Below are 112,258 nucleotides of genomic sequence, written 5' to 3'. Positions count from 1 at the left end.
CGACGCAGCGCCTCGGCCTGGTGCTCGGCGCCGGCGCGATCATTTCGTGCATGACCTACCTGTTCTACGAGAACGGCCGGAACCGCATCAACGACTTCTTTGCCGGCGGCACGGCCTACGACCAGGTCGACCTGGCCGAACGCACGCTGCTTGCGGGCGGATGGACAGGGAGCGGGCTATGGCTCGGGGTGCGCAAGATGAGCTTGCCCGAAGCCCACACGGACTACATCTTCTCGGTCATCGGCGAGGAATTCGGCCTGCTCGTCTGCGGACTGATCGTGCTGCTCTACCTCGCGATCATCGTGCGCGTGCTCGTGCGCCTGGTGGACGAGGAGGACCTGTTCACTCTGCTCGCGGGGGCGGGTCTCGCCGCGCTGATCGGGGGGCAGGCGTTCATCAATATCCTCGTGAATCTTCAGCTCGCGCCTTCCAAGGGGATGACGCTGCCGCTGGTGTCCTACGGCGGCTCCTCGACCATCGCAGTATGTCTCACGATCGGGCTGCTGCTGGCGATCACGCGGCGCAACCCGTTCCTCAGGCGCAACTCGCCGGGGCTCTGGCACCGGCTGTTCGGACAGGAGGCGCAGGCATGACCGGCGCGAACCGCCACTACGTCCTCGCCGCGGGCGGCACCGGCGGGCACCTGATTCCCGCCTTCGCGCTTGCGACCGAGCTCGAGCGGCGCGGGCACCACGTCGCGCTTGTCACGGACGAGCGGGGCGCCGCGATCCCGGGCAAGCCGTCGTTCCTGCCCGTGCATGTCCTGCCCGCCGGACGCTTCGGAAAGAACCCGCTCGCCTGGGTGAAGGGGGCCGGTGCCGTGCTGGAGGGGCGGAAGATGGCGCTCCGCCTGTTCGAAACGTTCGAGCCAAGCGCAGTGGTCGGGTTCGGCGGCTATCCTGCGTTGCCGGCACTGCTTGCCTCGACCTCTGCGGGCATACCGAGCCTGGTGCACGAGCAAAACGCCGTTCTGGGCCGGGTCAACCGCATGCTTGGCGGGCGCGTGCAGGCGATCGCGACCGCCTACCCGGACATCGCTCGGCTGAAGCCGAAGTACGCGGAGAAAGTCCACCTCGTCGGCAATCCGGTCCGCGCGGAGGTGCTGCAACTGCGGCAGGAACCCTTTCCGCCACTGAACGAAGAAGGGTTGCTGCGCGTACTGGTGACCGGCGGAAGCCAGGGCGCGCGCGTGCTTTCCGAGATCGTGCCCGACGGGCTCGCCATGCTGCCCCCGGCACTGCGCCAGCGGCTCCAGATCACCCAGCAGTGCCGCGCAGAGGACATCGACGCCGTACGTGAGCGCTACCGCAGCCACGACATTCCCGCCGAACTCGGCACATATTTCGAGGATATGGCTACGCGCCTCGCCGACGCGCACCTGTTCATCGGCCGCGCAGGAGCTTCGACCATCGCCGAGCTGACCGCCGTCGGCCGTCCGGCAATCCTGATCCCGCTGCCGATCGCGACCGACGACCACCAGGCCGCCAATACCCGCGAGCTGACCAGGGCGGGCGGTGCGCGGATGATCCGGCAGGAACGGTTCACGCCCAAGGAACTGGCCAAGCAGATCCAGGCTCTCGCCCAGCACCCGCAGGCGCTCGCCAATGCGGCACACGCGGCGTGGAACTGCGGCCGGCCCAATGCCGTGAAAGATCTCGCCGATCTCGTGGAGAGCTTCGGGGGAGCCGAAATGATGGACGTGATCCGCGTCGGGGGCGAAGCGGCCGAGACGAGCGGTCGGGGGGCGCTCGCATGAACCTCATTACGCATATCGATCCTCCCCATTTTCGCGCAGCGCAAATGGGGAGGTGGCAGACGCCCCGGGCGTCTGACGGAGGGGCGAAGTCATGCTGGCCCCCTCCACCACGAGCCGCTTCGCGTCTCGCGATCCCCCTCCCCATTTGGCTTCGCAAAATGGGGAGGATCGAACGATGAAGGGCGTTGCGACCGATATCGGGACGATCCACTTCGTCGGCATCGGCGGGATCGGCATGTCCGGCATTGCCGAGGTCATGCACAACCTCGGCTATAGCGTGCAGGGCTCGGACATCGCCGAAAGCACGAGCGTCGAACGGCTGCGCGCGCGCGGAATCAAGGTCGCGATCGGCCATGCGACGGAGAACATCGAGGGGGCGGCCGTGGTCGTCACCTCCACCGCCGTGCAACGCACCAATCCAGAGGTTGTTGCCGCGCTCGAGCACCGTATCCCGGTGGTCCGGCGGGCCGAGATGCTCGCCGAGCTGATGCGGCTCAAGAACACCGTTGCTGTGGCGGGCACGCACGGGAAGACGACCACGACCAGCATGATCGCCGCGCTGCTCGATGCGGGCGGTATCGATCCGACCGTCATCAACGGCGGCATCATTGAACAGTACGGCTCCAACGCGCGCCTCGGCGACAGCGACTGGATGGTGGTCGAGGCCGATGAGAGCGACGGCAGCTTCCTGCGGCTGGACGGGACGATCGCGGTCGTCACCAACATCGATCCCGAGCATCTCGACCACTACGGCGACTTCGACGGGGTGAAGGACGCCTTCATCGAATTCATCCACAACGTGCCGTTCTACGGCGCGGCGATCCTGTGCATCGACCACCCCGAGGTCCAGGCGGTGATCGGCAAAGTCCGCGACCGCCGCGTGGTGACCTACGGTTTCTCGCTCCAGGCGGACGTCTGTGCGGTCAACGTGCGGCCGGTACCGGGCGGAAACGAGTTCGACGTGGTCGTGCGCCAGCGCAACGATGGAGACCGCAGGATCGAATGCGTCCGCCTCCCGATGCCGGGTCGGCACAACGTCCAGAACGCGCTCGCTGCCATAGCGGTCGCGATCGAGATGGGCTGTTCGGACGAGACGATCTGCAACGGCTTCGGCCAGTTCGGCGGCGTGCGGCGGCGCTTCACCAAGGTCGGCGAGGTCGCGGGCGCGATCGTGATCGACGACTACGCGCACCACCCGGTCGAGATTCGGGCCGTGCTCGCCGCTGCGCGCGAGAGCGTGTCCGGCAATCCGGAGGGGCGGGTGATCGCGGTCATGCAGCCGCATCGATACTCGCGGCTCGGCGACCTGATGGACGACTTCCAGAACTGCTTCAACGACGCCGATCAGGTCTATGTCGCCCCGGTCTATGCCGCGGGCGAGGAGCCGGTGCCGGGGGTTGACTCGGTCGCGCTCGTCGAGGGTCTCAAGTCGCGAGGGCATCGCGCCGTGGCGACGATCGCCGATCAGCAGGAACTTGCCCGCACCCTTGCAGGGGAGGTGCGCGAAGGGGACCTCGTGGTCTGCCTCGGCGCAGGCGACATCACCAAATGGGCGGCAGGCCTTGCCGATGCTGTCGGCAGGGAACGTGCGGCATGACTGTGGAACAGTTCGACTGGGCGGAGCTCGACGACGGCATGGCGCCGGACTGCGCGGTTGAAGGGGCCGTGGCGGGGCCGGTCTCCGCCGAAGGCATTCGCGGCGCGCTGACGCCTGAGGCGCCGCTGGCCAAGCTTGTCTGGTTCAAGACGGGCGGCGCGGCCGACTGGCTGTTCGAACCTGCCGATCTCGACGACTTGCGCGAATTCCTTCTCCGGCTCGACGGCGATCTGCCGGTCATGGCGCTCGGTCTCGGGTCGAACATGATTGTGCGCGACGGCGGCGTGCCGGGCGTGGTCGTGCGGCTGGGCAAGGCCTTCGCCAAGGTCGCGGTGAAGGGCGATCACGTGCTCGAATGCGGCGGCGGGGCGAGCGGCATTCTCGTGTCCTCCACGGCGCGCGATGCGGGCATTGCCGGGCTCGAGTTCCTGCGCGGCATCCCCGGCACCGTCGGGGGCTTCGTCCGCATGAACGGCGGCGCTTACGGGCGCGAAGTGGCCGACGTGCTGATCGATTGCGACGTGGTGATGCCCGGCGGCGAGTTGGTCCGCCTGCCGGCCGCGGACCTGCGCTATACCTACCGGCACTCGGCGCTGCCCGAAGATGCGGTCGTCGTGGCCGCGCGCCTCCGGGGCACTCCGGGCGATCCGGTCGAGATCGGCGCGGAGATGGACCGCATCGCCAGGGCACGCGAGGAATCGCAGCCGCTGCGCACCAAGACCGGCGGTTCGACGTTCAAGAACCCAGAAGGCGACAAGGCCTGGCGCCTGGTCGACGCGGCAGGCTGTCGCGGCCTCAGAATGGGCGGAGCCCAGGTGAGCGAGAAGCACACCAATTTCCTGATCAACACCGGCGACGCGACGAGCGCGGACATCGAAGGGCTGGGCGAAGAAGTGCGGCGACGCGTCTACGCGCATTCGGGCGTGATGCTCGAATGGGAGATCCAGCGGGTGGGCCGGCCGTGAGCGATATGCAGAAGTACCACATCGTCGTCCTGATGGGCGGCTGGGCCCACGAGCGGCCGGTCTCGCTGATGAGCGGTGAGGGCGTCGCCGAGGCGCTGGAAGCACGCGGGCACCGCGTGACCCGGATCGACATGGACCGCCAGGTCGCCGCCCGCATTGCTGAGGCGGCGCCGGACGTCGTGTTCAACGCGCTCCACGGCGTCCCGGGCGAAGACGGCACCGTGCAGGGCATGCTCGACCTGATGGGCGTGCCCTATACCCATTCAGGCCTCGCCACCTCGGTCATCGCGATCGACAAGGAGCTGACCAAGCAAGCGCTCGTGCCGCACGGCATCCCGATGCCGGGCGGGCGCATCGTCGCAAGCGAGAGCCTCTACGAACGCGACCCGCTGCCGCGGCCCTACGTGCTGAAGCCGGTCAACGAGGGCAGCTCGGTCGGCGTCGCCATCGTCACCGAAGGTGGCAACTACGGGAATCCGATTGCCCGCGGCGCGAAGGGGCCCTGGCAGGAATTCGACCACCTTCTCGCGGAACCGTATATCCGCGGCCGCGAACTGACCGTCGCGGTGATCGACGAGGCCGAAGGTCCGCGCGCGCTGACCGTGACCGAACTCGTGCCCAAATCCGGCTTTTACGACTTCGATGCGAAGTATACCGATGGATTGACCGAGCATATCTGTCCGGCGCAAGTTCCCGAGCACATCGCGCATCTGTGCATGGATCTCGCGGTGAGGGCTCATCGAGTGCTCGGGTGCAGGGGCTGCAGCCGCACCGATTTCCGCTGGGACGACGAGCATGGGGAGGATGGGCTGTTCGTGCTCGAAACCAACACCCAGCCCGGCATGACGCCGCTGAGCCTCGTGCCCGAACAGGCGCGACACTGCGGTATGAGCTACGAGGATCTGGTCGAGGCGATCGTGGCGAACGCGCTCACCATGCGTGATGGTGTTGCAGGGGGAGGGGGCAATGGCGACGGTTAGTCGCAAGGCGAAGGGGGTGCGGCGCTCTGCCGCGGCGAAAGGGCGGGCCCAGACCGCACGGCGTGCCCGGGCGAAGACCGGCTCGCTGCTCGACAAGCTGATGTCGGTCCTGCCGTTCACCGAAGAACAGCTCCACCGCATCTTTCTCGCGGTCATTCTGGGCGGCGCGCTCGCGCTCGCCCTGTTCGTGGCCAACCTCGCCGGGGTGCCTGCTTTGATCCAGCAGCAAGTGGCGTTGCTTGCGTCCGACGCCGGGTTCGAAGTGCGCCGGGTCAAGGTCACCGGCGTTGACCGGATGAACGAGCTCAAGGTCTACGAACGCGCGCTGGCGCAGCGCGACATGCCCATGCCACTGGTCGACATCGAGGCGCTGCGCGAGGAACTCCTCGAATTGCCCTGGGTGGAGGATGCACGTGTTTCGCGCCAACTGCCCGACAGTCTCGTGATCGATATCGTGGAGCGGACCCCGCACGCAGTGCTGCGAAAGCCGGGACGCCTGGTCCTGATCGATCGGACCGGGGCTGAACTCGAGCCGATCTCCTCCGCCAACGCCAAAGGCATGCTGATCGTCGCCGGCCCAGGCGCGAAGAACCAGGTCGGGGCATTGTCGGACCTGCTCGCCGCCGCCCCGGCCATCGAGCCGCAGGTGAAGGAAGCCGAGTGGATCGGCAATCGTCGCTGGAACCTGACCTTCGACACCGGGCAGATCCTTGCGCTGCCGCAGGGCGAGGATGCGTCCGCGGGCGCGCTGGTTGCCTTCGCGCGGCTGGACGGGGTCAATCGTCTCCTCGGCGGCAAAGTGGCGACGTTCGACATGCGGGCGCCCGACCGCATCTACATGCGTGTCCCGGGTCGTGCCGCGCAAGCGCTTGAAACCAGGGAGGCCGAATGATGGGCATGCCGCGCATCAACAAGGTTTTCGGCGCGATCAACATCGGCTCGTTTCGCATTTCGGCAATGATCATGGGATTGTCGGAAACAGGCGAAATGATCGTGCTCGGTTCCGGTCACCGCGCGAGCCAGGGTATCAAACGCGGCTACGTCACCGACATGGCGGCCGCGACCTATGCCATCCGCGATGCGGTCGAACGCGCGGAGAAGAACGCGGGAGCCAGCATTTCGAGCGTCTGGATCGGCTGCGCCGGGGCGGGCCTGGCCAGCCAGGTTGCGGCAGTCGAGATCGACATCGGCGGGCGGCGGATCGAGGAAGAGGATATCGAGCACCTGCTCGTCGCCGCGCGCGAGAGCATCCAGCCCGACGGGCGCATGGTGCTCCATGCGCAGCCGGCGCACTACACGCTCGACGGCGCGCACGGCGTCGCCAACCCCAAGGGCCTCCACGCCGAGCGGCTCGGGGTCGACATCCACGTGATGCTCGCCGACGGCGCACCGGTGCGGAACCTGATCGAAGCGGTCCAGAACGCACACCTGGATGTCGAGGCGGTGGTCGCGGCGCCGATCGCGGCCGGATATTCGTGCCTCACGCCCGAAGAACGCGAACTCGGGACCGCGCTGATCGAGATCGGGGGAGAGGTCACCAATGTCTCGCTCTATGCCGGCGGGATGTTGCTCGGCCTCAAAGCGATCCCGTTCGGCAGCGCGGATATTACCGATGCGATTGCCTCCAGCTTCGGCATCCGCCGGTTCCAGGCCGAACGGCTCAAGTGCGTCGCGGGCTCGGCCGTCGCCAGCCCGACCGATCACCGCGAGATGATCCCGGTCAACGGCCCGGGCGACGACGCGGGCGACCAGGCGGGCGCCGATACCAGCCGCATTCCGCGTGCGGAGCTCGTTTCGGTCGTCACCGAACAGCTTGCCAGGTTAACCGATGAAATCGGCAAGGCATTGAAGGAAATGGGGTTTTCCGGGTCTCGAGGCAGTCAGGTCGTGCTGACCGGCGGAGGAGCGGAACTCGCCGGAGTTGCGGAGTTCGCGCAGAGTGCGCTGGGACGTCCGGTGCGCATCGGCAAGCCGCCGGCGCTGCGCGGCTTGCCCGAGGCACATTCCACCGCAGGCTTCGCGACGCTCGCCGGCCTGTGCCTCTATGCCGCCGACGACCCGGTTGACATCCGTTCGGTCGGCCCGAGCTATCAGCCGACGACGCGCTACGGCGGTCTGAAGCTCGTCAACCGCGTGGTTCGTGCTGCGCGGGACTATTTTTGATATGAACGCCGGGCGGTTAACCACTGTGGATAAGCGATTGCGCCCTATGCAACGGCGATTCGCTTTATGCCAAACTGTGTGGTCAGAAACCCTCGCGCATACTACCCCTTGGAGCGACACCCAATGAGCATCAATATCGGCCCCGCGGCATCCGAAGATCTGCGTCCCCGCATCGCGGTGATCGGCGTGGGGGGAGCGGGCGGAAACGCCATCTCCAACATGATGGCCGCGCAAATCGAGGGGGTCGAATTCATCGTCGCCAACACCGATGCGCAAGTGCTCAGCAATTCGCCGGCGCCCACCCGGATACAGCTCGGGCCGGATATCACCGGCGGGCTCGGTGCCGGCGCGCGGCCCGAAGTGGGCAAGGCCGCGGCCGAGGAGACGGTGAGCGAGATCGAAGACGCGCTCGACGGGGCGAACATGTGTTTCATCGCTGCCGGGATGGGTGGCGGCACCGGCACCGGGGCCGCGCCGGTGATCGCCGAAGTCGCGCGCCGCAAGGGCGTGCTGACGGTCGGCGTGGTGACCAAGCCGTTCCTGTTCGAGGGAACCCGCCGCATGCGTGCGGCGGAGGCGGGCATCCTGGAACTGCAGAAGCACGTCGACACGCTGATCGTCATCCCGAACCAGAACCTGTTCCTGATCGCCAAGGCCGAGACGACCTTCAAGGAAGCGTTCCAGCTTGCCGACGAAGTGCTGCAGCAGGGGGTGCGGTCGATCACCGACCTGATGGTCATGCCCGGTCTGATCAACCTCGACTTCGCAGACATCGAGTCGGTCATGCAGGAAGCCGGCAAGGCGATGATGGGGACCGGCGAGGGCGAAGGCGAGAACAGGGCGCTCGAGGCGGCCGAACGCGCCATTGCCAACCCGCTGCTCGAGGGCGTGTCGATGCAGGGCGCCAAAGGGGTGATCATCTCGATCATCGGCGGCGAGGACATGAAGCTGCTCGAGGTGGACGAAGCGGCCAACCACATTCGCGAACTGGTGGACGAGGACGCGAACATCATCTGGGGATCGGCCTTCAACGCCGATCTCGAAGGCAAGATTCGCGTGTCGGTCGTCGCCACCGGCATCGATGTGAATGCGGAAGCGGGCTCGGACAATCGTCCGGTCCCGCTCGCCAGCAGCCGCGCACCGAAGCGGCCGGTGCTCGAATTGCCGAGCGAGAGCGAATACGAGGAGGAGAAGCCCGCTCCTGCTCCCGCCACGGAACCGGCTCGTGAGCCGGCATCGTTCGCGCGCCCTGCCGATCGTGAGGAAGAGGACCAGGAGGATGTCGACGGCATCGTCGATCCGCTGGCAGGTTTGCGGAATGAGATCGCGGAATCGCGCGGCGGGCAGTCGTCGGGTGAGGGCATAGCCGAACCGGCGGACGATTCGGACCACGCGGTCGTGAGCGAGGGTCGCGGGTTTTCCGATGACAGATCGGCAGAGGACGGTCGGCGTTCGCAGAAGGAGCCGCTCGACCTGACGTCGGAGGTATCGGCGGAAACCGGACGTGAGCCGACGCGGCAAGACGAATTGCTGCTCGATGCCGATCGGCTTGCGGAAGAGGATCGGCCGGTTCAGCCGCGCGTCGGCGGCCCTGATGCGGGTATCGGCCGACGCCGCGGGCTCGTGTCGGGCGAGGGTGGTGGGGCCAGTGGCGGCTCGACGCTGTTCGAGCGCATGGCCAACCTCTCGCGCGGGTCGGCCGATCGGGACGCGAAACGCGAGGGGCGCGACGATCAAGTCGACGACGAGGAGGATGCCGGCGCTCTCAACATTCCGCGCTTCCTCGGCCGCCAGAACAACCAGTAGCGGGCGTCCCGACTTCGTTCCGCAACGGTTCAACTACCGCGTGCGATGGCCGCCCTATGAACGTAGGTCATAGGCAACTATGGCGGGTCGTTGTGGTCATGCGAAGAAACCCGGGTCATACTTTTATCGGGGCGGTCGTCCTGGCGGTTCTGGCCGGCGCCGGGCCTGCCGCTGCGCAGAATAACCGGTCGGTCTCGCGCGCGGTCGTTCAGCCGCTGCCGCCACCGAGTGTGAGCAGTCTCGGCGAGGCGCTGCGCCGCCTTGCGCGCGATCCGCGCGATGTGGACGCGCTGATCGGTGCAGGCAATGCGTCGCTCGAACTGAACGACATCGAGGCTGCGATCGGCTTCTTCGGGCGAGCGCAGGAGCTTTCACCCGAAAACGGGCGCATCAAGCTGGGCCTTGCCGGAGCTTTCGTCCGTTCGGGGCGGCCGATCGAGGCGCTTCGACTGTTCGAGGAGGCGGAACGCGCTGGCGTGTCGACCGCGACCCTCGCAAGCGAGCGCGGCCTTGCCTACGATCTCGTTGGCGACAATCCTTCGGCGCAAGCGCAGTACCGACAGGCGCTTGCCGGCGGGCAGGAGGATGCCGAGGCGGTCCGTCGACTGGCCATCAGCCAGGCCATTGCGGGTGATCGCGAGGCGTTCGAGAAGACGCTTTATCCCCAACTGGTCGACGAAGACTACGCCGGGTTTCGCGCACGCGCCTTCGGACTCGCCATCCTCGGCGAGGAAGAGGAAGCTGTCGCCATTGCCGAGACCGTCATGCCGCGCGACCTGTCGGAGCGGATCGCGCCCTACCTCCGCTACATGCGCCGCCTGACCAAGGCACAACAGGCGGCGGCGGCCAACCTCGGCGTGTTCCCGAGGGCGGCGCAGATTGGCCGCGACGATCCCCGCATCGCGCAGTACGCCGGCAGTTCGCCGTCGAACCGGGGTGCCGACGCGCGACTCGCGCCAGCGGGCGAACCTTTGAGATCGCGCGGCGAGGGCGACGACGCGACCGGGCAGTCTTCCCCGGCGCCCTCGGCGGCAGGCTCGGGCGGCGAACTGCCGTCGGTTGCGGTGAACGCGGCGCGGGCGGTTGTCTCGGAGCCCGTGGTGCAGCCCGTGCCCGACCAGGCGCCTGTGCAAACCGCCAGCGCGGGCTCGGCCGAGCTGGAACCGACGCAGCCGTCGGAGGCGTTGGAGGCGGCGGTGGAGCCGGCACGGACTCTCCTGGCGGGATCGGCGCCCGCGCCAGCGCCCGGCTTCGATCTTTCTGCAGTCGCAAGCAGTGCCACACCCGGCCGGAACGCGACCGCGGCTCCGGCGAGCGTCGCCGAAGCCTTCTCCGGCTTCGAACTCGGCCCGCTTCCGAGATCCGGGCGAGCGGCGGGGGCAGTCGACATCACCCTGATCGAGCCGCCCCGCGAGGTGGAGGAGAAGCCGCCGGCCAAGCCGAAGCCGCCGGCGCATCCGCGGCGCTTATGGGTCCAGGTTGCGACCGGGCGCGATCTCTCCGCGTTCAGGTACGACTGGCGCCGAATCAGTCGGAAGGCTCCCGAAATTCTCGGCGACTTCAAGCCGATGACGACACCTTGGGTGGAGGCGCACCGGCTGCTGGCCGGGCCGTTCGACACCGAGAAAGCGGCGCAAGAAGCCGTCTCGAAGTTGCGCGAAGCCGGGCTGGACAGCTTCCTATTCACCAGCGAAGAGGGACAGGAGATCGTTCCGCTCCGCTAGGCTGCGCAGACGGCTTTTGCACAAGCTTTGAACAGTCTTGTGCGGTTCTCCCCAGCAGTGAGCCGGGCGGCGATTGCCACGCTGGCCTCTCTCCCTGCATCGAGCGGATCGCAATTCCTAAGCGGGACTTAACCTCATGAGAACGGGCGCCAAAGGCATTCTGGACAGCGACGACGCGGCACCCGTGGATATGCTCGCGGCGCTGTTCGAGGCACGCGGGTGGCCATGCAAGTCGCTGTCGGAAGAGGAAATCCTCGGGGAGATTCAGGGGAGCTGGGGCAAGTACCAGTTGCGCGGGATCTGGCGCCGCGAGGACCGAGTCCTGCAACTGCTCAGCCTGCCGGACATCCGTCTCCCGCGCGAGAAAATGCGCGACGCCTACGAGCTGCTGGCACTGGTAAACGAACAGCTCTGGCTCGGCCATTTCGACATCTGGTCCCAGGGGGACATGCTGGTTTACCGCAATGGCGTGATGCTCGGCTCCGACGGGCTGCTGGGGCTCGATCAGGCGCAGGCGCTAGTGGAAACAGCCATCGACGAATGCGACCGTTTCTATCCGGCGTTCCAGTTTGTGTTGTGGAGCGACAAGGCGCCGCGCGACGCTCTTGCAAGCGCGCTGGTCGACGCTGCCGGCGAGGCCTGAACGGAAGCCTGGCGGGGCTGGGCGCCAGCTCCGGTCGATTTCGCCCGGTTGGCCTTGAAAATCGGTCCAGAACCGCAGATATTGACCGGAGAGCCGGCGGCTATTCCGCGGCCGGCAACGGAGAGTTGAAAGACAATGGCTGATTGGAACGAACCCCGCCGGTCTCAGACGGGATTCGGTGCATCGCCCGGCTATCGCGGCCAGGTCGCCACCGGCGAGACCTTCGACGCGGGCCTCAGGCAGCATATGCTGTCGATCTACAATTACATGACCTCGGGCGTGCTGCTCACCGGCATCGTCGCCGCGCTCACGGCACGGTCGGGCCTTGCCGCGCAGATGGTCGGCAGCCCGCTCATGTGGCTGGTGATCCTGTCGCCGCTGGCCATCGTGTTCGCGATGAGCTTCGGCGCCAACCGCTTCAGCAAGACCGCCCTCCAGGCGATGTTCTGGGGCTTCGCGACCCTGATGGGCCTGTCGCTGTCGACGATCTTCCTGGTCTACACCGGCGCTTCGATCGCGGCGACGTTCTTCGCCACCGCGGCTGCCTTCGCGGGGCTGAGCCTGTTCGGTTACACCACCAAGAAGGACCTCAGCGGCTTCGGCAGCTTCCTCATCATGGGCGTCATCGGACTGCTGGTTGCGATGGTGATCAACATGTTCCTCCAGTCGCCGGGCCTGATGTACGCGATCAGCTTCATCGGCGTGCTGATCTTCGCAGGCCTTACCGCCTACGATACGCAGCGGCTGAAGCAGCAGTACTTCCAGCTTCGCGGCACCGACTTCGCCGGCAAGGCGATCGTGCTCGGGGCGCTGAGCCTGTACCTGGATTTCATCAACATGTTCCAGTTCCTGCTCGCCTTCATGGGCCAGCGCGAATAATCGTACACCAGACTCGTTTCATCGTGCCCGGGGCGCTCCATGCGCCTCGGGCATTTTCTTTGCATCTGTCAGCGTTTAGGGTCAGTGCTTCAGGCTAGCGCAATCCACGGTGGGGGATCGTGGCGCGGGCAATGGAGGGTACGTGGTGATGTTCGCACTGACCAAAGGTCGGATCCAGCTACTGGCGATCGCCGGGGGCGTGGCAATGCTCGCAGGCTGCGCGACGCCGCCGCCTCCGCCGCCTCCCCCGCCGCCGCCGCCTCCGCCGGTCAAGATCATCCCTCCGCGGCCGATGCCGCCGGGCGGCGCGACCGCCGGGATGTTCATTCCGCCCGTCGGGCCGGACGGCATCCGGCGCACGGTCAACTACGGCATCTCGACCGCGCAGACGGTCTGGAACATCCGATCCGCGCTCAACGTCGCCGCGCTCAACTGTCTGGAGACGGAGCACGCGGATATCCTGCCCGCGTACAAATCGCTGCTCGAGCGTCACGAGCGCAAGCTGAGCCAGACCGACAAGACGTTGCTGAAGGAGTACCGCGAGAACTACGGTTCCGAAGGGCGGGAGGCCTACGACCGTTATATGACGCAGGTCTATAACTACTTCGCGCTTCCACCCGCGATGGACTCGTTCTGCGACGCTTCGCAGAAGGTGGCGCGCGAATCGCTGCTGGTCGAATCGGGCGATCTCGACAGCTTCGCGTTGCGCAACCTGCCCGTCATCGAGGCGGTGTTCGAGAACTTCTTCAGCGCCTTCGAACGGTACCGGACCGCCGTCCGTTCGTGGGATGCGGAGTACGGGCCTCCGCAGCCGGCCGGGCTCAGCGATGTGGCGATCGCTGCCACGTCGGACGCCCTTTCCGGCGGGGAGGATGCTCCACAGCCCATCTCCTCCTTCGATCCGTCGCCTAGCGTCGCGGTCCGGCCGGCGGAAGAGGGGGTGCTGACGCTCCCTGCTATGGATGGGACCACGACCGATCAGGGGGTCACGCTCATGTCCGCGGAGCAGCCCGCCCAGGCGATCTCCCAACCGGTGGTGCAAGGGGAGCCGGCAGCGCAGCCGGGCTTCGGGCCGACCCTGCAGGTAGACCTCGCAGGGACTCCATCGAGCGCCGCGACACCTCCGGCCACCCCGCAATCGGACGAGGTGCCTACGATCGTTCTCACGCCGCAACCTGAGCCGGATGCGGGGGAGGACAGCGAAAACGGCGGGAAGTGAGCGGCGGCGATTTTGTCCTTTGCAGCGCCCTGCGCATTCGCTAAGGCGCGCGCTCGCCGAGCGGCAGAGCCGCTTAGCAGCAGACCTGGAACGGGGCCGTAGCTCAGTTGGGAGAGCGCGTCGTTCGCAATGACGAGGTCAGGGGTTCGATTCCCCTCGGCTCCACCAGGTTTTGATTTCATCAAGACCTGGTTTCGTTTTTTGTGGGCCCTCGAACCCCGGGCGCGGTCCATCCGGGCCGCCTGGCTTTCGCGACAGGGGCCGCGGCGCGCAGTCGCGCTTGCGGCCGCCTCGGCGACCGAGCTTGCGCTTCGTCTCGTTGTGGCGCTAGTCCGGCCGGCGACCAGCCGGCCGCACGGCCGACCGACCGCCCGCAGCGCCGAAGGCGCGAGGATATCGCGCGCACGGATGTGCGTGCGGAAACAAGAACGCCCGCCGGCGCTTAAGGCCAAACAAAAGATGCACTTTCTCGATCAAGCCAAGATATTCCTGAAGTCCGGTGCGGGCGGGCCGGGGGCAGTCAGCTTCCGGCGCGAGAAGTACATCGAGTACGGCGGACCGGACGGCGGCAACGGCGGCCGTGGCGGCGACATCGTGTTCGAGGCGGTGGCCGGCCTCAACACGCTGATCGACTTCCGCTACACCCAGCACTTCAAGGCGCAGCGCGGCGCGCATGGCATGGGCAAGGACCGCACCGGCGCCTCCGCCCCCGATCTTGTGATCGAGGTGCCCGTGGGCACGCAGATCCTCTCGGAAGACAAGGAAGAGGTGCTCGCCGATTTCACCGAAGTCGGCCAGCGTCTCGTCTTCCTCGAAGGCGGTATGGGCGGGCGCGGGAACGCCAGCTACAAGACCAGCACCAACCGCGCCCCCCGGCAGCACCAGCCGGGCGAGCCGGGGCAGGAGATGTGGGTCTGGCTGCGATTGAAGCTGCTCGCGGACGTCGGGCTGCTCGGCCTGCCCAATGCGGGCAAGAGCACCTTCATCAACCAGGTGACCAACGCGCAGGCCAAAGTGGGCGACTACGCCTTCACTACCCTGATCCCCAAGCTCGGCGTGGTGCGGCACAAGGGGCGCGAGTTCGTGCTCGCCGACATCCCCGGCCTCATCGCGGGTGCGGCAGAAGGCGCGGGCATCGGCGACCGGTTTCTCGGCCATATCGAGCGCTGCCGCGTGCTCATCCACCTGATCGACATCGCCGGCAACGATCCGGCGGAGGCGATGCGCGTGGTCCAGGCCGAGCTCGCCTCCTACGGCGAAGGGCTGGCGGAAAAACCGCAGCTGATCGCGCTCAACAAGGTCGACCTTGCCGACCCGGAGCTCGTTGCCGGGTTTACCGAAGAACTGCGCGCAGCGGGCGCCGACGAGGTGTTCGGCGTATCCGGCGCGACGGGCGAGGGCGTCGAAGCGCTGCTCGATGCGATCCTCGGCTATCTCCCCGGCCGCACGGCCACCGAAACCAAAGGCAGCGAAGTGGACGACGCGGCGGATCAGGCGGGCGACTGGTCGCCGCTGGACTGACGTTTCACCATTTCCGTCCCAGGCAATTCCGTCGCCCCCGCGAAGGCGGGGGCCCAGCTACCCTTTCGGCGAAGCGCAACAGAAGCAAGCTGGATCCCCGCCTTCGCGGGGATGACGGAGAAAGAAGGCTCAGCTAAGCGCCATCAATGTCCATCGCCGCCCTCCACCACCTGACGGATGCCGCCGCCTGCCCGCGGATCGTGCTCAAGATCGGCTCTTCGCTGCTGGTCGACGGCGAGGGCCAGCCGCGCCGCGCGTGGCTCGACTCCATCGGCGAAGAGATCGCGGCCCTCCGGCGCGGAGGGCAGGACGTGGTCGTGGTCAGTTCCGGCGCCATCGCGCTCGGCGCCGCGCGGCTGGGGCTGGAGAAGGGCGGGCGCGGCAACCTCGCCGATGCGCAGGCGGCCGCTTCGGTCGGGCAGATCGCGCTCGCTTCGCTATGGTCGGACAGGCTGGGCGCAGAGGGGCTGACGGCAGCGCAACTGCTGCTCACGCTCGACGATCTCGAGGATCGCCGCCGCTATCTCAACGCGTCCTCCACTCTCGCGCGCCTGCTCGAGAACGGCGCGGTGCCGGTGGTCAACGAGAACGACAGCGTCGCGACGCAGGAAATCCGTTTCGGCGACAACGACCGGCTCGCGGCCCGTGTAGCGCAGGCCGCGCGAGCCGATGCCGTGCTGCTGCTCTCGGATGTCGACGGCCTCTACGACCGCAACCCGCGTGAGGCAGGCGCCCGCCTGGTGCCGGTGGTCGAGGGGGTGGACGACGCGGTGCGCGCGATGGCCGACGGCGGATCGTCCTCCGGCCTCGGTTCGGGCGGTATGGTGTCGAAGCTCCAGGCCGCCGAAATCGCGGGGCGGGCCGGGATCGCACTGGCGATCCTCAACGGCACGCACGATGCGCCGATCGCGCGCGCTGTGGAGGACGATAGGGGCACGCTGTTTCTCCCGCTGCGCCGCGACCGGGGGCGCAAGGCCTGGCTCGGCGGGCGGCTGAGCCTGAAGGGGGCGCTTACTGTGGACGCGGGTTGCGCCGCCGCGCTCGCACAGGGCGGAAGCCTGCTGGCGGCGGGTGTGACCGCGATCGAGGGCGCGTTCGAGCGCGGTGACGCGGTTGCGGTCCGCGATCCGCAGGGCCGCGCAATCGCGCACGGCCTCGTCGAATACGGCGCCGCCGAATGCGCGGCGCTCAAGGGCCGGCGCAGCGCCGAGCACGCTGCGCTCCTCGGCTACGCCCCGCGCGCGGCCGTGGTCCACCGCGACCACATGGTGCTGCTATGACGCTCGCGCTGACCGGAGGCACCGGCTTCGTCGGCCAGGCGACGCTCGATGCGATCGAGCGACAGGGGCTCTCCGCGCGCGCGCTGGCCCGCGCCGTTCCGCAGGACCGGCGCAAGGGCATTATATGGGTCGGCGGCAGCCTGGCCGACCGGGCCGCGCTTTCCCGGCTCGTGGAGGGCGCGGAGGCGGTGATCCATGTCGCCGGCCTCACGAGCACGCTCGAGCCGGCTGCGTTCGAGACGGCCAATGTCGCTGGAACGTTCGCCTTGATCGAGGTGGCCAAGGCGGCAGGCGTGCCGCGTTTCATCTTCGTCTCCTCGCTCGCGGCGCGGCGTCCCGATCTTTCGGCCTACGGTGCGTCGAAGGCGCGGGCGGAGAAGATCGTCGCCGCCAGCGGGCTCGACTGGACCGTCGTCCGCCCGCCCGCGGTCTACGGCCCCCGCGACCGGGACATGTTCGAGCTGTTCCGCGCGGCGCGCCGGGGGGTCGTTCCCATGCCTCCGCCGGGTCACGCCTCGATGATCCACGTCGACGATCTTGCCGAGCTGCTCCTGGCCCTGATCCCCGGCGGCGAGGGCGTCACCGGCGCGGTGTTTGAGCCCGACGACGGGCGCGAGGGCGGCTGGCCGCACCGCGAACTCGCGCGCACGATCGGCTGGGCAGTGGGGCGGCGGCCCTGGGTGCCGCATCTCTCGCGCGGCACGCTCGAATGGGCTTCGCGCATAGACTGCGCGGTGCGGCGCAACAGAGCCCGTCTCACGCCCGATCGGGTGAGTTATATGTGCTATCCCGACTGGGTGGTGGACCCGGCGCGCAAGGTGCCCGGAAGCGTGTGGACGCCGCGCATTCCCACGCGAGAGGGGCTGAAGGCGACGGCGGACTGGTATCGTGAGAAAGGCTGGCTCCCGGCGTGAATCCCCGCGCAGGCGGGGACCTCGTGCCACTGGCGCTCCGCCGGTCGCTGAGTCCCAGCGAAGGCTGGGACTTCCCTCAACTCAGCGAAACGCCAGTGGCCTGAGGTCCCCGCCTGCGCGGGGGCTCGTGCGGAGTTAGAATGCCGGATCGAACCCCGGAGGCAGTTCACCCTCGCTGGTGAGCGTGGTGTGGATGCCGCACTCGGTCTTGTCCCAGCCCTTCCAGCGGCCCGAGCGCGGGTCTTCGCCCGGCGCGACCTTGTGCGTGCAGGGGCTGCACCCGATTGACGGGTAGCCTTGTTCGACCAGCGGGTGCGGGGGAAGATCGTGCTCGGCGATATAGTTGGCGAGATCCTCGGCGCTCCAGTCGATCAGGGGATTGATCTTGAGGCGGCCCTGCGCGTCCGAGGTATCGACCTCGAACCGGGGCAGGTTCGCGCGGGTTGCCGACTGGAAAGCCTTGCGCCCCGTCAGCGTCGCGTCGAACCCGCTCAGGGCCGCGGCGAGGGGGAGGACCTTGCGGATCTCGCAGCAGCCGTCGGGATCGTAGGACCAGCGCAGGCCTGTTTCGTCGCGCTTGGCGAGCAGCTCCGGATCGGGATGCAGGTTGACCAGCCCGGTCAGCCCGAGCCGTTCGACCAGCGTGTCGCGGTAGGCGAGCGTCTCGGGGAAGTGCTTCCCGGTCTCGAGGAACAGCACCGGCAGACCAGGGTCGATCTGCGCCACGAGGTGAAGCAGCACGGCGCTTTCCGCGCCGAAGCTGGAGACGGTGGCGAGCTCGCCGACCAATCCGTCCGCGATCACTGCGCGCAGCATCTCCACCGTGTCCGCGCCGCGGAACATGCGGTTGAGCCGGATCGCATCGGCGTCCGTAAAGCGCGGACCGGTGTCGATCCGGTCCTTGATGCGGATGGGATCGGCCTCAGCCATGGCGGAGCTGCCAGATCGGCACGGCGCCGTCGGCCGCGTGCTGGTAGACGTGCGGATAGCGATTGAGCACGCTCTCGACATCGGCGCGGTCCAGCGGAACGTCGGGCGCGAAGCTGTCGAACCCGCAGCGGCGCATGAAATAGATCAGGTCCACCAGCACTTCGCCGGTCGCCTTGATCTCCCCGTCGTAGCCCATCTCGCGCAGGACGCGCGCGCTGGAGAAGCCGCGGCCGTCGCGGAACTTGGGAAAGTCGATCTCGACCAGCCGCAGGCGCTCGAGGTGGGGCGCAAGGTGCCGCACGTCGTCGCCCGCCTCGATCCGCACCGAACCGGCGTTCGACTGATCGAGGAATGCATCGAGCGAGACGGCCGGCTCGTCGGGAGCGGAATCGTCGCGGAAGCGCAGCCAGTCGCGCTCGCCGCCCGGGGTCGGCTCGAGGGTGCCGGGCCCGCCGCCGGGGCCTCCCGCGCTCGGAGAGTCAGCCATAGATTGCCTCCTTGAATCCATCCATTCCGACGCGGCGGTAGGTGTCGAGGAACCGCTCGCCCGGCTCGCGAATCTCGCGGTAGCGCTCAACCGCGCGTTCGACCGCGTCGACGATCCCGGCCTCATCGAAGCCGGGGCCGGTGATCTTGGCCTGGCTCGTCTCCTCGTCGCCCGATCCACCGAGCAGGAGCTGATAGTTCTCCGTGCCTTTCCGATCGACGCCGAGGATGCCGATGTGGCCCGCGTGGTGGTGCCCGCAGGCATTAATGCAGCCGCTGATCTTGATCTTGAGCTCGCCGAGATCCTTCTGGCGCTCGGCGTCCGCGAAGCGTTCGGCGATCTTCTGCGCCACCGGGATCGAACGCGCGTTCGCGAGCGAGCAGTAGTCGAGCCCCGGGCAGGCGATGATGTCGGTCACCAGATCGAGGTTCGCCTCGCCGAGACCGGCTTCGTGGAGGGCGGTCCAGACGGCATGGAGATCCTCCTTGCGGACATGCGGCAGGACGAGGTTCTGCGCATGCGTCGCCCGTAGCTCGTCGAAGCTGTAGCGTTCGGCGAGATCGGCCACGAGTTCCATCTGCTCGGCGGAAATATCGCCGGGGATCTGACCGATCGGCTTGAGGCTGATGTTGACGATCGCATAGCCCGGCGCCTTGTGTGCGGCGACCTGCTGGTCGACCCACAGCGCGAAGTCCGGATCCGAGCGGTCGATCTCCTCGCTGAGACCCGTCTCGAACGGCGGGGGCGCGAAGTAGGCGGCGATGCGGTCGTACTCGGCTTGCGGAAAGTCCTCGCCCAGCGCGAGGAAATGCTGGAACTCTTCCTCGACCTGGCGCCGGAACTCGTCCTCGCCCAATTCGTGGACGAGGATCTTCATCCGCTGCTTGTGGATGTTGTCGCGCCGCGCATTGCGGTTCCACACGCGCAGGATCGCCTGGAGGTAGGAGAGGATCTGACCGGTCGGCAGGAAGTCGCGGATCTTGTAGGCGATGAACGGCGTGCGGCCCATGCCGCCCCCGGCGAAGACCTCGAACCCGATCTTGCCCGCCTCGTTCCGCACGATCCGCAGCGCGCAGTCGTGCCAACGCAGCGCCGCGCGGTCCGTCTCCGCGGCGATCACGGCGATCTTGAACTTGCGCGGCAGGTAGCTGAATTCCGGCATGAACGTCGTCATCTGCCGGATCATCTCGGCCCACGGGCGGGGATCGATGATCTCGTCGGCCGCGGCGCCGGCATACTGGTCGGCGGAGATGTTGCGGATGCTCTCGCCGCTGGTCTGGATGGCGTGCATCTCGACCGTCGCCAGCTCGGCGAGAATATCGGGCGCGTCCTCCAGCTTGATCCAGTTGTACTGGATGTTCTGCCGGGTGGTGAAATGGCCGTAGCCCCGGTCGTAGGTCCGCGCGATATGCGCGAGCTTGCGCATCTGCCGCGAGTTCAGCGTCCCATAGGGGATCGCCACGCGCAGCATGTAGGCATGGAGCTGGAGGTAGAGACCGTTCTTCAGCCGCAGCGGCTTGAACTGGTCGTCCGTCATCTTGCCTTCGAGGCGGCGGCGCGTCTGGTCGCGGAAGTCCGCCACCCGCGCACTGACCATCGCCTGGTCGTATTGGTCGTACTTGTACATCAGATCACCCAGTTGCCGGCGCTCGGGTCAGCCGGTTTGAGAGTCAGGTCGGGGCGCACGGTCGGGCCGAGCGCACGGATACGGTCCTTGATATGCGCGGGGCGCACGCCATCGACGGTCTTCTCGCCGTCGATCGCATAAGCGCCGTTCACCCGGCACTCGGCTTCCTCGCGCGCGATGATCGCGTCGGCCTTGTCGCCCGCGTCCACCGCGTCCTCGACGTGTAGCGACCAGCCCTGGCCGTCCCACCAGACCACCTGTCCGGTCTTGAGGTCGTTGCCGGTAAGAATCTTCATGCCTGCGCCTCCAGCGCGATCCGGGCGAGCGCCGCGTCCCCGCGCGCGGTGACTTCGCCGATGACGATGAGCGCCGGGCTCTTGACCCGTTCGCGCTCGACGAGTTCGGGCAGGCCGGCGAGCGGCCCGCGCAGCACGCGCATGTCCGCGCGGCACGCGCTCTCGATCACCGCCAGCGGCATGTCCGGCGCGAGGCCGTCGGCCATGAGCTTTTCGGCGATCTGCGGCGCGGTCTTCACGCCCATGTAGATCACCAGCGTGCGGCCCTTGCCGGCGAGGCCGGCCCAATCCTGATCGGACAGTCCCTTGCACTGGCCGGCGACGAAGCTGACCACGCTCGCGGCGTCGCGATGGGTGAGGGCGATCTGTGCGGCGGCCGCCGCACCGTTGGCGGCGCTGATGCCCGGCACGACCTGGACCGGCACGCCGGCTGCGCGGCAGGCCTCGGCCTCCTCGCCGCCGCGGCCGAAGATGAACGGATCGCCGCCCTTCAGCCGCACGACATCGCGCCCGGCGAGCGCCTCGCGCACCAGCAGGGCGCAGATGTCTTCCTGCGGCAGAGTGTGGCGCGCGCGCCGCTTCGCGACCGAGATCAGCTCGGCATCGCGGGGCACGAGCGTCAGGACGGCGGGATCGATCAGCCCGTCGTGCACGACGAGCTCCGCGCGCGCCAGCAGCCGGGCGGCGCGCAGCGTCAGCAGGTCAGGGTCGCCGGGCCCTGCGCCGACCAGATAGACGGTTCCGACATTCTCCATGGATGCAAGATGCGCGGAGGCACGCGCAGGCGCCAACGAGAATGGATGTCAGATCGGCAAGGATCGGTTTTGATAGCGCCGGTAGGCGCACCGCAAGCCTAGCTTTCGCTCTTGCCCTGCCGCTGGGAAATCGCGGCAACGAGCTGCTCGAATTGCTCGCTGTTTTTCAGGTTGAGATCGCGCTGCGGGAACGGGATTTCCACGCCATGTTTCTGGAAGGCGCGCCAGACGTTCTTGAACACGTCGGAGCGCACGTTGTTGACGCCCTCCTCGGGATCGCTGATCCAGAATCGGATTTCGAAGTCGACCGAGTTGTCGCCGAAGCCCATCAGCCGCACCGCAGGCTCGGGCTTTTCGAGGACCCGGGGCGTGCCAACGGTGGCCTCTAGCAGCAGTCGCTCGACCAGATCGAGATCGCTCCCGTAGGAGACGCCGACCGGCGCCTTCACCCGCACGTCGCGCGAGCTGTATGACCAATTTTCAACCTGATTAACCATCAGATTCTCGTTCGGGATCAGGTACTCCTTGCGATCGCGGGTGATGATCGAGATCGCGCGAATGCCGATTCTGCGTATCTGGCCGAAACTCTCGTTGCCCGCTGCATCGCTGACCGCGATCACGTCGCCCGGCTTGATCGAGCGGTCGGTGAGCAGGATGATGCCCGCGATCAGGTTGCCGAAGGTCTTCTGCAGACCGAAGCCGATGGCAAGGCCGAACGCGCCCGAGAACACCGCCAGCGCGGTGAGATCTATGCCGAGAATGTCGATGCCGATGAGGATCATCACCGCCCAGATCACGATCGACACGATCTTCTCGGCCAGCAGCCGCTGAGTGGCATCGAGGCGCGTCATCCGGTGGATCGCGTTGCGCGCGATCCACACGCCGATGCGCGCCATCAGGTAGACCGCAAGGATCACCAGCAGCACGACCAGCACGCTCCACAGCGATATGCGCGTGTCGCCTATGGTGACGCCCATCGCATCGAGCCACTCGATCGCACCGCCGATCGTCAGGCTCTGCTCCGCGACCGCATCCTTCAGCGACTCGGCACCCACCACTGCGTCGACTTCCGAGGGAATCGTGGTGGGCGAAGCGGCGGGAACGGGCGTGGCTGTCGGCGTGGCTGTGGCGGCGGTCGGGGTGCTCATTCTCGCTCCATTGCGGCGAATCCGCGTTCGAGATCGCGGATCAGGTCTTGCGGGTCCTCGAGCCCGATCGAAAGGCGTATGCCCCAGCGATCCTCGGTGTCCCAGGCAGCAGGAGGCCACGAGCTGTCCGTGCGGATGGAAGAGGGATCGATGGGCAGGGCAAGGCTCTCGAAGCCGCCCCAGCTGAAGCCGATGCCGAACCAGGTGAGCGCGTCGACGAAGCGCGCGCTGGCGGCGGCGTCCCGGCCCTTCAGGATGAAGCTGAACAGGCCGCAGCCGCCGGTGAAGTCGCGCTGCCAGAGTTCGTGTCCCGGCGTGCCCGGCAGCATCGGGCAGAGAACCTGCGCCACCTCCTCGCGGTCCGCCAGCCAGCGGGCGATCGCGAGCGCGCTCTCGGCCGATTTTTCCAGCCGCACGCCCATCGTGCGCAGACCGCGCAAGGCGAGGGAGGCATCGTCGGGCGAGACTACGTGTCCGAGCGCCTGTCCGGTTTGACGCAGGGCGCGGTACCAGCGCTCCCCTGCGCTTGCAGAGCCCATCATCAGATCGGAGTGGCCGCCGACGTGCTTGGTCAGGCTCATGATCGCGATGTCGCAGCCGCGTTCGAGCGCCGGGAAGCCGAGCGCCGAGGCCCAGGTGTTGTCGATCAGGCTGATCGCCCCTTTCTCGCGCGCGATGGCGGCGAGGGCGGGCACGTCGCATACCTCCATCGTCAAGCTGCCCGGGCTTTCGAGCAGGACCGCGCGAGTGCGGTCGCAGAACCGGTCCGCGAACCCGTCGATGTCGAGCGGGTCGAAGAAGCGGCTCTCGATGCCGAAGCGCTTGAGCAGCCCGTTCGCCATGATCCGGCTCGGCTCGTAGGCATTGTCGGTCACCAGCAGCACGTCGCCCGGACGCAGCACGGCCATCAGCGCGCCGGCGATGGCCGCGACGCCGCTCGGGTAGAGCACGGTGCCCGCCGCGCCGCGCTCCAACTCGGTCAGCGCTTCGGCCAGCGCCCACTGCGTCGGCGCACCGCGGCGGCCATAGAAGAACCGGCCATCCGCGTTGTGCTTGCCGCCCTCCCTGAGCGCGGCGGTGTCGGGGTAGAGGTGCGTGCTCGCGCGCCAGACCGGGGGATTGACCACCGGTCCGGTCCATTCCTCGCGCCGGCCCGCGCCGACCAGACGGGTATTCACTCGGTGGCTCTCGTCCGAAGCGCTCACCGGGTCGGCCCCATTTCCTTGGGGGTGGCGGGGTCGGCGCCCCATTCGCTCCAGCTCCCGTCGTAGAGCGCCGTATCCTCCTCCTTGCCGAGCAGCGCCATCGCGAACAGCAGGACCGACGCGGTCACTCCGCTACCGCAGCTCGTGACCACGGGCCGCGAGAGGTCGATGCCCGCTTCCGCGAACGCGGCGCGCAATTCGTCCCCCTGCTTGAAGCTGCCGTCCTCGTTCAGCACCATGCGGAAGTCGAGGTTACGGGCGCCGGGGATATGGCCGCCGGGCAGGTTGTGGATCGTGTCCTTGTCGGCGCCGGTGAAGCGGCCGGCGTCGCGCGCATCGACCACCTGCTCGGCCCCGCTATCGATGTTGGCGAGGACCGCGGCCTTGTCGCGCGCGCGGTGCAGGTCGGCGGTGTAGGTGCCGGGCGCGACGGGGACCGGGTTGCTGACGCCCGTCTCCAGCGGGCGCCCCTCGGCGCGCCACTTGCCGAGCCGGCCGTCGAGCAGAGCCACGTCCTGCCAGCCGAACATGCGGAAGATGAACCATGCGCGGGCGGCGGTGCGCGGCGCGCTGTCGTCGTAGAGCACGATGCGGCTGCCGGGTTTTACCCCCAGTGCGGCGAGGCGCAGGGCGAACTGCTCCGCCGTCGGCAGGGCTGCCACGATCGGCGAGGCGTCGTCGTTCAGCGTGGCGAGGTCGAGAAAGCGCGCGCCCGGGATATGGCCTTCGACGAATTCGGCCGCCGCATCGCGCCCGGCGCTCGGCAAGTGCTTGGTGGCGTCGAGCACGGTGACGGTGCCGAGATTGTCCGCTAGCCAGGCGGTCGAGACGAGCATGTCCATGCCGCAGGGGTAGCGGCGGCGGTGGGCTGCGTCGAGGGGGGTCAGTCGAGCGGCCGCAGCCCGATCGCGTTGTAGCTTTGCGGCATTTCGTCGAGCCGGAAGGGCCGCAGCCGGCCGCCCTGGCGGTCGGGAAGCTGGCCGATCAGGAACGTGCGCGCGATCGGCTGCCTGCCCTTGGCCGTCAGGCGAACGCGCAGCAGCGGGACGTAGACCGCGGCGCGGCCCTGCGGGATCGCGCGGACCTGGCCCAGCGGCAGCCGCACCTCGTGGGCGAGCTCCCGGGTATCCCCCGGCTCGAGCGCGTCGAGTGTGCCCAGCGGTGCGAGCGCGGTGGCGGGATCGGCGACCTGTTCGCCGATCGGCACCGCCCCGTGCGCGGTAACGAGATCGGCCTCGATCGAAACGCCTTCCCACCGTTCCGCGCCCTGGTTCTCGAGCACGAGCCGGAACGCGAAGGTCGCATTCATCATGCTCTTGCTCAGCCGGACGGGCAGCGCATGGAGCGTGACCGGGGCGGCCAGCGTCTTTCCGGGCAGCGGCGGGGGAGGCGCGGGGCGGGCGGCGGTTCCGGCCGGGGCCGGCGGCGGTGCTGGCCTGTCGGGCTGGGGCGGCGGGGTCTCGCGGCGCACGAGCGGCGGCTCGATGACCGGTACGGGCGCCAATGCCTCTCTGCGCCGGAGATACCAGAACGCCCCGCCGGCGATGCCGAGCGCCGCGATCAGCGCCGCGAGCCAGATCATGATCGAACTGCCGCTTTCCGGCGGCTGGGCAGTCGCCGCCGGGGGAACGGAGGCCGCGGGCGGAATCGAGGGCGCGAATTCGGTCGGTTGCGGTGCCGGCTCGTCCGCTGCCGGCGACGGCGTTGGCGACGGGGTGGCGGTCGGCGCGGCCTCCGGCTCCCGTTGCACCTGCGGTTGCGGCCGCGGCGTCTCGGCCGGCGTGGGCGGGGTCGGCGCCGGGCGCGAGGCGGGCAGGGTCAGCGTCGGCGTGGGCGTCGGTGTCGGTGTGCTCGTGGTGGGCGTATCGGTCGGGATCACCCGCGGGGTCGTCCGCACCGCCGCTTCCGGATCGACCGGACCCTGAACTTCCGGCGTCGGCGTCGCGTCCGGATCGGGCGGCAACCGGAAGTCGCGCGCCGACCCCGTCTGCTGCGCGAGCGACGGTGTGGTGAGAGCCAGGGCCAGAACGGCGGCCGAAACTGAAGTGCGAATGTCCATAAATCCCGAAGGTGTTCCCGAGTCCCGGGTCGCGCTGAATAGGCTGTGAATCGCAAACGGCAAACCCGCGGGCTTGTGCCGGTGACGCGATGAGACCACATGCGGCTTATGAGCGACACACCGCAGACCACGCATCTCGGCCAGGCGAGCAGCCTGCCCGCCTCGCCGGAAGAGGCGCGGCTCGACTATGTCCCCAACCCGCGCGAAGGCACGCTGTATCTGGTGCGTTTCGCGGCGCCGGAATTCACCTCGCTATGCCCGGTAACCGGCCAGCCCGATTTTGCCCATCTCGTGATCGACTATGCGCCGGGCGAAACGATCGTCGAATCGAAGAGCCTCAAGCTGTTCCTCGGCAGTTTCCGCAACCACTGCGGTTTTCACGAGGACGTGACGGTCGGCATCGGGCAGCGGCTCGCGGCCGAGATGAAGCCGCGCTGGCTGCGCATCGGCGGCTACTGGTATCCGCGCGGCGGCATTCCGATCGACGTTTTCTGGCAAAGCGGCGCGCCGCCCGAGGGGCTGTGGGTTCCCGATCAGGGCGTCGCCAGCTATCGGGGGCGAGGATGAGCGAGACGCGCACCGAAACCGACACCATGGGCCCGGTCGAGGTGCCGGCCGATGCCCTCTGGGGGGCGCAGACGCAGCGCTCCTTGCAGAATTTCCGCATCGGCGGCGAGCGCCTGCCGCTCCCGCTGATCCGCGCGCTGGGCACCATCAAGCGCGCCGCGGCGGAGGCGAACCGCGATCTCGGCATTCTCGAGCCGGAGCTCGCCGATTCGATCGTCGCGGCGGCGCAGGAAGTGATCGAGGGCAAGCTCGACGACCAGTTTCCGCTGGTCGTGTGGCAGACCGGATCGGGCACCCAGTCGAACATGAACGCCAACGAGGTGATCGCCAACCGCGCGATCCAGATGCTCGGCGGAGAGGTCGGATCGAAGACGCCGGTCCATCCGAACGATCACGTCAACAAGAGCCAGTCGTCCAACGATACCTTCCCCAGCGCGATCCACATCGCCGCGGCGGGCGAGGTCGTGCGGACGCTCCTGCCCGCGCTCAAGGCCATGCAGGCCGATCTCGGCGCCAAGGCGAAGGGCTGGGCGGATATCGTCAAGATCGGACGCACGCACACGCAGGACGCGACTCCGTTGACGCTGGGGCAGGAGTTCTCCGGATATGCGGCACAGGTCGCAAACGGGATTGCGCGGATCGAGGCGGCACTGCCCGGTCTCCACGAGCTGGCGCAGGGCGGCACGGCGGTCGGCACGGGGCTGAATGCGCCTGATGGTTTCGCCGAGAAAGTCGCGGAGCGGATCGCGGCGATCACAGGCCTCCCGTTCGTCAGCGCGCCCAACAAGTTCGAAGCGCTCGCCGCACAGGACGCGCTGCTCTTCGCGCACGGAGCGCTCAACACGGTGGCGGCGAGCCTCTACAAGATCGCGAACGACATTCGCCTGCTCGGCTCGGGCCCGCGCTCGGGCCTCGGCGAGCTGGCGCTGCCGGAGAACGAGCCGGGCAGCTCGATCATGCCGGGCAAGGTCAATCCGACCCAGTGCGAAGCGATGACCCAGGTCTGCATCGAGGTCTTCGGCAACCAGGCGGCGCTGACCTTCGCCGGTAGCCAGGGGCAGTTCGAGCTCAACACCTACCGCCCAATGATGGCGTGGAACTTCCTGCGCTCGGTGCGCCTGCTCGCCGATGCGGTGGAAAGCTTCACCGAGCACCTGCTGGAAGGGCTGGAGCCGCGGCGCGAGAACATCGCCCGCGGGGTGGAAAACTCGCTGATGCTGGTCACCGCGCTGGCACCGGCGATCGGCTACGACAAGGCGGCGGCTATTGCGAAGACGGCACACAAGGAGGGGCTGACCCTGCGCGAAGCGGCGCTGCAAAGCGGCGATATTAGCGCGGAAGACTTCGACCGTCTGGTGCGGCCCGAGGATATGGTCTGAAGCCAGAAATAAGTCCCCGCCCTTCGGCTGGCTGCTTGCAGCAAACGCTCAGGACAAACTGCGGCTGGGACCTCATCAGCCACTGGCGCTCCGCCTGATAGCCTGAGACCCCCGCCTGCGCGGGGGCTCGCGCATGGTTGGGGCGACGCTCACTAGCGCGAAGCGCGGTAGCGCAGAAAGAACGCGCTCAAGTAGCGCGAAGCGCGGTAGCGCAGAAAGAACGCGCTCAAGTAGCGCGAAGCGCGGTAGCGCAGAAAAAGCCTCCATCTCCGCGCAGGGGAAATGGTGCCGGCTGCAGGATTCGAACCCGCGGCCCCCTGATTACAAATCAGGTGCTCTACCAACTGAGCTAAGCCGGCTCCGATGCCCTCACGTAGCGAAGCGATAGGGCAACACAAGAGCGCGCCCTTTGCGTCAAACTGCGCCGAAGGTCCAGCCCTCGGTGCGCGCGATTTCGGATGTAAGGGTGCGCGGATACCAGCGGGCCGGATCGTCCGCCACTTTGCGCAGCCAAGCGGCGGCCAGCAGCGCGTCGGAGCTGTGATCGTCAATGGCGCCTTCGCCCGCGACCGGGGGCGAGCCGAGTGCGGCGAGGGCGCGGCCCAGGTCGGCGACGGTGCGAATCTTGCTCCGCGCGGCCGAACGCTGCGCCTCCAGCGCGGCGAGGGAGGTGTAGATCTCCACCAGCACGGAGCCCGCTTTCGGAAGCGGATCGACGGGCCAGGCGGGCAGGGCACCTTGCAGCCGATGCAGCAGGCGCATCCCGGTCAGGCTCGACTTGCCCACCTGTGCCGCACCCACAAGATTAAAGTTCGAGTATGGTTTACATCCTTGCCGCGCCTGCGCGTGTTCGGTCACGCGAAACCGGCCTCGACCATGTCCGGCGTCGTCGCAGCGGAACCGGCCGCCCTCGCGCCCGCCGTGGCGGCGGAAATAGGCGCTCAGCTCGGTATGGTCGACGAAGCTGGTGGCGCCGAGATGGGGATCGTCGGCGCAGACTTCGTCCACCATCGCCCACAGGCTGCGCGCGTCGGGCGGCGAGGTCGCGAGGCCCGGAAAGAACGCGCCACAATCGGCGAAGGGGAGGGATATGCCGAGATCGAGGCCCACCAGCGTATCGGGCGGCAGGTCTTCGCGCAGGATCGCCAAGACATCCTCGCGCGACCAGCCGCGGCCGGGCTCGACCAGCACCGGCGGGCCGCCGCCCGCGTGGGCGAGTGCCAGCGCGATTCCCTTGTGCCGCTCGCCCGCAGCGCCCGACCAGTCGATGGCGAGGAAATGGCGGAACCTAGCCACCCTAGGCCGAGCGCCAAGATAGGCTAAGGTCTCCCTCGGATGGGGACGCCTCGGCGGATGAGCAGCGGATGGCCTGAGGTCGCGACCGTAGTTCATCCTGAGCGGCTGCTGCAAGCAGCCAGCCGACGGACGGAGACTCATGCGTCACCGCGCAGCTCCCGCCGCCGCTTCTCCCACCATTCCATGCGTTTGCGCACTTCGCGTTCGAAGCCGCGCTCGACAGGGTCGTAATAGCTCTGCGGCTCCATCTCCTCGGGCCAGTAGTCGGCGCCGGAGAAGCCATCTTCCGCGTCGTGGTCGTAGGCGTAGTTCCTGCCGTAGCCGATATCCTTCATCAGCTTTGTGGGGGCGTTGAGGATCGACTGCGGCGGCATCAGGCTGCCGGTGTCCTTGGCGCTGCGCCAGGCGGCCTTCTGCGCCTTGTAGGCGGCGTTCGATTTGGGCGCGGTGGCGCAATAGAGGCACGCCTGGACGATCGCCAGCTCGCCCTCGGGGCTGCCGAGGAAATCGTAGGCGTCTTTCGCAGCAAGGCACTGTTGCAGCGCCTGCGGGTCGGCGAGGCCGATGTCCTCCACCGCGGCGCGCACCAGGCGGCGCAAGACGAACAGCGGCTCCTCGCCCGCCACCAGCATTCGCGCAAGGTAGTAGAGCGCCGCCTGCGGATCGGATCCGCGCAGGCTTTTGTGCCAGGCCGAGATGAGGTTGTAGTGCCCCTCGCGATCCTTGTCGTAGACCGCCACGCGGCGCTGGAGGAAGCTGCCGAGCGCCACGGGGTCGAGTGGCTCATCGACCCTCGCCGCATAGATCGTCTCGGCCTGGTTCAGGAGGAAACGTCCGTCGCCGTCTGCGCTGGCGACCAGAGCTGCGCGCGCCTCCCCGGTCAGCGGCAGAGGGCCTTGGAGCGCTTCGGCCTTGTCGAGTAGCTTGCCAAGCGCGGCAGCGTCGAGCCGGTGGAGGATCAGCACTTGCGCGCGGCTGAGTAGCGCGGCGTTGAGCTCGAAGCTCGGGTTCTCGGTCGTCGCGCCGACCAGCGTTACCGTTCCGCGCTCGACGAACGGCAGAAAGCCGTCCTGCTGCGCCCGGTTGAAGCGGTGAATCTCGTCCACGAACAGCAGTGTGCGCTGACCCGCTTCTGCCGCCTTGTCCGCCTCGGTGAAGGCTTTCTTGAGGTCGGCGACGCCCGAGAACACCGCGCTGATCGCCACGAAGCGCATGCCGACCGCGTCGGCTAGCAGGCGTGCGATGCTGGTCTTGCCGGTCCCGGGAGGACCCCACAGGATCATGCTCGACAGCCTGCCGGCCGCGACCATGCGCCCGATCGCTCCCTCGGGACCCGTCAGGTGTTCCTGCCCTACGATCTCGCCGAGCGCACGCGGGCGGAGCCGATCGGCCAGCGGTGCGTCGGCGCGCGGTTCGGGCTGCGCGGCCCCTTCGGGGAGAGTGTCGGGAAAGAGATCGGCCATCGCAAGGCTAGATAGGAAATCGCGCGCCGGCTCGCGAGGTCTCTTGAACTTCGATAGGTCGAAGATATATCGTGAAGCATCTGATGAAAGGATTTCGTATGCGACACGGCTGTTATGACCATCGCGATGCCCGCCGCGCGTGGAAGCGCGCCGGGCGCCATTGGGGGGCGGCGTTCGGTCCGGAAGGGCCCTTCGGCCCGGACGGGCCATTCGGCGCCAAGGGACCGTTCGGGCCCGACGGCCCCTTTGGCCCCGGCGGTCCTTTCGGAGGAGGCGGGCGTGGGAATCGGCGCGGGCGGATGTTCGGGCACGGCGAACTGCGCCTCGCGCTGCTCGAGCTGCTCGCCGACGAGCCGCGCCATGGCTACGAGCTGATAAAGGCGATCGAGGAGCTGACCGGCGGCGCCTATGCGCCGAGCCCCGGTGCGGTCTATCCCACGCTTCAGCTTCTCGCCGACGAAGGGATGATCGAAGAACGCGGCGACGACAGCCCCCGCAAGGCCTTCGTCGCGACCGAGGCGGGCCGGGCCGAGCTGGCGGGGAAGGCGGAGGAGGTCGAGGCGCTGTTCGAACGGCTCTCCGCCCATGGCGAACGCGAACACCGCGGGCGCTCTCCGCATCTGTGGCGTGCGATGGGAAATCTCGCGAACGTGCTCAAGCACCGCGCACGGGCGGGCAAGCTCGACCAGGAGACCATCGACAGCATCGTCGATATGATCGACGACATGGCGAAAAGGATCGAACGACTATGAGTGCCTCCAGCACGGCATCGGTGCCGACCGGGAACGGTTCCCGCTACCTCCAGCAGCTCTGCAAGCATTGGTCGCACAATCTTGCGGTCGACTATTCGGCCGAGGAGGGGCGTGTCACTTTCCCTGCGGAAGGCCGCAGCGGAAACTGGGCGGATGAGGCCACGCTGTTCCTGAAGGCCTCGCCCGAGACGCTGGAATGCCGGATCGACGCGAGCGAACCGGGGCAGCTCGAAGTGCTCAAGGGCGTCGTCGCCGAGCATCTCGACCGCTTCGCCTTCCGGGAGGCGCCGCTGACCTTCGACTGGCGCGACGGCTGACCCCGCTGGCGCACCGGCGGCGGGAATGGTATTCTCGTCGCCGGGTCGCCTTGGAGAGGGGGTTCGATAAATGGTGGAAGCTGTCAGCAAGACGCCGTGGCACCTGTGGGTGATCGGTGTGCTCGCCACATTGTGGAACGCGTTCGGCGCGAACGACTACACGCAGACGCAGATGGGCAATCGCGGCTATTTCGAGATGATGGGCTTCGATGCGGCCACGACCGATGCCGCGCTGGCCTTCTTTGCCGGCGCGCCGGCCTGGGCGGACGCTGCCTGGGCGCTGGGCGTCTGGGGCGGCCTCGCCGGTTCGATCCTGTTGCTGCTGCGCAGCCGCTGGGCGATTGCCGGCTTCGTCGCCTCGCTGCTCGGCCTTGCGGGCTCGACGATCTATCAGATGCAGGTCGAGATGCCGCCGGAGCTTGCCGAAATGAACAACCCGGCAATGTTCGCGGTCATATGGGTGATTGCGCTGTTGCTGCTCTGGTACGCGTGGACCATGCGCAAGCGCGGCGTGCTGCGCTGAGCTATCCGCGTTTCGCTTCGACGAGGCGGAGATAGGTGTCCGCCACCGTCTGATTGATCGCGTCCCAACTGAAATCCTTGCTGCGCGCTTCGCCGGCAGCGCCGTGGCGCGCGCGCAGTTCGGCGTCGGTGCAGTAGGGCGCGATCGCTTCGGCGAATGCGACCGGGCAGCCCGGCGGGACGAGCGTGCCGGTCTCGCCGTCGCGCACGAGGCTGGCACTGCCGGTCGCTCCGGCCGCGACGACCGGAAGGCCGCAGGCCATCGCTTCCAGCGTGACGTTGCCGAACGTCTCGGTGATCGAGGGGTTGAAGAACACGTCCCCGCTGGCGAGCGCGCGGCCGAGGTCGGCGCCGGTCTGGAAACCGGCGAAGATGCCGCCCGGCAGCGCCCTCTCGAACCAGCAGCGGGCGGGGCCGTCGCCGATCACCAGCACCTTGTGCGGTACCTGGCGTCTGCGCAATTCGACGATGGTGTCGGCGAAGATGTCGAGGCCCTTCTCCATCACCAGTCGGCCGAGGAAGACCACCGCCACGTCGTCATCGCCTATGCCGAGCGAGCGGCGCCAGGAGAGGTCGCGCTTGGCGGAGGCGAAGATCGTGCGGTCGACCCCGCGCGTCCACAGCGAGATGTCGCGGTTCATGCCCTGGTCGCGCAGGGTCTCGATCATGCTCTGCGAAGGCGCGACCAGCGCGTCGCAGCGGTTGTAGTAGCGCCGGATGAGCGCCTCGAGCCCGGGCTCGATGAATCCCAGGCCATAATAGCGCGGATAAGTCTCGAACCGCGTGTGGACCGATGCGAGCACCGGGATATTGCGCGCACGGGCCCAGCGAACCGCCGCATGTGCGGCGAGGTCCGGCGACGAGGTGTGGACGATGTTCGGTGCAAAGCGCGCCAGATCCGCACAGTTTTCTTTCGAAAGGCCGAGCGGGAAGCGGTACTCGGGTCGCCCGGGAATCGCGATGCTCGGCACGCCCACGAGGTCGCCCACCGGAGGGAACGCCGGCTCGGGCACCATCGGTGCGTAGACGCGCACCGCCGCGCCTCTGTTCAGCAGATGGCCCACCAGCCGGTTCAACGCCTGGTTCGCACCGTCGCGCACGTAGTTGTAGTTGCCGCTGAACAGGGCGATGCGAAGGTCTGCGGTCTCCATGGCCGGGCAAGCCCATAGGGCGATGTCGCGCGCTTGGCGAGAGGCGGCGCGATGGAAATGTCACCTGATGGGGAATGTCGCCCGATCGGCGGATGCAATCCTATGCACGCTTGACTTGCTGCGGCGCAATATTATTGCCGCGCGTGGGCCACGCGGTCCCAACGCCGCGCGTGCTCTCTGCAAGGAGAGAATACATGACTGACCTTACGCCTCCGGCCCTGAAGCCGGAGCGCCCCTATTTTTCGTCCGGTCCCACGGCAAAGTTCCCGGGCTGGTCCCTCGACAAGTTGAAGACCGATTCGCTGGGGCGCTCGCATCGCTCCGCGCTCGGCAAGGCGCGTCTGAAGTACGCGATCGACCTGTCGCGCGAGCTGCTCGGCGTGCCTGACGACTACCTCGTCGGCATCATGCCGGGGTCCGACACCGGCGCACTCGAATGTGCGATGTGGACGATGCTGGGCGCGCGGCCGGCGACGGTGGCGGCGTGGGAGAGCTTCGGCAACGTCTGGATCCAGGACGCTGCCAAGCAGCTCAAGCTGAAGAACCTGACGACGCTGGACGCCGATTACGGCGAAATCCCCGATCTCGCGTCGATCCCGCAGGACAACGACGTGGTCTTCACCTGGAACGGCACGACCAGCGGCGCGAAGATCCCGAACACCGACTGGCTCGCCCCGGGCCGCGAGGGCGTGACGATCAACGACGCCACCAGCGCGATCTTCGCGATGGAGATGGACTGGCCGAAGCTCGATGCCACGACCTACTCTTGGCAGAAGGTCATGGGCTCCGAGGCGCAGCACGGCATGCTGATCCTCAGCCCCAAGGCGGTGGAGCGGATCGAGAGCTACGATCCAGAATGGCCGCTGCCCAAGCTGTTCCGGCTCAAGAAGGGCGGCAAGATCAACCGCGGCATCTTCGAAGGCGCGACGATCAACACGCCGTCGATGCTGGCGACCGAGGACTATATCGCCGCGCTCGAATGGGCGAAGGCGATCGGTGGCCGCAAGGCGCTGTTCGAGCGGGCCGATGCCAACGCCAGAATCGTCTACGACTGGATCGAGGCGACGCCCTGGCTGCGCAACATGGTCGCCGACCCGGCCCAGCGGACCAACACCGGCGTATGCTTCGTCTTCCAGGGCGACTGGTACGACAGCCTCTCGCCCGAAGAGCAGGCCGATGTGCCCAAGAAGATCGTCAAGAAGCTCGAAGGGCTCGACGTGGCCTACGACTTCAACGGCTATCGCGACGCCCCGCCAAGCCTGCGCATCTGGTGCGGCGCCACGGTCGAGCAGGAGGACATCAAGCGCCTGCTGCCGTGGATTGAGTGGGCCTACGAGAGCCTGAAGAACGGCCAATTGTGATCCAAAAGCCCTCTCCCCTTCAGGGGAGAGGGTTGGGAGAGGGGAGTCCCTCTCCATTCCGCAACTTATTCAAGGGCCGGGCGACGAGTCCCCCTCTCCCCGGCCCTCTCCCCTGAAGGGGAGAGGGAGCTATCATGACCAAACCCAAAGTCCTCATTTCCGACAAGATGGACCCCAACGCCGCGCGCATTTTCGAGGAGCGCGGGTGCGAGGTCGACGTGAAGCCGGGCATGACGCCCGACGAGCTCAAGGCCGTGATCGGCGAGTACGACGGCCTCGCCATCCGCTCGGCGACCAAGGTGACGCGCGACATTCTCGAGGCGGCGACCAGCCTGAAAGTGATCGGCCGCGCCGGCATCGGGGTCGACAACGTCGACATTCCGGCCGCGTCGTCCAAGGGCGTCGTGGTGATGAACACGCCGTTCGGCAACTCCATCACCACCGCCGAGCACGCGATCGCCCTGCTGATGGCGCTCGCCCGCCAGATCCCTGCGGCCGACACGCAAACCCAGCGCGGCGAATGGCCCAAGAGCGCGTTCATGGGCGTCGAAGTGACCGGCAAGACGCTCGGCCTGATCGGCGCCGGCAACATCGGCTCGATCGTCGCCAGCCGTGCGCTGGGCCTCAAGATGAAGGTCGTCGCCTTCGACCCGTTCCTGACGGTGGAGCGGGCGATCGAGCTCGGGGTCGAGAAGGTCGACCTTGAGACGCTGCTGGCCCGCGCCGACTTCATCACGCTGCACACGCCGCTGACCGATCAGACGCGCAACATCCTCAGCCGCGAAAACCTCGGCAAGACCAAGAAGGGCGTCCGCATCGTCAACTGCGCGCGCGGCGGACTGATCGACGAGGCGGCGCTGAAGGACCTGCTCGACAGCGGGCACGTCGCAGGCGCGGCGCTCGACGTGTTCCAGACCGAACCGGCGAAGGATTCGCCGCTGTTCGGCACGCCGAACTTCATCTGCACGCCGCACCTCGGCGCCTCGACCACCGAGGCGCAGGTCAACGTCGCGCTGCAGGTGGCGGAGCAGATGGCGGACTACCTCGTCAACGGGGGCGTCACCAACGCGCTCAACATGCCGAGCCTCAGCGCCGAGGAAGCGCCCAAGCTGCGCCCCTACATGGCGCTGGCGGAGAACCTCGGCTCGCTGGTGGGCCAGCTTGCCCACGGCAATCTCGACAAGATCAGCATCGAGCGCGAGGGGCACGCCGCCGAGCTCAGCGGCAAGCCGATCACCGGTGCGGTTCTGGCGGGCCTGATGCGCGAGTATTCGGACAGCGTGAACATGGTCAACGCGCCGTTCCTCGCCAAGGAACGCGGGATCGACGTGCGCGAAGTGCGGCATGACCGGGAAGGGGTGTATCACACGCTCGTCCGCGTGACCGTGGCGACCGAGGCGGGCGACCGCTCGGTCGCGGGCACGCTGTTCGGTGCCGGCGCGCCGCGGCTGGTCGAGATCTTCGGCGTCGCGATCGAGGCCGATCTCAAGGGCAACATGCTCTACATCGTCAACGAGGACGCGCCGGGCTTCATCGGCCGCATCGGTACGCTGCTGGGCCAGAACGGGATCAACATCGGCACCTTCCACCTCGGCCGCCGCGATGCGGGCGGGGAGGCGGTGCTGCTGCTCTCGGTCGACCAGCCGATCCCCGACGAAGTGGTGAAGCAGGCCTGCGCGCTCGAAGGCGTGCGGATGGTGAAGCCGCTGGCGTTCTGACGACCCTTGCGGCAGAGGGGCGGCGTCCTTTGGGACGCCGCTTCGCCAAAAGCCCGTCGCGAAGGGCCGGCGCCTGGCCAACGGAAGAGGGGAGCACAGTGACCGATCCCGACGATCTCCTGCCCGAAGGTCTCGAGGACCGTCTTCCGTGTCAGGCAGCGGCGCTGACCGCGGCCATGCGCGGCGCGCTCGACGTGCTCGACTCGCACGGATACGACCGCGTGCGGCCGCCGCTGGTGGAGTTCGAGCGCTCGCTTGCCGGGCGGATGGACGGCGTGCAGCCGCGGCGCATGTTCCGCTTCGTCGATCCGGCCAGCCTGCGCACGCTTGCGCTCCGGTCCGACATGACGCCGCAGATCGGCCGCATTGCCGCGACCGGCCTTGCCGATACGCCGCGACCGGTGCGGCTGTGCTACGCCGGCGAAGTGGTCACGATCCGCGCCGACCAGCTCGATCCCGCACGCCAGAAACTGCAGCTCGGCGCGGAGCTCGTCGGCAGTGACAGCGCCGAGGCGGCCGGCGAGATCGTCGCGCTTGCGGTCGAGGCACTGGCAGCCGCGGGCGCGCGCGGCATATCGGTCGACTTCACCATGCCCGACCTGGTCGATACCCTGGCGGCCGACGCCCTGCCGATCCCGCCGGAGCAGGTCGAGGCCGTCCGGCGCGAGCTGGACATGAAAGATGCCGCCGGGCTGCGCCAAGCGGGCGGGGAAGCCTATGTTCCTCTGCTCTACGCGGCTGGCGAGTTCGACGAAGCCATCGGCCGCGTGGCAGAGGTCGACAGCCACGGCGCGCTCGCAAGCCGGATCGAGGGGCTGCGCAAGGCCGCGGCGCGCGTGCCCGCCGGCGTGCGCTGCACGCTCGATCCGGCGGAGCGACACGGCTTCGAATACCAGTCCTGGTTCGGCTTCATGCTCTACGCTGCGGGCGTCCGCGGCGCAGTCGGCCGCGGGGGCACCTACTGCATCCGCGGGAGCGAGGAGCGCGCGGCCGGCTTCTCGCTCTATCTCGACGGCCTTGCCGAAGCGGCGGCCGACACTCCGCGCCGCGACACGCTCTACCTCCCGCTCGGCCACGACGGCAATGTGGCTGCGCGCCTGCGGGCGATCGGCTGGCGCACCGTAGCGGCGCTGTCCGAGGAGGACGATGCCAGCGCGCTCGGCTGCACGCATCGGCTCGAAGGCAGCGAAGTTGTCCCGCTGTAGGCGCCTCGCGCCTTGCCCTTACCGCGCCCACGGCCTAACGCCCGGCGCGTTTTGACCGCACAGGAGCAGGTAGTCGCCGAATGGCCAATGTAACCGTGATCGGCGCCCAGTGGGGCGATGAAGGCAAGGGCAAGATCGTCGACTGGCTCGCGAGCCGCGCCGACGCCGTGGTCCGCTTCCAGGGCGGGCATAACGCCGGCCACACGCTAGTGGTGGGCGACAAGGTCTACAAGCTCAGCCTGCTGCCCAGCGGCATCGTCACCGGCACGCTGTCGGTGATCGGCAACGGCGTAGTCCTCGACCCGTGGGCGCTGAAGGCGGAGATCGAGAAGCTCGAAGGGCAGGGGGTGACGATCACGCCCGACAACTTCGCGATTGCCGACAACTGCCCGCTGATCCTGCCGCTCCACCGAGACCTCGACGGCCTGCGCGAGACCGCGGCGGGTGCGGGCAAGATCGGCACCACCGGGCGCGGCATCGGCCCGGCGTACGAGGACAAGGTCGGCCGCCGTGCGATCCGCGTGTGCGATCTGGCGCACCTCGATCATCTCGAACCGCAGCTCGACCGCCTGTGCGCGCACCACGACGCGCTGCGCGCCGGGTTCGATCAGCCGCCGGTCGATCGCGAAGAGCTGCTTGCCGACCTGCGCGAGATCGCGCCTTTCGTGCTCCAGTTCGCGCAGCCGGTGTGGAAGCGGCTCAAGAAAGTGCGCAAGGCCGGGGCGAAGATCCTGTTTGAAGGCGCGCAGGGCGTGCTGCTCGACGTCGATCACGGCACTTATCCCTTCGTCACCAGCTCCAACACGGTCAGCGGCACGGCCGCGGCGGGCTCGGGGCTCGGGCCGGGAAGCACCGGCTTCGTGCTCGGCATCGTCAAGGCCTACACCACGCGGGTCGGCAGCGGACCGTTCCCGACCGAGCTCAACGACGACGTCGGCCAGCGGCTCGGCGAACGCGGCCACGAGTTCGGCACCGTCACCGGCCGCCAGCGGCGCTGCGGCTGGTTCGATGCGGTGCTGGTGCGGCAGAGCTGTGCGATCAGCGGCGTGACGGGCATCGCGCTGACCAAGCTCGACGTGCTCGACGGGTTCGACGCGGTGCGGATCTGCACCGGTTATCGCCTCGACGGGAAGATCCTCGACTACTTCCCCTCGCACGCTGCCGACCAGGCCGCGGTCGAGCCGATCTACGAGGAAATGGAAGGCTGGCGCGAGACGACCGCGGGCGCGCGGAGCTGGGCCGATCTTCCCGCCCAGGCGATCAAGTATATCCAGCGCGTGCAGGAACTGATCGAAACGCCCGTCGCGCTGGTGTCGACCAGCCCGGAGCGCGAGGACACGATCCTGGTGCGCGATCCGTTCCTCGACCGGGGCTGAATTACCTCCATTCTTGACTTAACCCCGCTTTGTTCTACTCGTGTTCGCAGCTAAAGCTTGCGGAGACGAGTGCATGGGACAAGTGGATTTTGCCTACGACATGGTGGCGAACGGGGAAAGAGCGGCGCTCGCGGTAGCGATCTACGCCGACCGCATGGAGCAGCGGCAGGAAATCGGCGAGGACGCAATGGCCGCGGGTTTGCGGCTGGGCGAGCTGGGGTCGGTCGCGTCGCTGGCGGATGGCGATGTCCGGGTGCTGGCCGACGTGGTCGTGCTCGACTGCCCGGAAGCCGATGCCGCGACATTGGCTGCGCTTGCCCGGCTCGACGTGCGTGCCGCGCGCTCCGGTGCGCAGCTGGTGGTGTCGACCAGCATGGCCGCGCTGGAGCCGGTCTTCGGCTGCCTCGATCTCTCTCGCGCGCAGATCCTGGTCGCCCCGACCCGGGCGGAGCGGGTGATCGCGCTCGGCAGCGCGCTCTCGGCCATTTCCGGCGCGCGCGTGCGCGAGCTTTCGGACGACGACCGGCTGACGCTGATCCGCCTGACCGAGCAGGTGGGTGAGATCGCCGCTCGGCTCGATCGCCTGTCGGCCGGGCTCCCCGAGAAATCGAACGTCTTCCGGTTCGAATCGCCTTCGCAGGATTACCGAGGCGGGGAGGAGAGTGCGGAGCGCAATCTGCTGCGCAAGCCGCGCCCGCCGCTGCCCGATCCGCGGCTGGTCCGCCGCATCATTCGCCAGCGGCGGCTGCGCGCGAAGTACTTCGGTGCGGAATTCTTCGCCGATCCCGCGTGGGACATGCTGCTCGATCTCACCGCCGCGCGGGCCGAACATGCGCGCGTGTCGGTCAGTTCGCTGTGCATCGCAAGCGGCGTCCCGCCCACCACGGCGCTGCGCTGGATCGGGCAGATGACCGAAGCCGGGCTGTTCGAACGGCAGGAGGACCAGACCGACCGCCGCCGCGCCTTCATCACCCTCAGCGACCGCGCCGCCGACGCCATGGCCCGCTATTTCGAGGAACTGGGACGCACGGCGGAAGGGCTGGTCTAGGACGCGGTAAAAGTTTGGCGGGTTGGCGGGAACGGGTGTGGGGCTCTCCAAGAGGTCCGCCGCCTATCCCGTTATCCTGCAGAGGCTGGGACCGCGCCCTCGATGATGCGTCGGCGGTCGCTCGTTGCGTGAAGAAGCGAAGAGCCTGCCAGCCCTTCCATCCCTTTGTCATCCCCGCGAAAGCGGGGATCCAGGGACGAGCGCCGGACAATGGATCCCCGCGTGCGCGGGGATGACGAAGGGGGGAGGATTCGCCAGCCGGCACGCGGCTGGGCTTCTGCGCGTCTCGGCGTCTTCGCGGCGCGCGCTTTTCGTGAGGTTTAGGGACCGCACCCACACAACATCCTCCGGCGGCGAACCCGGATGCGTGACGCCTGGGAACTCGGATCGCGCGGCCGGTGCGGCACGCCAGGGGGCGTGCGCGGGGTCGGGCGGGTGGCGGTTTGGTTGCGAACGACCGACGGATGCGTTTGCGGCGTGAGGTTCGCCGCACACGATCCGCTTGCCCGCCGCCGCCGCGGTGGGGCCCGGTTCGATCCCTGCGGTCCGGGACTGGCGGGCGCAGACGGCCGGGACTCGCCAAAAGTCCGCCCGTGCCCCGTGGCTGATCCGCCACGCCAGCGCGCGGTGGGCCGCTGCCGGGAGACCCGGGGCTGATCGCCGGGTTCGCAAGGGCAGCGCGCAGGCACCGCGAACATCCATGTCCCGGCTTCCGGCGGAAGGGAGCAATGCTTCCGGCTCCTTGGGAGTACGCACCCGAGCCTCTGCACATCGCACGCCAGCCGCACCGGCCGCGCCGCTGATGAGAGAGTATGACGCCCTCTACCAGCGGAAGAGAGACAAGGCACCGTCGACACAAGCGCCTGTCCCGATCCTCGTTGCCTGGCGTTGAGGTCCACCAAGCCAGCACCCACTAACCTATATGGTTTCTTTTGTCAAGATGGCTGGTAAACCGGATGAGGGGAGCGCCGCTTTCCGCCCCTCGTCATCCCAGCGAAAGCTGGGATCGCGTGCGGCACCGTACGACCTGGCGGAGAGCGATCCCAGCTTTCGCTAGGATGACGGGAAGCGCAGAAAACCTAGGTAGAGGCCCGCTCTGCCGCCACCCTTTGTCTTCTGCCGCCTCCCCCCTTGTCATCCCCGCGGACGCGGGGATCCAGGGTCGCGCTGTCAGTTTATGGATCCCCGCTTTCGCGGGGATGACCCATAGGGGGGATGGGAGTTGGGCAACAAGGCGGGCTTCTCAGTGACTCTGCTGTTCGCCCGCCCCCGGCATCTCGGCCTTCATGGCGAGGACAGGAAGACGCGACGAGCTATCCAGGTTTCGCCTAGAGCCAGCCCGCAGTCTCCAGCAGCAGCCAGACGCCCACGGCCAGGAACAGCAGCGCCGCCGCTGCGCGCACGGCGCCGAGCGGTATGCGGGCAATCAGGGCGTTGCCGAGGAAGACCGCCGGGACGTTGGCGATCATCATCCCCAGTGTCGTGCCGGCGGTGACGATCAGCACGCTCTGGAACTGCGCGCCGAGGGCGACCGTGGCGACCTGCGTCTTGTCGCCCATCTCGACGAGGAAGAATGCGACCAGCGTCGTCAGGAACGCGCCGAAGCGCGCCGGTTTAGGGGTCTCGTCCTCGTCCAGCTTATCGGGCACGAGCGTCCATGCCGCCATGACGATGAAGGAGGCGGCGACCAGATAGCGGAACCAGATCCCGTCGAGCAGGAAGCTGGCGACCTCGCCCAGGAATGCGGCGAAGGCATGGTTGGCGAGCGTCGCGAAAAGAATGCCGAGCACGATCGGCAGCGGCCGTTTGAACCGCGCCGCGAGCACGATCGCGAGCAGCATGGTCTTGTCGCCGATCTCGGCGAGGGCGACCACCGCGGTCGAGGTCAGGAAGGCTTCCAAGGTAGATCTCCGGGGCCGGGCAGCGACAAGACGAACGGCATCGCACCACGCGCCCGGCCAGGCGGGGTGCCATGCCATTGGTCTCGCCCGAACGGTCTCCCGTCCCCCGCGCGCCACGGCCTCTCGACCGAGTATGTTGACGCGCAGGCCCGCCCGCAGGCGGTCGGCTACTCCCCAGATGACGGGCCGGGCCTAGCCACGCGGTTCGTGAAGATCAACCCGCCGTGCTTCGGCGCAGGATGACAGTGTGTCCATGTCCGGAAAAGTTGCCGGACAGGGGCTTGCGCACGGCATCGGCGCGCGCGCGGTTGAGGATCGCGAGGGGCACGTCGGCATCGTGCAGGATCGTGTCGGCCCGGCCCAGCAGCCGCGCCTGCCGCAGCGTCAGATCGTCGGGGTCGTCGCTGGTGAGCACGATTTCCACGCAGGAGCTGGCGGCGTCATCTGCAGCGTTTTCCAGCCATCCCTCGATCCGCTCCGCCGAATCCTCCCGCAAGGGATCGAGCACGCCATCTTCAGCCAACGCCCGATCGAGCGCGCGGCGGCGATCGGCGGCATCCGGAAAGCGCCCGCGGATCGCCTCGCGCGCGGCGTAAAGCCCCTCCGCCAGGCGCCCGAGCGATGGCGGCAACAGCGCCTCCAGCCGCAGCCGCAAGTGCTTGGCCAGCCCCGCCGACGCGCCGCCCGTTCCGACCGCGACCAGCACCGGATCGCGGTCGAGCACGCTGGGGACGGTGAAGTCGCACAGCTCGGGCCGGTCGGTCACGTTGACCAGCAGCCCCTTGCCTTTCAGCCGCATGGCCGCCGCTTTGGCCTCCTGCGCGTCGTCGAGCGCGACGAAGGCGAGCCGCGCGTGATGCGCCTCCGCCTCGCCGCCGCACAGGCCGCCCGCGCGCTCGACCAGCCGCCGCTTCGCTTCCGCCGCATCGCCCTGGCCGAGCACGACCACGCGCTCGCCCGCGACCCGGTGGAAGAGCGGAAGGCTCTTCATAGCCAGTCGGGCACCCGCTCCGCGTCCATGATCGCGTCGGCCGGGATGCGGTCCGCCACGACCGCGAACCGGTCGCCGTCGACCAGCACTTCGGGGACGAAGCCGCGGCTGTTGTAGCTGCTCGCCATCGTCGCGCCGTAGGCCCCGGCGGTGCGGAACACGGCGAGATCGCCGGCCGCGAGCGCGTCGATCTCGCGGTCCGTTGCGAACGTGTCGCCGGTCTCGCAGATCGGGCCGACGACGTGCGAGGTCATCCTGTTCCCGCTCGGCGCGACCGCCTCGATATCGTGCCAGGCGCCGTACATCGCCGGGCGGGCGAGGTCGTTCATCGCGGCATCGACGATCACGAAAGGCGGCCCGTTGCCGCTGCGCTTGGAGCGGATCACGCGCGTCAGCAGAATGCCCGCGTTGCCCGCGATCACGCGCCCGGGCTCGAAGGTGAGGCGCACGTCCCAACCCTTCGTCACCCGCGCGACCATCGCGCCGTAGTCCGCCGGGGAGGGCATGATGTCGCCCGGCTTGTAAGGCACGCCGAGCCCGCCGCCGAGGTCGGCATGCGTGACCGTAAGCCCCGCCGCACGCAGCTCCCCGATCAGGGCGCCGAGCTTGGTGAAGGCGCTTTCGAGCGGTTCGAGATCGCCGAGCTGGCTGCCGATATGCACGGCCACGCCCCGCATATCGAGCCCGTCCTCCGCCGCCAGCGCGGCATAGATCGCGCCGGCGCGGTCGAGCGGGACGCCGAACTTGTTCTCGCGCTTGCCGGTCGAGATCTTCTCGTGCGTGCGCGCGTCGACGTCCGGATTGACGCGCAGCGCGCAGGCCGCCGTCTTGCCGAGGCGGCGCGCGATCGCGGCGAGCTCGTAGCCCTCTTCCTCGGATTCGATGTTGAACTGGCCGATCCCGGATTCGAGCCCCTGGACGAGCTCGGCATGGGTCTTGCCGACGCCGGAGAACACCACGTCGGCCGGCGCCATCCCGGCTGCCAGCGCGCGCGTCAGCTCGCCGCCCGAGACGACATCGGCGCCGTAGCCTTCCTTCTGCAGAACGCTGAGCACCGCGAGGTTCGGGTTCGCCTTCACCGCGAACGCGAGGTGCGGCCGATCGAGCGCCGACAGCCCCTCGCGGAACACGCGGGCGTGGCGCACCAGCGTGGCGCGCGAATAGACGTAGACGGGCGTGCCGACGGCCTCGGCGATCGCGGAAAGCGGTACGTCCTCGGCGTGAAGGACGCCGTTCTTGAGCTGGAAATGGTCCATGCGCGGGCGCTTAGCCGGTGCGCATGCGGCAGTCGAGCAAGCCTTGCTTGAAAGGGGGGAGGCAGGCCCTTTGCGGCTTCGCGAAAGGCGTTATTCCGGCGGCAGGTCGAAGGGATCGTCCTCGCGCTCTTCGGAACGCTTGCGCAGTTCGACGCTGCGTTCGGGCGCCGCCTGCGGGTCGAGCTCCAGCAGGTCCTGCGGGCCGGGGCGAACCTCGCTCCCGTAAGGCGCGGGCGGCAGCGTCTGCCCGGGGAGCGGCTCGAGGTCGGACTTCTGCCCGCACCCGACGAGGGCGGCGGCGAGGGCAAGCGGTGCGAGGATCCGGCGCATCATTCCTCCACGCCGAGCGCAGCGCGCGCTTCGGCCACGCGCTGTCTTACCTGATCGGGCGCGGTCCCGCCATAGGAGGCCCGCGCCGCGACCGAGGCGTCGACCGACAGCGCGGCGAACACGCCTTCGCCGATTCGCGCGTCGATCGCCTGAAGGTCCGCCAGCGAGAGCTGGTCCAGCGCCACGCCCCGCTGCTCCGCCAGCTTGACCGCGGCGCCGGTGATATGGTGCGCCTCGCGGAACGGAATGTCCGCCTCGCGCACGAGCCAGTCGGCGAGATCGGTCGCCGTGGCATAGCCGAGTTCGGCCGCGGCGCGCATGCGGGCCGTGTCGAATCGGCTGTCGGCGACCATGCCGGTCATCGCCGCGATCGACAGCGCGAGCAGGCCCGCCGCTTCGAATACCGGCGGCTTGTCGTCCTGCATGTCCTTCGAATAGGCGAGCGGCAGGCCCTTCATCGTCACCATCAGCGCGGTCAGGCAGCCGACGATCCGCCCCGCGTGCCCGCGAACCAGCTCGGCCGCATCGGGGTTCTTCTTCTGCGGCATGATGCTGCTGCCGGTGCTGAGCGAGTCGGGCAGGCGGATGAAGCCGAACGGCTGGCTGGCCCAGAGGATCATCTCCTCCGCCAGCCGCGAGAGGTGCAGCGAACACTGCGCGGCCGCCTGCAGGTAATCGAGCGCGAAATCCCGGTCGGACACGGCATCGAGGCTGTTCGCGGTCGGACGGTCGAAGCCGAGCGCCTCGCAGGTCGCCTGGCGGTCGATCGCAAACCCCGTTCCCGCAAGTGCGGCCGACCCGAGCGGGCATTCGTTGAGCCGCGCCCGCGCATCGGCAAAGCGGCTGCGGTCGCGGCGCACCATCTCGTAGTAGGCCATCAGGTGATGGCCGAGCGTGACCGGCTGCGCGGTCTGCAGGTGGGTGAAGCCGGGCATGACGCTGTCGGCATGTTCGTTCGCCCGCGTCACCAGCGCGTGCTGCAAAGCGGCGAGGCCGGCGTCGGCCTGATCGATCGCCTCCCGCACCCAGAGGCGGAAGTCGGTCGCGACCTGATCGTTGCGGCTGCGCGCGGTGTGCAGCCGTCCTGCCGCCGGGCCGATCAGTTCGGCGAGGCGGCTCTCGGTGGTCATGTGGATGTCTTCGAGGTCCCAGTTCTCGGGAACCCCGTTCGCCTCGTACTCGGCGGCCACCGCATCGAGGCCGCGCGCGATCTCCGCCGCGTCGGCCTGCGAGACGATCTCCTGCGCGGCGAGCATAGCGACATGCGCCTTGCTCGCGGCGATGTCCTGGCGCCAGAGGGCCTTGTCGAACGGGATGGAAGCGTTGATTTCGCGCATGATCGCGCTAGGGCCTTCGGCGAACCTGCCGCCCCACATCGCATTGGAACCGCCCTTGTCGCCGTCCCTGTCGTTCCGCTTTTCGCTCACGATAATCGCCTTGGCCCTGGTTGTTGCCGGCTGCGATAGGCAAGCGCCCGAGGAGGTGCAAGGCGAGGGCGCGTTGGCGGCGGACAAGGCGGACTTGTCGAGCGTGATCGACCGCAGCCGCGCGGGCGAGCTGATGCCGGCCATGACGGTCTCCGACCCGGCGGGCAACCGGTTCAACCTCGCGGCGGCGCAGGGGACGCCGGTGCTGCTCAACCTGTGGGCGACGTGGTGCGCGCCGTGCGTGAAGGAAATGCCGCAGCTCGACGATCTCGCCGGGGAGTACGGCGACTCGCTGCGCGTCATCACCGTCAGCCAGGACATGGGCGGCGCGGACAAGGTGGAACCGTTCTTCGCGCAGATGCAGTTCGAGCACCTCGAGCCCTGGATGGAGCCGGAGCTCGAGCTGGGCTTCGCGCTCGAAAGCCAAAGCCTGCCCACCACCGTGCTCTACGATGCCAGCGGCCGCGAGGTCTGGCGCGTGGTCGGCGAATACGACTGGTCGAGCGCCGAAGTGCGCGAGGCGATTGCGGAGGCGATCGCCTAGCCGGAGAGGGCCGGACGGCCGCGGACGTTCCGATGCCTTCTCTGCGCTGCGCGCGAAAAAAGCGGCGAGTCATTCTCGCGCAATGAATCCGCAAAGCGGGCGTAACAACTCTTCCCCACCAGAGCGCTGTTCCAGGGGAACAGCCACTCACGGAAGGCAGCGCATTCGGCCACGGCGAGTTCGCCGCCGGTCGCGGCAGCCGGAATTGGACCGGGATTGACCGGCGATTTCGCTGCCGACGCAGGCCAGCTGCCGTCCCCGCGTGGCGCGCATTCTAGGGGAAAACGAGTACAATGAAGCACAAGACGAACGCCCGCCGCGGCGGGCAACTTCTCGTAGGGGTCGCTTACGCCGCCTTGTCCGCAACCTCTGCAATGGCGCAGACGGCGGATACGCCCGCGGCCAGCAGTGCGGAGGAGGCGGAGGAGGATGTCATCGTCGTCTCGGGGTATCGCGAGAGCCTCAGGGAAGCGATCGACATCAAGCGCGAGACGATCGGCTTTTCGGACTCCATTGTGGCCACCGACATTGCCGACTTTCCCGAGCAGAACCTGTCCGAAGCGCTGCAGCGCATTCCCGGCGTCACGATCGAGCGCGAGAAAGGCCTCGGCACCCGCGTCAACGTCCGCGGCCTGCCGACCGAGTTCACGCTGGTGACGATCAACGATCTCGCCACCGCGTCCGGCTCGGGCGGGCGCGACGTCGAGTTCGACATTTTCGCCTCCGAGCTGATCCAGTCGGTCACCGTCCAGAAGTCGCCGACCGCGGCGGACGAGGAAGGCGGCATCGCAGGTTCGGTCAAGATCGGGACCGCGCGCCCGTTCGACAATCCGGGCCTGCGCGTGGTCGGCTCCGTGGAAGGCGCGTACAACTCGATCTCGGAAGAGATCGATCCGCAGTTCTCCGTCCTCGCGAGCAACACTTTCGGCGACTTCGGCGTGCTTCTCTCGGTGTCGAAGGGGCAGCGGACCAATCGCACCGATTCCAACTCCGGCATCAACTTCCGTCCGATCTCGCGCTGGACCAGCCGGGGCGATGCCCAGACCGACCAGGCGCTCGAGGTGCTCGAGCGTGACGCCGGCATCGTGTTCGACGACGTCAACGATGGGAACGAAGTCGATCGGGTGGTCTTCCTCGACAAGGTCGGCGACCGGATCTACCTCAACGATCAGGACAAGCTGGGCTTCTCGGGATCGCTGCAATACCGCCCGAGCGACCAGTTCAGCGTGACCTTCGACGCCTTCCTCGGCTCGTTCGACACGGTCGAGGACGAATACGACGCGGCCGCCTATTCCGCGTCCAGCCGGTCGACGCTCGGCATCATTCACGATTACGACGACACCACCCTGTCGGAGCACGGCATCGTCGTCTTGCGCGACGTGTCCTACACCGCCACCCAGCACGAGTTCCTGAGCAAGGAACGGATCACCGAGACCGACTACCGCCAGTTCGGCGGTGAGATGAACTGGGAACCCGGCAAATGGGAGATCGACCTGCTCGCCGGTTACTCGGGCGCCAGCAAGTCACGCGACAACGCCAATCTGAAGCACGTCGCCTACGCCCCGTCGCGCACCCGCTACACCGAAACCGGCGGCGAGACGATCTCGAGCGACGATCCGAACACGATCGACATGTACAACTCGCCCGAATCCTATCTCTTCGAGGCCTACGAGACGACCTATGAAGAGATCGAGGACGACAAGTACACCGCGCAGCTCGACGTCGCCTACAACTTCGACAGCGTGCTGAAGCGCATCAATTTCGGCTCGCGCTACACCAACAAGACCACCGAGCGTCAGTACGGCGAGGAGAAGATCCAGGGGCCGACGCGCGGCGACACCTCGTACGTCAACGAGCGGACGCTCGCCGACAGCGAGCTCGGCTATGTGACCGATATCGTCGGCGGCAAGGACTACCAGGCGCGCGACCTCGACTGGCGGCAGATCTCGAACGACTACGCGCGCGATTTCTTCCGCCCCGACGGCTTCCTGTCGCCGTTCGACGACGGCCAGTTCTACCGCGTGAAGGAGGAGACGATCGCCGCCTACGGCATGGCCGACTTCGAGTTCGACATCGCCTCGATGCCGGTCTTCGTGAACGCCGGCGCGCGCTACATCAAGACGACCGTGCGCTCGTCCGGCTTCCACCAGGTGCAGAACCCCGACGGCTCGACCGGCTATACCGACGAGCCGGTCTCGAGCGAGGGCAGCTATGAGAAGGTCCTGCCCTCCTTCAACGCGCATATCGAGGTGGCGGACGACCTGCTCGTCCGCGCGGCCGCCTCGCAGACATTGATCCGTCCGGCGCTGACCGACCTCGCCTACAAGCGGACCGCGAGCTGGAACGAGTTCCGCTTCACCGATGGCAACCCCAGCCTCAAGCCGACTTATGCCGACCAGTGGGAAGTCGGCATCGAGAAGTATCTCGGCAGCGACGGCCTGCTCGCCGCGTCCTATTTCTGGAAGAACATCAAGGGCGTGGTCCAGAACGAGCTGACCGGCGTGGTCGAGGACGTGACCAAGTACAACGCCAACGGCACGATCGACGGGGTCTACGATTTCGACGTCTACCAGCCGGTGAATGCCGAGGGATCGTACAAGGTGAGCGGCGTCGAGCTGGTCGCGGTGGTGCCGTTCTGGTGGTTCCACGAATCGCTGGAAGGCTTCGGCGTGAACGCCAACTACACCTTCCTCGACAGCTCGCTGACGGGCGAATCCGATCTCGACATCCCGACCTCGCCGATCGGCCTTTCCGACAACACCTACAACGCGACGCTGTTCTACGAACGCGGCCCGTTCGCGGCGCGCGTCTCCTACAACCACAAGAGCGCCTATGTGGAGCGGATCGAGCGGAACATGTATCCGGTCTACCGCGACGCCTACGGCCAGGTCGATCTGGCCGTCAGCTATCAGGTGACCGACAACTTCCGGGTCGAGCTGCAGGGCATCAACGTGACCGACGAGGCGACCACGGGGTACACGATGGATCCCGCGTTCCCGACCACCTACGAATTCTCGGGAAGCCGCATCAGCCTGGGCGTTCGCGCCCAGTTCTGATCGCCGGGCAAGCGGTTACGGGAGCGCCTTTCCGCCTGGCGGGAGGGCGCTCCAACCCGCCTCGGACGATCGTCTCATAAGCTTAACACGGGCAGCCTATCGGCGCGACAGCCGGCGAGATCCCGGCCGTCTCCATGATCGCAGGGGTAACGACATGTTCTGGCTGAACGCCATCCTCCTGATGCTGGATCCCATGCCGGTTGCGGCAGAAGATCCGGTCAGGATCAACGATCTGGTGATGGTCGGCACGCACAACAGCTACAAGCTGGCGATGCCGGAAGAGCGTATGGCGCAGCTGCGCGAGCACGACCCGCAGGCCGCGGACTCGCTCGATTACGCGCACCGGCCGCTGACCGAGCAGCTCGACGCAGGCGCGCGGCAGATCGAGCTCGACGTCTATTACGATCCGCACGGCGGCCATTTCGCCGGTACGTCGGACGATCCCGCGCTCCGGCGCCCCGGGTTCAAGGTCCAGCACATTCCGGGCCTCGACGACCGCACGAGCTGTCCGACGCTGGTGCAGTGTCTCGCCATCATCAAAGACTGGTCGGACGCCCATCCGGGCCATGCGCCGATCCTCGTCATGATGAATGCCAAGGACAGCACCGGCGATGCCAGCCCGATCGTAGAGGCGCTGCCGTTCACCGAAGCCGCCTTCGACGCGCTCGACCGGGAGATCCGGTCGGTGCTCCCGGCGGACAAGCTGATCGTCCCCGACAATGTCCAAGGGAGCTATCCGACGCTGCGCGAGGCAGTGCTCGCCGACAACTGGCCGACGCTGGACGCGGCGCGCGGGCGCCTGATGTTCGCGCTCGACGAAGGGCCCGAGAAGGTCGCGCTCTATCGCGGTGATCGCGTTTCGCTCGAAGGACGTGTGCTGTTCGTCAACACCGACGAAGATTCGCCCGCGGCGGCCTATCTCACCCTCAACCATCCGATCCGTGAGGCGGATCGCATCCGGCGCGCGGTCGAGGCGGGGTTCATCGTGCGGACCCGCGCCGATGAAGGCACCGCTGCCGCGCGGACCGGCGACACGCGCCAGCGCGACGCGGCCCTCGCCAGCGGCGCCCAATATATCTCGACCGATTACCTCTGGCCCGATCCACGCTTCGACACCGGCTATCGCGTCGGGCTCTCCGGCAGTGCCGCCGTCGTCTGCAATCCGGTGAGCCGCCCCCAGGGCTGCGGTGCCGATCCGCTCGAACCGCCCACGCGCTGACCGCTCTTCTCAACATCACACGTCAGGATACGCCGATGCCGCTTCCGCTCCGCCGCCCTTCGATCATGCTGCTCTGCGCACTCGCCGCCGTGCCCGCCTCCGGTCAGGACCAGACCGCAGCGCCCGCGGCCGGTCCGACGCGCGCCGCGCAAGGCGATCTGAGCATACCAGCGGGTGCGCGCCGCATCGGCGACGATCTGACGGACCACTACCGCGACCTGCTGGCGGAGCGCGAAGTGCGCAACGTGATCCTGCTGATCGGCGACGGCATGGGCGATTCGGAGATCACGATCGCGCGCAACTATGCCCAGGGCGCCGGGGGCGCGTTCAAGGGCATCGACGCGCTGCCGGTCTCAGGCCAATACACCCACTACGCGCTCGATAGGGAGACCGGAAAGCCCGACTACGTGACGGACTCCGCCGCTTCCGCGACCGCCTGGTCCTCCGGCGTGAAGACCTACAACGGCGCGATCGGCGTGGACATCCACGCCCGGCCGCATCCGGCGCTGCTAGAGATGGCGAAGGCGGCGGGCCTCGCCACCGGCAATGTCACCAGCGGCGAGATCCAGGATGCGACGCCCGCGGCGCAGATCGCGCACGTGACGCAGCGCAAGTGCTACGGCCCGGTGGCGACGAGTGAGGCGTGCCCGGCCAATGCGCTCGAGAACGGCGGCGCCGGATCGATCGCGGAACAGGCGCTGGCGCTGCGGCCCGACGTGCTGCTGGGCGGCGGCGCGGCCACGTTCGCGGAAGTCGCCAAGGCCGGACCGTTCGAAGGCCGCACGCTGTTGCAGCAAGCCGAAGCGCGCGGTTACGCCATCGTCCGCGACGCGGCCGCGTTGCGCGCGGTGAGCGAAGCGAACCAGCGCCAACCGCTGCTCGGGCTGTTCGCGCCCGGCGTCATGCCGGTGCGCTGGACCGGTCCGAAGGCCACGTACCATGGCAATCTCGACCAGCCGCCCGTCCGCTGCGCCGACAATCCCCAGCGGACCGAGGCCATCCCGACGCTCGCCGCCATGACCGAGAAGGCGATCGAGCTGCTGAAAGGCAACCCGGACGGCTTCTTCCTCCAGGTCGAAGGCGCCTCGATTGACAAGCAGAACCATGCCGCCAACCCGTGCGGCCAGATCGGCGAGACCGTCGATCTGGACGAAGCGGTGCAGGCCGCCCTCGCCTTCGCCCGCGCCGACGGGCACACCCTGGTGATCGTGACCGCCGACCATGCGCACACCAGTCAGATCGTCGGTAACGGCACCCGTGCGCCGGGTCTGACAGCCGCGCTCAGGACGCACGACGACGCGGTGATGACGATCAGCTACGGCACCGCCGAAGAGGGATCGCAGGGCCACACCGGCGCGCAGCTTCGCGTCGCGGCCTATGGCCCGCGCGCTATCAACTTCACCGGCCTGACCGACCAGACTGACATGTTCTACATTATCCGCGACGCGCTGGGTCTGAACGCCCCGCAATAGTCGGGCGCGAGATCTGCGATGGTGGGCGGTGACGGGTTCGAACCGCCGACCCTCTCGGTGTAAACGAGATGCTCTACCAGCTGAGCTAACCGCCCCACGGTGCGCCGCGCTTCTAGCGTGCTGTCGCCGAGAATCAATTGCGAATGGCGCATATGCGCGGCTAGGGGCCGGTCATGACGCAGGCGCATCTTCTGGTTCTCGCAACGGGCGGCACGATTGCGGGGGTGGCGGGGTCCGCTTTGCGGCACGATTATCGCCCCGGCCAGATCGGGGTGGACGACTATCTCGAGCAGGTCGGCGCGCTCGGGCTGGAGGCGCGGCTGGTCGGGCGGCAGATCGCCAACATCGGCTCGGAAGACATAGAGCCGGCGATCTGGACGCGGCTGCACGAGGAGATCTCCGCCGCCTTTGCCGACCCCCACTGCGAAGGGGTGATCGTCACCCACGGCACCGACACCGCGGAAGAGACCGCCTTTCTGCTCGACCTGACGCTGCCGACGGCCAAGCCGGTCGTGCTGGTCGGGGCGATGCGCCCGGCGGATGCGGTCGGGTACGACGGGTTGCGTAACTTCGCCAACGCGGTGCGCGTCGCCAGCGATCCGGAGGCTGCGGGGCGCGGGGTGCTGGTGGTGATGGGCGACCGGGTGTTCGCCGCGCGCGACGTGCGCAAGGTCCGCACGCGCGGGACCGATGCCTTCCGGGGGTTCCCGCGCGATGCGGTGGGGCTGGTCACGCCGAGCGCGCTCGACTGGTTCGGCGCCCCGTGGCGCGCGGGCGAGGGCGCGCAATACGCCTATCATGCAGAGCTGCCCGAGGTGCCGATCCTCTACGTCTACGGCGGGATCGCGGCGGATGCAGCCGCGCGGCTGACGAGCGAGGTGACGCGCGGGCTGGTGGTCGCCGGGGTGGGCGAGGGGAACATGCCCGAGCCGCTGCGCGCCGAACTGGTGCGCCTGCGCGAGAGCGGGGTGACGGTGGTCCGCGCCAGCCGCCTCGACGAGGGGCTGGTCGACCGCGAACCGGAGGACGACGCCAATGGCTTCATCGCTGCGCGCGCGCTTAACCCGCAGAAGGCGCGGATACTGCTGCAGGTGCTGCTGGCGAACGGGATCGGCGATCCGGCCGCGATCCAGGCGGCGTTCGACCGGCGGTAAGTGAAATAGATGCATCATCCGCTCTCTCCCCTCCAGGGGAGAGATACGCAGGCTTGCGAGCTTGCTCGCTAGCCGGAGTTGAGAGGGGGACGATACGGCAAGCGTCGCGCGATACCCCCTCTCCCAACCCTCTCCCCTGAAGGGGAGAGGCTATGGTCGCTTACCCCCAGGGCGTGACCAGGTACTTCTCGCCCGTCTTCATCGCGCGGTAGTCGGTCGCGGCGTCCTTCTCCAGCATCTGCTCGAGCGTGACTTCGCGCTTGTAATGGCTGGCGAACGTGGTGGTGATATTGTCGAGCACGCGCTTGCGCATCCGCGCCACGGTCTCCGCGCCGGCCTGCGCGAGGAACGGGGTGAGGAGCCAGCCCGAGAGCGTCCAGCCGAAGCCGTAGCTGGGGGTGAGGATCGTCGGCCCGAGGTCGAGCCGGCCATAGATGAACATGCGCTTCGGCTGGTTCGAGCCGTAGCGGTTATACTCGCTCATCTTCGAGACGGCGACGCGCTCCATCGCCTTGAAGCAAGCGTCGACGGTGGTGCCGCCGCCGATCGGATCGAAGCCGTAATAGGCGTCGGTCGCGTCGATCGCCTCGCACAGTTTCGGCAGGAAATCGTCGGCCGAGGAGTTCACGACCCACTTGGCCCCGAGCCCCTTGAGCAAATCGGCCTGCTCCTGCTTGCGGACGATGTTGACCAGCTCGATCCCGTCTTCCTGACAGATACGGTTGAGCATCTGGCCGAGGTTGGACGCGGCGGCGGAATGGATGATCGCCTTCTGCCCGTCCATCTTCGCGTTCTCGACGAAGCCGAGCGCGGTCATCGGATTGACGAACGCGCTCGCCCCGTCGCGCGCGGAAGTGTCGCCCAGCGGCAGGCACATGGCGGCGTCGGCGATCGCGTATTGCGAGAAGGCGTGGCCGGGCACGCAGGCGACGCGCTGGCCGACGAGCGCCTGGGCAGCTTCCGAACCGCCCGCCGCAACCACCGTGCCCGCGCCCTCGTTGCCGACCGGCAGACGCTGCCCGTGGCGGCCCTTGGCACCCGAGTTGAACGGTTCGGGCATATTGGCGACGAGCTTGCCGGGCGAGAACTGGGCGTTGTCGATGTCCGCCGGGCCGAACAGCAGCGCGAGGTCGCTCGGGTTGATCGGCGCGGCTTCCATCTTCACCAGCACCTGATTGCCGGTCGGATCGGGAAACTGCGTCTCGGCCACCTCCACCTTCAGCGTGCCGTCCGGCGCAAGGGTGGTGAAAAGCTGCTTTCCGGTGGTGGTCATCGGTCGGTTTCCTCTCTTTCTGGTCCTTCGAGACGGGCTTTCAGGCCTGCGGCTTCGCCTCTTCTGAAGGAACGGTTTTGGTTTGCAACCTCTCTAGCGGGGTTCGACTTGAGGTGCGAGGCCTGTGTTGGGCATGCCGAGACGGCTGGGTGTGTCAAAACACCGGGCGCAGGGGGAATCGACCTTCGCTATCTGCCGGAATCGTCACCCTGAACTTGTTTCAGGGCCCATTTCTCCACCTGCATCACCGGATCCGGAGGCGCGATGGATGCTGAAACGAGTTCAGCATGACGGTCTTTTATACGCGGACGGCTTTTATACGCGGACGTGTTCCACCCCGGCCAGCCTGTTTCCAGGCTCTCAGGGATAGACCGCGCGCACGAAATAGAGCCCGCTCGGCGGGGCGTTGAGGCCGAGCGCCTGCCGGTCGCGCGCCGCCAGCGCCTCGGTCACCTGCTCCTCGCGCCAGCGGCCCATGCCGACGAGCGCGAGGCAGCCGACCATCGATCGCACCTGGTGGTGGAGGAAGCTGCGCGCCTCGGCCTCGATCAGCACCTCCTCCCCCGCGCGGCGAACCGCGAGGCGGTCGAGCGTCTTGACCGGGCTCGCCGCCTGGCAATGGGCGGAGCGGAAGGTGGTGAAGTCGTGCCGGCCGACCAGTGCCTGCGCGGCGCGGTGCATGGCGTCGGCATCGAGCGGCTGCGGCACCTGCCAGGCGCGATCCTTGTCGAGCGTGAGCGGCGCGCGCCGGTTGATGATCCGATATTCGTAGGCGCGCCCGATGCAACTGAAGCGCGCGTGCCAGTCATCGGGCACGATCTCGCAGCCGATCACCGCGATCGGATCGGGGCGGAGGAGGGCGTTCAGTGCCTCCATCAGCCGGAACGGATCGAACGGCTTTTCGATGTCGACGTGGCTGCGCATGGCCAGCGCATGGACGCCGGTGTCGGTGCGGCCGGAGGAATGGAGCGTCGCCTCCTCGCTCGTCACCGCGTGCACCGCGCGCTCGACCGCTTCCTGCACGCTCGGCCCGTGCGGCTGGCGCTGCAGGCCCATGAACGGCGTGCCGTCGAATTCGAGGGTGAGGGCGAAGCGGGTCATGCTGTGGGGATCAGCGCGCGTCGGCGCGGGCGAGCACCTCGAGCAGGCGCGGCTCGAACACGTCGGGCGCCTCTACCTGCGGCGAATGGCCGAGATCTTCGAAGGCGATGAGTTCGCCATCGGGGAAGCGGCGCGCCGCATCGGGGGCGAGGGCCGGTATCGCGCGGAGCCGCCGCTGAACGTCCTGCGGGGCCTGTCCTTTGCCGAAGGTGGTCGTGTCCAGCATCCCCACCATCAGCGTCACCGGCATGGTCAGGCTTTCGAGATGCTGCGAGATCGGCTGCGTCAGGATCATCTCGCTGGTCTTGGCCTGCGCGTAGGCGACGGCATCGCCGCTGGCGTACTGCCCCGCCAGCATCCGCACCCAGCGGTCGTAGCGCGGCTCCCATTGGCCGTGGTAGTAGGTATCGAGCTGGTACTTGCGGATTTCGTCGTAGCCCTTGGCCCGCTCCTGCTCGACCAGCTTCGACAGCGGCACGTAAGGCACCCCTTCGGCCATCCGGTCGGTCAGCCCCAGCGGGTTGATCAGCACGAGCTGGCGGACCGCGCCCGGATACATGTGCGCGAAATGCATCGCGAGCATGCCGCCGGTCGAATGGCCGATCACCGCCGCGTCGGCGATCCCCTGCCGCTCCATCAGCTCGCGCGTGAAGGCCGCCATCATGGCGAACGTGTACTGCGCCTCGCGCGGCTTGGAGGATTTGCAGAAGCCGATCTGGTCGGGAACCAGCACGCGGTAGCCGGCGGCGAGCAGCGCCTCGACCGTGTCATGCCATGTCGCACCGCAGAAGTTCTTGCCGTGCAGCAGCACCACGCTGCGGCCGTTCGGCACGTCCGGCGTGACGTCCATGAAGGCCATCTGGCCCTCGGTATCGCCGATCTGGACCGGCATCGTCTCGACCGGCCACGGATATTCGAAACGTTCGAGATCGACGCCGAACTGCTCGACCGTCGGACTCGGTGCGTCCGGTTGCGCCGCAGCGGGATGCGTCAGCATGGCGAGACCGATCGCGGCGGCCGGAAGGATGCGGAGAAACGTCGGCGTCTTCATGGTCGTTCGGCTCCGGTGTTGCGCGCGGTCGGGATCATTCCACCATCGTCCCCGCGGGCACCGCGCGGCCGCGCAGGAACGCCGCGACGTCCATCGCGGGCTTGCCCGCGCGCTGGATGCGGACGGGGCGGAGCGCGGCATAGCCGCAGGCGATGGTGAGGTCGTCGTCCAGCGTCGTGCCCGGCTTGCCCTCGCGCGCGGCCACTTCGGCCTTCAGCACCTTGATCCGCTCGCCGCCGAGGGTGAACCAGGCGCCGGGAAAGGGGGCCATGGCGCGGATCTGGCGCTCGATCGCTTCGGCGTCGCCCGTCCAGTCGATCCGCGCCTCGCCCTTGTCGATCTTGGGCGCATGGCTGGCCAGCCGGTCGTCCTGCGGCACGGGCTGGAGCGCGGGAAGGTCGATCAGGGTGCCGACCATCAGGTGCGCGCCGATTTCGGCCAGCTCCTCGATCAGTTCGCCGGCGGTCTTGTCGTCGACCGGGGTGCGCGCGGTGGCGAGCATCGGGCCGGTGTCGAGCCCAGCTTCCATCTGCATGATCGTGATCCCGGTCACCGCATCGCCCGCCAGGATCGCGCGCTGGATCGGCGCCGCGCCGCGCCACTTGGGCAGCAGGCTGGCATGGATGTTGAGGCAGCCGAAGGTCGGCACGTCGAGCACCGCCTGCGGCAGGATCAGCCCGTAGGCGGCGACCACCGCAACCTCCGGCTTGAACTCTGCGAACTCCGCCTGCGCCTCCGCCGATTTCAGCGACGTGGGGCAGCGCACCGGAATGCCGCGCGCCTCTGCCTCGCGCTGGACGGGCGAAGGCTGGAGCTTCTTGCCCCGGCCCGCGGGACGCGGCGGCTGCGAATAGGCCGCGACCAGCGTGTGCCCCGCGTCCGCCAGCGCGGCCAGCGCCGGCACGGCGAATTCGGGCGTTCCCATGAAGACGATGCGCACTATGTCTGCCCTCGCAAATCCGGTTCCGTTCGCCCTGAGCTTGTCGAAGGGCCGTCTTTCTTTCATGCGATGCGCTAGAAGAAAAAGCGGGGCTTCGACAAGCTCAGCCCGAACGGGTTAGGGGGAATTATGGCTTCGCAGGAAATCGAAAACCTCGCATCGGCGCTCGCGCGGCTGCCCGGGCTCGGGCCGCGCTCGGCGCGGCGGGCGGTGCTGTGGCTGCTCAAGCGGCGCGAGACGGCGCTGGACCAGTTGCTCGGCGCCATGGCCGAAGTGCGCGACAAGCTGGTCGAATGCCCGGTCTGCGGCAATATCGACACCAGGGCGCCGTGCGGCATCTGCGCCGATCCGCGGCGCGATGTGCGCGCGATCTGCGTGGTCGAGGACGTCTCCGACCTCTGGGCGCTCGACCGCGCGAAGCTGTTTACCGGCAAGTACCACGTGCTCGGCGGGCGGCTCTCGGCGCTGGACGGCGTGCGGCCGGAGGACCTGACGATCGGCGCGCTGCTCGAACGCGTCGAACAGGGCGGGGTGGATGAAGTCGTGCTCGCCATGAACGCCACGCTCGAGGGGCAGACCACGGCCCACTACCTCGCCGAGCGGCTTGAGGACTATCCGGTGCGCGTGACCCAGCTCGCTCACGGCCTGCCCGTCGGCGGGGAGCTCGACTATCTCGACGAGGGCACGCTGGCGCAGGCGCTGCGGGCGCGGAGGCCGGTGGGGTAGCGCGCCGAAAGCTCACTTGTCGTTTGCCCCGTGCCGCACTATTTTACGCCGCATGGCAATCCGCGAAATTCTCGAAGTGCCGGATCCCCGGCTCAAAGTCGTGTCCGAACCGGTCACTGCGTTCGATGACGAGCTCAAGACGCTCGTCGAGGACATGTTCGAATCCATGTATGCCGCGAACGGGATCGGCCTCGCCGCGATCCAGGTCGGCGTGCCCAAGCGCGTGCTGGTAATCGACCTCCAGCCCGAGGACCCGGATGCCGAGCCCGAAGTGTGCAATCACGGCGGGCACCAGCATACGCACCAGCCGACGAAGAATGAGCCGCGGATCTTCGTGAATCCGGAAATTCTCGATCCGGCGGATGAGCTGGCGACCTATCAGGAAGGGTGCCTCTCGGTCCCCGACATCTATGCCGACGTCGACCGCCCGGCGACCTGCCGCGTGCGCTGGCAGGATCTCGAGGGGAACGTCCACGAAGAGCAGATGGAGGGCCTGATGGCGACCTGCATCCAGCACGAGATGGACCACCTCGAAGGCATTCTCTTCATCGATCACCTCAGCCGTCTCAAGCGGCAGATGGCGCTTAAGAAGCTGCAGAAGCTGCGCCAGGCGGCCTGATCTCGGTCATCGGAAGCTGAAGCTCCCGCATTCATTATTCACGTCATGCTGAACTTGTTTCAGCATCCATCTTGGCTCCGGAAGCAGCAGTGCGTGAGGAGGAATGGGCCCTGGAAGCGAAGCTGTGCAAAGCACAAACAAGTTCAGGGTGACGCCCGGATATAGAATTGCCGCATGGGAGGACGAGGGGAGGAAATCGATGCGCAAGGGATTGTCTGTTCTGGCGGCACTGGCCCTGGGGGCCTGCGCGACGGGCCCGGGCGGGCAGTCCGACACGCTCGATGCCATCGCCGACGACTATCTGCTCCTCCAGCTCACCATCGGTGAGAAGGAGGAAGGTTATATCGACGCCTACTACGGGCCCGAGGACGTCCGCACGCGGGCCGTTGCCGAGGCGGCGGGGCAGACCCTGCCGATGCTCGCGGCGCGCACCGAGGCGCTGGAGGCGCGCGCGGCGCAGTTTGCCGACGACGGCGTTCCGGGCGACAGCCTGGAGGAACGGCGCGCGCGGTTCCTCGTCGCGCAGCTCACCGCGGCCGGCACGCGGCTCAGGATGATGCAGGGCGAGACGCTGTCGTTCGCCGATGAGGCCGAGGGGCTGTTCGGCGTGCGGCCCGAGCTGCCGCCGCTCGAAAGCTTCGACCCTCTGCTGGCGCAGATCGAGCGGCTGGTTCCGGGCGAGGGGCCGCTGTGGCAGCGGATCGACACGTTCCAGAAGCGCTTCGACATGCCCGCCGACCGTGTGCGTCCGGTGATGGATGCCGCGATCGCCGAGTGCAAGCGGCGCACGCTCGAGCACATCGCGCTACCCGAAGGCGAGAGCTTCACGCTGGCGTTGGTGACCGACAAGCCGTGGAGCGGGTACAACTACTACCAGGGCGGCTATCATTCGAAGATCGAGGTCAACACGGATCTGCCGGTGCGGCTCGACCGCGCGATCGATCTCGGCTGTCACGAGGGCTATCCGGGCCACCACGCGTTCAACTCGCTGCTCGAGCGCGAGCTGGTGAACGGGCGCGGGTGGCAGGAATTCTCGGTCTACCCGCTCTATTCGCCGCAGTCCCTGATCGCCGAGGGTTCGGCCAACTACGGGATCGACCTCGCCTTCCCGGGCGAGGAGGACGTGGCCTTCACGCGCGACGTGCTGGCGCCGATCGCTGGGCTGGAGGACCTCGACGTGGAGCGTTACATCGCGCTGCGCGACGCGATGCAGGACCTCGGACCGGCGCGCTACACGATCGCCTCGCGGTATCTCGCCGGCGAAATCGACGTCGCGCGGGCGACCGAGCTGCTGCAGCGCTACCAGCTCGTCTCGCCCGAGCGGGCGAAGCAGTCGCTCGACTTCATCGACACCTACCGCAGCTACATCATCAACTATGGGCTCGGCCGGGACATGGTGCAGGCCGCGATCGAGGCGGGCGACGCGGACGAGGATGAACGGTGGGAGCGGATGGAGCGCCTGCTCAGCGAACCGGCACTGCCGCGGGATCTCGTGGCGATGGCGGGCGGAGCGGACTAGCGTTCGCGCGCCGAGGGGCTTTCCCCGGCGCGCACGAACGCCTACATGGCGCGGCCTTATGGCTCGTCCCAAACCCGCCACGTTCGACAAGCAGAAGACCGTCGCCGAGAATCGGCGCGCGCGGTTCGATTACTATATCGAGGACAAGTTCGAGGCGGGAATCGCGCTACAGGGCACCGAGGTGAAGGCGCTACGGGCCGGCGAGGCCTCGATCGCGGAAAGCTATGCCGAAGTGCGCGACGGGCAGGTGTGGCTGGTCAACGCCAACATCCCCGAGTTCAGCCACGGCAACCGTTTCAACCACGAGCCGCGCCGGCCGCGCAAGCTGCTGCTCCACGCGCGCGAGATCGAGAAGCTGTTCGGCGCGGTCGAGCGCAAGGGGATGACGCTGGTTCCGCTGAGCGTCTACTTCAACAAGACCGGCCGCGCGAAAGTCGAACTCGCGCTCGCCAAGGGCAAGCAGGCGCACGACAAGCGGCAGACGATCAAGGAGCGCGACTGGAAGCGCGACAAGGCCCGCCTGATGCGCGAGAACGGCTAGGGCCAGTCGACCTTCAGCGCTGAGGGTTTGCAGATGGCGGCTTTCAGCGCCACCGTCTCTCCCACCCATTTGTCAGGCACGAATGTCGATTGCCTCCAATCCTCCCCATCGTCTCGCACCGGGGAGGGGGACCGCGAGCCGCGAAGCGGCTCGTGGTGGAGGGGGCTTTCGCATCAGTGCCCCTCCGTCACCCGTCTGTGACGGGCGCCACCTCCCCATCGCAAGACGATGGGGAGGATTTGGGCGACAAAGCATCCTCGGCCGAACTCGCATACGGAGGGTTGCCATTCACCCGCTGGTTATTCACGCCTTGCTACCCATATCGCCCGCAATGACCGCTTCACCAGATTCCGCGCCGCCCCACTTGCCCTTGCAGCCTTGCGCGAGCATTGCGGCGGCGAGATCATGATGCGCAAACGTTCCAAGACTTTCCTGGCCGACTGGCTGCGCAAGCACATGCCGACGCGCGAGGAGATGGCGCGCAACAAATACCTCGCGCCGATCGCGCACCGTTTCCTCAGCCCCGAACTCTGGCGCTTCACGCGTCGTTCGGTGCCGCGCGGCGTCGCCCTGGGCCTGTTCGCGGCCTTTATCGTGCCCGTCGGCCAGATCTTCCTCGCTGCCTTTCTGGCGCTGCCGGCCCGCGCCAACGTGCCGCTTTCGGCTGCCGTGACGTTCGTCACCAATCCCCTCACGCTCGCTTTCTGGCTGGTCATCGCGAACAAGGTCGGCGCGTTCGTGCTCAAGGTCGACGCGGCGACAGTGGGCGTCGCCAACGACGAGCTTGCCAGCGGGCGCTGGGAAGGCTGGGCGCTGGGCGCGTTCGAAGTTGCCGGCGTGACGGCCTTTGGCTTCATCGTGCTGTCGCTCGTTTCCGCAACGGCGGGCTATCTGATATCCAGCGTAATCTGGCGCATCGTGGTGGCGCGCAAGCGCCAGCGGCGGCTGCGCCAGATGGAAGCCCGGCTGGATCGGCGGCTCGGGGCGCAGGAAGGTTGATGGCGCAGCTGCTCGGGCAGGGGCAGGGGCGACTGCCGCTTCCCGCATGGATCGCCGCCGCGCTGGCGGTGAGCGCACTGCTGATCTGGCTGATCACCGGCGACGCCATGCTCACGCTCGGCTATGCGGTGGGTCTCTGCGCGCTCATGGCCGTGGGCTACGCCTTTTCCCGCATGCGTCCGGGCTCCGGAGAGGAGAGCTTCGCGCAACCGGACTGGTCGGTGACCGTCGCCGCGATCGAGCAGCCCGACACGGCGGTCGCGGTGACCGATCGCGCCAACCGCCTCGTCTGCGCAAACAGACTCTACGGCGACTGGTTCGGCATTGCCCATGCACCGCCGAACCTTGCTCTCGACCGCCTCTCGCTGGAACGGCTGGTGCGCGCCGCACGCGAGGCATGGCGCGACGGGACAGCGTCGGTCGATCTGCTCGAGCGCGAGGACGGCAACGGTTCGTGGCGGGCGGAAACCGAGCGGGCGGGGCGGGGCGATGACTATCTGGTCTGGCGCTTCACCGCGCTCACGCTCGAGGATCCGGTGGCGCACCTCGCGGAATGGATCACCGGCCCGTTCGGCGCCCTGCTCTCGAACGCCGGGATCGAGACCGCGATCGTCGGGACCGACGGCACGATTCGCGCGGCCGGCGCCGGCTTCGCCACGCGCGCGACCGGCGATTCGGCGGCGACGCTGGCCGGCCAGGAATTCGTGTCGCAGCTCCGCTCCGACAGTCGCGAGCGGATCTATTTCGCGCGCGAGGGACAGCGCGGCACGCCGCAGATGCTGATCCAGGTCTCGCTCACCGACCCGGACGCGGCGCGGCCGGCCCGCGCCGACGAGGCACCCTCGCTCATGCTGCTGGTCGAAAGCGGCATCGGCATCGGTGGCGGCTGGGAAGGCGTGGGGCAGGCAGCCATGCCGCAGCTCGAGGCGCTGCTGGGCGCACTGCCGCTGGGTCTGGCCATGACCGACCGTGACGGGCGCTTCCTGTTCGCCAACGAAGCTTTCCTCCGCGCGGCGGAAATCGAGCGGGAGGGGTTGCCCTCGTTCCCCTCGGACCTCGTGGTCAGGGAAGACAAGGGCGCGCTGGCCGACGCGGTGCGGCGCTTCGCCCGGGGCTCTGCGGCGAGCGCCGACATGGCTGTCCGCCTGCGGCACCAGCCTGACGAGCCGGTTTCGCTCGGCCTCGCCGGCGTGCGCGGACTGGGCGAGGCGGCGGTGCTGCTGAGCCTTGTCGACACGACCGAAGAAGCGCGGCTCAAGCGGCAGGTCGCGCAGGCGACCAAGATGCAGGCCGTCGGCCAGCTCGCCGGCGGCGTGGCGCACGATTTCAACAACGTGCTGACCGCGATCATCGGATACTGCGATCTGATGCTGCTGCGCCATACGCCGGGCGACAGCGACTATGACGATATCCAGCAGATCCGCGCAAATTCGAACCGTGCGGCAAGCCTGACGCGCCAGTTGCTCGCATTCAGCCGCCAGCAGACTCTCCGGCCCGAGGTCCTGCAGTTGCCCGACGTGGTGAGCGAGGTCAGCCAGCTGCTCAAGCGCCTGCTGGGCGAGAAGATCGTGTTGAAGGTGCATCATGACCGCGATCTCGGCCCGGTGCGCGCCGACCCGCAGCAGCTCGAGCAGGTGATCGTCAATCTCGCGGTCAACGCGCGCGACGCCATGCAGGCCCGCGGTGACGGAACGGGCAAGCTGACCCTCGCGACCCGCCGGGTGACGGCAGGCGACGTGCGGAAGATGGGATCGGACATCATCCCGGTCGCCGACTACACCGTGCTGGTGGTGCAGGACACCGGTGGCGGCATTCCGGCCGAGCTGATGGGGAAGATCTTTGAACCATTCTTCACCACGAAGGAACAGGGCAAGGGAACCGGGCTGGGGCTTTCGACCGTCTACGGCATCGTCAAGCAGTCGGGCGGGTTCATCTTTGCCGACAACCTGGCCGATGCCGACGGTCGCCCCCGAGGGGCTCGCTTCACCATCTATCTGCCGGTCCATGGCGATGCCGCGTCGCACAGTGCGTCGCCGGCCGCAGAGGAGCCGCAGGCGACCAGCGAATGGTCGGGCGGCGGCCGTGTGCTGCTGGTGGAGGACGAGGACATGGTCCGCGCCGTCGCCGAGCGGGCGCTGTCGCGCGCGGGCTACAGCGTGACGACAGCGGCGGACGGAGAGGAGGGTCTCGCCGCGATCGCCGAGGGCGGCGAATTCGATCTCGTTCTGAGCGACGTCGTCATGCCGGGAATGGACGGCCCGGCCATGGTTCGGGCGATCCGCAAGGTGCGGCCGAACCTGCCGGTACTATTCATGTCGGGCTATGCCGAGGAGCAGCTCCGCAGCGAGATCGACCTTGCCGACATGCACTTCATCGCCAAGCCGTTCAGCGTGCAGGAGATCGGCGACAAAGTCGCGCAAGTCCTCGGCGCGGTGCATCGCTAGGCCATCGGCACTCAGATGTTTGGCGCGTGTCGTCAGCCGGCCGATATCATTCAATGCTTTGTCATCCCCGCGAAAGCGGGGATCCAGGACGCGGTCGTTCCTCCATGGATTCCCGCTTGCGCGGGAATGACAGAGGGGGGAACGCGGACCCTTTCCTTGGGATTCGGGGGGCGAAAGCCTTCACTTGGAGGCCTCAGGGTTGAAGCCGATTGGCCCCGACCCCGCACTATTGGCGATGGACCGCACCGTTCATGCGCCGTAAAACCGCCGGCAGCATCTTCTATGGACTTCGCAGGGGGAGGGTTCGCGTGAAGACCTATCGCTTGTTGGCCGCATTCGGGGCGGCCCTGCCGCTGGTGCTTCTCGCCACTGCGGCGCCGGCGCAGACCGATCCCGACGAAACCGCGCAGGGCGACGTTTCCGTCACGATCTACAACAACGGCCAGGCGCTGGTGCAGGACGTGCGGCAACTGCCGATCGCGCAAGGGCGCAGCCGGATCGAATTCCCCGACGTCTCGGCGCAGATCCGGCCGGAGACATTGAGCTTCGCCGCCGAAGGCGCGGCGATCGTCGAGCAGAACTTCGACTTCGACCTCCTGACCCCGGCCAAGCTGATGGAGAAGGCGATCGGGCAGACGGTGACGCTGGTGCGCACCAATCCCGCCACCGGCGCCGAGACGCGCGAGCGCGCGACTGTGCTCTCGACCGCCGGCGGCGTGGTGGTGAAGATCGGCGACCGGATCGAGGTGCTGCGCGACGACGGGTTGCCGGTGCGTGCCGTGTTCGACCGAGTGCCGCCCAACCTGCGCGCGCGGCCGACCCTGTCGGTCACGGTGGAGAGCGACCGGGGCGGCAGGCGCCCGGCCTCGATCCGCTATCTCACCCCCGGGCTCGGCTGGTCGGCGGACTACGTCTCGCTCTACGACGAGGCGACCGGCGCGATCGACATGCAGGGCTGGGTGACGCTGACCAACCAGACCGGCACGACTTTTCATCAGGCCGATACGCTGCTGGTCGCCGGAAGCCCGGGATCGGCGGGGGCGAGCAGCCGGCGCTATCCCCAGCCGCCGCCACCTCCGCGGCGGTCGGGCATGGTTCGCCCGGGCACCGAGAGTTCGGGCCGGGAGCAGGTCGGCGAGTTCTATCTCTACCCGATCGAGGACCGCACCACGATCGCCAACAACCAGACCAAGCAGGTCAGCTTCCTCGACGTGCAGGGCGTGCCGGCGCGCAAGGTCTATGCGCGCACCGTCGGCTGGCTGGCGAACGACGACGCGCCGGTGAACGTCTCGAGCGAGATCGCGTTCTCCTCCTCGCGGCAGGGCGGGCTCGGCGACGCGCTGCCGGCGGGTACGGTGCGCTTCTACCAGCGCGACAGCCAGGGCACGCCGCAGTTCATCGGCGAGAGCGCGATCGGCCATACGCCGATGGGCAGCGAGCTTTCACTGCGCACCGGCGATGCGTTCGATATTTTCGTGCAGGCCGAAGTGGAGCGACGCGAGGAGATCACCTCCGCCGAATGGGAAAGCAGCGCCCGTTACCGCGTGATCCGCGACGGCGAAGTGGTCGAGCAGCTCGACGTGGAACGGCCAAAGCAGTTCTACCGCACGACCATGCGCTACACCCTGACCAACGCCAAGGCCGCCCCGGTTGAGGTCGATCTGGTGCAGGTTGGGCTCGACCGCGGCTGGTGGGGCAACGATTACCGCATCGTCAGCGAGGACATTCCGGGCGAGCAGCTCAATGCCGACCGGCGCAAGTGGGTCGTCCCCGTGCCCGCCGAGGGCGAGCGCGTGGTCCGCGTGACTTACGAAACGCGGTACTGAGCGGCGCCGGACGATGCGGCGCGCCGCATTCCTCCTCGCGCTGATCGCCGCCTCCGCCGCCGCGCAGGCGCGCGAGACGGTCGATGCCTCGGCGCCGGTCGCGCTCGCGGTCACCGTCTATCGCGATCCCGAGCGCGGGCCGGACGAGGCGATGGACCGCGCCTTTCCCGAAGGCTTCGCGATGGTCAGCGAGACGCGCACCGTCACTCTGCCGCCGGGCGAAAGCACGGTGCGCTTCGAAGGCGTGGCCGAAGGGATGGTGGCGGTCTCCGCGATCGTCACCGGCCTGCCGGGCGGGACAATCGAGAAGAACCGCAATGCGGAGCTGCTCTCCCCCGCGGCGCTCGTGAACGGCATGCTCGGCAACCGGGTGACGATCACGCGCGCCAACCCGGCGACGGGCGAGGCGGCGAGCGAACCGGCGATCGTCCGCACCCGTGCCGACGGCGGGCTGGTGCTGCAGACGGGCGAGGGCTTCGAGGCGGTGCGCTGTGCGGGTCTGCCCGAGAAGCTGACCTTCGACCGCGTTCCCGCAGGGCTGTCGGCGCAGCCGGTGTTCTCGATCGACACCCGCGACGCGAGCGGCGGCACCTACCAGATCGTGCTGACCTATCTTGCCTGGGGCTTCGACTGGCAGGCGAACTACGTCGCGACGCTGGGCGAGGGCGACGGTCGTGGCGGGGTCGAACTCGGGCTGACCTCATGGCTCACGCTGCTCAACGACAATGCCCAGTCGTTTTCCGATGCCGAGCTGATGGCGGTGGCCGGCCGGCTCAACGTCGAGGGCGACTACGAGAGTTTGGCTGAGCCGCCTCGTGCGGAGCCGCTGCGGCTGACCTGCTACCCGATCGGCAGCACCGCGAGAGGCTCGCCGGTCGGTTATCCGCCTCCGCCCCCGCCGCCGCCGCCTCCGGCGATGGCGGCGACAGACGAGGCGATCATCCTCACCGGCTCGCGTGTGCAACGCACGGCCTCCCCCGCAGCGATGATGGCTGCCGAGGAGGAACTCGGCGATCTGAAACTCTATCGTGTGCCGGAGCCGGTCACCGTCGCGGCGAAGGGCCTGAAGCAGGTCGCTTTCCTGCAGAAGGACGAGATCGAGGGCGAGCTGATCTACGAGATCGGATGTTCGGCGAATCGCGAGAGCGACGAGGAGTTTCGCCCCGCCGAGCGGCTGCTCGCGACGGTCAACGACGAGGCCCACGGCCTCGGTGTGGCGCTGCCTTCGGGCGGCGTCGCGGTGTTCGAACCCTCGTCCCACGGTCCGCTGCTCGTCGGCGAGGAGCGCCTGCGCGATTATGCCCGCGGCCAGGATGTCGAGATTGCGCTCGGCACAAGCGGCCGCGTGCGGGTCGCCTGCACGCGCACGAGCGAGCACGATCCGGCGACCGAACCCGAGAAATGGGCGCGGATGGAGGCCGAGATCGCGAATGCTCTCGATCATCCGGCGCGTCTGCGCGTCCGGCTCGGCACGGCGGCGGATTGGGAAGTGCGCGGACGCGGTCTGCGGATCAAGGATGGCGAGCGCGTGATCGAGACGACGATTCCCGCCAATTCAGATCGGAAAGTCCGCTGGCGAGTCCGTTCGGCGCACCGCTGATCGGCCAGAACCGGCGGAATCCCGCGGTCCTGCGGCTCCACGGAAAAAATTTCTGTTCCACTCTTGTTCTGTTGGAACAAAGCGGATACATAGCACATCAGTCGATAACGGGAACGAAGCCCTAGGCAAGCGAAGGAGCCCATGCGATGGCGGCCGAACTGAAGCTGGTTGAGAAGGAAAGCAACGTGGACCGTCAAAAGGCGCTCGACGCCGCACTGGCACAGATCGATCGCGCATTCGGCAAGGGCTCGGCGATGAAGCTGGGCCAGAAGGAAGCGATGCAGGTCGAGGCGATTTCGACGGGCTCGCTCGGCCTCGATATCGCGCTTGGCGTGGGCGGTCTGCCCAAGGGTCGGGTGATCGAGGTCTATGGGCCGGAAAGCTCGGGCAAGACGACGCTTGCGCTGCACGTGATCGCCGAGGCGCAGAAGAACGGTGGCACCGCCGCCTTCGTCGATGCCGAACATGCGCTCGATCCCGTCTATGCCAGGAAGCTGGGCGTCGACATCGACGAACTGATCGTCTCGCAGCCGGACACCGGCGAGCAGGCGCTCGAGATCACCGATACCCTGGTGCGCTCGAACGCGATCGACGTGCTGGTGGTCGACTCGGTCGCCGCGCTGGTTCCGCGCGCCGAGATCGAGGGCGAGATGGGCGACAGCCACGTCGGCCTGCAGGCCCGTCTGATGAGCCAGTCTCTGCGCAAGCTGACCGGCTCGATCAACCGGTCGAAGTGCATGGTGATCTTCATCAACCAGCTGCGGATGAAGATCGGCGTCATGTACGGCAATCCGGAAACGACCACCGGCGGCAATGCGCTCAAGTTCTACGCCAGCGTGCGGCTCGACATCCGCCGTACCGGGCAGATCAAGGACCGCGACGAGATCATCGGCAATTCGACCCGGGTGAAAGTGGTCAAGAACAAGGTCGCTCCCCCGTTCAAGCAGGTCGAGTTCGACATCATGTACGGCGAAGGCATCTCGAAGATCGGCGAGATTCTCGATCTCGGCGTCAAGGCGGGCATCGTGGAGAAGTCGGGGAGCTGGTTCAGCTACGACTCGATCCGCATCGGCCAGGGCCGCGAGAACGCCAAGCAGTACCTCAAGGACAACCCCGAAGTTTGCGACAAGTTGGAAGCCGCCATCCGCGGCCGGACCGACGAGGTCGCCGAGGAAATGATGACGGGTCCGGACGCGGACGACTGACATCATGGCCTCAAGCGGGTGCCGCAGGGCGCCCGGGAAAGCGGGAGACCGGCGCGCGCATCCATACGGGGCCGCGCCGGTTTCTCTTTTGGCCGGAAGGCCTGCTGCGATAGGGATGCTTCGCCCTGACCAGGCGGGCGTCGTCCGCGCTCGGGCTGCGCCACGCCGAGTCGGGCCGCGAACGAGGAGTGAGCATCCATGACGGACCAGGCAGAATGGGAAGGGCGGGTCGGGCGCACCTGGGCGGCCGAGTGGCAGCGCACCGACCGCAGCTTTGCGGCTTTGACCGAACGCCTGTTGGGCGCCGCGACGGATGCTACCTTTGCGCAAGCGCTCGACATCGGCTGCGGGGCGGGCGAAGTCTCGCTTGCACTCGCTCGCGCCAATCCCGGCGCACAGGTGATCGGAGTCGACGTCAGCGACGAACTCCTCACCGCGGCCCGGGTGCGGGGCGCGGATTTGCCGAACCTCGCTTTCGAACTGGGCGACGCCGCGCGCTGGACGCGTACCGGCTTCGTCCCCGATCTCCTCGTATCGCGGCACGGCGTGATGTTCTTTCCCGAGCCGGCCGCGGCTTTCGCCCATTTAGCCGACGTCGCAGCAGCGGATGCGCGGCTCATCTTCACCTGTTTCCGCGATCCGTCGGAAAATGCATGGGCGAGCGGGCTTGCTGCGCTGCTGCCTCCGGGGTTGGGCGCGCCACCGCCACCCGGCGAGCCCGGCCCTTTTGCTTTCGCCGACAAGGCGTACGTCGAGCGCATTCTCACCGAAGCGGGCTGGCGCGACGTGACGTTCGAAGCGGTCGATTTTCCGTATGTCGCCGGGACGGGCGACGATCCGGTCGAAGACGCGCTCTCATACTTCCTCGTCATCGGCCCGGCCGCACGCGCCGCGGCGCAGATGGAGGAGCACGAACGTGCTGCGTTCATCGAGCGGCTACGCGGGTTCCTGCGCGATCATCTCGAGAACGGCCGGGTCGCGCCGCAAGCGGGCGCCTGGCTGGTCACGGCGCGCGCGCCCGCGCGCTGATCGCCCGCTTCGCCTGGGGGAATGCGCCTTAATCCGCTTGTCGCACCGCGCTCCAGCAACTAACTGCGCTGCATGATTTCGACCAACGACGTTCGCCGGTCCTTTATCGACTATTTCGCGCGTGCCGGCCACGCGCCGGTGCCGAGTGCGCCGCTTGTGCCGTACAACGATCCCACGCTGATGTTCGTGAACGCCGGCATGGTTCCGTTCAAGAATGTGTTCACCGGTCTCGAGACGCCGCCTGCATCGACCGCCGTGTCGAGCCAGAAATGCGTGCGCGCCGGGGGCAAGCACAACGATCTCGACAACGTCGGCTACACCGCGCGGCATCACACGTTCTTCGAGATGCTGGGCAATTTCTCGTTCGGCGACTACTTCAAGGAACAGGCGATCGAACACGCCTGGACCCTGCTGACGAAGGAATGGGGTCTCGCGCCCGAGAAGCTCACCGCCACCGTCTATCACACCGACGACGAGGCGTTCGACCTGTGGCGCAAGATCTCGGGCCTGCCCGAAGAGCGGATCATCCGCATAGCGACGAGCGACAACTTCTGGTCGATGGGCGACACCGGCCCTTGCGGACCGTGCAGCGAGATCTTCTACGATCACGGCGAGCACATTCCCGGCGGCCCTCCGGGCTCGCCCGACGAGGACGGCGACCGCTTCATCGAGATCTGGAACCTCGTGTTCATGCAGTTCGAGCAGTCGGCTGACGGCTCGCGCACCGAGTTGCCCAAGCCGAGCATCGACACCGGCATGGGCCTGGAGCGCATCGCCGCCGTCATGCAGGGTGTGCACGACAACTACGACATCGATACCTTCAAGGTCCTGATCGCCGCGAGCGAGAGCCTGACCGGAGTACCTGCCGAGGGCGAGCGCCGCGCCAGCCACCGCGTGATCGCCGACCACCTGCGCTCCAGCGGTTTCCTGCTGGCTGACGGGGTGCTGCCGTCGAACGAGGGGCGCGGCTATGTCCTGCGCCGCATCATGCGCCGCGCGATGCGCCATGCGCACCTGCTCGGCGCCGAGCAGCCGCTGATGCACCGCCTCGTGCCCGCGCTCGTTACCGAAATGGGCCAGGCCTATCCCGAACTCCAGCGCGGCCAGGCCCTGATCGAGGAAGTGCTCGAGCGCGAGGAGACACAGTTCCGCCGCACGCTCGACAAGGGTCTGCGCCTGCTCGACGAAGAAACCGCTGGACTGGGCGAAGGTGGCGAACTCGAAGGCGAGACGGCATTCAAGCTCTACGACACCTACGGCTTCCCCTACGACCTCACCGAAGATGCTCTGCGCGAGCGCGGCATCGGAGTCGACCGTGCCGGATTCGAAGCGGCGATGGAGCGCCAGAAGCAGGCCGCCCGCGCCGCGTGGAAGGGTTCGGGCCAGGCCGCCGACAGCGAATTGTGGTTCGACATCGCCGAGCGCGAGGGCAGCACCGAGTTCACCGGCTATTCCGCCACGGAGGGCGAGGGCCGCGTCATCGCGATCGTCCGCGACGGCGCCGAGGTCGAATCAGCGAACGCGGGGGACGAGGTCGTGGTGCTGACCAACCAGACCCCGTTCTATGGCGAGAGCGGCGGGCAAAGCGGCGATTCCGGGACGATCTGGACGCCAGAGGGGCTGCGGATCGCGGTCACCGACACGTCCAAGCCACTGGGCCGGCTGCACGCGCATCACGGGCGGATCGAGGCTGGCAAGATCGCCGTCGGCGACAGCGTGCACCTGACCGTCGACGCCGAACGGCGTGACCAGATCCGGGCGAACCATTCGGCGACCCACCTCGTCCACGCCGCGCTGCGCAACCGGCTCGGCGACCATGTGACGCAGAAGGGCTCGCTGGTCGCGGCGGACCGGTTCCGCTTCGATTTCTCGCACCCCAAACCGCTTACCGACGAGGACATTGCCGCGATCGAGGCGGAGGTGAACGCCGAAATCCGCGCGAACGAGGAAGTCGCGACGCGTCTGATGAGCCCCGACGACGCCGTCGCGGCCGGGGCGCTGGCGCTGTTCGGCGAGAAATACGGCGACGAAGTGCGCGTCCTCTCGATGGGCCGCAAGGCCGACGGCACGCGCCAATACTCGGTCGAGCTGTGCGGCGGCACGCACGTACGCGCGACCGGCGACATCGGCCTGTTCCGCATCGTTTCGGAAAGTGCGGTTTCTTCGGGAATTCGCCGGATCGAGGCGCTGACCGGCGAAGCCGCGCGCCAGTGGCTGGTCGGCCGCGAAGAGGCACTGAAAGCCGTCGCAGGCACGATCAAGGCTGCTCCCGAAGAAGTCGAGGCGCGCGTCGCCGCTCTGGTTGAGGAACGCAAGCGGCTCGAACGCGAACTCGCTGAAGCGAAGAAGCAACTCGCGCTCGGCGGCGGCGGCGCTGCTGCGCAGGGACCCGCCGACGAGGACGTGGGCGGCGTGAAGTTCTCCGGCCAGGTGCTCCAGGGGCTGGACCCCAAGGAACTGCGCGGACTGCTGGACGAGGCGAAGAAGCGTCTCGGCTCCGGCGTTGCGGCCGCGGTCGCGGTCAATGACGGACGGGCGGCGATCGCCGTGGGCGTGACCGACGACCTCACCGGCCGGTTCGATGCCATCGCGCTCGTGCGCAAGGGCGTCGAGGCGCTGGGCGGCAAGGGCGGCGGCGGCCGTGCGGACATGGCGCAAGGCGGCGGGCCCGACGGCGCGAAGGCGGACGACGCCGTCGCCGCCGTCAAGACTGCTTTGGCGGAGACGGTGTCCGCCTGACGCTCCTTACCGGCGGAGGCCGCTGGAACCGCGCGTCTCGGGTTCGCTTCCGCGGGGAAGGTCGCGTCCGCCAGTGTCGGCCGGCTTGTCGGCGTCGCGCTTCTGGTCTTCGGCCACGTTTTGCGGCTTGAACTTTTCCTCGTTCGTCTCGGGCTTGGCGGGATCTCGGTCGGTCATCTGAACTCTCCTTTCAACACTCAACGCATGGAGCGGGCGAGAGTTCAAAAATCCGTGCGTGCGCGGGTTCAGCGGGCTTCGGCGGGGCCCGTCCGCAGCTTGGGCTTGTGCTCGAGTGCGCCTTCTTGCCGGATCTGTTCGCGAAACTGGTCGCGCTTCTCGTGGATCGAGGCAATGACCGGCCCGACGGCGACGCCGATATCGGTGAGCACCGCTTCGGACAGTTGCAGTGAGCTTTCCAGGGTCTCGGGCACGGCATGGCTGGCGCCAGCGCGATAGAGCTCGGCGGCGTGGGCTGTATCCCGCGCACGCGCGACGATCAGCAGTTCGGGGTTCTGCCTGCGGATCTTCTGCACGAGCCGCTGGACGAGAACCGGCTCGTCCATGGTCAGAACCACGGCAAGCGCATTCTTCAGCCCCACCCGCTCCAGCGCATCCCGGCGCGCGGCATCGCCATACAGAACGCGGTAGCCGTCGCGCTTCGCACGATCGACCAGGTCGGCATCGGAATCGAGCGCGATGTAGGGCTTGCCGTGCACGGTCAGCATGTCGGCCACCAGCCGACCGACACGACCGGATCCAACGACGATCACGCGCGGATCCTCGCTGTACTCGGGCGGAAGCTCCGGCGCGCTATCGATCCGCCTGGCGATCGCCCGCCCCACTTTCGCCAGTATCGGGGTGACCGTGAGCCCGATGGCAGTGACGATCTGCCAGAACTGCGCGGTGCCCGGCTGGATCAGCAGCGCCGAGGTTGCGGCCGCGAGCACGATCAGCGTCGTTTCCGAAGGGCTGGCCATCAGCATGCCCGTTTCCGCGGCCGTGCTCCGGCGCGCGCCCATGAGACGCAGCAGAAGGCCGGTGACCAGCGTCTTGAAACCCAGCACCAGGACCACCGCGAGCGCGATCGCGGGGAGGTTTTCCCAGATCGTCGCGAGGTCGATGCTCATCCCCACGGTGATCAGGAAAATACCGAGCGCCAAGCCTTTGAAGGGTTCGATAATCGCTTCGACTTCCCCATGATACTCGGTCTCCGCGATCAGCAGCCCGGCGATCAGTGCGCCGACGATCGGTGAAAGACCGACGACGGCCGTCGCGAGGCTCGCGCCGATCACGACCAGCAGGCTCGCAGCGAGAAACAATTCGGGACTCTTGGTCCGGGCGGCCTGCGCGAACAGGCGAGGCAGGGCGAGCCGTCCGATCACGAGCAGGGCCAGGATCACGAGCCCGCCTTTCCACAATGTGTCGAGGAGGCCTTCCCATCCTTCCGCCTGGGCGTTGGGCGCCATTGCGCCGAGCAGGAAGATGATCGGGACAATCGCGATATCCTCGAACAGCAGCATCGACAGCGCGGCGCGCCCGACCGGAGTGTGCGTGCCCGAGATCGGGAGCACGATCGCTGTCGACGACATCGCCAGCGCGAGGCCGAGGCCGATCGCACCGGTCCAGTATTGGCCCATCATCGAGAGCACGATGGCAATGCACGATCCGATTATGGTCAGTTCCAGCGCGCCCAGCCCGAAGACGAGCTTTCGCATGTTCCACAGGCGGTTGAAGGAGAGTTCGAGACCTATTGTGAAGAGCAGCAGGATGATCCCGAATTCGGCAAACGGCGCCAGCGCCTCGGGGTCGCTTATCGTGACGTGGGTGAGCCATGGATGCTCGTAGATCAGTTTGCCGAGCCCGAACGGGCCGACCGCGATGCCGATCAGGATGAAACCGATGACGGGCGTGATGCGAAAGCGGGTGAAGACGGGGATCACGATCCCGGCCGCACCAAGGATGACGAGAGCATCGGATAGTGCGGTGGAAGGTGCGATCTCTCCGGCCATCGGATCTCACCTAACCACGCGTCGGGCGGTTGTCACGGTATCAGAAGGCGGTCGCTGCGATGTGCCTTTCGATCGCGCCGCTCCGGCGGGCTCGTGGCGGAAGCGTGGCGGCGACGCCGCAGCCCCGCGGGTTCGCTCCCGCCCGTGGATCAGCCGCCACCCACGGTGGATGGACCGAGTGGTTCGCGCCGGGGGCGCGGCTTGCCCGGATGCTTGCCCGCTTCGTCCCATTCGATCCGATAGAGATCGAAGCGTCGATCGGCGAGATTCCGCACGGTGCCTTCGGCGCGGGCCCAACTCAGATCCGCCAGATTGATATCGCTGATCGTCAGCGTCTCGACATTCTCGCTCGCCTCGGCCGCCACGCCATCGCGCGCGAACGGGAAGTCGCAGGGCGTCAGGATGCAGCTCTGTGCGTACTGGATGTCCATGTTGCCGACATTGGGAAGATTGCCGACATTGCCGGAAAGCACGACGAAGCATTGGTTTTCGATCGCGCGGGCCTGTCCGCAATAGCGCACGCGCAGGTATCCCTGCCGGCTGTCGGTGCAGAAGGGCACGAAGATAATACGTGCGCCTTCGTCTGCGAGACGCCGGGCGAGTTCGGGGAATTCGCTGTCGTAGCAGATCAGCACGCCGATCGGTCCGACGTCGGTGGGGATCACGTCGATGCTGTCACCGCCGCGGATGTTCCACCAGTACCGCTCGTTAGGCGTCGGATGGATCTTTTCCTGCTCGTGGACCGATCCATCGCGCAGGCAGACGTAGGCCACGTTGTGAATATCGCCGTCGTCCATGCGCGTCGGATGTGAACCGGCGACGATGTTGATGTTGTAGCGCATCGCCATATCAGAGATATCGGCCTTGATGCGGGGGGTATATTCGGACAGCCGCTCGATCGCCTCCACCGGTGAGAGCTGCTTCTCCTCGAAGCTCAGCAACTGGAGTGTGAAAAGCTCCGGAAACACGATGAAGTCTGCCTCGTAGTCGCTCGCGACATCGACGAAATACTCGATGGCGCGATGGAACTCGGCGTAATCGGCCACCGCGCGCGCCTGGAGCTGGCAGGTGGCGACGCGTACCGCCTCGACGCCGCGCGGGAGGCGCTTCTTCACCGGCTGATCGCGTTCCACATACGGGTTGCGCCAGACCATCAGGACAGCATTTGATTCGGACTTCTTGTCCTCGGGCAGGTAGCCGCGCATGACGCGCGCCGGTTCGAACCCGTTGGCGAGCTGAAACCGCAGCACCGGATCGTGGATCTTCGTGGCGACGACTTGCTCGAGATAATCCTCCGGCCCGTCGACCTTGCGCTTGTTGCGCCGGTAGTTCGGCATGCGACCGGCGAAGACGATGCCGGTCAGATCGCGCTCCTCGGCCAGCGCGCGACGTTCCTCGTAGAGCCGCCGCCCGATGCGCACGCCGCGGACCTTTGGGTCGACGCACATCTCGTAGCCGTAGAGCCAGTCCCCGGTCGGATCGTGACGGCTGCCGAAGCCGTTGCCGGTGATCTCGTCCCAGTCATGATCCTGGAACGCCAGCGTCTCGGCGATCTGCATCGTCGCGCAGTAGCCGACGACTTCCTCATCGAGCAGCGCGACGAAGCAGCCTTCGGGAAAATTGTTGATCTGCCCGCGGATCTCCCCGTGGGTATAAGCGGGCATGTCCTCGTACACGCGGCGCACGAGCGCCGCGATTCCGCGCACGTCCTTGGGCCGGGCATTGCGGATCTCCAGTCGCCGCTTGCCGAACTTCTCGGACGCCTTGCGGCGAACTGGTCGCTTCTTCTTCGGTCCCCTGGCCACTGGTGTCGTTTCCCCTTCCGTCATTGCCCGCTTTCAATGACGGAAGGGGGCAAACGTTTCAGGCCCAGTTGGCCATCTCCGTTTCGAGGTTGTTCACGATCGCCTCGAAGAACTGCTCGGTGGTAAGCCAGTTCTGGTCCGGACCGATCAGCAGTGCGAGGTCCTTCGTCATCTGGCCGCGCTCGACCGTCTGGATGCAGACGCGCTCCAGCGTCTCGGCGAACTTGACCACATCGGGCGTCCCGTCGAACTTGCCACGATACATCAGGCCGCGGGTCCATGCGAAGATGCTGGCGATCGGATTGGTGCTGGTCGCCTTGCCCTGCTGGTGCTGGCGATAGTGGCGCGTGACGGTGCCGTGCGCCGCCTCGGCCTCCACCGTCTTGCCGTCAGGGGTCATCAGCACCGACGTCATCAGGCCAAGCGAGCCGAAGCCTTGCGCGACGGTGTCGGACTGGACGTCGCCGTCGTAGTTCTTGCAGGCCCAGACGAACTTGCCGCTCCACTTGAGCGCGCTGGCAACCATGTCATCGATAAGGCGGTGTTCGTAAGTGATTCCCGCCTTGTCGAACCTGTCCTTGAATTCGTTATCGAACACCTCCTGGAACAGGTCCTTGAAGCGGCCGTCGTACTTCTTGAGAATGGTGTTCTTGGTCGACAGGTAGACCGGCCAGCCGCGGTCGAGACCGTAGTTCATGCTCGCGCGTGCGAAGTCGCGGATCGAATCGTCGAGGTTGTACATCGCCATCGCGACGCCGCTCGACTGGAATTCGAACACGTCGAGGTCGATCTTCTCGCCGTTCTCACCTTCGAACACGAGGCGCAGCTTGCCCGCGCCAGGGATCAGCGTGTCCTTGGCGCGATACTGGTCGCCGAAGGCGTGGCGGCCAACCACGATCGGGTCGGTCCAGCCCGGCACCAGCCGCGGCACGTTGTCGATCACGATCGGTTCACGGAAGACTACGCCGCCGAGGATATTGCGGATCGTGCCGTTGGGGCTGACCCACATCTTCTTGAGGCTGAATTCCTCGACGCGGGCCTCGTCCGGCGTGATCGTGGCACACTTCACACCGACGCCATGTTCCTTGATGGCGTTTGCGGCGTCGACGGTGATCTGGTCGTCGGTTTCGTCGCGCTTCTGGATCGACAGGTCGTAGTATTTCAGGTCGACATCGAGATAGGGGAGGATCAGCCGCTCGCGGATCCATTCCCAGATGATGCGCGTCATCTCGTCGCCGTCGAGCTCGACGATGGGGTTCTTGACCTGAATCTTCTGCATGTGTGCCCTACTTGTCTGGAATGGTTTGCGCGGGCTTTAGCAGAGGCGGGGGAGGGCGCAAGGGAAGCTGCCGGAACGTGCGAATGCGAATCCTCTTCTCACCGCAGGCGCGTACGTCGGAGGGGGGAAGGGATGCAGAAAAGGCGCCTCATTGCGCGCCCTTCGCAGGTCTGCCGGCCGATGGTGGGCGTAGGAAGGATTGAACTTCCGACCCCCGCGATGTCAACACGGTGCTCTACCACTGAGCTATACGCCCGCACCATCGGATATGCCGCGGCGAGCGGCAGGCGCGCCATCTAGCGATTGCGCCAAAGCCGTGCAAGCCTCTTTGTCGCCTTCAGACGGTCGCGTGCAAGCGGCCTTCGAACACGCGTTCGATCTCGAGCACGAGGTCGCGCAGATGGAAAGGCTTCGAGAGTACTTTCGCCTGTGGCTGCTCGCGGCTGACGCGCAGGGTCACAGCGGCGAATCCGGTGATGAACATCACCTTGGTCCGCGGGCTGACGTCGCTGCAACGCTGCGCCAGTTCGATTCCGTCCATCTCCGGCATGACAATGTCGGACAGGAGGAGGTCGAAATGCTGCGATTCGAGCAGCGGAACGGCTTTGGTTCCACGATCGACGGCCGTCACTTCGTAGCCGGCATTTTCCAGCGCACGGGCGAGATAACCGCGCATTGCATCCTCGTCTTCGGCGAGGAGCACTCTGAGGCCGTTGCGTTCGCTCATGGCCGCCCCATAACGGCGCCGGCTTAAGAAATCTTTCGTCTTGCCGATACTGCCCTGCTTTGACACATCATCGCTAACGGTCCAGCAAGGATGCGAATGGACGAGCGCGATTCCAGCGGGCGCGGGGAGCGGATCTCGGGCGGGGCGATCCCCGACACCGACAATCCGGCGTTCACGCTCGAAATGCCCGGGGGCACTCCAATACCGGTGCTGATTGCGGCGCCGCACGCCGGTCGCTGCTATCCTGCGGCGGTGCTGGAATGCATGCGCGATCCCGAATACAGCGCCATGCGACTGGAGGACCGCTTCACCGACCTGCTCGCGCGCGAGATTGCGGCGGCGACGGGAGCCGCGCTGCTGGTCGCGCACGCGCCGCGGGCCATGCTCGACCTCAATCGCGCGTGCGACGACATGGACTGGTCGATGGTGGCGGGCGGTGCGTCACGGAAGACGCCGCATTCCGCGCTCAACCGGCGCTCTCGGAGCGGCCTCGGCCTTGTGCCGCGACGGCTTGGCGGGCTGGGCGAGATATGGAAGAGGCCGATCACGCATAGTGCGCTCCAGGCGCGCATAGACGGGATTCACCGGCCTTATCACGCGCACCTCGCGGGCGCTCTGGAAACCTTGCGCGATCGGTGGGGCGCAGTGCTGTTGATCGACATTCACTCGATGCCGCCGCTCCGTCCCAGGTTCCCGGGCGATCGCACGGCCGAGTTCGTGCTCGGCGATCGTTTTGGCGCATCGTGCGATCATGCGCTTGCGGCGCAGGGCCTCGGGTACTTCGCACGCTTCGAGCGGCGCACTGCGCACAACCGCCCCTACGCCGGCAGCTATATTCTCGATCGGCACGGCGCGCCTGCGCGAGGCATCCATGCCCTGCAACTGGAGGTGTGCCGCTCGAGCTATCTCGATGCGCGCCTTGCCGAAGCGTCTGCCCGCATGCCTGCGGTCACACGCCTGCTGACCGGCCTCGTCCGTGAACTCGGCGACGCCGTCGCTGCGCTCGGGCGGGACGGAGCGCTCCCGCTCGCCGCGGAATGAAAAAACCACCTCGTGCAAAGATGCACGAGGTGGCCAAGGTTCAGGGAGGAGGTGCACCGCAGTGCACCGATCGGAACAGGCCATGAGGGGAGCGCCGTTCCGACACGCACAAAATAGGTTGCGCGAAGGAACGTTTCAACCCCGGCTGATCGTTCGACGATCTCGTGCTGTCGCGGCTCAATTCACCGCGGTGGCGGCAGGCGCAAGTTCGGGGCCTTTGCCCTGCTGCTGCTGGCGTGCGAAGATCGCGCGCATCAGGTCGAGCGAGAACATGTGCGCGTGGATCAGCGCCATCAGCCCGTTCTGGTTCCAAGTCCGCAGGACATCGCCGCGCACTTCGCGCAGCTTTTCCTGATTGATCATCTGAAAGCCGCGATAGATGTACGGACGATCGGGATTGTCCTGCATGGAAATGGCGATCTCGCCGTCCATCAGCAGCTCGTGCTTCTTCAACTCCTCGATGAAGGCCTTGGTCCGCTGGCCGGCTTCTTCGAAGTGCTGGCAGAACTCGAGGATGCGCTTGGTCGCGTCGGAGGGCTGGCTTTCGCCGTCGAACAGCGCCTCTCCTTCGGAGAACTCGCCGACCGCATCGGCCGTCGGATCGAAGCAGAGCGACAGCTCCTCGGAATTCGGCTGCAGCTTGGCGAGCATGAACGGATAGCGGCGAATATAGGCGGGAAGATAGACCGGGTCGGTGACCTTGCCTTCCTCGTCTACGAAGGTGTTCACGCCTTCATTGAGGCCCATGAGCGCGAGCGGCAGCGGGTTGTCACCGGAGGAGAAGACGATCGGAAAGTCGCGTTGAGCCTGAACGAACTCGTCGACCGTCAGCGGAATGGCGTGCTGGCCGATCAGCCACTTGGCGGAGTCGATCCCCTTGCTGTGCCACTTCGCGTGATCGCGGCTGTTGAGCGGCATGAGGTCGTTGTAGAACAGGGGCAGGTTGGGCTGCGGCGCGCTGGCCATGGAATCTCTCCGGATCGCTAGGATTGTATGCTCGGCAAGGCACAGGCCTCGCGCGTGAAGCGCGCGCTTTAGTTGTTGTGCGCCTCAGGCGCAAGCGGCACGAGCTTGCCCGGATTGAGCAGGGCATGCGGGTCGAGCGCCTGCTTGACGCTGCGCATCATGGCCAGCGCGACCGGGTTGCCCAGCCGGCCAAGCTCGTCGCGCTTCATCTGGCCGATCCCGTGTTCGGCGCTGATCGAACCGCCCCAGCGCGTGACGAGGTCGTGTACGAAGGCGCTGATCGCCTTGCCTTCGCCTTCCTCCCATTCGCCGCGAGCCACCCCGCCCGGGGCGAGGACGTGAAAATGGACATTGCCATCGCCCAGGTGTCCGAAGGCAACCGCGGTTACCCCCGGAAATCGGCTTTCCACCTGCGGTACCGCCGCCTCGACGAACTCGGCCATTCGCGCGACCGGGACCGAGATGTCGTGCTGCATCGCAGGGCCGATCGCACGTTCGGCGGGCGAGATCGAGTCGCGCAGGAGCCAGAACTGCTCCGCCTGTATCTCACTTGCGGCGATCGTCGCGTCCTCGATCAGGCCTGTCTCGAAGCCTTCGGAGAGCAGCGATTCCGCGAGGCCGGGAAGATCCTCGTCTGCCCCTTGCTCGACCACGAGTTCGATCAGCGCGTGCCATCGATGTTCGCTCGCCAGCGGACTGCGGGCATCGGGCAGATGATCGAGCACCGCCGAAAGGCAATGTGCCGGTATGATCTCGAACCCTTCGAGATGGTTCTCTGCCCGGGCCTCGCAGTGGAGCAGCAGGCGGCGCGCGTCCCCGATCGAGTTGAGCCCGGCCCACAGCACGGCCCGCTCGCCGACTTCGGGCAGCAGCCGCAGCGTTGCGGCGGTGACTATCCCCAGAGTGCCTTCCGAGCCGATCAGCAACTGCTTCAGATCGAACCCGCGGTTGTCCTTCTTGAGCGGAGTGAGGGCATCGAACACGCTGCCGTCGGCAAGCACCGCCTCCAGGCCGAGGACCTGCGCGCGCATCGTTCCATGTCGCAGGACCTGCGTCCCGCCGGCGTTGGTGGCGATAAGTCCGCCGACCGTCGCCGACCCCTTGCCGCCCAGGGTAAGCGGGAAACGCAGCCGCTTCTCCGCCGCGGCCTCATGCAAGGTCTGAAGGATTACACCCGCTTCGCAGATCGCCTGCCGGGAATCTGTATCGATTGTGCGGATCGCGCTCAGGCGGCGAAGCGAGAGGAGCAGAGCCTCGCCCCCGCCGTCGGGAGTCGCGCCTCCCGACATGCCGCTGTTGCCGCCCTGCGGCACGATCGGCACCCGGTGGTGGGCGCAGAGCTGGACGATCCTGGAGACTTCCTCGGTGCTGGCGGGGGACGCCATCGCCAGTGCATTTCCGGTGTAGCGACCGCGCCAATCGGTCAGCCACGGCGCCATCAGTTCCCGATCCCGAGTGAAGCCGCGCTCGCCGAGCAGTTCGGCCGCACTCGCAAGGAAAGCGTCAGGGTCGCGCATGGGGCGCCTATGGCACACGGTAGTGCGTCTGCGCCACCCGGCTTGTACGGATTAAGCCGTCGTTCAAGCGTTTGCGCTATTCCGCAGGGCCGGATATGGCCGTCGCACCTGTAGCGGCTGCACGGAGAACGCGATCAGCGCCGATGACGAGTCCCGCTGCCTTCCTCGCCCCAATTCTGCTGTTGTTCGGTCCGCCGGCTCCGACCGGCGATGGCGTTCATGGTCCAGCGTCGGAGGACCGGCCCGTCGTCCTGCAGCGTGGAGCACCCGGCTGGCTCGTGCTCGATGCGGTCTACGAAACGCCGGTTCAGCGCCAGGTGCGAATCGAGCAGCGGGTGATTCTCCGGATCGTGCCGCGTAGCGCGGCGAGCCGGCAAAGCTCGTCCTCGTTCGTCGAAACTCCGCGGCAGCAATCCCGGTTGATCGAACGCAAGGCCGGCGATTGCCTCCCGGCTGCCGCTATCGGCGCGGTTCAGCCCGCGTCCGACAACCGCCTGATGCTCTTCATGCGCGACCGGCGCCTGTATAGCGCGAAGCTCAAGCGGTCGTGCGCCGCGCGCGACTTCTATTCGGGGTTCTATGTAGAGCGCAATGACGACGGGATGATCTGCATCGATCGCGATAAGCTGCAGTCGCGTACCGGCTCGAAGTGCGAGATCGCGGCGATCAGCCAGATGGTGCCCGTACGCGAATGAGGCCTCGGCCCTCGCGCTTTTCTTGACTTTTGCCCTCGCGCCGCGCAAAGGGCGCGGCGCTTGTGCAGGTGCGAAGGCACTGCGCATTGGTGGACCCGCACCTCGAAACCCGGACAACTCGCATTCAGATGACTTTCGCCGACCTCGGCCTCTCGCCAGAACTGCTCAAAGCCGTCGAAGACGCCGGCTATTCCGAGCCGACGCCGATCCAGGCGCAGGCGATCCCGCCGGTGCTGATGATGAAGGACATCATCGGTATCGCCCAGACGGGCACGGGCAAAACGGCGGGCTTCGTGCTGCCGATGATCGACATCCTCGCCAACGGCCGCCGCCGGGCGCTGATGCCGCGCAGCCTGATCCTCGAGCCGACGCGCGAGCTTGCGGCACAGGTCGCCGAAAACTTCGAGAAGTACGGCGTCAATCACGATCTGCGCATGGCGCTGCTGATCGGCGGCGTGCAGATGGGCGACCAGGTCAAGGCGCTCAACGACGGGGTCGACGTGCTGATCGCCACGCCGGGCCGCCTGATGGACCTGTTCGAACGCGGCAAGATCCTGCTCAACGGCTGTGAGTTGCTGGTGATCGACGAAGCCGACCGGATGCTCGACATGGGGTTCATTCCCGACATCGAGTTCATCTGCTCGAAGCTCCCCGAAACCCGCCAGACCATGCTGTTCTCGGCCACGATGCCCCCGCCGATCGAGAAGCTGGCGAAGAAGTTCCTCAGCAATCCCAAGCGAATCGAAGTCAGCCGCGCGGCGAGCACGAACAAGGACATCACCGCTTTCAAGGTGCCGGTGAAGAGCCGCCAGAAGCGCGAGACGCTGCGCTGGCTGCTCAGGAACGACCTGGTCGAGACGGCGATCATCTTCGCCAACCGCAAGACCACCGTGCGCGAGCTCAACAAGAGCCTGCGCAGCCACGGCTTTGCGAGCGGCGAGATCCACGGCGACATGGACCAGACTAGCCGCATCGCCGAACTCAACCGGTTCAAGGCCGGCGAGATCAACATCCTCGTCGCCTCCGACGTTGCGGCCCGCGGGCTGGACATCAAGGGCGTGAGCCACGTCTTCAACTTCGACACGCCCTGGCACCCGGACGATTACGTCCACCGCATCGGCCGCACCGGGCGCGCCGGGGCGAAGGGGCGCGCGTTCACACTAGTCGCCGAGGAAGATGCCGAAGCGATCGAGAACGTCGAGAAGCTCACCGGCGCCGAGATTCCGGTGTTCGGCAAGAAAGACGTGCGGGTCGAACTCAAGCCCGAGCCGCAGCAGCGCGAGGAGCGCACCGAGGAAGAAAAGCCTCGCCGGGCGCGCCGCGAGCGCGACGAGGAGGAGCGCGAGTCGCGGTCGGCAAAGCCGCGTCGCGAGAGGGCGAAGCCGGAGCGCTCCGATGGCTCCCGCCGCCGCCGCGACCAGGACGACGAACCCGTGCCAGCCGGCGAATGGAACGGCCCGAAGCCCGACTTCCTGAACGTCAGCGCGCTTTAGTGCCTGGCGTCATCCCAACGAAAGCTAAGATCGCTCTCCGCCAGACCGACTTTGTGACGCTCGATCCCAGCTTTCGCTGGGATGACGCTTTTAATCGAAGCTAGTTGAAGCTCTAGAGCGCCTCCGCGTTGTCGCCGCCTTTGCGGTTCTCGCGGTCGCGCGCGTTCGAATGGTTCGGATCGCGTTCTTCCTGCTTCTGCAACATCTGGTTCGGATTGCTGCTGCCGCGGTTTTCCTTCCGTGCCTGGGCGTTGCCGGTCTCGCTGGTCATGTCGGTTTCTCCTTCGCGAAACCAACGGCCAGGAGACCGTAGGTTTCCGGCGACTGTCAGTGCGTCCGACGGTGTTCACAAACGCGTGCGACCGCTTCGGCCTCCGCTTTCAACGCATCTCTGTCGATTCCCATGCCGCGAAGTGCTCTCGCGACGACGCCATGCGGCATGTCCGCGACGACCGCTACGACGTGTGCGCCGAGAAGCGGTCGATGGTTGCCTCTCCTTGCGGACAGCTCCTGCATGACTTCCTGTCCCGAAGGTGCGGCGGCAAAGGCTCCGCGCTTCGCTCGCAGAGGCGATGTGCCGGTGATTTCCGGCATGTTTTCACTATCGATCCCCATTGCACGAAGCGCGTCGTCATACTGATCGGCGACGGCCGCTCGGAGCGCGAGCGGATCGGCACCGACCCTCTCGAAAGCTAGCCGCGCAGTACCGTCCGGCAGATCAAAGGCCGCAAGCAGAAGATGCTCGGCGCCCGGCTCCTGCTCGCCATCTCTCAAAGCGTACGTTTCGGCCATCTCGCACAGGAGCCTGATTGTCTCCATGGATTTGAGTTTGGATCTGATGCTTTCGAGCACGGTAGAATCCTTCAATTTTCCGGGATGTCTCGGGCCAGGCCTGCCAGCCGTCGGTGTGCCGCCTGTTTGGAGACACCAAGACCTTGCGCGATGTTCGACCAGGACCAGCCATGGCGTAGCGCCGTCCGGACAGCCTCACGTTCGATCCCGTCTGCCAGGCGGCGCAAAGCCACCACGGCCGCCAGAGCTTCTTCCGGATCATTCGGGATGGAAAGATCGTTCAGGTCGACCATGTCGTCAACATATATTGACGCAAAGCGGTTCTGTCAACTTATGTTGACGGCCCTTACGCTGCCGTAACGAAGCTATCGATTACCCGCTTGGTCCCGGCCTGCTCGAACTCGATCTCCAGCCGGTTGCCCTCCTGGTCGGTTACCGTGCCGTAGCCGAACTTGTCGTGGAACACGCGCTGACCGATGGCAATGTCGGTCCGAGGCTTGGCGGCGAAGCTGGCGGCGCTGCGGGTGGTCTCCTTGAGGCGTTTGGGTGTCGTGTCGTAGCCGGTGGTGAGAGCGCGCTGCCAGCCGGGGCCGCGGGTCATGGTGCGCGCCGGCTGGGCACGGGCGAGGTGGGCGAAGGGGTCTTCGTGCTCGGTCATGCCCGCGCGCCAGAGCGACGCGCCGCCGGTGAGGGTCGTCTCCTCCTCGATGTGGTCTGCAGGCAGCTCGCCGATGAAGCGGCTGGGGATCGAGCTGGTCCACTGGCCGTAGATGCGCCGGTTGGCCGCGTGCAGGATCGTGCAGCGCCGCCGCGCGCGCGTGATCGCGACATAGGCGAGGCGGCGTTCCTCCTCCAGGCTGGCGAGCCCGCCTTCGTCGAGCGCGCGCTGGCTGGGAAACACCCCTTCTTCCCACCCGGGCAGGAAGACGTTGTCGAACTCCAGCCCCTTGGCGGCATGGATGGTCATGATCGTGACCTTCTCGCTCGTCTGGTCGGCCTCGTTGTCCATCACCAGGCTGACATGTTCGAGGAAGTCGCCGAGGGTCTCATACTCCTCCATCGCGCGCGCGAGTTCGGAAAGGTTCTCCAGCCGGCCGGAGGCATCGGCGGTCTTCTCCGCCTCGAGCATGGCGTTGTAGCCGGTTTCGTCCAGCACGGTGCGCAGCAACTCGGCCGGGGTGACCTTCTCGGCCTCCTCCCGCCACTTGAGAAACTGGCGCATCAGCCCGCCGATCGTGTTCGCGGCGCGCGCGGGCAGCTCGTCGCTGTCGGCGAGCTGGAGCGAGGCGGCCGCGAGCGGCAGACCGGTGCGGCGCGCGTGCTGGTGCATCTTCTCCAGCGTCTTGGCGCCGAGGCCGCGCTTGGGCTGGTTGTAGATGCGCTCGAATGCGAGGTCGTCCTGCGGCTGGGCGATCACGCGCAGGTAGGCGAGCGCGTCGCGGATCTCGGCGCGCTCGTAGAAGCGGAAGCCGCCGACGATGCGGTAGTTGAGACCGATCTGGATGAACCGGTCCTCGAACTCGCGCGTCTGGTACTGCGCGCGCACGAGAATGGCGATCTGCTCCAGAGGCGCGCCCTCGCGCTCCAGCCGCTCGATCTCCTCGCCCACGCGGCGCGCTTCCTCGGGCGCGTCCCACACGCCGATCACGCGCACCTTGTCGCCGCCGTTGACCTCGGTCCACAGCGTCTTGCCGAGGCGCTGGCTGTTGGCATCGATCAGGCCCGACGCGGCGCCGAGGATGTGCGGGGTAGAGCGATAGTTCTGCTCCAGCCGGACCACGTGGGCGCCGGGAAAGTCCTTCTCGAAGCGCAGGATGTTGGCGACCTCGGCCCCGCGCCATGAGTAGATCGACTGATCGTCGTCCCCCACCACGCAGATGTTCTTGCGCTCCTGCGCGAGCAGGCGGAGCCAGAGGTATTGGACCTGGTTGGTGTCCTGATATTCGTCGACCAGGATGTACTTGAAGCGCTGCTGATAGTGCGCGAGCACCTCCCGCTCGCGGCGAAAAATGTTCAGCATGTGCAGCAGCAGGTCGCCGAAGTCGCAGGCGTTCAGGGCCTTCAACCGGTCTTGGTAAAGGCGGTAGAACTGCTGCCCGCGGCCGTTGGCGTAGGCTTCGTTCTCGACTGCATCGAGGTCTTCGGGGTTGAGGCCGCGGTTCTTCCAGCGGTCGATCAGCCCGGCAAGCTGGCGCGCGGGCCAGCGCTTCTCGTCGAGGTCGTTCTCGACGATGAGCTGCTTGAGCAGGCGGAGCTGATCGTCGGTGTCGATGATCGTGTAGTTCGATTGCAGCCCGACCAACTCGGCATGGCGGCGCAGCATCTTGGCGCCGATCGAGTGGAAGGTGCCGAGCCAGGGCATTCCCTCGACCGCTTCGCCCAGATGATGCGCCACGCGCTCGCGCATCTCGCGCGCGGCCTTGTTGGTGAAGGTGACGCAGAGAATCTCGCTCGGCCAGGCACGCCGCGTTGCGACGAGATGTGCCAAACGCGCGGTAAGCGCCGCAGTCTTGCCCGTGCCCGCGCCGGCGAGCATCAGCACCGGCCCCTCGGTGGTCAACACCGCTTCTCGCTGAGGCGGGTTAAGCCGTTCTGCATAAACGGGAATTGCGCCTTCGGTGGCGGGATATCGGGCGGCATCTGATCGGGTCATGAGCAGGCGAACAGCTAGAGAACGCGAGGGATGCGCGCAAGGGGCCGTGCGGAACCGCCGATCCCGTGCGGCGTAGTGCCATCAATGACAAGCGGATGGAGAATGCTCCGATGCGTACCATGATCCTTGCCAGCGCCGCCGCGCTGGCGTTTGCCGTGCCCACCGCTGCGCAGGACACGGCGACGGAAGCCGATGTGCAGGCCGAGGCCGAGCCGGCGACGGGAACCTACACGATGACGGCGAGCCAGCAGACGTCCTACGATGCATGGCCCGCCGACCGGCAGGCGGCGTACGACGCCTGGTCCGGCGATCTTCAGGAATACTTCTGGACCCTGACCGACGAACAGGCGCAGGGCTGGTGGGCGCTGACCGACCAACAGCGCGCGCAGGTCTATGCCATGACTCCGCAGCAGCGAACGGCTGCCTGGGCACAGATCGCCGCGCAACTCGGCGGTGCAACGGGGGGCAGCGCTGCCGCGGATACGCCGCCGGCCGCCTCGCCCGCCTCGACCGGCAACATGCGTTTCGTCTCGAGCGAGATGGTGCAGAGCGCACCGCCGCCGAAAGAGGAGTATCCGATCTGCACCGACGGAATGACGGACGGTTGCATCAATCCGCGCGCCGCCGGGAAGAACTACGGCAATGTGCCGCTGGACTACTGGCCCGGCGAGCCGGCGAGCGAGATCGAGGGACCGCTCCCTGCCGAGCAGCCGGAGGGCTGAGCCGCACTTCGATAGTCGCCCTACAAGGGCGCGACACTGTGAAGGGTGGGGCCGCTTGTCGGCTTCACCCTTTTCTACGTAAAGCTTAGGATAGGTACTGATAAATCAGCGTATTGCGGCTCGCCCTATTTCTGACACATTTGGCGCCGAACCGTTGTATCGGCGCGATTACAATTTCTCCGCAGTCTTGCCGAGGAAAGATTAGATCCCCATTCTTATCGTAATCCTGACGGGGGACTGAGTTGTCAGGAAGAGTTCGCGTTCGTCGCTTGGGAATATTTGAAAGGAGACTTCCCAATGCGTATCCGTAACCTACTTCCCGCCGTCGCCGCCGTGGCGATCGTTTCCGGCCCGGCGCTTGCGCAGGACACCGAAATGGCCGAACCGCCGGTCGAGTCAGCGGAGCCCGCCGACACGGCGACCAGCACGGGTCTGGCGCCCGACCAGCAGTCGGCCTACGACGCCTGGCCGCCTGCCCAGCAGGCACAGTACGACGCTTGGCCTGCCGAGACCCAGACATACTTCTGGTCGTTGACGCCGGAGCGTCAGGAGCTTTTCTGGCGCATCTCCGATGGCGACAAGAGCACGCTCGCGACCCTACCGCCGGAGCAGCAGACCCAGGCCTGGGCGCAGATCGAATCGCAGGCTGCGGCCATGCCGGCTCCGACCGATCCGGCAGGTGACCCGGCCACGGCGGACCCCGCCGATCCGACGGCTGCGGACCCGACCTCGCCGGACCCGATGGCTGACCCCACGGCCACCGATCCCTCCGCCACCGATGAGCCGGAGACGGACGAGCCGATGTAATCGGCGCAGGGAGCGCAGCTCTCAGATCAGTCGGCAAGGCGAAGCAAGGTCAGTTTCGCCTTGCCGACACGTCTTTCGGCATCGACCGAAAGTCCCTTTACCGCCACCGTCTCGTCCACTCGGGTTTCGATCGCGACCCAGGTGGCTTCTCCAATCCATTCCAGCCTGAGGAGCCGGTCGAGCGCAACCGCCCCCGCGCCGGTGCCGTAGGGCGGATCGAGCAGCACCAGGCCCCGCGGCTTGTCGACCGGGCCGAGCGCCATGACCGACCCGGAGCGCACTTCGCTTCGCATACGGGCGTCGAGCGCGTCGACGTTGGTGCGGAGGGCCTTGAGCGCCGCCTCTTCCTGCTCGACGAACAGGCACTGTGCCGCGCCGCGCGAAAGCGCCTCCAGGCCGAGCGCGCCCGAGCCTGCGAACAAGTCGGCGACGGAAAGCTCCTCGAAACTGCCGAGCCGGCTGGTGAGCATCGAGAACAGCGTTTCGCGCGTGCGGTCGGCCGTGGGGCGCGTCGCTTCGCCCTTGGGTGCCACGAGCCTGCGCCCGCGCCACTCTCCGGCAATCACTCTCATGCTCACGCCCGGTGCGCTCTCTTGAGGCTCGAGCGGAATCGCTCGATCTCGTGCTTCTGGATCTCCACCACCGCGCCGCGGGGCAGCTCGCCGAGCGCGAAGGGGCCGTAGCCGACGCGGATCAGGCGACTCACCTGCAGGCCGAGGTGCTCGAGCACGCGGCGGACCTCGCGATTCTTGCCTTCGGTGATGGTCAGCTCAATCCACTGGTTCCGGCCCGTGCGCCGTTCCATGTTGGCGTCGATCCGGCCGTATCGGACGCCGTCGATAGTGAGGCCGTCGATCAGGTCCTCGAGCTGCCCCTGGGTCACGTCGCCGAACGTGCGCGCGCGGTAGGTGCGCGGGATGCCGCTGGCGGGCAGCTCCATCGCGCGCTTGAGCTCGCCGTCGTTGGTCAGCAGCAGCAGGCCTTCGGTGTTGAGGTCGAGCCGGCCGATCGGCATCACCCGCCCTGCGCCCTTGGGAAGCGCATTGCGCAGGGCGGTGTAGATGGTCGCGCGGCCCTTAGGATCGCGCTCGGCGGTGATGAGCCCCGTCGGCTTGTGGAAGGCGAACAGCCGCGTGCGCTCGGCCTTGCCGACCGGCTTGCCGTCGACGGTCACGCCGCGCAGGTCGGGGATGACCGTGGCCGGGGTGTCGAGCACGTTGCCCTCGATCGCGACGCGGCCGTCGGCGATCATCCGCTCGACCTCGCGCCGGCTGGCGACGCCCGCGCGCGCGAGCAGCTTGGCGATGCGCTCGCCGGTTCGGGCGCCCTGCGGTTTTGGAGTGTCGGCCATGCGGGGCCTCTACACCTCGCGCGGCGGGAGCGGAAGCGGGTCCTTCGAGACGGTTCAGCCCTTCGGGCTTCACCTCCTCAGGACGAACGGTTCTTGTATTTCCCCGTTCGTCCTGAGGAGAGGTGAGGACGCATGTCCGAACCTCGTCTCGAAGGATCAGTTCACCGCCCGCAACCGCTCCTCTACGGTCTCGTGGAATCGCCGGATGCCGCCTTCCAACGTGCCCAGCGTCAGCGAGGGCACTGCCCCGGTCGAAAGGCCCTGCTGTCCCAGCTCGGCCGCGCGGAAGTCCTCGCTCGCGAAGACACCGCCGTCGAGGAGGGCCCAACTCCGTTCCCAGTGGTCGCGTGCCTTGTCCGTTGCCGGATGCTCGGGGATGAGCATGAAGTCCTCGACCAGCGTGCGGTCGTGCGCCTGCGGCATCATAACCATGACGTTGACGTAGTCGGGGCTGGGAATGATCAGCGCGCCGGGGATGAGCTGGTAGGCGAACGTCACCACCCGGCGCAGCGCGGCCATGTCGGTGAGGTCCACTCCCTCCATCTCCTCCAGCCGGCCCACGGCGGAGCGGGCGTGCGGGCCGACCATGTCGCCCGAGGTCACCCCGTCCTTGAAGAACGGCCCGATCGTCTGCGCGTGGAGCCGCGTGACGTGATAGCTCTCCAGGAAGGCATCCATGATGAGCTTCCAGTTCGCCGCGACCTCATGCGTCTTGCGGCGAAACAGCACATGCTCGCCCATGCCGAGCGCATCGAAGTCCTCGCCCAGCCGCTCGGCGTCGGAGAAATCCGCCGTCTCCTCCTGGGGGCAGAACCAGATCAGGCCGCCGGTCTCGCGGCTCGGCAGCTCGATCAGGCCCATCGCGTCCTTGTCGAGCCCCGGGAACGTGTCGGGGCGGGGCAGGGCGAGCAGGCGCCCGTCCACCGAATAGGTCCAGGCGTGATAGGGGCAGACGAGCCGCTTCTGGCACAGCACCTCGCCGCCTTCGACCAGCCGCGTGCCGCGGTGGCGACAGACGTTGAGGAAAACGTGCGCCTTGCCCTCTCCGTCGCGGGTGACGAGCAGCGGCCGCCCGGTTGCGTCGTGCGGCACCGCCACGCCCGGTTCGGGCAGCAGGGCGGACGGGCACAGGATCTGCGGCATCCGCTCGTAGATCGCGGCCTTCTCGCGCGCGAAATAGCCGGGATCGGTATAGACGCTCGCCGGAACCTGGCTGACGCCCGCTTCGGCCCGGCTCTGCCCCTCGGCGATCGCGCGGGCGAGCGCGAGCATGCCCTCGGTCGGCCGCCGCGCGGGATGTTTGGTGTCGATAGCTTCCATAGCGCCTGTTCCTGGCCCTCTCCGGCAGCTAGTGTCGCAGAAAATCGGGACAGACGGAAGGACGCTAGGGAATGGCCGAATCGATCGGGACGGGCGGGGGCGAACGCCGAGGCACGTGGGAATCGATCAAGCCGTACCTGGAGAAGGAATCGCTCGCGGCGTTCTTCCTCGGCGTATCCTCGGGCTTTCCCTTCGCGCTGCTGGCGGCGACGCTGACCACCCGGCTAGCGCAGGACGGGATCGAGAAGTCGACGATCACCGCCTTCACGCTCGCCTTCCTGGTCTACAACCTCAAGTTCCTCTGGGCCTGGGTCGTCGACGGGGTGCGGCTGCCGGTGATCGGCAGGCTCGGCCAGCGCGTTTCGTGGATGATCGTGATCGGCCTGTTCGTGATGGCCGCCACTGTGAACCTCGCGCTCGCCGATCCGAGCGCCGACATCGTTTGGACCGCGACTTCCGCCGTGCTGCTGGGTGTTGCGGGCGCGAGCTTCGACATCGTGATCGACGCCTACCGGATCGAGACGCTGAAACCCTATCAACTCGGCACCGGTTCGGGGATGAGCCAGTACGGCTGGCGCATCGGCGCGGCCAGTGCCGGCGCGCTGGCGCTGGTCGTCGCGGCGCGCATGGGGTGGGAGGCCGCCTATATCGCCTGCGCCATCTTCGCGCTGCCCGCCATGCTGACCGCGCTGATCATGGGGGAGCCGGTGCGGCGCAAGGTCGTGATCGCGCGGCGCGGCGCAGCCGAGATGTGGCAGTCGATTAGCGGCCCGTTCGTCGAGTTCTTCCGCCGCAACGGCGCCTGGCTCGTCCTGCTCTTCATCCTCGTCCACAAGATCGGCGATACGCTGGCGAACTTGACTTTCCGCCTGCTGTTCGACGACCTCGGCTACAGCAACGACGAGATCGCGATCTACGACATCGGCGTCGGCTTCTGGGCGCTGATCGTCGGCGTGTTCGTCGGCGGGATTCTCTACGCCCGGCTCGGGCTCAAGCGCTCGGTGCTCATCGCGCTGATCCTGATGGCGGTTTCCAACTTCAGCTTCGCGGCGCTTGCCGCGGTGGGCCATTCGAACATCGGCATGGCGGGGGCGATCGGGTTCGAGAACTTTGCCAGCGGATATGGCGGCGTGGTGGTCGTCGCCTACTTCTCCGCGCTGTGCGACCTGCGCTTCACGGCGGCGCAGTACGCGCTGATCAGCGCGGGGGCGAGCATCGTCGGCCGGCTGCTGACCGGCACCACGGCGGGGAGCCTGATCGAGGCGTTCGGCTACGTGAACTTCTACCTGCTCACCACGCTGCTGGCGCTACCGGGCATCCTGCTGTTCTGGTGGATGATGCGCACGGGGTTGGTCGATGCGGCAATGGGAACCGCGGGCGAGGTGGGCGAGGGGGATGCTCGGGACGATCCGCCCGTTTGAGGCTCAATCCGGCCATTCGTCATTGAGCCGCAGCACCTCGCCGGCGAGGTAGAGTGAACCGGCGATCAGCACGGGGAGGTTGTCGTCAGGCAGGTCGGCGAGCGCGGCGGCCACGTCGGGCGCGCCGCGGGCGATCTCTCCGAAGGCTTCGGGCGGGTGATGGTCGTGGTCGGGCACGGGAACGGCGGTGAGGCTGGCGAGGCTCGGCGCGAGCGGGCCGACGAGCGCCATCGGGTTCTTGCCCTCGATCATTCCGATCACGAGATGCAGCCGCTGGCCGGCGAAGTGCTGCGCGAGGGTGGCCCCGGCGCTCGGGTTGTGGCCGCCGTCGAGCCAGACTTCGCGCTCGCCGGTCAACGGCCCCGACGCAAGGCGCTGGAGGCGGGCGGGCCAGCGCGCGGCGCGGATGCCCGCCGCCATCGCCTCGGGCGAAACGGACACCGCCTGCTGGTGCCGCAGCATCGCCACGGCCAGCGCCGCATTGTGCGCCTGGTGAAGGCCCGGCAGCGCAGGAAAGGGCAGCGAGAGCGTGCCGCGCGCGTCGGCGTAGGCAATGCGATCGCCAGCCGCGTCCGCGATCCATCCGCCGTCCGTTCCCTGCGCGAACCGGGGCGCGCCGATGCGGTCCGCCACACGTTCGACCGCGGTCGCCGCTTCCGGCGGGTAGCCGAAGGTCACCAGCGGCACGCCGGGTTTGGCGATACCGGCCTTCTCGAACGCGATGCGCGCGAGCGGCTCCGCCGGCACGTCGTTGTCCGGAGCAAGAAGGAAGCGTTCGTGGTCGATGCCGAGCGCCGCGATCCCGCACACGGCGGGGCGGGGGATCACGTTGGTCGCGTCGAACCGGCCGCCGAGGCCGACTTCGACCACGCAGGCATCGGCCGGCACGCGGGCGAACTCGAGGAAGCTGGCGGCGATCGTCACTTCGAAGAAGCTGGGGGCGAGGTCGCTCCCCGCGTCGAGCACTTCGGCGAGCACTTCGGCCAGGCGCGCGTCGGAGATCAACTCGCCCGCCACGCGGATGCGCTCGTTGTAGCGCACGAGGTGCGGGCTGGTCGCCGCGTGGACGCGGTGCCCCTGCGCCTCCAGCATCGCGCGCAGGAAGGCACAGGTCGAACCTTTGCCGTTGGTCCCGGCGACGTGAAACACCGGCGGCAGCGCCAGATGCGGATCGCCGAGGCGGGCCAGCAGCGCGCGGATCGTCTCCAGCCCGAGCCGCCCCTGCGGCACCGAAAGCGCCGCCAGCCGGTCGAGCTGCGCCTTGACCGCGGGGTCCGAGGAAGTGCCGAAGTCTTTCATGAATCGTCCCCGGACCGGGGAGGGGGACCGGCCGCAGGCCGGTGGAGGGGCAGGTCGTTCGGGCTCATGACATAGCTGTCCGGGTCACCTCGGGGTGCCCTCCACCCCTCGCTCCATGAGCGGTCCCCACCAGGTCCGGGGGGTTAAGCCGCCGCCCTCGGCTGCAGGTAGTCGAGCAGGCTCGCCAGCGTGGCCTTCAGGTCGTGCCGCTTGACGACCAAGTCGACCATGCCGTGCTTGTGCAGGTACTCGGCGCGCTGGAAGCCTTCGGGCAGCTTCTCGCGGATCGTGTCCTGGATCACGCGCTGGCCGGCGAAGCCGATCAGGGCGCCGGGTTCGGCGATATGCACGTCGCCGAGCATCGCGTAGCTGGCGGTGACGCCGCCCGTGGTCGGGTCGGTCAGCACGACGATGTAGGGCAGCCCGGCCTCCTTCAGGCGGCGTGTCATCACGGTCGCCTTGGGCATCTGCATCAGGCTGAGAATGCCCTCCTGCATCCGCGCGCCGCCGGCCGCGGTGACGACGACATAGGCGCACTTGCGGGTCAGCGCGCGCTCGGCGCCCTGACAGAAGGCGGTGCCCACGGCCATGCCCATACTGCCGCCCATGAAGGCGAAGTCCTGCACGCCGACCACGGCGGGCCGGCCCTCGATCGCGCCCGAGCCGACGGTGAAGGCGTCCGTGTGCGGGTTCTTCGCGCGCGCCTGCTTCAGCCGGTCGGTGTACTTCTTCGTGTCGCGGAACTTGAGCGGGTCTTCGGCGACGTCGGGCTGCGGCAGTACCTCGTAGCCCTCGTCGAGCAGCTGGCGCAGCCGCTCGTCGGCGCCGATCCGGCCGTGATGGCCGCAGCGCGGGCAGACCTTGAGGTTTTCCTCGTATTCCTTCGTGAACAGCATCTCCGAGCAGCCGGGGCACTTGACCCACAGCGTTTCCTCGGTCGTGCGCTTGGCCACGAAAGGCAGCGAATTGCGGACGCGGGTGAACCAGTTCATGGGCGGGGCCTATAGTCCTCTTGCACCAATCCTCAAAGCCTCGTCATCCCCGCGAAGGCGGGGATCCAGAAAGCTCTCAAGTCGTGTGCGGCCGACGTTATCTGGGCCCCTGCCTGCGCAGGGGCGACGAGGTGGAGGTGTTGCGTCTCAGCGCGCCGTGTGTGTGGCCTCGGCCAGCGCGGTAGTGAGCTTGCGCAGATGCTCTGGCGCGTCCCTGCCGTGCTCGCCGACGAGCTCGACGAGCGCGGAGCCGACGACCACGCCGTCCGCCACCCTGGCGATGGCAGCGGCCTGTTCGGGCGTGCGCACGCCGAAGCCGACGGCGACAGGCAGGTCGGTCGCCGCCTTGAGCCGCCCGACCGCTTCCTCGATGCTCGCCTGCGCAGCCTGCTGCTTGCCGGTGATCCCGGCGACCGAGACGTAGTAGAGGAACCCGGCCGAGCCCTCGAGCACTTGCGGCAGGCGCGCGGCGTCGGTGGTCGGGGTGGCGAGGCGGATCGGGGCGATCCCTGCGGCGCGCAGGGCGGGGCCGAGCGCGTCGTCCTCCTCCGGCGGAATATCGACGCAGATAACCCCGTCCACGCCAGCCTCGGCGGCGGCGGAGGCGAACCACTCGGGTCCGCGGCGGACCATCGGGTTGGCGTAGCCCATCAGCACCAGCGGCACTTGCGGGTGGCGCTGGCGAAACTCGCGCGCGATCCGCAGCACCTCGGCCGTGGTCGTCCCCGCGCCGAGCGAGCGGATGTTCGCCGCCTGGATCGCCGGACCATCGGCCATCGGATCGGTGAACGGCATGCCGAGCTCGATCACATCCGCGCCGCCCTCGACCACCGCGTCGAGATTGGCCGCGGTGTCGCCGTCGCCCGCGGTGATGAAGGTAACGAGCGCGGGATGCGGCTTGGCGAAAGCAGAGGAGAGGCGGGTCATATAGCCCTCTCCCCTTCAGGGGAGAGGGTTGGGAAAGGGGGCCGAAGCATTTCGTGGATTATATTCCCAAGTCGATCCAGCACGCCATCCATATTCGCCATCACATCCGAGTTCGTAAATCTGACCACGCGATACCCTTGCTCTTCCAGAAACGCAGTGCGCCGCGCGTCATAGCTAGTCTGCGCCGCATGGGTGTCGCCATCCACCTCCAGCACCAGTTTGGGTTCGTTCGCCACGAAGTCAGCGATGAAGTTCCCGATGACCTTCTGGCGGCGGAACTTGATCCCACGAAAGCGTGCCGCGCGCACTTCGAGCCACAGTCGCGTTTCCGGCTCGGTCATCTCCTTGCGCATACGCTGTGCGTGTTTGAGTGAGCCGGCGTCGCGCATTGTCCCCCTCTCCCAACCCTCTCCCCTGAAGGGGAGAGGGCTAGATGTTCACCCCCAGCTTATCCGCCACGGTGAAGATGTCCTTGTCCCCCCGGCCGGAGACGTTGACGAGAATGATCTGGTCCTTGTCGTATTCACGCGCGAGCTTAGGCAGCGCGGCCAATGCGTGGGAGCTTTCGAGGGCGGGGATGATGCCTTCGAGGCGGCAGCAGAGCTGGAAGGCCTCGAGCGCCTCGTCGTCGCCGATCGGCAGGTATTTCACCCTTCCGCTTTCGTGCAGCCAGGCGTGCTCGGGGCCGATGCCGGGGTAGTCCAGCCCCGCGCTGATCGAGTGCGCCTCGGCGATCTGGCCGTCCTCGTTCTGCAGCAGGTAGGTCTTGTTGCCGTGGAGCACGCCCGGCGCGCCGCCGGTGAGGCTGGCGGCGTGCTGGCCGCTCTCGATCCCGTGGCCCGCCGCCTCGACGCCGACCATCGCCACGTCCGGATCGTCGAGGAACGGGTGGAACAGGCCAATCGCGTTCGACCCGCCGCCGACCGCGGCAATCAGCAGGTCGGGCAGGCGGCCCGTGCGGGCGAGCATCTGCGCGCGCGCTTCCTTGCCGATCACGCTCTGGAAGTCGCGCACCAATTCGGGATAGGGGTGCGGCCCGGCCGCGGTGCCGATGATGTAGAACGTGTCGTGGACGTTGGCGACCCAGTGGCGCAGCGCCTCGTTCATCGCGTCCTTCAAGGTCGCGGCGCCGCTGTCCACCGGCACGACTTCCGCGCCGAGCAGCTTCATGCGGAACACGTTCGGCTGCTGGCGGGCGACATCGGTCGCGCCCATGAAGATCGTGCAGGGCAGGCCGAAGCGCGCGCAGACGGTGGCGGTGGCGACGCCGTGCTGGCCCGCGCCGGTCTCGGCGATGATCCTGGTCTTGCCCATGCGGATCGCGAGCAGGATCTGGCCGATGCAGTTGTTGATCTTGTGCGCGCCGGTGTGGTTCAGCTCCTCGCGCTTGAACCAGACCTGCGGGCCGCCCAGTGCCTCTGTGAGCCGCTCTGCGAAATAGAGCGGGCTGGGGCGGCCGACGTAGTGTTCAAGCAGGTCGTCGAACTGCTGCTGGAACGCCGGGTCGGCCTTGGCCGCGCGATATTCGCGCTCCAGGTCGAGCACGAGCGGCATCAGCGTCTCGGCCACGTAGCGCCCGCCATAGGCGCCGAAATGGCCGTGCGAGTCGGGCATCTGGCGAAAGCTGTTCGCTTTCGCGGGGGGCTGGTCGGAGTTGGGCGGCGGGGTCATTGCCGATGGCGATTGGCAGAGCCGCCGGGGCTTGTCCAGAATGCCGCCGTCGATTGCGCGCGGGCGCTCCGGATAGACAAGGTGTTGCACCCGGGCAACACAGCGTTTTTCTTGCAGGGTGGATACTTTTCGGCACTGGAATCCCGACTGCCAATCCCCAAATCCCGTCATGCCGCACTACAGTGTGGCATAAAAGTACCGCTAACCAACCAATAGATTCAAGTTTTACTTGAACGGAGAAAATAATAATGAATACTAAGTTCGCAGTTATCGCCTCTGCTTCTTTCCTTGCGCTTGCCGCAACTCCGGCGATGGCTGAGCCGTTTTCCGGCCCATATATCGGTATCGAAGCTGGTCTCGACAGCTACGAAGTCCAGGCCGGTGACGTCTTCGCCGATGGCGATCATTACGACGGCCTGAGCGGCAACGGCGTCGTGGGTGCCCTGTTCGCCGGCTATGACCTGCCGGTGAGCCCGAGCACCTTCGTCGGGATCGAGACCAAGGCCGCGCTGAGCGCCGCCGAGATCACTGCCGACACCGGCACGGATGCGTTTTCCGCGAGCGCGAAGGAAACCTTCGGCGCGACCGCTCGCATGGGCGCCATGCTCAACGACAACACCGGCCTCTATGCGCGCGCCGGCTGGGAGAACACCCGCTTCAAGCTCGCCGCGGACGGCGTGAGCGAAAGCGACCGTGACGATGCGCTGGTCCTGGGCGCCGGTCTGGAAACCCGGTTCGGCGATGCGACCTCGTTCCGCGTCGAGTACACCTATGCCGACTACAGCGACTTCATCAAGAACAACTCCGTTCGCGCGGGCGTTGCGTACCGGTTCTGATCGGCGGTAACCACAAGCAGAGGGGCGGCCCACCGGTCGCCCCTTTTTTGTTGCACGCCTGGTCAGTCCGGCACGACGTTGGTCGAGAACGAAACGATGTTGCTCGAACCCGGAATGTCGTTCGTCGACGGTAAATCAATGATACAGAATTGGCTCTCCAGATGATGTCAATCGAACGGACGGGATGGGCCCGCACCGGATCGTGGAGACGAGAAAAACAATGAAAAAGTTCGCTTTGGCAACCCTGCCTGCCCTCGTGGGAATGGCCGTTATCGCATCGCCCGCGCAGGCCAACGAAGGCCGTGTGGAAGCGCGCGGCGGCATCGCCTGGGCCAATGGCCATGAAGAGGCCGTTGCGGGCGTCGCCGGCGGGTACGACTTCGACCTGGGCCAGGCGACGTTCTTCGGTATCGAAGGCTCGGCAGACAAGATCCTCGCGGATGGCGCGGACGTCGTCTGGGGCGCCACGGCCCGCGTCGGCGCCAAGTTGAGCGCGAACGGCAAGCTCTATGCCGCCGGCGGCTACACCTTCGGCGAGGGCGAGGACACGCCGCACCTCGGCGCCGGCTATCAGCATCGGCTGGGCACCAATCTCTACCTCAAGGGCGAGTACCGCCACTTCTTCAGCGACTTCGTCGACGTGAACACGGCGGTGGTCGGCGTCGGCTTCACCTTCTGAAGCCTGCGAGAACATTGCGAAGGGAAGGGCGGCTCTGCGGGGCCGCCCTTTTTCTATGCGCCGCGTGCTGCCGCGCAGAAAGCCGCGATCAGCGCCGGGTCCTTCACGCCCGGTGCGCTCTCCACGCCTGAAGAGGTGTCGACCAGCGGCGCACTGGTCGCGCGGATCGCCTCGGCGACATTGCCCGGCACGAGACCTCCGGCGAGCCCCCAAGGGAGCGGCCCGCGATAGGCGGCGAGCAGCGACCAGTCGAACCGCAGGCCCATTCCACCGGGCAGAGCGGCACCCTTCGGGGTCTTGGCATCGAACAGGATCAGGTCCGCCGCGTCACGGTAGGCGCCCGCGCGCGCGACATCGGCCGGCGCGGCGACCGAAACCACTTTCCACACCGGCAGGCCGAAGCGCGCACGGAGCTGCGCCGCGCGTTCGGGCGTCTCGTCGCCGTGTAGCTGTATCGCGTCGAGAGCACCCGCCGTCACCGCCTCGGCGAGCAAGGCGTCGTCGGGATCGACGAACAGCCCGACCTTGCCGATCCGCCCGTCCGCGCGGGCCGAGAGTTCGCGCGCGGTGCCGGGGGCGAGATGGCGTGGCGACGGGGGGAAGAACACGAAACCGCAGTGATCGGCGCGTGCCGCTATCGCCGCGTCGAGCGCCTCGGGAGTCGTGATCCCGCAGATCTTGATGGCGGGCGCCGGCACGGCTTCAGAGCGTCGCTTCAATCGCGATCGCGGCTGCCACAGGATCCTCGGCGCGGCTGATCGGGCGGCCGACGACGAGCACGCTCGCCCCGTCGTCGCGTGCCTGGCGGGGGGTAACGACGCGCTTCTGGTCGCCCGCTCCGTTGCCCGGCAGGCGCAGGCCGGGAACGACGAAGAACCCGCCCTTCCATTGCCGGTGAACTGCGCCGACTTCCTGTCCCGAGCAGACGATCCCGTCGAGCCCGGCTGCCTCGGCGAGCTCGGCAAGGCGCATGACCTGATCGTGGGCGCAGCCTTTCACGCCGGTGCGCTCGAGATCGCGGTCGTCCATGCTGGTGAGCATCGTCACGGCGACGACTCTCGTCCCGTTGCTGGCCGCGGCCTTGGCATCTTCCATCATCGCGCGTCCGCCGCTGGCGTGGACGGTGACGATGGCGGGCTCGAGCACATGGATCGCCTGCATCGCGCCGGCGACGGTGTTGGGAATGTCGTGCAGCTTGAGATCGAGGAAGATCGGCAGGCCGAGGTGCGCGATCTCGTGCACGCCGTGGTGTCCGTGCGCGCAGAAGAATTCGAGACCCAGCTTCACGCCGCCGATATGCGCTTTGACCTTGCCGGCCAGCGCCTTGGCCGCGTCGAGCTGGGGGAGGTCGAGTGCGAGATAAACGGGATTGGTCATAGCGGATCTTTGGGGCGCTCGCCCGCCGGATCGGCCGGTGATGGGCTCGGCTCGCGCACGGGTTCGTGTGCGGGTTCGCGTACCGGCTCGCGCACGGGTTCGGGCGGGGGCGAGGCCGCGGCGGCATTGGCTACGGCGGTCCGATGCGCGGTTTCGAGCGAACTGATCCGGCGGTGCAGCCGCCACTTCGAACCCTGGTGCAGCAGCCACATCGGCACCAGGCCGAGCAGGAACGAGACCACGACCAGCGCCGGGATCTTCGTCTCCAGCACCAGCCCTTGCCAGATCGTGAGCTCGATCGGGCGCCAGTTGAACGCGGAAAAGACCAGCAGTACGACCAGCAGCAGGACCCAGACGATCGTTCTCACCACTTGCATGCTCTGTCTCGCTCCCCGTTGATGGCGGCCTGGATGCTAAACGCCTTGGCAACCCAAGGGAAGCCTAGCCGAAAACGCGCGCGAAGATGCGGTCGACTTCCTTGAAGTGGTAATCGAGGTCGAATTTCTCCTCGAGCTCGGCCTCGCTCAGCGCTGCGGTGACTTCGGCATCGGCCTTGAGCAGGTCGAGCAGCGAGAGCGCGCCGTCCGATTCCCACACCTTCATCGCGTTGCGCTGGACGAGGCGGTAGGCGTCTTCGCGGCTCACGCCGGCCTGGGTGAGCGCGAGCAGGACGCGCTGCGAGTGGACGAGGCCGCCCATCCGGTCGAGGTTCTTCCGCATCCGCTCGGGATAGACCAGCAACTTGTCGATCACGCCGGTGAGGCGCGCGAGCGCGAAGTCGAGCGTGATCGTCGCGTCGGGGCCGATGAAGCGTTCGACCGAGGAGTGGCTGATGTCGCGCTCGTGCCACAGCGCGACGTTCTCGAGCGCGGGCAGGGCATAGGCGCGGATCATGCGCGCCTGGCCGGTGAGGTTCTCGGTCAGGATCGGGTTGCGCTTGTGCGGCATGGCCGAGCTGCCCTTCTGCCCGGGCGAGAAGTATTCCTCCGCCTCCAGCACTTCGGTGCGCTGGAGATGGCGGACCTCGACCGCGACCCGCTCGATCGACCCGGCGATCACCGCCAGCGTGGCGAAGAACATCGCGTGCCGGTCGCGCGGGATCACCTGCGTGCTGATAGGCTCGACCTTGAGGCCGAGCCGCTCGGCGACGTGCTCCTCCACCCGCGGATCGACGTTGGCGAAGGTGCCGACCGCGCCGCTGATGGCGCAGGTCGCGATCTCCTCGCGCGCGGCGACGAGCCGCTGGCGACAGCGGGCGAACTCGGCGTAGGCCTGCGCCAGCTTGAGGCCGAAGGTCACCGGCTCGGCATGGATGCCGTGGCTGCGGCCGATGGTCGGGGTGTACTTGTGCTCCTCCGCCCGGCGCCTGATGGCGGCGAGCAGCTGGTCGAGATCGGCCAGCAGGATGTCGGACGCGCGGGCGAGCTGGACCGCGAGCGTCGTGTCGAGCACGTCCGAGCTGGTCATGCCCTGGTGCATGAAGCGCGCCTCATCGCCGACCTGCTCGGCGACCCAGGTGAGGAAGGCGATCACGTCGTGCTTAGTCACCGCCTCGATCGCGTCGATCGCTTCGACGTCGATCTTGGGGTCGGTCGCCCACCAGTCCCACAGCGCCTTGGCAGCGCTCTTCGGCACGACGCCGAGTTCGCCCAGCTTCTCGGTCGCATGCGCCTCGATCTCGAACCAGATGCGATAGCGCGCCTCGGGCTCCCAGATCGCAGTCATGTCGGGGCGGGCGTAGCGGGGGACCATTCTCGACTCCGGTTGCTGGTTGGCGCAGCCGCTAAGGGGCGGGAGCGGGGATAGCAAGGGGCAGCGCGAACTCGCGATCGCACCCCACCGCTTCGAGAAATCGCCGATCGTGGCTGACCAGCAGCAAGGCGCCGTCGTAGGAGGCAAGCGCCTGCTCGAGCATCTCGACGGCTTCGATATCGAGATGGTTGGTCGGCTCGTCGAGCACCAGAAGCTGCGGCGGCACCGGACCTCCGGTCACGAGCGCGAGGCCCGCGCGCAGCTTCTCGCCGCCGCTCAGCGTCGCCGCCGGCCGCAACGCGTCCCGGTTTCGGAAGGCGAAGCGAGCGAGGACTTCGTGGGCCTCGCGTGCGGTCATCGCCGGGTGGCGAGCACGCATGTTGGCCACCAGGTCGCGTGCGGGATCGAGTATGCCGACGTGCTGATCGAGCATCGCCAGCGCACCTTCGGCGCGCTCCACGGTGCCGGTGCTCGGCTCGAGATCGCCAGTCGCAATTCGCAGCAGGCTGCTCTTCCCGCTGCCGTTCGCTCCGCTGACGACCACGCGCTCCGGTCCGGTGATCGAGAAGGACAATGGGCCGAACAGGCGCTCGCCGCCGTGTTCGAGAGTTACCGCGTCGAACCGTAGCAGGCGGCGGTTCGCGGGCACGCCGGCGGAGGGCAGTTCGATGCGGATCGGAGTGACGATCTCCACCTGCTTGCGAGCGTCTTCGACTGCGGCGCCGGCATCTTCCAGCAGACGCTCCGCGAGATGCTGATCGCGGGCACCGGTGTTCTCCGCCCGCTCGGCCCTGGCGCCCAGAAGGATGCGGGGCATGTCCCCCTTCGCGGCCTTCGCCCGGCCGGCCTTGTCTCGCCGCGCCTTCTTCTCGGCCTGGCGCTGGACCGCCCGGGACTGCTGCTTGAGATTGCGCGCGGCGCGGTCGAGTTCGTCACGGGCGCGCTCGCGTTCGGCATCGCGCGCCTCGACGAAGGCGCTCCATCCGCCACCGAAGGAGAAGACGCCGACCGGCGAAAGTTGCACGATCCGGTCCATGCCCTCGAGCAGCGCTCGGTCGTGGCTGGCGACGAGAGCGCCGCCGGGCCAACCGGCGAGTAGTTCGCCAATGGCCTCGCGCCCGTCAGCGTCGAGATTGTTGGTCGGCTCGTCCATCAGCAGCACTTCGGGTTCGCCGAGCAACATCGCAGCCAGGCCGAGCCTCGTCCGCTCGCCGCCACTGAGGGATCCGACCGAACGATCGGGAACGATGCCCGACAGTTTAACGCTGGCGAATGCGTCTTCCAGGCGCTGTTCGAGAGTCCAGTCGGCCAGACCCGCATCCTCGACCGAGCCTTGGCCCGCATCGAGCCTGCGCAAGCGCGCAAGATCCTCCGCGATGCCCAGCGCCTCGGCCACGCTGCCGTGGTGCGGCTGCACTTGCCGCAACATGGCGATCCGCGCCGTCCGGGTCGCGATTCCGGCGGTCGGCTCGCGTTCGCCGGCAAGGATGGCCAGCAATGTCGATTTTCCCGACCCGTTGCGGCCGACCAGCCCGACCGTCTCACGGCCGAGCGAAAGCGTCAGTTCGGTGAAAAGAAGGGTGCCGTCAGGCGCGGCTGCGGACAGACGATCGATGGTAAGAAGGGCAGACATAAAGACACTCGGCTGGCTGGAAACAGGAGACGTGATCCAAAGCCGTGTCGTTCATTGTCCAGGTCCTTCGAGTTGAGGAGACGAGGATAGGGCCGGCGGCACGAAAAACAACTGCCCTCTCCTCGTCGGGCGAGCCGGACCGGAGCAAGCGAAATCCGGCCGTTGACGTATTTATAACTGGTGGGTTATGAATTGCCGATGGCAACGTGCGATCCCGATACCCTTTTCCGCTCTCTGTCGGATGCGAGCCGCCGGGCGATCTTCGAGCGACTGTGCCGCGAGGGTGAGCTCACGGTGGGCGGGCTCACGCGCGGATCGGGAATCTCGCAGCCGGCGGTCTCCAAGCATCTCGGGGTGCTTAGGGAAGGTGGGCTGGTCGAAGGACGGCGCGCCGGTCGTTCGACCTACTATCGCGCGCTGCCGGCACGGCTCGCGCCGCTCGACGACTGGACGGGACAGATGCGCGCGTTCTGGGAAGCGCGGTTCGACGACCTCGACGATCTGCTGGCGAGGATGGACAATTGACTGCAGCGGCTAGCGAAACCCGCACGCTCGTCGTCGAACGCGAGTTCGCACATCCGCCGGAGCGGGTTTGGCGCGCCCTGACGCAAAGCGATCTGCTTACCGAATGGATCATGCCGAACGATTTCCGTGCCGAGGTGGGCGAGCGGTTCGAGATGGTGGCCGAATGGGGCAAGGTGGAAGGCGAGGTGCTCGCGATCGAGCCGTTGCGCTCGCTGAGCTATCGCTGGAACGGCCCCGGCCTCGAAAGCGTGGTGAACTGGACGCTCGATCCCACGCCCTCCGGCACGCGGCTGCGGATGGAGCAGACCGGCTTCCGGCCCGAGGAAAAGATGGCGTATCACGGCGCGCGGGCGGGCTGGCCGCGGTTCCTCAAATCGCTCGATAACCTGCTGGAAAGGATGGACTGATGGGCGCCCGGATCAGACAACTGCATCGCTGGACCTCGATGATCTTCACCCTGATCGTCGTGGGCATATTCGCCTTCCAGGCGTTCGCGGTACCGCCGGAATGGCTCTACTACACGCCACTGCCGTTCCTGTTCTTCCTCATGCTGACGGGCATTTACATGTTCGTTCGCCATTACCGCAGGCCCGGCCGGTCATGACGGGCAAGCCCAAATTGCTGTCCGGCGGCAATCCGCAGATCCCGAAGGGGGAGGGCGATGCGCCGGTGCAGGCGTATATCGCCGCCATGCCCGGCTGGAAGCGCGCGGTCGGCGAGGCGCTGGACGCCGCGATCGTCAGCGCGGTTCCCGGTGTCGAGAAGGCGGTGAAGTGGAACAGTCCGTTCTACGGCAAAGAGCAGGGCCGCTGGTTCGCCTCGTTCCATTGCTTCGACCGCTACGTGAAGGTGACGTTCTTCCGCGGTAGCTCGCTCGAACCGCCGCCGCCCGAAAAGTCGAAGTATCCCGAGGTGCGCTACTACCACATTCACGAAGGCGAAATGCCGGGCGACCAGTTCACCGCGTGGGTGAAGCAGGCGGCGAAGCTGCCCGGCGAGAAGATGTAGCAGGAGGCGCGGTTTGGCGCAGGACAACGAACAGGGCGACTGGCGGCGTGCGAAGCTCGCACAGGCACGCGAGGTCATCATGGGTGCCGATCCCGAGATCGTCGAGGAGGCCAAGTGGCGCAAGCCCTCCAACCCCGCCGGCGTGCCGACCTGGAGCCGCGAGGGCATCATCTGCACGGGCGAAACCTACAAGGACAAGGTCAAGCTGACCTTCGCACAGGGCGCCGCGCTGGACGACCCGGCGGGCCTGTTCAACGCCAGTCTCGACGGCAACGTGCGGCGCGCGATCGATATATTCGAAGGGGACGCGATCGACGCGCCGGCCCTGCAGGCGCTCGTGCGCGAGGCGGTCGCGTTCAATCTCGCGAAGAAGAAGCGGTAAGTGGCGACTGCCTGATTTGACACAGCAGTGCCCGACGGGCACCTAAGCGGCCTTCATCGATCGCGAACAAAGGAACCAGCCGCCCGCACGGACGGACGGCATGACACGCCCATGATGGACCTCCCGACTTACGAAGACTTCGGCCTGACCGGCCTTGCTCCTGCCGCAGAAGCGCTGATCGGGCTCGGCGTGCTGGTGGCGATCGCCTGGCTGGCGAACTTCGTCGCCAAGAAGATCATCCTGCGCCTGCTGATGGCCCGGCTGTTGCCGAAGGACGGGCCGCATCCGGGCAAGGTTGTCGCATACCTCGCCAACATCGTTCCGGCGCTCATCGTCTCGCACGGCATAAGGCTCGTTCCGCACCTGCCCTACGCGGTTAAGGAGGTGGTCTCCAACGTCGCGGCCGCGCTGATCATTCTCGTGATCGCCATGGCGATCAGTGCGGGGCTCAGCTTCGTAAAGGATCTCTACGATCGACGGCCGGATGCCGCGAACCGGCCGATCAAGGGCTACATCCAGGTGCTGAAGATCGTGGTGTACGCCGCCGCCGCGATCCTGATGGTCGCCGCGCTGATCGAGCAATCGCCGCTGCTGCTGTTGTCCGGCCTCGGCGCCATGGCGGCGGTGCTGTTGCTGGTGTTCAAGGATACCATCCTCTCGCTCGTCGCCTCGGTGCAGCTCACGTCGAACGACATGCTGCGGGTGGGCGACTGGATCGAGATGCCCGAGCTCAATGCCGACGGCGACGTGATCGACATCGCACTGCACACGGTGAAGGTGCAGAATTTCGACAAGACGATCACCACCATTCCCACGCACCGGCTGATCTCGGACAGCTTCAAGAACTGGCGCGGGATGTCCGAAGCGGGCGGCCGCCGGATCAAGCGCGCGATCAACATCGACCAGAACTCCATCCGCTTCCTCGACGAGGAGGAGAAAGCCAAGCTCCGCCGCTTCAAGCTGATAGACGGCTATCTCGCCGACAAGGAGCGCGAGATCGGTGAATGGAACACCGGCCTGGGCGAGGCCGCGCGCGAGCCGGTCAATGCCCGGCGCGTGACCAATGTCGGCACCTTCCGCGCCTACGTCATCGCCTATCTGCGCGCGCACCCCAGGATCACTCCCGCGATGACGCTGCTCGTCCGCCAGCTGGAGCCCGGCGCCCAAGGTCTGCCGCTGGAGATCTACTGCTTCACCGACACCACCGCCTGGGGCGACTACGAGGCCATCCAGGCGGATATTTTCGATCACCTGCTGGCGATCATGCCCGAATTCGGACTGCGCATCTTTCAGGAGCCGAGTGGACTGGATTTGCGGGGGCTCGTCGCGGGATAGGACGATCGAGCGTCACCAGCGGTGGTCGCAGCGCCGCTCGACGCCGCGCAACGGACAGCGCTGGATCGCCGCGTCAAGCCGCGCCTCGTATTCGCGGTCGAACAGCTGGCGCTGCTTGAGCGTCTCGGCGTGTTCTATCGCCTCGATCAGCAGCGCGGGGTCGTGCCGGGCGTAGGCCGTGTGGAGCATCCACACGAACAACTGGTTGCCGGCCTCCCGCGACCGGGGCTGCGCGGCGTAGAGCTGGCGCCATAACGCCAGGGCCTCGGCTGCGGCGGCGTCCGATCCCGGGTTGTCGCCGAGCACCCACCGGATGAAAGCCTCGTCGGTCAGGTCGCGTGCGAGATTGCGCATCAGGTATTCGTTGGCCGGGTCGCCCGCGACGAGCGCGCGGCCGAACCGGACCGATTCGGCCAGCGCCGTGCGCCCGCGATCATAGGCCGGCCCGCGAAAGCCCGCGACGATCGACAGCCGCAATGCGCGCGCGTACTGCATCGCGGTCGCGCCGCTCGTGGGCACCTCGCCGCCGAAGCCGGCGAGTATGGCGTCGAGCGTGTCGAGCGCCTGAATGCTTTCCCCATCGTCGAGATAGGCTTCGGCGAGTGAGAGCTGCATTTCCCGCTTTCCGCCGATCACGTCCGCGCGAGGTTCGTTGAGGGCCGCTTCGGCCTTCTCCACCTCGGCGATCGCCTGCCGGATCGTGCCGATGCGGACGTAGGGCGTGTTCTTCGCCCGCTCGGCCTGAAGGAAGAGTTCGGCAGCCTCCTGAAGATGGCGTTCGGCATCCTGCGCGGCGGCGGGCGCGGCAAGAAGCAGCGCGGCAGTGAAAATCGGAGCAGCAAGGCGCATCAAACTTCCCCCGTGGTTTGATGTGGCATCAACCTGCCATGTCCCGCCTCTCATGGCAAATCGGTGGCGTCTCCTCGGCCTCTTCGGTCAGATCAGTCCCTTCGCCTTCAGGCTCGTGTGTCCCTCGCGCCCCACGATCACGTGATCGTGGACAACGATGCCGAGCAGCCGCCCGGCTTCGGCAATGCGCTGCGTGATCTGGATATCGGCGCGGCTCGGCTCGGGATTGCCGCTCGGATGGTTGTGGACCAGGATCATCGCGCTCGCGCCGACGTCGAGCGCCTTCTTCACCACTTCGCGCGGATGAATCGCCGCCTCGTCTATCGAGCCGTCGCCCACGTGGTGATCGGCGATCAGCCGGTTGCGCGTGTCGAGATAGAGCACGCGCACGCGCTCGACCGTGAGGTGCGCCATGTCGATCGTCAGGTAGTCGAGCAGCGCCTGCCAGCTTCCCAGCACCGGTTTCTGTGCGACCTGCCCGCGCGCCATGCGCCGGGCCGCGAGGGCGACCGCCTTCAGCGTGGCCGCGCCGGTCTCGCCCATGCCCTTGACCTGGCGCAGCGCGCCGGGATCCGCGTTGAGCACCCCGGGCAGCGATCCGAAGCGGGCCAGCAGGGCCTTGGCGAGCGGCTTGGTGTCGCCGCGCGGGTTGGCGGCGAAGAGCAGGTATTCGAGGACCTCGTAATCCGCCAGCGCCTCCGCGCCGCCGGTCAGCAGGCGTTGCCGCAGCCGCGCGCGATGGCCCGCGCCGGCGTGTGCGGCGCCGATCTGGTCCGGCTTTTCGGTCCCCTGCGGCAACCTTCCCCCCATGGTCGCGTTCGACACGCGATGCATTGCCTTTGCCGGGCGATGCGCGCAAGTGGGGGACGATGGCGCTGGCCGAAGACGACAATGCAGACGAGGTTGAGGCCGAAGCGCCGCGCCGGCGCACGATGAGATGGCGCTGGCGCATCGCTCTCGCGCTTCTTGTGCTGATCCTGGCGGCGCTTGCCGCCGCGTGGTTCTCGCGCGAGCGGATCGCCACAGACGTCATTGCCGGAATGCTCGACGACTACGATCTCGCTGCCGAATACGAGATCGAGAGCATCGGGCCCGAGCGGCAGGTGCTCCGCAACGTCGTGATCGGGGACCCGCTGCTGCCCGACTTGACGATCGAGCGCGTGACGGTGAACATGCGCTACGGCTTCGGGACGCCCACCATCGGCCGGGTCGTGCTCGAACGGCCGCGCCTGTTTGGCCGGCTGCGCGGCGGTGAGCTCAGCTTCGGCAGTCTCGACCGCGTGCTGTTCCGCGACACGGGAGCACCGCCGGGACTGCCTGATCTCGATCTCAAGCTCGTCGACGGCCGCGCGCTGCTGGAAACCGACTTCGGGCCGGTCGGGATCAAGGCCGAGGGGGCCGGCAGACTGAAAGGCGGCTTTGCTGGCATCGTGGCGGCGACCGCCCCCGAGCTTGCCGACGGCGGCTGCGCCGCGCGCGACACGACCGTCTACGGCTATTTCACGACCAGCGCCGGAAAGCCGCGCTTCGCGGGGCCGGTGCGGCTCGGAGCGCTCACCTGCCCCGAGAGCGGATTGCGGCTGGCCGATGCCTGGATGGAGCTGGACGCGACGGCCGACGCGGACCTGGCAGGCTACGAAGGCACGGCGAAGCTAGCGAGCGGGCGGGCCGCGCTGTCCAGCCTTGCGGCGAACGGCGTCAACGGAACCTTGCGTGCGACCTGGCGCGAGGACCGGCTGACGGCGCGCTATTCGCTGGTCGGGCGCGGGGTGGCGCATCCGCAGGCGCGGTTTGCCGTCCTCACGGCCAAGGGCCTCCTGCGCACGCGCGACTCCTTCGATCAGGCGGAGACAGATGCCGAGATCGAGGGCAACGGGCTGCGCATGGGCGATGGATTCGCCGGCCAGCTCGGCGGCCTGGCGCAGGCGGGGCGCGACACGCTGCTTGCGCCGCTGCTCGAACGTTTTGCCGGCGCTCTCCAGCGCGAGGCTCGCGGCAGCCGGCTCGCGGGCAACCTGCGGCTGCGCAAAGACGGCGAGGCCCTGTCGCTCGTCGTCCCCAGTGCGGCCCTGCGCGGCGGCAGCGGCGCGACGCTGCTGGCGCTTTCGCGGGTCCACTTCAGCAGCCCGGCGGGGGGCGCCGCGCGCCTGACCGGGAATTTCAGCACGGGCGGGGAAGGGCTGCCGCAAATCGTAGGCCGGATGGAGCGGCTTCCGGGGCGCGATGCGGTGCTGCGGCTGCGGATGGCCGAATATGCCGCGGGCGATTCGCGCCTGGCGATTCCGGAGCTCGTGCTGGCGCAGGGGCCGGGCGGAGCGCTCGGCTTTTCGGGGAGCGCGGTCGCCACTGGCGCGCTCCCGGGCGGTTCGGCGCAAGATCTCGTCGTGCCGCTCGACGGCGCCTGGTCAAGCGGGGGCGGACTGGCGCTGTGGCGCAGTTGCACCGAGTTCCGCTTCGACCGGCTCGAACTCGCCAATCTGGCGCTCGAACGCCGCGGTCTGACGCTGTGCCCGCGTCGGGGCGCGCCGATCCTCGCCTACGGCGACGGAGGACTCCGCCTCGCGGCCGGTGCGCCTTCGCTCGATCTCGCGGGCGAGCTGGCGGGGACGCCGATCGCGCTCCGCACCGGGGCGGTTGGCTTCGCCTATCCCGGCAACCTCTCGGTGCGCGACGTCGTGGTCGCGCTCGGGCCGGACCGGGAGGCGAACCGATTCCGCGTGAGCGACATCCAGGCGACGCTCGGCAGCGAGATCGCCGGGACATTTGCCGACGCCGACGTCGAGCTCTTCTCTGTGCCGCTCGACTTGCGGCAGACGGCGGGCAACTGGCGCTATGCCGGCGGGGTGTTCGCGATCGACCAGGGCAGCTTCGTCCTCGAGGATCGCAGCGAGACCGATCGCTTCAATCCGCTGATGGCCCGCGGCGCCACGCTGACGCTGGAGAACAACGTCATCCGCGCCGACGCGCTTCTGCGCGAGCCGATCAGTGAGCGCGAGGTGACCGAGGTCGCGATCGTACATAACCTCTCGAGCGGCACCGGCCATGCCGACCTTGCGGTGAACGGCCTGCTCTTCGACGAATCGCTCCAGCCCGACATGCTGAGCCCGCTCGCGCTGGGCGTGATCGCCAATGCTCGGGGCACTGTCACGGGCACAGGCCGTATCGACTGGAACGCGCAAGGCGTGACGAGCTCCGGGCAGTTCTCCAGCGAGAGCCTCGACTTCGCCGCCGCGTTCGGGCCGGTGCGCGGCGCTTCGGGCACGATCGTCTTCAGCGATCTCATCAACCTCACCACCGCGCCCGGGCAGACGCTGCGCGTCGCCT

The 112,258-nt window shown here is 67.4% G+C and carries 104 protein-coding genes and 4 tRNA genes (2 of these 108 cut by a window edge); 58 read left to right on the top strand and 50 right to left on the bottom strand.

Going from position 1 to position 112,258, the window contains the following annotated elements:
* From ETX26_RS08855 to ETX26_RS08775, 16 genes are all read left to right on the top strand, one after another.
* On the top strand, positions 1-593 hold the final stretch of the coding sequence (locus tag ETX26_RS08855; protein ID WP_129524350.1) for an FtsW/RodA/SpoVE family cell cycle protein. The gene continues 634 nt to the left of window position 1, outside the view; only the last 593 of its 1,227 coding nucleotides appear in the window; its start codon lies off the left edge, out of view; its stop codon occupies positions 591-593.
* Entirely contained in the window at positions 590-1,756 is a 1,167-nt protein-coding gene (gene murG, locus ETX26_RS08850; protein WP_129524349.1) for an undecaprenyldiphospho-muramoylpentapeptide beta-N-acetylglucosaminyltransferase, read from the top strand. The genes ETX26_RS08855 and murG overlap by 4 nt, the downstream gene beginning before the upstream one ends.
* 175 nt (positions 1,757-1,931) lie before the next feature.
* Positions 1,932-3,353: a UDP-N-acetylmuramate--L-alanine ligase gene (gene murC / locus ETX26_RS08845; RefSeq protein WP_129524348.1), complete on the top strand. Its 1,422-nt coding sequence runs from the start codon at positions 1,932-1,934 to the stop codon at positions 3,351-3,353.
* Between the two features lie 38 nt (positions 3,354-3,391).
* Positions 3,392-4,318, top strand: coding sequence for a UDP-N-acetylmuramate dehydrogenase (gene murB, locus ETX26_RS08840; protein WP_225425798.1), 927 nt, complete (start codon positions 3,392-3,394; stop codon positions 4,316-4,318).
* A 5-nt stretch (positions 4,319-4,323) separates the two neighbouring features.
* Positions 4,324-5,298, top strand: coding sequence for a D-alanine--D-alanine ligase (locus ETX26_RS08835; protein ID WP_225425797.1), 975 nt, complete (start codon positions 4,324-4,326; stop codon positions 5,296-5,298).
* Positions 5,285-6,190 carry a cell division protein FtsQ/DivIB gene (locus ETX26_RS08830; protein WP_129524345.1) on the top strand — a complete coding sequence of 302 codons (906 nt, stop codon included), beginning with the start codon at positions 5,285-5,287 and terminating at the stop codon, positions 6,188-6,190. Before ETX26_RS08835 ends, ETX26_RS08830 begins: the two co-directional genes overlap by 14 nt.
* The gene (ftsA, locus tag ETX26_RS08825; RefSeq protein WP_129525308.1) at positions 6,190-7,461 is read left to right on the top strand and encodes a cell division protein FtsA; all 1,272 of its coding nucleotides are present in this window, start codon (positions 6,190-6,192) and stop codon (positions 7,459-7,461) included. Before ETX26_RS08830 ends, ftsA begins: the two co-directional genes overlap by 1 nt.
* A 123-nt stretch (positions 7,462-7,584) precedes the next feature.
* The gene (ftsZ, locus tag ETX26_RS08820; RefSeq protein WP_129524344.1) at positions 7,585-9,267 is read left to right on the top strand and encodes a cell division protein FtsZ; all 1,683 of its coding nucleotides are present in this window, start codon (positions 7,585-7,587) and stop codon (positions 9,265-9,267) included.
* 230 nt (positions 9,268-9,497) lie between these two features.
* Positions 9,498-10,991, top strand: a complete 1,494-nt coding sequence (locus tag ETX26_RS08815) for an SPOR domain-containing protein (protein ID WP_225425679.1) — start codon at positions 9,498-9,500, stop codon at positions 10,989-10,991.
* A 136-nt stretch (positions 10,992-11,127) separates the two neighbouring features.
* Complete coding sequence (locus ETX26_RS08810) at positions 11,128-11,634, top strand: type III secretion system chaperone family protein (RefSeq protein WP_129524342.1); 507 nt, start codon at positions 11,128-11,130, stop codon at positions 11,632-11,634.
* A 135-nt stretch (positions 11,635-11,769) separates the two neighbouring features.
* Entirely contained in the window at positions 11,770-12,513 is a 744-nt protein-coding gene (locus tag ETX26_RS08805; RefSeq protein WP_129524341.1) for a Bax inhibitor-1/YccA family protein, read from the top strand.
* A 148-nt stretch (positions 12,514-12,661) separates the two neighbouring features.
* Positions 12,662-13,732, top strand: a complete 1,071-nt coding sequence (locus tag ETX26_RS14300) for a hypothetical protein (protein WP_165271740.1) — start codon at positions 12,662-12,664, stop codon at positions 13,730-13,732.
* A 92-nt stretch (positions 13,733-13,824) separates the two neighbouring features.
* A tRNA-Ala gene (locus tag ETX26_RS08790) sits at positions 13,825-13,900 on the top strand.
* 291 nt (positions 13,901-14,191) lie between these two features.
* Complete coding sequence (gene cgtA, locus ETX26_RS08785) at positions 14,192-15,253, top strand: Obg family GTPase CgtA (protein WP_129524338.1); 1,062 nt, start codon at positions 14,192-14,194, stop codon at positions 15,251-15,253.
* Between the two features lie 146 nt (positions 15,254-15,399).
* Positions 15,400-16,533: a glutamate 5-kinase gene (gene proB / locus ETX26_RS08780; RefSeq protein WP_129524337.1), complete on the top strand. Its 1,134-nt coding sequence runs from the start codon at positions 15,400-15,402 to the stop codon at positions 16,531-16,533.
* Positions 16,530-17,447, top strand: a complete 918-nt coding sequence (locus tag ETX26_RS08775; protein WP_129524336.1) for an NAD-dependent epimerase/dehydratase family protein — start codon at positions 16,530-16,532, stop codon at positions 17,445-17,447. Before proB ends, ETX26_RS08775 begins: the two co-directional genes overlap by 4 nt.
* 135 nt (positions 17,448-17,582) lie before the next feature.
* Here ETX26_RS08775 and ETX26_RS08770 read toward each other — a convergent pair whose 3' ends face one another.
* The 9 genes from ETX26_RS08770 to ETX26_RS08730 form a co-directional block, all read right to left on the bottom strand.
* On the bottom strand, positions 17,583-18,377 hold the full coding sequence (locus ETX26_RS08770) for a phosphoadenylyl-sulfate reductase (RefSeq protein ID WP_129524335.1): 795 nt from the start codon (positions 18,375-18,377) through the stop codon (positions 17,583-17,585).
* A complete protein-coding gene (locus ETX26_RS08765) occupies positions 18,370-18,864 on the bottom strand; it encodes a DUF934 domain-containing protein (RefSeq protein ID WP_129524334.1) in 495 nt (164 codons plus the stop codon). Before ETX26_RS08765 ends, ETX26_RS08770 begins: the two co-directional genes overlap by 8 nt.
* A complete protein-coding gene (locus ETX26_RS08760; protein WP_129524333.1) occupies positions 18,857-20,491 on the bottom strand; it encodes a nitrite/sulfite reductase in 1,635 nt (544 codons plus the stop codon). The genes ETX26_RS08765 and ETX26_RS08760 overlap by 8 nt, the downstream gene beginning before the upstream one ends.
* Positions 20,491-20,787, bottom strand: coding sequence for a DUF2849 domain-containing protein (locus tag ETX26_RS08755; protein ID WP_129524332.1), 297 nt, complete (start codon positions 20,785-20,787; stop codon positions 20,491-20,493). The genes ETX26_RS08760 and ETX26_RS08755 overlap by 1 nt, the downstream gene beginning before the upstream one ends.
* Positions 20,784-21,542 (bottom strand): uroporphyrinogen-III C-methyltransferase, encoded by a 759-nt coding sequence (gene cobA, locus ETX26_RS08750; RefSeq protein WP_129524331.1) that lies wholly within the window; start codon positions 21,540-21,542, stop codon positions 20,784-20,786. Before cobA ends, ETX26_RS08755 begins: the two co-directional genes overlap by 4 nt.
* 98 nt (positions 21,543-21,640) lie before the next feature.
* Complete coding sequence (locus tag ETX26_RS08745) at positions 21,641-22,690, bottom strand: mechanosensitive ion channel family protein (protein ID WP_129524330.1); 1,050 nt, start codon at positions 22,688-22,690, stop codon at positions 21,641-21,643.
* Positions 22,687-23,940, bottom strand: coding sequence for a cystathionine beta-lyase (metC, locus tag ETX26_RS08740; protein ID WP_129524329.1), 1,254 nt, complete (start codon positions 23,938-23,940; stop codon positions 22,687-22,689). Before metC ends, ETX26_RS08745 begins: the two co-directional genes overlap by 4 nt.
* A complete protein-coding gene (locus tag ETX26_RS08735; RefSeq protein ID WP_129524328.1) occupies positions 23,892-24,737 on the bottom strand; it encodes a sulfurtransferase in 846 nt (281 codons plus the stop codon). Before ETX26_RS08735 ends, metC begins: the two co-directional genes overlap by 49 nt.
* A gap of 41 nt (positions 24,738-24,778) precedes the next feature.
* Positions 24,779-25,477, bottom strand: coding sequence for a hypothetical protein (locus tag ETX26_RS08730; RefSeq protein ID WP_129524327.1), 699 nt, complete (start codon positions 25,475-25,477; stop codon positions 24,779-24,781).
* Between ETX26_RS08730 and ETX26_RS08725 the strand changes: the two genes are divergently transcribed.
* From ETX26_RS08725 to fumC, 3 genes are all read left to right on the top strand, one after another.
* Entirely contained in the window at positions 25,476-25,820 is a 345-nt protein-coding gene (locus ETX26_RS08725) for a hypothetical protein (protein WP_129524326.1), read from the top strand. The two genes, ETX26_RS08730 and ETX26_RS08725, sit on opposite strands and share 2 nt — an antisense overlap.
* A 242-nt stretch (positions 25,821-26,062) precedes the next feature.
* A complete protein-coding gene (queF, locus tag ETX26_RS08720) occupies positions 26,063-26,521 on the top strand; it encodes a preQ(1) synthase (protein WP_129524325.1) in 459 nt (152 codons plus the stop codon).
* Positions 26,518-27,900: a class II fumarate hydratase gene (gene fumC, locus ETX26_RS08715; protein WP_129524324.1), complete on the top strand. Its 1,383-nt coding sequence runs from the start codon at positions 26,518-26,520 to the stop codon at positions 27,898-27,900. The genes queF and fumC overlap by 4 nt, the downstream gene beginning before the upstream one ends.
* A 283-nt stretch (positions 27,901-28,183) precedes the next feature.
* On the opposite strand, the gene ETX26_RS08710 is transcribed toward fumC, so the two are convergent.
* From ETX26_RS08710 to ETX26_RS08700, 3 genes are all read right to left on the bottom strand, one after another.
* Positions 28,184-28,259 (bottom strand) — tRNA-Thr (locus ETX26_RS08710).
* A 55-nt stretch (positions 28,260-28,314) separates the two neighbouring features.
* Positions 28,315-29,196: a hypothetical protein gene (locus ETX26_RS08705; protein WP_129524323.1), complete on the bottom strand. Its 882-nt coding sequence runs from the start codon at positions 29,194-29,196 to the stop codon at positions 28,315-28,317.
* Positions 29,197-29,333: 137 nt separating this feature from the next.
* Entirely contained in the window at positions 29,334-30,659 is a 1,326-nt protein-coding gene (locus tag ETX26_RS08700) for a replication-associated recombination protein A (protein WP_129524322.1), read from the bottom strand.
* Positions 30,660-30,958: 299 nt separating this feature from the next.
* On the opposite strand from ETX26_RS08700, the gene ETX26_RS08695 reads away from it, so the two are divergent.
* From ETX26_RS08695 to ETX26_RS08685, 3 genes are all read left to right on the top strand, one after another.
* The gene (locus tag ETX26_RS08695; protein ID WP_225425677.1) at positions 30,959-31,411 is read left to right on the top strand and encodes a PadR family transcriptional regulator; all 453 of its coding nucleotides are present in this window, start codon (positions 30,959-30,961) and stop codon (positions 31,409-31,411) included.
* A complete protein-coding gene (locus tag ETX26_RS08690; RefSeq protein ID WP_129524320.1) occupies positions 31,408-31,728 on the top strand; it encodes a DUF2218 domain-containing protein in 321 nt (106 codons plus the stop codon). The genes ETX26_RS08695 and ETX26_RS08690 overlap by 4 nt, the downstream gene beginning before the upstream one ends.
* 70 nt (positions 31,729-31,798) lie before the next feature.
* Positions 31,799-32,251, top strand: a complete 453-nt coding sequence (locus ETX26_RS08685) for a hypothetical protein (RefSeq protein ID WP_129524319.1) — start codon at positions 31,799-31,801, stop codon at positions 32,249-32,251.
* A 1-nt stretch (position 32,252) separates the two neighbouring features.
* Here the strand turns inward: ETX26_RS08685 and ETX26_RS08680 are convergent, their stop codons facing one another.
* Complete coding sequence (locus tag ETX26_RS08680) at positions 32,253-33,401, bottom strand: glycosyltransferase family 4 protein (RefSeq protein ID WP_129524318.1); 1,149 nt, start codon at positions 33,399-33,401, stop codon at positions 32,253-32,255.
* Between the two features lie 194 nt (positions 33,402-33,595).
* Here ETX26_RS08680 and ETX26_RS08675 point away from each other — a divergent pair, with 194 nt between their 5' ends.
* From ETX26_RS08675 to ETX26_RS08655, 5 genes are all read left to right on the top strand, one after another.
* Positions 33,596-34,762, top strand: a complete 1,167-nt coding sequence (locus ETX26_RS08675) for a phosphoserine transaminase (protein WP_129524317.1) — start codon at positions 33,596-33,598, stop codon at positions 34,760-34,762.
* Between the two features lie 134 nt (positions 34,763-34,896).
* Positions 34,897-36,480 carry a phosphoglycerate dehydrogenase gene (gene serA / locus ETX26_RS08670; RefSeq protein ID WP_129524316.1) on the top strand — a complete coding sequence of 528 codons (1,584 nt, stop codon included), beginning with the start codon at positions 34,897-34,899 and terminating at the stop codon, positions 36,478-36,480.
* A 98-nt stretch (positions 36,481-36,578) separates the two neighbouring features.
* Positions 36,579-37,685 (top strand): ATP phosphoribosyltransferase regulatory subunit, encoded by a 1,107-nt coding sequence (locus ETX26_RS08665; RefSeq protein ID WP_129524315.1) that lies wholly within the window; start codon positions 36,579-36,581, stop codon positions 37,683-37,685.
* A gap of 80 nt (positions 37,686-37,765) precedes the next feature.
* Entirely contained in the window at positions 37,766-39,061 is a 1,296-nt protein-coding gene (locus ETX26_RS08660; RefSeq protein WP_129524314.1) for an adenylosuccinate synthase, read from the top strand.
* A 73-nt stretch (positions 39,062-39,134) separates the two neighbouring features.
* The gene (locus tag ETX26_RS08655) at positions 39,135-40,109 is read left to right on the top strand and encodes a winged helix DNA-binding protein (protein ID WP_129524313.1); all 975 of its coding nucleotides are present in this window, start codon (positions 39,135-39,137) and stop codon (positions 40,107-40,109) included.
* A gap of 1,328 nt (positions 40,110-41,437) precedes the next feature.
* On the opposite strand, the gene ETX26_RS08650 is transcribed toward ETX26_RS08655, so the two are convergent.
* The 5 genes from ETX26_RS08650 to argH form a co-directional block, all read right to left on the bottom strand.
* Positions 41,438-42,010, bottom strand: coding sequence for a TMEM165/GDT1 family protein (locus ETX26_RS08650; protein ID WP_129524312.1), 573 nt, complete (start codon positions 42,008-42,010; stop codon positions 41,438-41,440).
* A 214-nt stretch (positions 42,011-42,224) separates the two neighbouring features.
* Positions 42,225-43,001, bottom strand: a complete 777-nt coding sequence (locus tag ETX26_RS08645; protein ID WP_129524311.1) for a precorrin-2 dehydrogenase/sirohydrochlorin ferrochelatase family protein — start codon at positions 42,999-43,001, stop codon at positions 42,225-42,227.
* On the bottom strand, positions 42,998-44,257 hold the full coding sequence (gene lysA, locus ETX26_RS08640) for a diaminopimelate decarboxylase (RefSeq protein ID WP_129524310.1): 1,260 nt from the start codon (positions 44,255-44,257) through the stop codon (positions 42,998-43,000). Before lysA ends, ETX26_RS08645 begins: the two co-directional genes overlap by 4 nt.
* A gap of 90 nt (positions 44,258-44,347) precedes the next feature.
* Positions 44,348-44,587, bottom strand: a complete 240-nt coding sequence (lptM, locus tag ETX26_RS08635) for an LPS translocon maturation chaperone LptM (RefSeq protein ID WP_129525307.1) — start codon at positions 44,585-44,587, stop codon at positions 44,348-44,350.
* Positions 44,587-45,963 (bottom strand): argininosuccinate lyase, encoded by a 1,377-nt coding sequence (gene argH / locus ETX26_RS08630; RefSeq protein WP_129524309.1) that lies wholly within the window; start codon positions 45,961-45,963, stop codon positions 44,587-44,589. The genes lptM and argH overlap by 1 nt, the downstream gene beginning before the upstream one ends.
* Before the next feature lie 106 nt (positions 45,964-46,069).
* On the opposite strand from argH, the gene ETX26_RS08625 reads away from it, so the two are divergent.
* The 4 genes from ETX26_RS08625 (at position 46,070) to phoA (ending at position 52,305) form a co-directional block, all read left to right on the top strand.
* Positions 46,070-46,558: a TlpA family protein disulfide reductase gene (locus ETX26_RS08625; protein ID WP_225425675.1), complete on the top strand. Its 489-nt coding sequence runs from the start codon at positions 46,070-46,072 to the stop codon at positions 46,556-46,558.
* Positions 46,559-46,851: 293 nt separating this feature from the next.
* Positions 46,852-49,614, top strand: coding sequence for a TonB-dependent receptor (locus ETX26_RS08620; RefSeq protein ID WP_129524307.1), 2,763 nt, complete (start codon positions 46,852-46,854; stop codon positions 49,612-49,614).
* A 154-nt stretch (positions 49,615-49,768) separates the two neighbouring features.
* A complete protein-coding gene (locus ETX26_RS08615) occupies positions 49,769-50,833 on the top strand; it encodes a phosphatidylinositol-specific phospholipase C1-like protein (RefSeq protein WP_129524306.1) in 1,065 nt (354 codons plus the stop codon).
* A 35-nt stretch (positions 50,834-50,868) separates the two neighbouring features.
* Positions 50,869-52,305 carry an alkaline phosphatase gene (gene phoA / locus ETX26_RS08610; protein WP_225425674.1) on the top strand — a complete coding sequence of 479 codons (1,437 nt, stop codon included), beginning with the start codon at positions 50,869-50,871 and terminating at the stop codon, positions 52,303-52,305.
* 19 nt (positions 52,306-52,324) lie between these two features.
* Here the strand turns inward: phoA and ETX26_RS08605 are convergent.
* Positions 52,325-52,400, bottom strand: a tRNA-Val gene (locus ETX26_RS08605).
* A gap of 78 nt (positions 52,401-52,478) precedes the next feature.
* Between ETX26_RS08605 and ETX26_RS08600 the strand changes: the two genes are divergently transcribed.
* Positions 52,479-53,459: an asparaginase gene (locus tag ETX26_RS08600; RefSeq protein WP_129524305.1), complete on the top strand. Its 981-nt coding sequence runs from the start codon at positions 52,479-52,481 to the stop codon at positions 53,457-53,459.
* 160 nt (positions 53,460-53,619) lie between these two features.
* Here ETX26_RS08600 and ETX26_RS08595 read toward each other — a convergent pair whose 3' ends face one another.
* The 4 genes from ETX26_RS08595 to fmt all read right to left on the bottom strand — a co-directional run bounded on the left by ETX26_RS08595 (position 53,620) and on the right by fmt (position 57,824).
* Positions 53,620-54,732 (bottom strand): zinc-binding dehydrogenase, encoded by a 1,113-nt coding sequence (locus ETX26_RS08595; RefSeq protein ID WP_129524304.1) that lies wholly within the window; start codon positions 54,730-54,732, stop codon positions 53,620-53,622.
* Between the two features lie 360 nt (positions 54,733-55,092).
* The gene (gene truA / locus ETX26_RS08590) at positions 55,093-55,833 is read right to left on the bottom strand and encodes a tRNA pseudouridine(38-40) synthase TruA (RefSeq protein WP_129524303.1); all 741 of its coding nucleotides are present in this window, start codon (positions 55,831-55,833) and stop codon (positions 55,093-55,095) included.
* 10 nt (positions 55,834-55,843) lie between these two features.
* A complete protein-coding gene (locus ETX26_RS08585; protein ID WP_129524302.1) occupies positions 55,844-56,884 on the bottom strand; it encodes an alpha/beta fold hydrolase in 1,041 nt (346 codons plus the stop codon).
* Positions 56,885-56,918: 34 nt separating this feature from the next.
* A complete protein-coding gene (gene fmt / locus ETX26_RS08580; protein WP_129525305.1) occupies positions 56,919-57,824 on the bottom strand; it encodes a methionyl-tRNA formyltransferase in 906 nt (301 codons plus the stop codon).
* A gap of 129 nt (positions 57,825-57,953) precedes the next feature.
* Between fmt and recR the strand changes: the two genes are divergently transcribed.
* The 11 genes from recR to alaS all read left to right on the top strand — a co-directional run bounded on the left by recR (position 57,954) and on the right by alaS (position 73,071).
* A complete protein-coding gene (recR, locus tag ETX26_RS08575; protein ID WP_129524301.1) occupies positions 57,954-58,550 on the top strand; it encodes a recombination mediator RecR in 597 nt (198 codons plus the stop codon).
* 52 nt (positions 58,551-58,602) lie between these two features.
* Positions 58,603-59,169 (top strand): peptide deformylase, encoded by a 567-nt coding sequence (locus tag ETX26_RS08570; RefSeq protein ID WP_129524300.1) that lies wholly within the window; start codon positions 58,603-58,605, stop codon positions 59,167-59,169.
* 199 nt (positions 59,170-59,368) lie between these two features.
* Positions 59,369-60,688, top strand: coding sequence for a hypothetical protein (locus ETX26_RS08565; RefSeq protein ID WP_129524299.1), 1,320 nt, complete (start codon positions 59,369-59,371; stop codon positions 60,686-60,688).
* A 58-nt stretch (positions 60,689-60,746) separates the two neighbouring features.
* Positions 60,747-61,229 carry an SsrA-binding protein SmpB gene (gene smpB / locus ETX26_RS08560; RefSeq protein ID WP_129524298.1) on the top strand — a complete coding sequence of 161 codons (483 nt, stop codon included), beginning with the start codon at positions 60,747-60,749 and terminating at the stop codon, positions 61,227-61,229.
* Between the two features lie 408 nt (positions 61,230-61,637).
* Complete coding sequence (locus tag ETX26_RS08555; RefSeq protein ID WP_404825310.1) at positions 61,638-62,228, top strand: DUF2062 domain-containing protein; 591 nt, start codon at positions 61,638-61,640, stop codon at positions 62,226-62,228.
* Positions 62,228-64,672: a hybrid sensor histidine kinase/response regulator gene (locus ETX26_RS08550; protein WP_129524297.1), complete on the top strand. Its 2,445-nt coding sequence runs from the start codon at positions 62,228-62,230 to the stop codon at positions 64,670-64,672. The genes ETX26_RS08555 and ETX26_RS08550 overlap by 1 nt, the downstream gene beginning before the upstream one ends.
* A 308-nt stretch (positions 64,673-64,980) precedes the next feature.
* Positions 64,981-66,498: a DUF4139 domain-containing protein gene (locus tag ETX26_RS08545; RefSeq protein ID WP_129524296.1), complete on the top strand. Its 1,518-nt coding sequence runs from the start codon at positions 64,981-64,983 to the stop codon at positions 66,496-66,498.
* A gap of 13 nt (positions 66,499-66,511) precedes the next feature.
* Entirely contained in the window at positions 66,512-68,098 is a 1,587-nt protein-coding gene (locus ETX26_RS08540) for a DUF4139 domain-containing protein (RefSeq protein ID WP_129524295.1), read from the top strand.
* A 146-nt stretch (positions 68,099-68,244) separates the two neighbouring features.
* On the top strand, positions 68,245-69,303 hold the full coding sequence (recA, locus tag ETX26_RS08535) for a recombinase RecA (RefSeq protein WP_129524294.1): 1,059 nt from the start codon (positions 68,245-68,247) through the stop codon (positions 69,301-69,303).
* Between the two features lie 198 nt (positions 69,304-69,501).
* A complete protein-coding gene (locus tag ETX26_RS08530) occupies positions 69,502-70,332 on the top strand; it encodes a class I SAM-dependent methyltransferase (RefSeq protein WP_129524293.1) in 831 nt (276 codons plus the stop codon).
* 72 nt (positions 70,333-70,404) lie between these two features.
* Positions 70,405-73,071: an alanine--tRNA ligase gene (gene alaS, locus ETX26_RS08525; protein WP_129524292.1), complete on the top strand. Its 2,667-nt coding sequence runs from the start codon at positions 70,405-70,407 to the stop codon at positions 73,069-73,071.
* A gap of 6 nt (positions 73,072-73,077) precedes the next feature.
* Here alaS and ETX26_RS14295 read toward each other — a convergent pair whose 3' ends face one another.
* The 6 genes from ETX26_RS14295 to cpdR all read right to left on the bottom strand — a co-directional run bounded on the left by ETX26_RS14295 (position 73,078) and on the right by cpdR (position 78,891).
* On the bottom strand, positions 73,078-73,248 hold the full coding sequence (locus tag ETX26_RS14295) for a hypothetical protein (RefSeq protein WP_165271739.1): 171 nt from the start codon (positions 73,246-73,248) through the stop codon (positions 73,078-73,080).
* A 68-nt stretch (positions 73,249-73,316) separates the two neighbouring features.
* Complete coding sequence (locus ETX26_RS08520) at positions 73,317-75,080, bottom strand: cation:proton antiporter domain-containing protein (protein ID WP_129524291.1); 1,764 nt, start codon at positions 75,078-75,080, stop codon at positions 73,317-73,319.
* A gap of 149 nt (positions 75,081-75,229) precedes the next feature.
* Positions 75,230-76,885 carry a carbon-nitrogen hydrolase family protein gene (locus tag ETX26_RS08515; RefSeq protein ID WP_225425671.1) on the bottom strand — a complete coding sequence of 552 codons (1,656 nt, stop codon included), beginning with the start codon at positions 76,883-76,885 and terminating at the stop codon, positions 75,230-75,232.
* A 58-nt stretch (positions 76,886-76,943) separates the two neighbouring features.
* Positions 76,944-78,164, bottom strand: a complete 1,221-nt coding sequence (locus ETX26_RS08510; protein WP_129524289.1) for an NADP-dependent isocitrate dehydrogenase — start codon at positions 78,162-78,164, stop codon at positions 76,944-76,946.
* Positions 78,165-78,345: 181 nt separating this feature from the next.
* Positions 78,346-78,420 (bottom strand) — tRNA-Val (locus tag ETX26_RS08505).
* Positions 78,421-78,501: 81 nt separating this feature from the next.
* Positions 78,502-78,891, bottom strand: a complete 390-nt coding sequence (gene cpdR, locus ETX26_RS08500; RefSeq protein WP_129524288.1) for a cell cycle two-component system response regulator CpdR — start codon at positions 78,889-78,891, stop codon at positions 78,502-78,504.
* A gap of 96 nt (positions 78,892-78,987) precedes the next feature.
* On the opposite strand from cpdR, the gene ETX26_RS08495 reads away from it, so the two are divergent.
* A complete protein-coding gene (locus tag ETX26_RS08495; RefSeq protein WP_129524287.1) occupies positions 78,988-79,932 on the top strand; it encodes an N-formylglutamate amidohydrolase in 945 nt (314 codons plus the stop codon).
* Between the two features lie 177 nt (positions 79,933-80,109).
* Here the strand turns inward: ETX26_RS08495 and ETX26_RS08490 are convergent, their stop codons facing one another.
* The gene (locus ETX26_RS08490; RefSeq protein WP_129524286.1) at positions 80,110-80,898 is read right to left on the bottom strand and encodes a SapC family protein; all 789 of its coding nucleotides are present in this window, start codon (positions 80,896-80,898) and stop codon (positions 80,110-80,112) included.
* Between the two features lie 68 nt (positions 80,899-80,966).
* Entirely contained in the window at positions 80,967-82,415 is a 1,449-nt protein-coding gene (locus tag ETX26_RS08485) for an FAD-binding oxidoreductase (protein WP_129524285.1), read from the bottom strand.
* 143 nt (positions 82,416-82,558) lie between these two features.
* Between ETX26_RS08485 and ETX26_RS08480 the strand changes: the two genes are divergently transcribed.
* Positions 82,559-83,110, top strand: a complete 552-nt coding sequence (locus tag ETX26_RS08480) for a hypothetical protein (RefSeq protein WP_129524284.1) — start codon at positions 82,559-82,561, stop codon at positions 83,108-83,110.
* 128 nt (positions 83,111-83,238) lie between these two features.
* On the top strand, positions 83,239-84,603 hold the full coding sequence (locus tag ETX26_RS08475; RefSeq protein WP_129524283.1) for a DEAD/DEAH box helicase: 1,365 nt from the start codon (positions 83,239-83,241) through the stop codon (positions 84,601-84,603).
* Positions 84,604-84,715: 112 nt separating this feature from the next.
* On the opposite strand, the gene ETX26_RS14290 is transcribed toward ETX26_RS08475, so the two are convergent.
* The 4 genes from ETX26_RS14290 to ETX26_RS08460 are packed head-to-tail and all read right to left on the bottom strand — an operon-like array spanning position 84,716 to position 88,048.
* Positions 84,716-84,874 carry a hypothetical protein gene (locus ETX26_RS14290; RefSeq protein WP_165271738.1) on the bottom strand — a complete coding sequence of 53 codons (159 nt, stop codon included), beginning with the start codon at positions 84,872-84,874 and terminating at the stop codon, positions 84,716-84,718.
* Between the two features lie 56 nt (positions 84,875-84,930).
* A complete protein-coding gene (locus ETX26_RS08470; protein WP_129524282.1) occupies positions 84,931-85,455 on the bottom strand; it encodes a Clp protease N-terminal domain-containing protein in 525 nt (174 codons plus the stop codon).
* An 11-nt stretch (positions 85,456-85,466) separates the two neighbouring features.
* Positions 85,467-85,688 carry a helix-turn-helix domain-containing protein gene (locus tag ETX26_RS08465; RefSeq protein ID WP_129524281.1) on the bottom strand — a complete coding sequence of 74 codons (222 nt, stop codon included), beginning with the start codon at positions 85,686-85,688 and terminating at the stop codon, positions 85,467-85,469.
* A gap of 53 nt (positions 85,689-85,741) precedes the next feature.
* Entirely contained in the window at positions 85,742-88,048 is a 2,307-nt protein-coding gene (locus ETX26_RS08460; protein ID WP_129524280.1) for an ATP-dependent helicase, read from the bottom strand.
* A 110-nt stretch (positions 88,049-88,158) separates the two neighbouring features.
* Between ETX26_RS08460 and ETX26_RS08455 the strand changes: the two genes are divergently transcribed.
* Both ETX26_RS08455 and ETX26_RS08450 read left to right on the top strand, forming a co-directional pair.
* On the top strand, positions 88,159-88,770 hold the full coding sequence (locus tag ETX26_RS08455; protein WP_129524279.1) for a hypothetical protein: 612 nt from the start codon (positions 88,159-88,161) through the stop codon (positions 88,768-88,770).
* Positions 88,771-89,067: 297 nt separating this feature from the next.
* A complete protein-coding gene (locus tag ETX26_RS08450; protein WP_129524278.1) occupies positions 89,068-89,577 on the top strand; it encodes a hypothetical protein in 510 nt (169 codons plus the stop codon).
* A 26-nt stretch (positions 89,578-89,603) separates the two neighbouring features.
* Here ETX26_RS08450 and rsmD read toward each other — a convergent pair whose 3' ends face one another.
* From rsmD to ETX26_RS08435, 3 genes are all read right to left on the bottom strand, one after another.
* Complete coding sequence (gene rsmD / locus ETX26_RS08445; protein ID WP_129524277.1) at positions 89,604-90,149, bottom strand: 16S rRNA (guanine(966)-N(2))-methyltransferase RsmD; 546 nt, start codon at positions 90,147-90,149, stop codon at positions 89,604-89,606.
* A gap of 2 nt (positions 90,150-90,151) precedes the next feature.
* Complete coding sequence (locus ETX26_RS08440; RefSeq protein WP_165271737.1) at positions 90,152-90,928, bottom strand: pseudouridine synthase; 777 nt, start codon at positions 90,926-90,928, stop codon at positions 90,152-90,154.
* A 156-nt stretch (positions 90,929-91,084) separates the two neighbouring features.
* Positions 91,085-92,248 (bottom strand): aromatic ring-hydroxylating oxygenase subunit alpha, encoded by a 1,164-nt coding sequence (locus ETX26_RS08435; protein ID WP_129524276.1) that lies wholly within the window; start codon positions 92,246-92,248, stop codon positions 91,085-91,087.
* 71 nt (positions 92,249-92,319) lie between these two features.
* On the opposite strand from ETX26_RS08435, the gene ETX26_RS08430 reads away from it, so the two are divergent.
* On the top strand, positions 92,320-93,669 hold the full coding sequence (locus tag ETX26_RS08430; protein WP_129524275.1) for an AmpG family muropeptide MFS transporter: 1,350 nt from the start codon (positions 92,320-92,322) through the stop codon (positions 93,667-93,669).
* 3 nt (positions 93,670-93,672) lie between these two features.
* On the opposite strand, the gene ETX26_RS08425 is transcribed toward ETX26_RS08430, so the two are convergent.
* From ETX26_RS08425 to trpB, 5 genes are all read right to left on the bottom strand, one after another.
* The gene (locus tag ETX26_RS08425) at positions 93,673-94,968 is read right to left on the bottom strand and encodes a bifunctional folylpolyglutamate synthase/dihydrofolate synthase (RefSeq protein ID WP_129524274.1); all 1,296 of its coding nucleotides are present in this window, start codon (positions 94,966-94,968) and stop codon (positions 93,673-93,675) included.
* 143 nt (positions 94,969-95,111) lie between these two features.
* Positions 95,112-95,960, bottom strand: coding sequence for an acetyl-CoA carboxylase, carboxyltransferase subunit beta (gene accD, locus ETX26_RS08420; protein WP_129524273.1), 849 nt, complete (start codon positions 95,958-95,960; stop codon positions 95,112-95,114).
* A 147-nt stretch (positions 95,961-96,107) separates the two neighbouring features.
* Positions 96,108-96,887, bottom strand: coding sequence for a tryptophan synthase subunit alpha (gene trpA, locus ETX26_RS08415; RefSeq protein ID WP_129524272.1), 780 nt, complete (start codon positions 96,885-96,887; stop codon positions 96,108-96,110).
* Positions 96,884-97,276 (bottom strand): endonuclease domain-containing protein, encoded by a 393-nt coding sequence (locus ETX26_RS08410; RefSeq protein ID WP_225425670.1) that lies wholly within the window; start codon positions 97,274-97,276, stop codon positions 96,884-96,886. Before ETX26_RS08410 ends, trpA begins: the two co-directional genes overlap by 4 nt.
* Positions 97,277-97,316: 40 nt before the next feature.
* The gene (gene trpB / locus ETX26_RS08405; protein ID WP_129524271.1) at positions 97,317-98,558 is read right to left on the bottom strand and encodes a tryptophan synthase subunit beta; all 1,242 of its coding nucleotides are present in this window, start codon (positions 98,556-98,558) and stop codon (positions 97,317-97,319) included.
* Between the two features lie 248 nt (positions 98,559-98,806).
* Between trpB and ETX26_RS08400 the strand changes: the two genes are divergently transcribed.
* Positions 98,807-99,394 (top strand): porin family protein, encoded by a 588-nt coding sequence (locus ETX26_RS08400; protein ID WP_129524270.1) that lies wholly within the window; start codon positions 98,807-98,809, stop codon positions 99,392-99,394.
* A 262-nt stretch (positions 99,395-99,656) separates the two neighbouring features.
* Positions 99,657-100,073 carry an outer membrane protein gene (locus ETX26_RS08395; RefSeq protein ID WP_263853376.1) on the top strand — a complete coding sequence of 139 codons (417 nt, stop codon included), beginning with the start codon at positions 99,657-99,659 and terminating at the stop codon, positions 100,071-100,073.
* 53 nt (positions 100,074-100,126) lie between these two features.
* Here the strand turns inward: ETX26_RS08395 and ETX26_RS08390 are convergent, their stop codons facing one another.
* The 5 genes from ETX26_RS08390 to ETX26_RS08370 all read right to left on the bottom strand — a co-directional run bounded on the left by ETX26_RS08390 (position 100,127) and on the right by ETX26_RS08370 (position 104,835).
* Positions 100,127-100,771: a phosphoribosylanthranilate isomerase gene (locus tag ETX26_RS08390; RefSeq protein ID WP_129524268.1), complete on the bottom strand. Its 645-nt coding sequence runs from the start codon at positions 100,769-100,771 to the stop codon at positions 100,127-100,129.
* A gap of 4 nt (positions 100,772-100,775) precedes the next feature.
* Positions 100,776-101,450: an orotidine-5'-phosphate decarboxylase gene (gene pyrF, locus ETX26_RS08385; RefSeq protein ID WP_129524267.1), complete on the bottom strand. Its 675-nt coding sequence runs from the start codon at positions 101,448-101,450 to the stop codon at positions 100,776-100,778.
* Positions 101,447-101,827 carry a hypothetical protein gene (locus tag ETX26_RS08380; RefSeq protein ID WP_129524266.1) on the bottom strand — a complete coding sequence of 127 codons (381 nt, stop codon included), beginning with the start codon at positions 101,825-101,827 and terminating at the stop codon, positions 101,447-101,449. Before ETX26_RS08380 ends, pyrF begins: the two co-directional genes overlap by 4 nt.
* A gap of 64 nt (positions 101,828-101,891) precedes the next feature.
* Positions 101,892-103,202, bottom strand: coding sequence for an adenylosuccinate lyase (gene purB / locus ETX26_RS08375; protein WP_129524265.1), 1,311 nt, complete (start codon positions 103,200-103,202; stop codon positions 101,892-101,894).
* Positions 103,203-103,233: 31 nt separating this feature from the next.
* Entirely contained in the window at positions 103,234-104,835 is a 1,602-nt protein-coding gene (locus ETX26_RS08370) for an ABC-F family ATP-binding cassette domain-containing protein (protein ID WP_129524264.1), read from the bottom strand.
* Between the two features lie 198 nt (positions 104,836-105,033).
* Here ETX26_RS08370 and ETX26_RS08365 point away from each other — a divergent pair, with 198 nt between their 5' ends.
* From ETX26_RS08365 to ETX26_RS08340, 6 genes are all read left to right on the top strand, one after another.
* On the top strand, positions 105,034-105,360 hold the full coding sequence (locus ETX26_RS08365) for an ArsR/SmtB family transcription factor (RefSeq protein ID WP_129524263.1): 327 nt from the start codon (positions 105,034-105,036) through the stop codon (positions 105,358-105,360).
* Complete coding sequence (locus ETX26_RS08360; RefSeq protein ID WP_129524262.1) at positions 105,357-105,767, top strand: SRPBCC family protein; 411 nt, start codon at positions 105,357-105,359, stop codon at positions 105,765-105,767. The genes ETX26_RS08365 and ETX26_RS08360 overlap by 4 nt, the downstream gene beginning before the upstream one ends.
* Complete coding sequence (locus tag ETX26_RS08355) at positions 105,767-105,964, top strand: hypothetical protein (protein WP_129524261.1); 198 nt, start codon at positions 105,767-105,769, stop codon at positions 105,962-105,964. Before ETX26_RS08360 ends, ETX26_RS08355 begins: the two co-directional genes overlap by 1 nt.
* Positions 105,961-106,368 carry a DUF1801 domain-containing protein gene (locus ETX26_RS08350; RefSeq protein WP_225425668.1) on the top strand — a complete coding sequence of 136 codons (408 nt, stop codon included), beginning with the start codon at positions 105,961-105,963 and terminating at the stop codon, positions 106,366-106,368. Before ETX26_RS08355 ends, ETX26_RS08350 begins: the two co-directional genes overlap by 4 nt.
* Before the next feature lie 13 nt (positions 106,369-106,381).
* Positions 106,382-106,750, top strand: a complete 369-nt coding sequence (locus ETX26_RS08345; protein ID WP_225425667.1) for a DUF1801 domain-containing protein — start codon at positions 106,382-106,384, stop codon at positions 106,748-106,750.
* Between the two features lie 111 nt (positions 106,751-106,861).
* Entirely contained in the window at positions 106,862-108,085 is a 1,224-nt protein-coding gene (locus ETX26_RS08340) for a mechanosensitive ion channel family protein (protein WP_225425665.1), read from the top strand.
* 12 nt (positions 108,086-108,097) lie between these two features.
* Here the strand turns inward: ETX26_RS08340 and ETX26_RS08335 are convergent, their stop codons facing one another.
* Positions 108,098-108,934, bottom strand: a complete 837-nt coding sequence (locus ETX26_RS08335; RefSeq protein ID WP_129524259.1) for a hypothetical protein — start codon at positions 108,932-108,934, stop codon at positions 108,098-108,100.
* Between the two features lie 87 nt (positions 108,935-109,021).
* Positions 109,022-109,744 (bottom strand): RadC family protein, encoded by a 723-nt coding sequence (gene radC / locus ETX26_RS08330; protein WP_129525300.1) that lies wholly within the window; start codon positions 109,742-109,744, stop codon positions 109,022-109,024.
* Between the two features lie 59 nt (positions 109,745-109,803).
* Here radC and ETX26_RS08325 point away from each other — a divergent pair, with 59 nt between their 5' ends.
* Positions 109,804-112,258, top strand: partial view of a YdbH domain-containing protein gene (locus ETX26_RS08325; RefSeq protein ID WP_129524258.1) — the 5' portion only. The gene runs 770 nt beyond the window's last position; the window shows 2,455 of its 3,225 coding nt (coding positions 1-2,455); it begins with the start codon at positions 109,804-109,806; the stop codon falls past the right edge of the window.

It is taken from the genome of Pelagerythrobacter rhizovicinus (assembly GCF_004135625.1).
GTDB classification, from domain to species: Bacteria; Pseudomonadota; Alphaproteobacteria; order Sphingomonadales; family Sphingomonadaceae; genus Pelagerythrobacter; species Pelagerythrobacter rhizovicinus.
Note: the sequence above shows the minus strand (reverse complement) of the source record. Positions and strands in the feature narration are given on the sequence as shown.

Excerpts from the sequence above, each read along its gene's own strand:
- murG (WP_129524349.1), top strand. The coding sequence starts at position 590 with ATGACCGGCGCGAACCGCCACTACGTCCTCGCCGCGGGCGGCACCGGC.
- murC (WP_129524348.1), top strand. The coding sequence starts at position 1,932 with ATGAAGGGCGTTGCGACCGATATCGGGACGATCCACTTCGTCGGCATC.
- murB (WP_225425798.1), top strand. The coding sequence starts at position 3,392 with ATGGCGCCGGACTGCGCGGTTGAAGGGGCCGTGGCGGGGCCGGTCTCC.
- ETX26_RS08835 (WP_225425797.1), top strand. The coding sequence starts at position 4,324 with ATGCAGAAGTACCACATCGTCGTCCTGATGGGCGGCTGGGCCCACGAG.
- ETX26_RS08830 (WP_129524345.1), top strand. The coding sequence starts at position 5,285 with ATGGCGACGGTTAGTCGCAAGGCGAAGGGGGTGCGGCGCTCTGCCGCG.
- ftsA (WP_129525308.1), top strand. The coding sequence starts at position 6,190 with ATGGGCATGCCGCGCATCAACAAGGTTTTCGGCGCGATCAACATCGGC.
- ftsZ (WP_129524344.1), top strand. The coding sequence starts at position 7,585 with ATGAGCATCAATATCGGCCCCGCGGCATCCGAAGATCTGCGTCCCCGC.
- ETX26_RS08810 (WP_129524342.1), top strand. The coding sequence starts at position 11,128 with ATGAGAACGGGCGCCAAAGGCATTCTGGACAGCGACGACGCGGCACCC.
- ETX26_RS08805 (WP_129524341.1), top strand. The coding sequence starts at position 11,770 with ATGGCTGATTGGAACGAACCCCGCCGGTCTCAGACGGGATTCGGTGCA.
- ETX26_RS14300 (WP_165271740.1), top strand. The coding sequence starts at position 12,662 with ATGTTCGCACTGACCAAAGGTCGGATCCAGCTACTGGCGATCGCCGGG.
- cgtA (WP_129524338.1), top strand. The coding sequence starts at position 14,192 with ATGCACTTTCTCGATCAAGCCAAGATATTCCTGAAGTCCGGTGCGGGC.
- proB (WP_129524337.1), top strand. The coding sequence starts at position 15,400 with ATGTCCATCGCCGCCCTCCACCACCTGACGGATGCCGCCGCCTGCCCG.
- ETX26_RS08775 (WP_129524336.1), top strand. The coding sequence starts at position 16,530 with ATGACGCTCGCGCTGACCGGAGGCACCGGCTTCGTCGGCCAGGCGACG.
- ETX26_RS08770 (WP_129524335.1), bottom strand. The coding sequence starts at position 18,377 with ATGGCTGAGGCCGATCCCATCCGCATCAAGGACCGGATCGACACCGGT.
- ETX26_RS08765 (WP_129524334.1), bottom strand. The coding sequence starts at position 18,864 with ATGGCTGACTCTCCGAGCGCGGGAGGCCCCGGCGGCGGGCCCGGCACC.
- ETX26_RS08760 (WP_129524333.1), bottom strand. The coding sequence starts at position 20,491 with ATGTACAAGTACGACCAATACGACCAGGCGATGGTCAGTGCGCGGGTG.
- ETX26_RS08755 (WP_129524332.1), bottom strand. The coding sequence starts at position 20,787 with ATGAAGATTCTTACCGGCAACGACCTCAAGACCGGACAGGTGGTCTGG.
- cobA (WP_129524331.1), bottom strand. The coding sequence starts at position 21,542 with ATGGAGAATGTCGGAACCGTCTATCTGGTCGGCGCAGGGCCCGGCGAC.
- ETX26_RS08745 (WP_129524330.1), bottom strand. The coding sequence starts at position 22,690 with ATGAGCACCCCGACCGCCGCCACAGCCACGCCGACAGCCACGCCCGTT.
- metC (WP_129524329.1), bottom strand. The coding sequence starts at position 23,940 with ATGGGGCGCCGACCCCGCCACCCCCAAGGAAATGGGGCCGACCCGGTG.
- ETX26_RS08735 (WP_129524328.1), bottom strand. The coding sequence starts at position 24,737 with ATGGACATGCTCGTCTCGACCGCCTGGCTAGCGGACAATCTCGGCACC.
- ETX26_RS08725 (WP_129524326.1), top strand. The coding sequence starts at position 25,476 with ATGATCGAACTGCCGCTTTCCGGCGGCTGGGCAGTCGCCGCCGGGGGA.
- ETX26_RS08730 (WP_129524327.1), bottom strand. The coding sequence starts at position 25,477 with ATGATCTGGCTCGCGGCGCTGATCGCGGCGCTCGGCATCGCCGGCGGG.
- queF (WP_129524325.1), top strand. The coding sequence starts at position 26,063 with ATGAGCGACACACCGCAGACCACGCATCTCGGCCAGGCGAGCAGCCTG.
- fumC (WP_129524324.1), top strand. The coding sequence starts at position 26,518 with ATGAGCGAGACGCGCACCGAAACCGACACCATGGGCCCGGTCGAGGTG.
- ETX26_RS08700 (WP_129524322.1), bottom strand. The coding sequence starts at position 30,659 with ATGGCCGATCTCTTTCCCGACACTCTCCCCGAAGGGGCCGCGCAGCCC.
- ETX26_RS08695 (WP_225425677.1), top strand. The coding sequence starts at position 30,959 with ATGTTCGGGCACGGCGAACTGCGCCTCGCGCTGCTCGAGCTGCTCGCC.
- ETX26_RS08690 (WP_129524320.1), top strand. The coding sequence starts at position 31,408 with ATGAGTGCCTCCAGCACGGCATCGGTGCCGACCGGGAACGGTTCCCGC.
- ETX26_RS08685 (WP_129524319.1), top strand. The coding sequence starts at position 31,799 with ATGGTGGAAGCTGTCAGCAAGACGCCGTGGCACCTGTGGGTGATCGGT.
- ETX26_RS08680 (WP_129524318.1), bottom strand. The coding sequence starts at position 33,401 with ATGGAGACCGCAGACCTTCGCATCGCCCTGTTCAGCGGCAACTACAAC.
- ETX26_RS08675 (WP_129524317.1), top strand. The coding sequence starts at position 33,596 with ATGACTGACCTTACGCCTCCGGCCCTGAAGCCGGAGCGCCCCTATTTT.
- serA (WP_129524316.1), top strand. The coding sequence starts at position 34,897 with ATGACCAAACCCAAAGTCCTCATTTCCGACAAGATGGACCCCAACGCC.
- ETX26_RS08660 (WP_129524314.1), top strand. The coding sequence starts at position 37,766 with ATGGCCAATGTAACCGTGATCGGCGCCCAGTGGGGCGATGAAGGCAAG.
- ETX26_RS08655 (WP_129524313.1), top strand. The coding sequence starts at position 39,135 with ATGGGACAAGTGGATTTTGCCTACGACATGGTGGCGAACGGGGAAAGA.
- ETX26_RS08645 (WP_129524311.1), bottom strand. The coding sequence starts at position 43,001 with ATGAAGAGCCTTCCGCTCTTCCACCGGGTCGCGGGCGAGCGCGTGGTC.
- lysA (WP_129524310.1), bottom strand. The coding sequence starts at position 44,257 with ATGGACCATTTCCAGCTCAAGAACGGCGTCCTTCACGCCGAGGACGTA.
- lptM (WP_129525307.1), bottom strand. The coding sequence starts at position 44,587 with ATGCGCCGGATCCTCGCACCGCTTGCCCTCGCCGCCGCCCTCGTCGGG.
- argH (WP_129524309.1), bottom strand. The coding sequence starts at position 45,963 with ATGTGGGGCGGCAGGTTCGCCGAAGGCCCTAGCGCGATCATGCGCGAA.
- ETX26_RS08620 (WP_129524307.1), top strand. The coding sequence starts at position 46,852 with ATGAAGCACAAGACGAACGCCCGCCGCGGCGGGCAACTTCTCGTAGGG.
- ETX26_RS08615 (WP_129524306.1), top strand. The coding sequence starts at position 49,769 with ATGTTCTGGCTGAACGCCATCCTCCTGATGCTGGATCCCATGCCGGTT.
- phoA (WP_225425674.1), top strand. The coding sequence starts at position 50,869 with ATGCCGCTTCCGCTCCGCCGCCCTTCGATCATGCTGCTCTGCGCACTC.
- ETX26_RS08600 (WP_129524305.1), top strand. The coding sequence starts at position 52,479 with ATGACGCAGGCGCATCTTCTGGTTCTCGCAACGGGCGGCACGATTGCG.
- ETX26_RS08595 (WP_129524304.1), bottom strand. The coding sequence starts at position 54,732 with ATGACCACCACCGGAAAGCAGCTTTTCACCACCCTTGCGCCGGACGGC.
- truA (WP_129524303.1), bottom strand. The coding sequence starts at position 55,833 with ATGACCCGCTTCGCCCTCACCCTCGAATTCGACGGCACGCCGTTCATG.
- ETX26_RS08585 (WP_129524302.1), bottom strand. The coding sequence starts at position 56,884 with ATGAAGACGCCGACGTTTCTCCGCATCCTTCCGGCCGCCGCGATCGGT.
- recR (WP_129524301.1), top strand. The coding sequence starts at position 57,954 with ATGGCTTCGCAGGAAATCGAAAACCTCGCATCGGCGCTCGCGCGGCTG.
- ETX26_RS08570 (WP_129524300.1), top strand. The coding sequence starts at position 58,603 with ATGGCAATCCGCGAAATTCTCGAAGTGCCGGATCCCCGGCTCAAAGTC.
- ETX26_RS08565 (WP_129524299.1), top strand. The coding sequence starts at position 59,369 with ATGCGCAAGGGATTGTCTGTTCTGGCGGCACTGGCCCTGGGGGCCTGC.
- smpB (WP_129524298.1), top strand. The coding sequence starts at position 60,747 with ATGGCTCGTCCCAAACCCGCCACGTTCGACAAGCAGAAGACCGTCGCC.
- ETX26_RS08555 (WP_404825310.1), top strand. The coding sequence starts at position 61,638 with ATGCGCAAACGTTCCAAGACTTTCCTGGCCGACTGGCTGCGCAAGCAC.
- ETX26_RS08550 (WP_129524297.1), top strand. The coding sequence starts at position 62,228 with ATGGCGCAGCTGCTCGGGCAGGGGCAGGGGCGACTGCCGCTTCCCGCA.
- ETX26_RS08540 (WP_129524295.1), top strand. The coding sequence starts at position 66,512 with ATGCGGCGCGCCGCATTCCTCCTCGCGCTGATCGCCGCCTCCGCCGCC.
- recA (WP_129524294.1), top strand. The coding sequence starts at position 68,245 with ATGGCGGCCGAACTGAAGCTGGTTGAGAAGGAAAGCAACGTGGACCGT.
- ETX26_RS08530 (WP_129524293.1), top strand. The coding sequence starts at position 69,502 with ATGACGGACCAGGCAGAATGGGAAGGGCGGGTCGGGCGCACCTGGGCG.
- alaS (WP_129524292.1), top strand. The coding sequence starts at position 70,405 with ATGATTTCGACCAACGACGTTCGCCGGTCCTTTATCGACTATTTCGCG.
- ETX26_RS14295 (WP_165271739.1), bottom strand. The coding sequence starts at position 73,248 with ATGACCGACCGAGATCCCGCCAAGCCCGAGACGAACGAGGAAAAGTTC.
- ETX26_RS08520 (WP_129524291.1), bottom strand. The coding sequence starts at position 75,080 with ATGGCCGGAGAGATCGCACCTTCCACCGCACTATCCGATGCTCTCGTC.
- ETX26_RS08510 (WP_129524289.1), bottom strand. The coding sequence starts at position 78,164 with ATGCAGAAGATTCAGGTCAAGAACCCCATCGTCGAGCTCGACGGCGAC.
- cpdR (WP_129524288.1), bottom strand. The coding sequence starts at position 78,891 with ATGAGCGAACGCAACGGCCTCAGAGTGCTCCTCGCCGAAGACGAGGAT.
- ETX26_RS08495 (WP_129524287.1), top strand. The coding sequence starts at position 78,988 with ATGGACGAGCGCGATTCCAGCGGGCGCGGGGAGCGGATCTCGGGCGGG.
- ETX26_RS08490 (WP_129524286.1), bottom strand. The coding sequence starts at position 80,898 with ATGGCCAGCGCGCCGCAGCCCAACCTGCCCCTGTTCTACAACGACCTC.
- ETX26_RS08485 (WP_129524285.1), bottom strand. The coding sequence starts at position 82,415 with ATGCGCGACCCTGACGCTTTCCTTGCGAGTGCGGCCGAACTGCTCGGC.
- ETX26_RS08480 (WP_129524284.1), top strand. The coding sequence starts at position 82,559 with ATGACGAGTCCCGCTGCCTTCCTCGCCCCAATTCTGCTGTTGTTCGGT.
- ETX26_RS08475 (WP_129524283.1), top strand. The coding sequence starts at position 83,239 with ATGACTTTCGCCGACCTCGGCCTCTCGCCAGAACTGCTCAAAGCCGTC.
- ETX26_RS14290 (WP_165271738.1), bottom strand. The coding sequence starts at position 84,874 with ATGACCAGCGAGACCGGCAACGCCCAGGCACGGAAGGAAAACCGCGGC.
- ETX26_RS08465 (WP_129524281.1), bottom strand. The coding sequence starts at position 85,688 with ATGGTCGACCTGAACGATCTTTCCATCCCGAATGATCCGGAAGAAGCT.
- ETX26_RS08460 (WP_129524280.1), bottom strand. The coding sequence starts at position 88,048 with ATGACCCGATCAGATGCCGCCCGATATCCCGCCACCGAAGGCGCAATT.
- ETX26_RS08455 (WP_129524279.1), top strand. The coding sequence starts at position 88,159 with ATGCGTACCATGATCCTTGCCAGCGCCGCCGCGCTGGCGTTTGCCGTG.
- ETX26_RS08450 (WP_129524278.1), top strand. The coding sequence starts at position 89,068 with ATGCGTATCCGTAACCTACTTCCCGCCGTCGCCGCCGTGGCGATCGTT.
- rsmD (WP_129524277.1), bottom strand. The coding sequence starts at position 90,149 with ATGAGAGTGATTGCCGGAGAGTGGCGCGGGCGCAGGCTCGTGGCACCC.
- ETX26_RS08440 (WP_165271737.1), bottom strand. The coding sequence starts at position 90,928 with ATGGCCGACACTCCAAAACCGCAGGGCGCCCGAACCGGCGAGCGCATC.
- ETX26_RS08435 (WP_129524276.1), bottom strand. The coding sequence starts at position 92,248 with ATGGAAGCTATCGACACCAAACATCCCGCGCGGCGGCCGACCGAGGGC.
- ETX26_RS08430 (WP_129524275.1), top strand. The coding sequence starts at position 92,320 with ATGGCCGAATCGATCGGGACGGGCGGGGGCGAACGCCGAGGCACGTGG.
- ETX26_RS08425 (WP_129524274.1), bottom strand. The coding sequence starts at position 94,968 with ATGAAAGACTTCGGCACTTCCTCGGACCCCGCGGTCAAGGCGCAGCTC.
- accD (WP_129524273.1), bottom strand. The coding sequence starts at position 95,960 with ATGAACTGGTTCACCCGCGTCCGCAATTCGCTGCCTTTCGTGGCCAAG.
- trpA (WP_129524272.1), bottom strand. The coding sequence starts at position 96,887 with ATGACCCGCCTCTCCTCTGCTTTCGCCAAGCCGCATCCCGCGCTCGTT.
- ETX26_RS08410 (WP_225425670.1), bottom strand. The coding sequence starts at position 97,276 with ATGCGCGACGCCGGCTCACTCAAACACGCACAGCGTATGCGCAAGGAG.
- trpB (WP_129524271.1), bottom strand. The coding sequence starts at position 98,558 with ATGACCCCGCCGCCCAACTCCGACCAGCCCCCCGCGAAAGCGAACAGC.
- ETX26_RS08400 (WP_129524270.1), top strand. The coding sequence starts at position 98,807 with ATGAATACTAAGTTCGCAGTTATCGCCTCTGCTTCTTTCCTTGCGCTT.
- ETX26_RS08395 (WP_263853376.1), top strand. The coding sequence starts at position 99,657 with ATGGCCGTTATCGCATCGCCCGCGCAGGCCAACGAAGGCCGTGTGGAA.
- pyrF (WP_129524267.1), bottom strand. The coding sequence starts at position 101,450 with ATGACCAATCCCGTTTATCTCGCACTCGACCTCCCCCAGCTCGACGCG.
- ETX26_RS08380 (WP_129524266.1), bottom strand. The coding sequence starts at position 101,827 with ATGCAAGTGGTGAGAACGATCGTCTGGGTCCTGCTGCTGGTCGTACTG.
- purB (WP_129524265.1), bottom strand. The coding sequence starts at position 103,202 with ATGGTCCCCCGCTACGCCCGCCCCGACATGACTGCGATCTGGGAGCCC.
- ETX26_RS08370 (WP_129524264.1), bottom strand. The coding sequence starts at position 104,835 with ATGTCTGCCCTTCTTACCATCGATCGTCTGTCCGCAGCCGCGCCTGAC.
- ETX26_RS08365 (WP_129524263.1), top strand. The coding sequence starts at position 105,034 with ATGGCAACGTGCGATCCCGATACCCTTTTCCGCTCTCTGTCGGATGCG.
- ETX26_RS08355 (WP_129524261.1), top strand. The coding sequence starts at position 105,767 with ATGGGCGCCCGGATCAGACAACTGCATCGCTGGACCTCGATGATCTTC.
- ETX26_RS08350 (WP_225425668.1), top strand. The coding sequence starts at position 105,961 with ATGACGGGCAAGCCCAAATTGCTGTCCGGCGGCAATCCGCAGATCCCG.
- ETX26_RS08340 (WP_225425665.1), top strand. The coding sequence starts at position 106,862 with ATGATGGACCTCCCGACTTACGAAGACTTCGGCCTGACCGGCCTTGCT.
- ETX26_RS08335 (WP_129524259.1), bottom strand. The coding sequence starts at position 108,934 with ATGCGCCTTGCTGCTCCGATTTTCACTGCCGCGCTGCTTCTTGCCGCG.
- radC (WP_129525300.1), bottom strand. The coding sequence starts at position 109,744 with ATGGGGGGAAGGTTGCCGCAGGGGACCGAAAAGCCGGACCAGATCGGC.